Origin of the sequence: Streptomyces sp. NPDC032161 (assembly GCF_040636995.1) — a bacterium.
Lineage (GTDB): Bacteria > Actinomycetota > Actinomycetes > Streptomycetales > Streptomycetaceae > Streptomyces.
On sequence record NZ_JBEZVN010000006.1, the window covers coordinates 169,549 to 265,082 of the forward strand.

The 95,534-nt window shown below is 70.6% G+C and carries 91 protein-coding genes, 2 tRNA genes and 6 pseudogenes (1 of these 99 running past the window's edge); 53 read left to right on the top strand and 46 right to left on the bottom strand.

Going from position 1 to position 95,534, the window contains the following annotated elements:
• The 3 genes in view from AB0E67_RS16770 to AB0E67_RS16780 are tightly spaced (at most 3 nt apart) and all read right to left on the bottom strand, a layout consistent with a single transcriptional unit that may run on beyond the window.
• On the bottom strand, positions 1-112 hold the start of the coding sequence (locus AB0E67_RS16770; RefSeq protein WP_362026843.1) for a metallophosphoesterase. 1,133 nt of this gene lie to the left of the window's left edge; only the first 112 of its 1,245 coding nucleotides appear in the window; its start codon is at positions 110-112; the stop codon falls past the left edge of the window.
• A complete protein-coding gene (locus AB0E67_RS16775) occupies positions 109-1,431 on the bottom strand; it encodes a UDP-N-acetylglucosamine 1-carboxyvinyltransferase (protein WP_362026846.1) in 1,323 nt (440 codons plus the stop codon). The genes AB0E67_RS16770 and AB0E67_RS16775 overlap by 4 nt, the downstream gene beginning before the upstream one ends.
• 3 nt (positions 1,432-1,434) lie before the next feature.
• On the bottom strand, positions 1,435-1,866 hold the full coding sequence (locus AB0E67_RS16780) for an ATP-binding protein (protein WP_362026849.1): 432 nt from the start codon (positions 1,864-1,866) through the stop codon (positions 1,435-1,437).
• Positions 1,867-2,042: 176 nt separating this feature from the next.
• Between AB0E67_RS16780 and AB0E67_RS16785 the strand changes: the two genes are divergently transcribed.
• Together AB0E67_RS16785 and AB0E67_RS16790 are read left to right on the top strand one after the other, a co-directional pair.
• Positions 2,043-3,314: a helix-turn-helix domain-containing protein gene (locus AB0E67_RS16785; RefSeq protein ID WP_362027083.1), complete on the top strand. Its 1,272-nt coding sequence runs from the start codon at positions 2,043-2,045 to the stop codon at positions 3,312-3,314.
• Positions 3,311-3,868, top strand: coding sequence for a flavoprotein (locus AB0E67_RS16790; protein WP_362026852.1), 558 nt, complete (start codon positions 3,311-3,313; stop codon positions 3,866-3,868). Before AB0E67_RS16785 ends, AB0E67_RS16790 begins: the two co-directional genes overlap by 4 nt.
• Here the strand turns inward: AB0E67_RS16790 and AB0E67_RS16795 are convergent.
• Positions 3,869-5,568 (bottom strand): annotated as a pseudogene (locus AB0E67_RS16795) (relaxase/mobilization nuclease domain-containing protein).
• Between the two features lie 4 nt (positions 5,569-5,572).
• Positions 5,573-5,761, bottom strand: coding sequence for a plasmid mobilization relaxosome protein MobC (mobC, locus tag AB0E67_RS16800; protein WP_362026855.1), 189 nt, complete (start codon positions 5,759-5,761; stop codon positions 5,573-5,575).
• On the opposite strand from mobC, the gene AB0E67_RS16805 reads away from it, so the two are divergent.
• From AB0E67_RS16805 to AB0E67_RS16835, 7 genes are read left to right on the top strand one after another with little or no spacing between them, the layout of a single operon-like run.
• The gene (locus AB0E67_RS16805; protein ID WP_362026858.1) at positions 5,739-6,581 is read left to right on the top strand and encodes a DUF5047 domain-containing protein; all 843 of its coding nucleotides are present in this window, start codon (positions 5,739-5,741) and stop codon (positions 6,579-6,581) included. The genes mobC and AB0E67_RS16805 overlap by 23 nt on opposite strands.
• Positions 6,581-7,225 carry a hypothetical protein gene (locus tag AB0E67_RS16810; protein ID WP_362026861.1) on the top strand — a complete coding sequence of 215 codons (645 nt, stop codon included), beginning with the start codon at positions 6,581-6,583 and terminating at the stop codon, positions 7,223-7,225. The genes AB0E67_RS16805 and AB0E67_RS16810 overlap by 1 nt, the downstream gene beginning before the upstream one ends.
• A 35-nt stretch (positions 7,226-7,260) precedes the next feature.
• Positions 7,261-7,899, top strand: coding sequence for a hypothetical protein (locus AB0E67_RS16815; protein ID WP_362026864.1), 639 nt, complete (start codon positions 7,261-7,263; stop codon positions 7,897-7,899).
• Between the two features lie 2 nt (positions 7,900-7,901).
• A complete protein-coding gene (locus AB0E67_RS16820) occupies positions 7,902-8,408 on the top strand; it encodes a hypothetical protein (protein ID WP_362026867.1) in 507 nt (168 codons plus the stop codon).
• A 56-nt stretch (positions 8,409-8,464) separates the two neighbouring features.
• On the top strand, positions 8,465-9,436 hold the full coding sequence (locus AB0E67_RS16825) for an N-acetylmuramoyl-L-alanine amidase (protein WP_362026870.1): 972 nt from the start codon (positions 8,465-8,467) through the stop codon (positions 9,434-9,436).
• A 6-nt stretch (positions 9,437-9,442) separates the two neighbouring features.
• Positions 9,443-9,676, top strand: coding sequence for a hypothetical protein (locus tag AB0E67_RS16830; RefSeq protein WP_362026873.1), 234 nt, complete (start codon positions 9,443-9,445; stop codon positions 9,674-9,676).
• Entirely contained in the window at positions 9,677-9,931 is a 255-nt protein-coding gene (locus tag AB0E67_RS16835) for a hypothetical protein (protein WP_362026876.1), read from the top strand. It abuts the gene before it with no gap.
• Positions 9,932-10,024: 93 nt separating this feature from the next.
• Here the strand turns inward: AB0E67_RS16835 and AB0E67_RS16840 are convergent, their stop codons facing one another.
• Positions 10,025-10,306: a hypothetical protein gene (locus AB0E67_RS16840; protein WP_362026879.1), complete on the bottom strand. Its 282-nt coding sequence runs from the start codon at positions 10,304-10,306 to the stop codon at positions 10,025-10,027.
• 104 nt (positions 10,307-10,410) lie between these two features.
• Here AB0E67_RS16840 and AB0E67_RS16845 point away from each other — a divergent pair, with 104 nt between their 5' ends.
• The 6 genes from AB0E67_RS16845 to AB0E67_RS16870 all read left to right on the top strand — a co-directional run bounded on the left by AB0E67_RS16845 (position 10,411) and on the right by AB0E67_RS16870 (position 13,365).
• Positions 10,411-10,536, top strand: a complete 126-nt coding sequence (locus AB0E67_RS16845) for a hypothetical protein (RefSeq protein WP_362026881.1) — start codon at positions 10,411-10,413, stop codon at positions 10,534-10,536.
• 90 nt (positions 10,537-10,626) lie between these two features.
• On the top strand, positions 10,627-10,791 hold the full coding sequence (locus AB0E67_RS16850) for a hypothetical protein (RefSeq protein ID WP_362026884.1): 165 nt from the start codon (positions 10,627-10,629) through the stop codon (positions 10,789-10,791).
• Between the two features lie 211 nt (positions 10,792-11,002).
• Positions 11,003-11,245, top strand: coding sequence for a hypothetical protein (locus AB0E67_RS16855; RefSeq protein ID WP_362026886.1), 243 nt, complete (start codon positions 11,003-11,005; stop codon positions 11,243-11,245).
• Positions 11,217-11,744: a DUF6879 family protein gene (locus tag AB0E67_RS16860; RefSeq protein WP_362026889.1), complete on the top strand. Its 528-nt coding sequence runs from the start codon at positions 11,217-11,219 to the stop codon at positions 11,742-11,744. Before AB0E67_RS16855 ends, AB0E67_RS16860 begins: the two co-directional genes overlap by 29 nt.
• Entirely contained in the window at positions 11,744-12,589 is an 846-nt protein-coding gene (locus AB0E67_RS16865) for a helix-turn-helix transcriptional regulator (RefSeq protein ID WP_362026892.1), read from the top strand. Before AB0E67_RS16860 ends, AB0E67_RS16865 begins: the two co-directional genes overlap by 1 nt.
• 626 nt (positions 12,590-13,215) lie before the next feature.
• Positions 13,216-13,365, top strand: coding sequence for a hypothetical protein (locus tag AB0E67_RS16870; protein ID WP_362026895.1), 150 nt, complete (start codon positions 13,216-13,218; stop codon positions 13,363-13,365).
• Positions 13,366-13,538: 173 nt separating this feature from the next.
• On the opposite strand, the gene AB0E67_RS16875 is transcribed toward AB0E67_RS16870, so the two are convergent.
• The 8 genes from AB0E67_RS16875 to AB0E67_RS16910 form a co-directional block, all read right to left on the bottom strand.
• A complete protein-coding gene (locus AB0E67_RS16875; RefSeq protein ID WP_362026897.1) occupies positions 13,539-13,781 on the bottom strand; it encodes a helix-turn-helix transcriptional regulator in 243 nt (80 codons plus the stop codon).
• 417 nt (positions 13,782-14,198) lie between these two features.
• A tRNA-Arg gene (locus AB0E67_RS16880) sits at positions 14,199-14,271 on the bottom strand.
• Positions 14,272-15,062: 791 nt separating this feature from the next.
• Positions 15,063-15,851: an HpcH/HpaI aldolase/citrate lyase family protein gene (locus AB0E67_RS16885; protein ID WP_362026898.1), complete on the bottom strand. Its 789-nt coding sequence runs from the start codon at positions 15,849-15,851 to the stop codon at positions 15,063-15,065.
• A 685-nt stretch (positions 15,852-16,536) separates the two neighbouring features.
• Positions 16,537-17,235, bottom strand: coding sequence for a DUF1326 domain-containing protein (locus AB0E67_RS16890; RefSeq protein WP_362026900.1), 699 nt, complete (start codon positions 17,233-17,235; stop codon positions 16,537-16,539).
• A 692-nt stretch (positions 17,236-17,927) separates the two neighbouring features.
• Positions 17,928-19,376 carry an MFS transporter gene (locus AB0E67_RS16895; RefSeq protein ID WP_362026902.1) on the bottom strand — a complete coding sequence of 483 codons (1,449 nt, stop codon included), beginning with the start codon at positions 19,374-19,376 and terminating at the stop codon, positions 17,928-17,930.
• Between the two features lie 135 nt (positions 19,377-19,511).
• A complete protein-coding gene (locus AB0E67_RS16900) occupies positions 19,512-19,646 on the bottom strand; it encodes a hypothetical protein (RefSeq protein ID WP_362026904.1) in 135 nt (44 codons plus the stop codon).
• Between the two features lie 734 nt (positions 19,647-20,380).
• Positions 20,381-20,689 carry a metal-sensing transcriptional repressor gene (locus AB0E67_RS16905; RefSeq protein WP_362026906.1) on the bottom strand — a complete coding sequence of 103 codons (309 nt, stop codon included), beginning with the start codon at positions 20,687-20,689 and terminating at the stop codon, positions 20,381-20,383.
• A 278-nt stretch (positions 20,690-20,967) separates the two neighbouring features.
• Positions 20,968-21,912, bottom strand: a complete 945-nt coding sequence (locus tag AB0E67_RS16910; RefSeq protein ID WP_362026909.1) for a hypothetical protein — start codon at positions 21,910-21,912, stop codon at positions 20,968-20,970.
• Positions 21,913-22,098: 186 nt separating this feature from the next.
• On the opposite strand from AB0E67_RS16910, the pseudogene AB0E67_RS16915 reads away from it, so the two are divergent.
• From AB0E67_RS16915 to AB0E67_RS16935, 5 genes and pseudogenes are all read left to right on the top strand, one after another.
• A pseudogene (locus AB0E67_RS16915) lies at positions 22,099-22,377 on the top strand (heavy-metal-associated domain-containing protein).
• A 79-nt stretch (positions 22,378-22,456) separates the two neighbouring features.
• Positions 22,457-23,922 (top strand): annotated as a pseudogene (locus tag AB0E67_RS16920) (heavy metal translocating P-type ATPase); the annotation flags it as partial.
• 134 nt (positions 23,923-24,056) lie between these two features.
• A complete protein-coding gene (locus tag AB0E67_RS16925; protein WP_362026912.1) occupies positions 24,057-25,427 on the top strand; it encodes an alkaline phosphatase in 1,371 nt (456 codons plus the stop codon).
• A 374-nt stretch (positions 25,428-25,801) separates the two neighbouring features.
• Positions 25,802-26,302, top strand: coding sequence for a BlaI/MecI/CopY family transcriptional regulator (locus AB0E67_RS16930; protein WP_362026915.1), 501 nt, complete (start codon positions 25,802-25,804; stop codon positions 26,300-26,302).
• 4 nt (positions 26,303-26,306) lie between these two features.
• Complete coding sequence (locus AB0E67_RS16935) at positions 26,307-27,242, top strand: M56 family metallopeptidase (RefSeq protein ID WP_351520658.1); 936 nt, start codon at positions 26,307-26,309, stop codon at positions 27,240-27,242.
• Positions 27,243-27,330: 88 nt separating this feature from the next.
• On the opposite strand, the gene AB0E67_RS16940 is transcribed toward AB0E67_RS16935, so the two are convergent.
• Positions 27,331-27,597: a GlsB/YeaQ/YmgE family stress response membrane protein gene (locus AB0E67_RS16940; RefSeq protein ID WP_073787256.1), complete on the bottom strand. Its 267-nt coding sequence runs from the start codon at positions 27,595-27,597 to the stop codon at positions 27,331-27,333.
• A gap of 460 nt (positions 27,598-28,057) precedes the next feature.
• On the opposite strand from AB0E67_RS16940, the gene AB0E67_RS16945 reads away from it, so the two are divergent.
• The 3 genes from AB0E67_RS16945 (at position 28,058) to AB0E67_RS16955 (ending at position 32,421) form a co-directional block, all read left to right on the top strand.
• Positions 28,058-28,420 carry a metalloregulator ArsR/SmtB family transcription factor gene (locus tag AB0E67_RS16945; RefSeq protein WP_360115191.1) on the top strand — a complete coding sequence of 121 codons (363 nt, stop codon included), beginning with the start codon at positions 28,058-28,060 and terminating at the stop codon, positions 28,418-28,420.
• A gap of 91 nt (positions 28,421-28,511) precedes the next feature.
• The gene (locus AB0E67_RS16950) at positions 28,512-31,442 is read left to right on the top strand and encodes an HAD-IC family P-type ATPase (RefSeq protein ID WP_362027086.1); all 2,931 of its coding nucleotides are present in this window, start codon (positions 28,512-28,514) and stop codon (positions 31,440-31,442) included.
• 241 nt (positions 31,443-31,683) lie between these two features.
• Positions 31,684-32,421: a transglycosylase SLT domain-containing protein gene (locus AB0E67_RS16955; protein WP_362026919.1), complete on the top strand. Its 738-nt coding sequence runs from the start codon at positions 31,684-31,686 to the stop codon at positions 32,419-32,421.
• A 57-nt stretch (positions 32,422-32,478) separates the two neighbouring features.
• Here AB0E67_RS16955 and AB0E67_RS16960 read toward each other — a convergent pair whose 3' ends face one another.
• Both AB0E67_RS16960 and AB0E67_RS16965 read right to left on the bottom strand, forming a co-directional pair.
• Complete coding sequence (locus AB0E67_RS16960) at positions 32,479-32,715, bottom strand: hypothetical protein (protein ID WP_242434068.1); 237 nt, start codon at positions 32,713-32,715, stop codon at positions 32,479-32,481.
• A gap of 48 nt (positions 32,716-32,763) precedes the next feature.
• Complete coding sequence (locus AB0E67_RS16965; protein WP_362026922.1) at positions 32,764-34,314, bottom strand: hypothetical protein; 1,551 nt, start codon at positions 34,312-34,314, stop codon at positions 32,764-32,766.
• Between the two features lie 397 nt (positions 34,315-34,711).
• On the opposite strand from AB0E67_RS16965, the gene AB0E67_RS16970 reads away from it, so the two are divergent.
• Both AB0E67_RS16970 and AB0E67_RS16975 read left to right on the top strand, forming a co-directional pair.
• Positions 34,712-35,467: a hypothetical protein gene (locus AB0E67_RS16970; protein ID WP_362026924.1), complete on the top strand. Its 756-nt coding sequence runs from the start codon at positions 34,712-34,714 to the stop codon at positions 35,465-35,467.
• Between the two features lie 170 nt (positions 35,468-35,637).
• Entirely contained in the window at positions 35,638-36,570 is a 933-nt protein-coding gene (locus AB0E67_RS16975) for a M23 family metallopeptidase (protein ID WP_362026927.1), read from the top strand.
• 158 nt (positions 36,571-36,728) lie between these two features.
• Here AB0E67_RS16975 and AB0E67_RS16980 read toward each other — a convergent pair whose 3' ends face one another.
• Entirely contained in the window at positions 36,729-38,006 is a 1,278-nt protein-coding gene (locus AB0E67_RS16980; RefSeq protein WP_362026930.1) for a M6 family metalloprotease domain-containing protein, read from the bottom strand.
• Positions 38,007-38,350: 344 nt separating this feature from the next.
• Between AB0E67_RS16980 and AB0E67_RS16985 the strand changes: the two genes are divergently transcribed.
• Both AB0E67_RS16985 and AB0E67_RS16990 read left to right on the top strand, forming a co-directional pair.
• Entirely contained in the window at positions 38,351-39,013 is a 663-nt protein-coding gene (locus AB0E67_RS16985) for a helix-turn-helix domain-containing protein (protein ID WP_362026933.1), read from the top strand.
• 361 nt (positions 39,014-39,374) lie between these two features.
• On the top strand, positions 39,375-41,030 hold the full coding sequence (locus AB0E67_RS16990) for a DHA2 family efflux MFS transporter permease subunit (protein WP_362026936.1): 1,656 nt from the start codon (positions 39,375-39,377) through the stop codon (positions 41,028-41,030).
• Positions 41,031-41,192: 162 nt separating this feature from the next.
• Here the strand turns inward: AB0E67_RS16990 and AB0E67_RS16995 are convergent, their stop codons facing one another.
• Positions 41,193-41,705: a MarR family transcriptional regulator gene (locus tag AB0E67_RS16995; RefSeq protein ID WP_362026938.1), complete on the bottom strand. Its 513-nt coding sequence runs from the start codon at positions 41,703-41,705 to the stop codon at positions 41,193-41,195.
• 135 nt (positions 41,706-41,840) lie between these two features.
• Here AB0E67_RS16995 and AB0E67_RS17000 point away from each other — a divergent pair, with 135 nt between their 5' ends.
• Positions 41,841-42,620, top strand: a complete 780-nt coding sequence (locus tag AB0E67_RS17000) for a class III extradiol ring-cleavage dioxygenase (protein WP_351520645.1) — start codon at positions 41,841-41,843, stop codon at positions 42,618-42,620.
• A gap of 153 nt (positions 42,621-42,773) precedes the next feature.
• On the opposite strand, the gene AB0E67_RS17005 is transcribed toward AB0E67_RS17000, so the two are convergent.
• Positions 42,774-44,006: a questin oxidase family protein gene (locus AB0E67_RS17005; RefSeq protein WP_362026941.1), complete on the bottom strand. Its 1,233-nt coding sequence runs from the start codon at positions 44,004-44,006 to the stop codon at positions 42,774-42,776.
• 554 nt (positions 44,007-44,560) lie between these two features.
• Between AB0E67_RS17005 and AB0E67_RS17010 the strand changes: the two genes are divergently transcribed.
• Positions 44,561-45,559 (top strand): sigma-70 family RNA polymerase sigma factor, encoded by a 999-nt coding sequence (locus AB0E67_RS17010; protein ID WP_351520644.1) that lies wholly within the window; start codon positions 44,561-44,563, stop codon positions 45,557-45,559.
• Between the two features lie 166 nt (positions 45,560-45,725).
• Here the strand turns inward: AB0E67_RS17010 and AB0E67_RS17015 are convergent, their stop codons facing one another.
• Positions 45,726-46,727, bottom strand: a complete 1,002-nt coding sequence (locus AB0E67_RS17015) for a YafY family protein (protein WP_362026944.1) — start codon at positions 46,725-46,727, stop codon at positions 45,726-45,728.
• A 269-nt stretch (positions 46,728-46,996) separates the two neighbouring features.
• On the opposite strand from AB0E67_RS17015, the gene AB0E67_RS17020 reads away from it, so the two are divergent.
• Positions 46,997-48,559 carry an MFS transporter gene (locus AB0E67_RS17020; protein ID WP_362027089.1) on the top strand — a complete coding sequence of 521 codons (1,563 nt, stop codon included), beginning with the start codon at positions 46,997-46,999 and terminating at the stop codon, positions 48,557-48,559.
• A 152-nt stretch (positions 48,560-48,711) separates the two neighbouring features.
• On the opposite strand, the gene AB0E67_RS17025 is transcribed toward AB0E67_RS17020, so the two are convergent.
• From AB0E67_RS17025 to AB0E67_RS17035, 3 genes are all read right to left on the bottom strand, one after another.
• Positions 48,712-49,482: a DUF6227 family protein gene (locus tag AB0E67_RS17025; protein ID WP_362026947.1), complete on the bottom strand. Its 771-nt coding sequence runs from the start codon at positions 49,480-49,482 to the stop codon at positions 48,712-48,714.
• 361 nt (positions 49,483-49,843) lie between these two features.
• Complete coding sequence (locus AB0E67_RS17030; RefSeq protein ID WP_362026949.1) at positions 49,844-50,878, bottom strand: P1 family peptidase; 1,035 nt, start codon at positions 50,876-50,878, stop codon at positions 49,844-49,846.
• A 316-nt stretch (positions 50,879-51,194) separates the two neighbouring features.
• On the bottom strand, positions 51,195-52,013 hold the full coding sequence (locus AB0E67_RS17035; RefSeq protein ID WP_362026952.1) for a low temperature requirement protein A: 819 nt from the start codon (positions 52,011-52,013) through the stop codon (positions 51,195-51,197).
• Between the two features lie 132 nt (positions 52,014-52,145).
• Between AB0E67_RS17035 and AB0E67_RS17040 the strand changes: the two genes are divergently transcribed.
• Complete coding sequence (locus AB0E67_RS17040) at positions 52,146-52,535, top strand: DUF6755 family protein (protein WP_362026955.1); 390 nt, start codon at positions 52,146-52,148, stop codon at positions 52,533-52,535.
• A 21-nt stretch (positions 52,536-52,556) separates the two neighbouring features.
• Positions 52,557-52,766, top strand: a complete 210-nt coding sequence (locus AB0E67_RS17045) for a hypothetical protein (RefSeq protein ID WP_362026958.1) — start codon at positions 52,557-52,559, stop codon at positions 52,764-52,766.
• A 59-nt stretch (positions 52,767-52,825) separates the two neighbouring features.
• Here AB0E67_RS17045 and AB0E67_RS17050 read toward each other — a convergent pair whose 3' ends face one another.
• The gene (locus AB0E67_RS17050) at positions 52,826-53,335 is read right to left on the bottom strand and encodes an MscL family protein (protein ID WP_362026961.1); all 510 of its coding nucleotides are present in this window, start codon (positions 53,333-53,335) and stop codon (positions 52,826-52,828) included.
• A 123-nt stretch (positions 53,336-53,458) separates the two neighbouring features.
• A complete protein-coding gene (locus AB0E67_RS17055) occupies positions 53,459-53,866 on the bottom strand; it encodes an RcpC/CpaB family pilus assembly protein (protein WP_362026963.1) in 408 nt (135 codons plus the stop codon).
• Between the two features lie 202 nt (positions 53,867-54,068).
• On the opposite strand from AB0E67_RS17055, the gene AB0E67_RS17060 reads away from it, so the two are divergent.
• Complete coding sequence (locus AB0E67_RS17060; protein ID WP_362026966.1) at positions 54,069-54,353, top strand: hypothetical protein; 285 nt, start codon at positions 54,069-54,071, stop codon at positions 54,351-54,353.
• A 266-nt stretch (positions 54,354-54,619) separates the two neighbouring features.
• On the opposite strand, the gene AB0E67_RS17065 is transcribed toward AB0E67_RS17060, so the two are convergent.
• The 4 genes from AB0E67_RS17065 to AB0E67_RS17080 all read right to left on the bottom strand — a co-directional run bounded on the left by AB0E67_RS17065 (position 54,620) and on the right by AB0E67_RS17080 (position 59,336).
• On the bottom strand, positions 54,620-55,453 hold the full coding sequence (locus AB0E67_RS17065; protein ID WP_362026969.1) for an S-methyl-5'-thioadenosine phosphorylase: 834 nt from the start codon (positions 55,451-55,453) through the stop codon (positions 54,620-54,622).
• 250 nt (positions 55,454-55,703) lie between these two features.
• Positions 55,704-56,057, bottom strand: a complete 354-nt coding sequence (locus tag AB0E67_RS17070; protein WP_362026972.1) for an FmdB family zinc ribbon protein — start codon at positions 56,055-56,057, stop codon at positions 55,704-55,706.
• Positions 56,058-56,123: 66 nt separating this feature from the next.
• A complete protein-coding gene (locus AB0E67_RS17075; RefSeq protein WP_362026974.1) occupies positions 56,124-57,407 on the bottom strand; it encodes an MFS transporter in 1,284 nt (427 codons plus the stop codon).
• Positions 57,408-57,800: 393 nt separating this feature from the next.
• Positions 57,801-59,336: a potassium/proton antiporter gene (locus AB0E67_RS17080; protein WP_362027092.1), complete on the bottom strand. Its 1,536-nt coding sequence runs from the start codon at positions 59,334-59,336 to the stop codon at positions 57,801-57,803.
• A 334-nt stretch (positions 59,337-59,670) separates the two neighbouring features.
• Here AB0E67_RS17080 and AB0E67_RS17085 point away from each other — a divergent pair, with 334 nt between their 5' ends.
• On the top strand, positions 59,671-62,541 hold the full coding sequence (locus AB0E67_RS17085; RefSeq protein ID WP_362026977.1) for a penicillin acylase family protein: 2,871 nt from the start codon (positions 59,671-59,673) through the stop codon (positions 62,539-62,541).
• Between the two features lie 149 nt (positions 62,542-62,690).
• Here the strand turns inward: AB0E67_RS17085 and AB0E67_RS17090 are convergent, their stop codons facing one another.
• A complete protein-coding gene (locus tag AB0E67_RS17090) occupies positions 62,691-63,335 on the bottom strand; it encodes a 5-formyltetrahydrofolate cyclo-ligase (protein ID WP_362026979.1) in 645 nt (214 codons plus the stop codon).
• A 105-nt stretch (positions 63,336-63,440) separates the two neighbouring features.
• Between AB0E67_RS17090 and galU the strand changes: the two genes are divergently transcribed.
• The 7 genes from galU (at position 63,441) to AB0E67_RS17125 (ending at position 69,182) form a co-directional block, all read left to right on the top strand.
• Positions 63,441-64,343 (top strand): UTP--glucose-1-phosphate uridylyltransferase GalU, encoded by a 903-nt coding sequence (gene galU / locus AB0E67_RS17095; RefSeq protein ID WP_362026981.1) that lies wholly within the window; start codon positions 63,441-63,443, stop codon positions 64,341-64,343.
• Between the two features lie 4 nt (positions 64,344-64,347).
• Positions 64,348-65,655: a gephyrin-like molybdotransferase Glp gene (gene glp / locus AB0E67_RS17100; RefSeq protein WP_362026984.1), complete on the top strand. Its 1,308-nt coding sequence runs from the start codon at positions 64,348-64,350 to the stop codon at positions 65,653-65,655.
• Between the two features lie 123 nt (positions 65,656-65,778).
• Positions 65,779-66,306, top strand: coding sequence for a cyclic pyranopterin monophosphate synthase MoaC (gene moaC / locus AB0E67_RS17105; protein ID WP_362026987.1), 528 nt, complete (start codon positions 65,779-65,781; stop codon positions 66,304-66,306).
• Positions 66,303-66,980 carry a MogA/MoaB family molybdenum cofactor biosynthesis protein gene (locus tag AB0E67_RS17110; RefSeq protein WP_362026990.1) on the top strand — a complete coding sequence of 226 codons (678 nt, stop codon included), beginning with the start codon at positions 66,303-66,305 and terminating at the stop codon, positions 66,978-66,980. The genes moaC and AB0E67_RS17110 overlap by 4 nt, the downstream gene beginning before the upstream one ends.
• Before the next feature lie 17 nt (positions 66,981-66,997).
• Complete coding sequence (locus tag AB0E67_RS17115; RefSeq protein WP_362026992.1) at positions 66,998-67,732, top strand: GNAT family protein; 735 nt, start codon at positions 66,998-67,000, stop codon at positions 67,730-67,732.
• Positions 67,733-67,893: 161 nt separating this feature from the next.
• Entirely contained in the window at positions 67,894-69,012 is a 1,119-nt protein-coding gene (gene glpR, locus AB0E67_RS17120) for a gephyrin-like molybdotransferase receptor GlpR (RefSeq protein ID WP_362026995.1), read from the top strand.
• 96 nt (positions 69,013-69,108) lie between these two features.
• Positions 69,109-69,182: transfer RNA gene (locus tag AB0E67_RS17125), tRNA-Ala, on the top strand.
• A 593-nt stretch (positions 69,183-69,775) separates the two neighbouring features.
• Here the strand turns inward: AB0E67_RS17125 and AB0E67_RS17130 are convergent.
• Positions 69,776-71,410 carry a peptide-N4-asparagine amidase gene (locus AB0E67_RS17130; protein WP_362026998.1) on the bottom strand — a complete coding sequence of 545 codons (1,635 nt, stop codon included), beginning with the start codon at positions 71,408-71,410 and terminating at the stop codon, positions 69,776-69,778.
• A gap of 148 nt (positions 71,411-71,558) precedes the next feature.
• Positions 71,559-72,041: a GNAT family N-acetyltransferase gene (locus AB0E67_RS17135; RefSeq protein WP_362026999.1), complete on the bottom strand. Its 483-nt coding sequence runs from the start codon at positions 72,039-72,041 to the stop codon at positions 71,559-71,561.
• Between the two features lie 153 nt (positions 72,042-72,194).
• Here AB0E67_RS17135 and AB0E67_RS17140 point away from each other — a divergent pair, with 153 nt between their 5' ends.
• Together AB0E67_RS17140 and AB0E67_RS17145 are read left to right on the top strand one after the other, a co-directional pair.
• Positions 72,195-73,013, top strand: a complete 819-nt coding sequence (locus AB0E67_RS17140) for an exodeoxyribonuclease III (RefSeq protein WP_362027002.1) — start codon at positions 72,195-72,197, stop codon at positions 73,011-73,013.
• Between the two features lie 58 nt (positions 73,014-73,071).
• Positions 73,072-74,025, top strand: coding sequence for an aminoglycoside phosphotransferase family protein (locus tag AB0E67_RS17145; protein WP_362027004.1), 954 nt, complete (start codon positions 73,072-73,074; stop codon positions 74,023-74,025).
• Positions 74,026-74,323: 298 nt separating this feature from the next.
• On the opposite strand, the gene AB0E67_RS17150 is transcribed toward AB0E67_RS17145, so the two are convergent.
• Positions 74,324-74,983, bottom strand: coding sequence for a MerR family transcriptional regulator (locus AB0E67_RS17150; RefSeq protein WP_362027095.1), 660 nt, complete (start codon positions 74,981-74,983; stop codon positions 74,324-74,326).
• 167 nt (positions 74,984-75,150) lie between these two features.
• Here AB0E67_RS17150 and AB0E67_RS17155 point away from each other — a divergent pair, with 167 nt between their 5' ends.
• The 4 genes from AB0E67_RS17155 to AB0E67_RS17170 all read left to right on the top strand — a co-directional run bounded on the left by AB0E67_RS17155 (position 75,151) and on the right by AB0E67_RS17170 (position 78,956).
• On the top strand, positions 75,151-76,761 hold the full coding sequence (locus AB0E67_RS17155; protein ID WP_362027007.1) for an NAD(P)/FAD-dependent oxidoreductase: 1,611 nt from the start codon (positions 75,151-75,153) through the stop codon (positions 76,759-76,761).
• Positions 76,758-77,738 (top strand): alpha/beta fold hydrolase, encoded by a 981-nt coding sequence (locus tag AB0E67_RS17160; RefSeq protein WP_362027010.1) that lies wholly within the window; start codon positions 76,758-76,760, stop codon positions 77,736-77,738. Before AB0E67_RS17155 ends, AB0E67_RS17160 begins: the two co-directional genes overlap by 4 nt.
• Positions 77,735-78,628, top strand: a complete 894-nt coding sequence (locus AB0E67_RS17165; protein WP_362027013.1) for an SDR family oxidoreductase — start codon at positions 77,735-77,737, stop codon at positions 78,626-78,628. The genes AB0E67_RS17160 and AB0E67_RS17165 overlap by 4 nt, the downstream gene beginning before the upstream one ends.
• Before the next feature lie 94 nt (positions 78,629-78,722).
• Positions 78,723-78,956, top strand: coding sequence for a hypothetical protein (locus AB0E67_RS17170; RefSeq protein ID WP_362027015.1), 234 nt, complete (start codon positions 78,723-78,725; stop codon positions 78,954-78,956).
• Between the two features lie 232 nt (positions 78,957-79,188).
• Here AB0E67_RS17170 and AB0E67_RS17175 read toward each other — a convergent pair whose 3' ends face one another.
• The gene (locus AB0E67_RS17175; RefSeq protein WP_362027018.1) at positions 79,189-80,130 is read right to left on the bottom strand and encodes a beta-ketoacyl-ACP synthase III; all 942 of its coding nucleotides are present in this window, start codon (positions 80,128-80,130) and stop codon (positions 79,189-79,191) included.
• A gap of 100 nt (positions 80,131-80,230) precedes the next feature.
• On the opposite strand from AB0E67_RS17175, the gene AB0E67_RS17180 reads away from it, so the two are divergent.
• Positions 80,231-80,845, top strand: coding sequence for a TetR/AcrR family transcriptional regulator (locus AB0E67_RS17180; RefSeq protein ID WP_362027021.1), 615 nt, complete (start codon positions 80,231-80,233; stop codon positions 80,843-80,845).
• A 92-nt stretch (positions 80,846-80,937) separates the two neighbouring features.
• Here the strand turns inward: AB0E67_RS17180 and AB0E67_RS17185 are convergent, their stop codons facing one another.
• The 6 genes from AB0E67_RS17185 to AB0E67_RS17210 form a co-directional block, all read right to left on the bottom strand.
• Positions 80,938-81,954 (bottom strand): serine/threonine dehydratase, encoded by a 1,017-nt coding sequence (locus AB0E67_RS17185; protein ID WP_362027024.1) that lies wholly within the window; start codon positions 81,952-81,954, stop codon positions 80,938-80,940.
• Between the two features lie 573 nt (positions 81,955-82,527).
• Positions 82,528-83,052, bottom strand: coding sequence for a hypothetical protein (locus AB0E67_RS17190; protein ID WP_362027027.1), 525 nt, complete (start codon positions 83,050-83,052; stop codon positions 82,528-82,530).
• Positions 83,049-84,491: a hypothetical protein gene (locus AB0E67_RS17195; RefSeq protein ID WP_362027030.1), complete on the bottom strand. Its 1,443-nt coding sequence runs from the start codon at positions 84,489-84,491 to the stop codon at positions 83,049-83,051. The genes AB0E67_RS17190 and AB0E67_RS17195 overlap by 4 nt, the downstream gene beginning before the upstream one ends.
• Positions 84,492-84,842: 351 nt before the next feature.
• Positions 84,843-87,305: an LPXTG cell wall anchor domain-containing protein gene (locus AB0E67_RS17200; RefSeq protein WP_362027033.1), complete on the bottom strand. Its 2,463-nt coding sequence runs from the start codon at positions 87,303-87,305 to the stop codon at positions 84,843-84,845.
• A 184-nt stretch (positions 87,306-87,489) separates the two neighbouring features.
• The gene (locus AB0E67_RS17205) at positions 87,490-88,221 is read right to left on the bottom strand and encodes a DUF6333 family protein (RefSeq protein ID WP_362027035.1); all 732 of its coding nucleotides are present in this window, start codon (positions 88,219-88,221) and stop codon (positions 87,490-87,492) included.
• Positions 88,222-88,396: 175 nt separating this feature from the next.
• Positions 88,397-88,801: a hypothetical protein gene (locus AB0E67_RS17210; protein ID WP_362027038.1), complete on the bottom strand. Its 405-nt coding sequence runs from the start codon at positions 88,799-88,801 to the stop codon at positions 88,397-88,399.
• A gap of 343 nt (positions 88,802-89,144) precedes the next feature.
• On the opposite strand from AB0E67_RS17210, the gene AB0E67_RS17215 reads away from it, so the two are divergent.
• The gene (locus AB0E67_RS17215; RefSeq protein WP_362027040.1) at positions 89,145-89,807 is read left to right on the top strand and encodes a hypothetical protein; all 663 of its coding nucleotides are present in this window, start codon (positions 89,145-89,147) and stop codon (positions 89,805-89,807) included.
• 157 nt (positions 89,808-89,964) lie between these two features.
• On the opposite strand, the pseudogene AB0E67_RS17220 reads toward AB0E67_RS17215, so the two are convergent.
• Positions 89,965-90,144: pseudogene (locus AB0E67_RS17220) on the bottom strand (hypothetical protein); the annotation flags it as partial.
• Positions 90,145-90,254: 110 nt separating this feature from the next.
• On the opposite strand from AB0E67_RS17220, the gene AB0E67_RS17225 reads away from it, so the two are divergent.
• Entirely contained in the window at positions 90,255-90,434 is a 180-nt protein-coding gene (locus AB0E67_RS17225; RefSeq protein WP_362027043.1) for a hypothetical protein, read from the top strand.
• A 970-nt stretch (positions 90,435-91,404) separates the two neighbouring features.
• Here the strand turns inward: AB0E67_RS17225 and AB0E67_RS17230 are convergent.
• Positions 91,405-91,585, bottom strand: a pseudogene (locus tag AB0E67_RS17230) (IS1380 family transposase); the annotation flags it as partial.
• Between the two features lie 42 nt (positions 91,586-91,627).
• Between AB0E67_RS17230 and AB0E67_RS17235 the strand changes: the two are divergent.
• Positions 91,628-92,020 carry a hypothetical protein gene (locus AB0E67_RS17235; RefSeq protein WP_362027101.1) on the top strand — a complete coding sequence of 131 codons (393 nt, stop codon included), beginning with the start codon at positions 91,628-91,630 and terminating at the stop codon, positions 92,018-92,020.
• Positions 92,021-92,146: 126 nt separating this feature from the next.
• On the opposite strand, the gene AB0E67_RS17240 is transcribed toward AB0E67_RS17235, so the two are convergent.
• Positions 92,147-92,488, bottom strand: a complete 342-nt coding sequence (locus AB0E67_RS17240; protein ID WP_362027046.1) for a DUF397 domain-containing protein — start codon at positions 92,486-92,488, stop codon at positions 92,147-92,149.
• Positions 92,445-93,323: a helix-turn-helix transcriptional regulator gene (locus AB0E67_RS17245; protein ID WP_362027049.1), complete on the bottom strand. Its 879-nt coding sequence runs from the start codon at positions 93,321-93,323 to the stop codon at positions 92,445-92,447. Before AB0E67_RS17245 ends, AB0E67_RS17240 begins: the two co-directional genes overlap by 44 nt.
• Before the next feature lie 420 nt (positions 93,324-93,743).
• Here AB0E67_RS17245 and AB0E67_RS17250 point away from each other — a divergent pair, with 420 nt between their 5' ends.
• Both AB0E67_RS17250 and AB0E67_RS17255 read left to right on the top strand, forming a co-directional pair.
• Positions 93,744-94,709: a hypothetical protein gene (locus AB0E67_RS17250; protein WP_362027052.1), complete on the top strand. Its 966-nt coding sequence runs from the start codon at positions 93,744-93,746 to the stop codon at positions 94,707-94,709.
• Positions 94,710-94,825: 116 nt separating this feature from the next.
• Positions 94,826-95,071: pseudogene (locus AB0E67_RS17255) on the top strand (hypothetical protein); the annotation flags it as partial.
• 55 nt (positions 95,072-95,126) lie between these two features.
• On the opposite strand, the gene AB0E67_RS17260 reads toward AB0E67_RS17255, so the two are convergent.
• A partial coding sequence (locus tag AB0E67_RS17260; protein ID WP_362027055.1) for a DDE-type integrase/transposase/recombinase occupies positions 95,127-95,534 on the bottom strand: 408 nt, incomplete at its 5' end.

The window sequence follows — 95,534 nt, forward strand, 5'->3', positions numbered from 1 at the left end:
CGATCACGCTGTCGGCTTTGGCGGCGTGGAGGTGGGCGAGCATCGGGGCGGCCGAGTCGAAGGCGGAGTGCACGTCGGTGGTGGCAATGATCCGCCGGAGCTGTCGGCTCATGGGGTGACCTCGCAGATGTCGGTGCCGAGGGCGTGCAGCTTGGTGGGCAGGTCGGCATGGCCGCGCCGGAGCTGTTCGAGCCCGCCGAGGGTGGTGACACCGCGGGCGGTGAGGCCGGCGATGAGCAGCGCGGAGCCTGTGCGGATGTCGGTGGTCTCCACGCCAGCGCCGGTCAGCTGCTGCGGGCCGGTGAAGTGGCACTCGGTGGGCGAGTGCTCGTCGATCTGGGCGCCCAGGCGGGCGAGTTGGGGCAGCAGGTTGCCGTGGCGGCCGGGGTTGATGGTGTCGGCGAACAGATGGGTGCCGGGGCGGGTGAGAGCCAACGCCATCAGCGGTGGTTCGAAGTCGGCGTCCAGACCGCCGGGCGCGAGGGAGGCGACGGCTCGCAGCGGCTTGCCGGTGGGGCGGGCGTCCTGGGCCCGCACGGTGAGCACACCGCCCTCGGTGCCGACGGGCACGCCGAGCTGTCGCAGGGCGGTGACGAGAGGAGTCACGTCATCGCCGCTCACACCGCAGATGCGTGCGTCACCGCCGGTCACCGCGACCGCACAGGCCAGGGTGCCGGCCTCGATCTTGTCGCCGGGTACGCGCCAGGTGATGGTCTCCACGGGGGCGGACGGGCGTGGGACGAGTGTCAGGACGGACTCGCTGACGCGGCACTCCCACCCGGCCGTCCGCAACGCGCCGACGACGCTGAGCACTTCTGGTGACAGATTCGGTCGGCCAAGGCGCAGCGGCCGTCCGGCTACGGCCGCACGCAGGAGAGCGGCGATGCTCGCGCCCCGGGAGCGGAAGGGCAGCGTGATCGAAACTGTTTCGGCGGTCCGGGACGCTGCTGCCTCCACGACGTAGCCGTGGTCGTCGACGGTCGTGCGGTCGCCGAAGCGCTCGTAGACCTTGAAGTGCTGCTCCATCCCGCGCTGCCCGATCCGGCAGCCGCCCGGCCAGGGAAGCCGGGCCCGCCCGTAGGCGCCAAGCAGCGCGGGTACGAGGTAGTACGAGGCCCGGATGCAGGCGGCGGTCTCGGCGGCAGGTCCCGGCTGGGATGTGCCGCTCGGCAGGATCATCACGGTGTCGGGATCGCTGACGGGGCGGGCCGTGTGCCAGCCGGTCTGCTGAAGCAGGGTGAGCATGGTCTCGACGTCCGTGTTCGCCGGAACGTTGGCCAGCTGCACCGCGCGGTTCAGCGCAGCGGCGGCGGCCAGCAGCGGAAGGGCGGCGTTCTTGGACCCGTCGACCGTCACGGAACCGGCCAGCGGGCTGCCCGGCCGGACGGCGACGACTTCGGCGGCGACTGGGGGAATCCGTACGGCTGTCAACAGTCAACTCCTCTGCAAAGGAAGGTGTCGTGAGGTCTGGACCGGATCGCTGACCTCGAACTCGGCCCAGCAGCGCTTGCCTGCCGGCATCGGCTCGAACCCGTGGCGATCCGCGAGCGCGGCGACGAGGAACAGTCCGCGTCCACCCTCCTCGTCCGCGCCGGGCAGACCGACCTGCGGGACGTCGGGACTGGTGTCGGTCACCTCGATCAGCAGGCGCGCGTCGCTCAGGCGGGCACCGGCTGAGATGGGTCCCTTTCCCGCATGCCGTACCGCGTTCGTGATCAGTTCTGCCGCCACCAGCTCCGCCGTCTCCAAGAGCGCGGGCTCCAGGAAGGCGCCCCACGCTCGTATCGCGCCCGCGAGCCGCTGCCGCGCGGACGCAGCGGCAGCGGGCGTGCCGGAAACGGGAAAGCGGACGTGGTGCACTTCCATGAGCGGCCTCCTGGATCGGTGCTACTCCTCCACGCAACCGCGGCAGGGGCAAGCGGAACCAGGCCGTGTGCAGTGGCTGCATCACCTATGCAGGAGCTGCATCACGGCCAATTGCCTCTCGGCTACGCTCGGTTGAGCAGGCAGGATCGGCGACGGCAGGAGGAGCCGTGGCACAGATGGCCGAGGAACAGAGTGAAGCGAGACGGATCGGTGAAGTGATCCGTCAGGCACGCGTGTTACAGCGGTGCTCCCAGAAGGACGTCGCCGCCGCACTGGGATATCACCAGTCGAAGGTGAGCCGCCTGGAGAGCGGCCGGGGGACACAGGACGTCCGCATGCTGCGCGAGGTTGCGCAGGTGCTGGACATCCCGCCGCGCAGCCTTGGCCTCGCCGGCGCTTCGAATGCCAGCCCCTCGGACCCTGAGACAGAGGACATGCACCGCCGTACCTTCCTCGCCGCCGGCGTCGCAGCACTCGCGGCTCCGCCGTCGCCGACCGCACTCCACCACGACCTGGTTCAGGTCCTGCTGCCCGGTACGACTCCTGCGGCCACCGGCCAAGCCCTGGGTATCAACGAGCTACGCGACCGGACACGGACCGCACGCCGACTGTTCTGCACGTGCGACTACACCGAGCTGGAGCGGACCCTGCCGGGTCTGATCGCCGACCTGCGCCATGCTGCTGGCGGAACATCCGGCTCGGCCGACGCGTCCGCACTGCTCGCGACCGCCTACCAGACGTCAGTGAGCCTGCTGCTGAAGCGAGCCGACCAAGGCAACGCCTGGCTCGCGGCCGGTCGCGCCATGGCCGAGGCCGAAAGGTCCGGAGACCCCGTCGCCCTCGCCGCCAGTGTCCGCGTTCACGCCCACGTCCTCGTCCGCGAGAAGCACACCGCACAGGCCGTGAACATCATCCGCCACACCGCCGACCAGCTCACCGGCTCCTACGACCAGCGCTCGCCACGCTACCTGGCAGCGGTCGGCCTGCTGCTGCTCCGCGGGGCGACCGCCGCCAGCAGGAACGGTGACCGCGACACCACCGAGGACTTCCTCACCGAGGCCCGGGAAGTCGCGCGCTACGTCACCTTCGACCGGCCCGACGCCTGGGCGAACTTCAGCCCCACCAACGTCGCCCTCCACCAAGTCAGTGCGGCCGTCTCCTTCGGCGACGCAGGCATCGCCCTGAAAATCGCCCGCCCCCTCATGCGCCGGCACATCCCCGTCCCCGAACGCCGCGCCGCCCTGTGGGTCGAGGCCGCCCGCGCCTACAACCAGCAGGGCCGCCTCGCCGACGGCTACCAGGCGCTGCGCATCGCCGAGAGCTGCGCGGCCCAGGACATCCGCCGCCCAGCTGTCCGGGAACTGGTCGCCGACATGGCCGCCCGCGACCGCCGCCGTACGCTGCCCGCACTGCACCACTTCAGCCGTCAACTGGGAGTCCCCGCGTGAGCGACCAGCCCGACCAGCAGGCCAAGAAGCCGTTCTTGTACGTCGTGGTGTGCGCGGCCGGGGTCGCCGACAGCGTCGGCAAGCTGATCACGGCTGCTCAGGAGGCGCACTGGGACGTGGGCGTGGTGGCCACTCCGCAGGGCTTGGGGTTCATCGACACGGAGGCGGTCGAAGCCCAGACTGGCTACCCGATCCGATCGGCCTGGCGCTCACCCGGCGATCCTCGTCCGTTGCCGCCCGCGGACGCCATCGCGGTGGCGCCGGCCACCTTCAACACGGTCAACAAGTGGGCGGCAGGGATCTCCGACACCCTGGCACTGGGCATCCTGTGCGAGGCGTACGGCATGGGCATCCCCACCGCCGTCCTGCCGTACGTGAACTCGGCGCAGGCCGCCCATCCCGCATACCGGCAGAGCCTGGAGCGACTGCGCGAGATGGGCGTCCTGATCGGCTCGTACGAGCCGCATCGGCCGAAGGCCGGTGGCGGCGAGGACCGGTACCGCTGGGAGGAGGCGCTGGAGCTGCTCATTCCCAAGGTGTCCGTGCGGCCGTGATCAGCGCCGCCGTGCTGGTGGCGGCTCCGGCGCCGGAGCGGCTGCCGCTGGTTGGACGGGAGCGGCCGGGCGTGGTGTGACGCTACGAGCCCTGGCTGCAGCAGCCAATGGGCCGGGTGCGTGTCGTTCGCCGAGGCGGCGGATGCGCCAGGTGAGTGCGCGGGCGGGGCTGTGGGCGTCGTCCAGGGTGCGCTGGCTAAGCGCCTGGTTGAGGACGGTGGCCGGGTTGTGTCCTGCTGCTTTGGCCTCGGCGAGCACGGTGGTGAGTGCATCCCAGGCGGGGTCGGCCAGGGTGCGCCCGGCATGTTCCGGTACCGCCTGCTGGAGGTGGTGAGCGAAGCGGCGTTTGGCCTGCGGGCTGGGTGCCCGTCTGGCGAGGCCGACTAGGACCGGCTCGGCGACCTGTGCGTACGCGGCCTGCAGATGGACGAGGGCTTGTTCCGCTGCTGCCTCCTGCTGGGCGTGCTGGCGGATGCGGTGCCAGTGGATCGCGTAGGCGACCGCGGTGAGCGCGACGTCCAGCAGCATCGCCCCCCGGCACCGTCCCCGTGCTGTGTGGGGTCCTTCCAGATCGCCTGGACGCTACGGCGCAGGACGCGGGTGCTGTCGAGGTCTGCGGTGATGCGGGAGCGGGTGGCGCGCTCGAAGACAGCGGCTGCCTGTTCGAGTTGAGCCTTGAGCGCGGCCGGTCCAGTGACGGGCAGGAGGTCCAGTGCTGCGCCGAGCGCGACCAGCTGTCCCTGCCCCGTGGGGTCGTCGCCGTGGGTGAGGTGGTGGGGGATGCGTTCGGAGGCGGCGGTGGCCTGGTGCCAAGGGTTGCCCGGCCGGACGCTGACCGGTTCGGGGCTGGTGGTGGCGAGGCGTCGGCGGATCTTGGGGAGGGAGAGGTCGGGGGCGAGGGTGGAGCCGGAGTAGAAGACCGGCTCCCCCTTGTCGTTGGTGTCGCCGGGCAGGGCGAAGTTGCAGCCGAGCGCGTCGCCGGAAGGACCGCGCTTCAGTCGAACGGTCACGCCCGTGGCCTCCAGCACGGTGAAGAACTCGGTTTCGTCCGCCGCAGCGGCGACGGCACGGCGGACCCGCAGACGCAGGATCTCGCGGGAGGTCGCGTCCTGGCCCAGGCGCTTGGCCTTGAAGTGCTCCTTACTCGTGGGGCGCTTGGCGGAGGTGCCGTCCCCCGGCCTCAACCGCCTCAGCCCGTAGTCGACCTCGATCTGGCGGGCTTCACGCTGCACGGCGCGCTGGTCGTAATCGCGCCGGGGGCGGCGGCCGTCCTGGCGTACGAGGGTGGCGGCGATGTGGATGTGGTCGTCGGCGTGGCGGACGGCCACCCAGCGGCAGGCTTCGTCGTCGCCTTCGGGGGCGATGCCAGCGGCGGCCACGATCCGGCGGGCGATGTCGGCCCACTGGGCGTCGGTGAGGATCGGGTCTTCGGGTGCGGCGCGGACGGGGCAGTGCCAGACGGTGTGCTTGGGGGCCTTGTCGCCGAGCATCTTCACGGGCTGGTCGAGCTGTGCGGCGAGCTGCGCTTCTACCTCGTTGGGGTCACGGTGGGGGCTGCGTCCGGGGTCGGGGGCGAAGTCGTTCCAGGAGGCCACCAGGTGCGGGTCGATGTGCTCGTTGGCCTGGCCCTTGCCGAAGAGGTAGCCGATCGTTCGGCGTGTGGCGTGGGGCCCCTTGCCGAGGATGATCTTCGGGATCACTGGCTCACCGCCACTCGGTGATCTGGGCGACGGCAGTGTCCACCTCGGCGATGGACGCCTCGACGCGGTCAAGGAGCCGTTGGACGGTGTCGGGGTGGGGCCAGGCGCCGTCCCTGTTGAGGTGCCAGGTGAGCTGGTTGAGGTTGTTGCCGATGCCGCCGAGTTGCCGGTTGGCGGCCAACAGCGTCTGCACCAGCGAACTGGTGCCGCTCGGGGTGTTCCGCCTGGACGAGGCCGGGGGCGACCCCACCCTCGGGCCCGTCACCCTGACCGGGAAAAGCCTGGAATGCGTCATCGCCGACGACAAGTTCACCGCCCCGTACCGGGCGACGGGCACCGTGTCGTCGGCGATCACCGAGCTCATCCACCGCTCGTTGCCGACCGCGGACGTCCTGGTCCTGTCCTCGAACCCGCCCATCGGGTCCCGCACCTGGGACACCGGGTCCGACCCGTGGGCGGCGGTGCAGGAGATTGCCGCCGTCGCCGGGGCAGAGGCATACACCAACGCCTCCGGCGTGTTCGTCGTCGCGCCTCTGCCCAATCTGCTGACGACACCCCCGGCGTGGACGGTGGCCGCGGGCGAGGGCGGCGTCTACATCACGGGCACGCGCAGCATGTCGTCCGCCGACGTCTACAACGGGGTCCTCGCGCGGGGTGAGAACGCGCAGGACGGTGCGCCGCCGGTGTCCTATCTGGCTGTCGACACCGACCCGCTCAGCCCGACGCGGTGGGGCGGACCGTACGGGCGCCGGCCGGACTTCTACGAGTCCAGCACCCTCACCACGACAGGCGCGTGCCAGGCCGCGGCCGAACTGCGTCTGGCCGCCGCCCGCGCCCCCAACGCGAAGGGCGACTTCAGCAGCCTGCCGAATCCGGCCCTGGAGCCCGGGGACGTTCTGCGGGTCGTCCACCCGACGGGGCTGCGCGAGCTGCACCAGGTGCAGGCCGTCACCGTGCCGCTCGGCCCGGACGGTGATTTCCCCATCACGACCATCAGCGCAAAGGGGGACTGATGGCTTCTGCGTCTGCGCAGGACTTGGCCGCGGCGCTGCGCCGCCGGACCCTGGAGGCCGCGGCTGCCGCCCCGGCGGTGCGCGGCGCGAACTGGCGGATGGCGACCGTGGCCACGGTCAGCGCGTCGGGCACGGTCACCACGACGGACGGAATCGTGGCCCGCCGTCTGGAGTCCTACACCAACCCAGCACCAGGGGACCTGATCCGCATCGACGTCTCGGCGGCCGGGTCCTGGACGACGCCGGGCCGCACCGCCACCACGGCCAACCCCGGCTGGACCGCGTACACCCCGGCATGGGGTGCGGCAACCACCGCCCCGTCCCTCGGGAACGGCACGCTCACCGGCCGCTACCAGGTGGCCGGCCGTACCTGTCACGTTGCGCTGCGCCTGGTGCCCGGCAGCACCACCGCCATGGGCTCCGGCGCGTACACCTTCGGGGTTCCGTTCGTGTCGGCCGACGACGTAGTCGAATACGTCGGCGGGGCCCGGCTCACCGCCGGGTCCACCTACATCGGGCAGTGCCTGCTCGGCCCCAACTCGGCCGTCATGAACGCGACGTTCCCGGCCTCCGGCGGGCTGACCGCCGCGAACATGTCGCAGGCCGCCCCGCCACGTTCGGGTCCGGTCACATCCTGCGCCTGACCCTCACCTACCAGACCGCCTAGAGGGGGGGCCGCATGGCCACCACCGACAACTACGGCCAAGGCGTGAGCGTTGCGACGCTCACCGACCCGCCGGACGCCGAAACCCTCGCGAAGAACATCGCCAACGCCATCGTGTCGCGCAGCGCGATGCGGTTCGCATCCGCCGCGACCCGTGCGGCGACCCTTGTCGCCCCGCTCGCCGCCCCCGTCGCGGGCATGATCACGTACCTGACCGACGTGCGCCGTCACGAGTACTACGACGGAACCGGGTGGTTCCCGCTGCGCGGCCAGAGCGCATCGAGCATCGTCACGTCGGGGTCCCCCTCCACGACCACGGAGGTCACCACCGGGGCAACGATCACGCTGCCCACCCGCGCCGGTGCCCGCTACGAGCTGGAGGCATCGTGCCTGGCCCGGTCCTCGAACACGGGCGACCGCATCGAGCTCAGAATCCGCCGCGGCACCACCCCGACCGCCACCCAGGTCGGCGGCGGCTCCATCCGGTCCGCGCTCGCCGGGTCCGGCGACACCCTGACCGGACGAGGCATCGACACCCCCGGAGCCGGCAACACCACCTGGACCGTTTACCTCGCCCGCGGGTCCGGCACCGGCACGGTCGAGGTCACCGCGAGCACCGCCCTGCCCTGCGTTTTCACCGTCCGAGAGGTCTGAGAATGATCACGAACATTGGTGCCCTACGACTGGTTGGGCTGCATGCGACCGACGAATGCGCGGCCACCGCCCTGCCGGTCGACCTGTCCTCGGAGACGTGGCGTACCGTCCTGCGGACTGTCGTGCCCGTGAACCCCGGTGACGTCCTGGACGTGGACGCCTGTGCCCGCGTCACCAACGACACCGGCCGCAGCCGCGGGAAGCCCGGCTACACCGTCGGCATCGGCTACCACCTGTGGGCGTACGACGTCGACGCGCCGGGCGGGTCGTCCAGCGATACCTGGCGGCGGATCAGCACTCTCAACGGCGACAACGTCGACCGGACCCGCCATCACATGCCGCTGCACACGAGCACCGTGTACACCGTCCCGGAGGACTGGCCGACCGGGCACCGCATAGTCGTCGTGCTGCGCGTCGACGCGCACAGCACCGCCTGGGTGGCCGGAGACACGATCACCGTCGATAGCGGTTACGCGCAGATGACTGTGCGCCGGTACACCGCCGCCTGATTCATTTCGCCCCGAGTCGGACTGGCCCGGGGCTTCGTCATGTCTGGAGGCATCTCATGGCCACCCCCCTGTCCGCCGCCGCCATCCTCACCGCCCTCCGCGCCGAGGGCGTGACCGTGGTCGAGGTCGGCAGCTGGCGAACTCACAACCGAAGTTCGAAGGGCGCGTGGGGGCCCGTCAACGGGTCGATCGTGCACCACACGGTCACCAAGGGCACCGCATCCACCGTGGCCATGTGCCGGACCGGGTACGCCTCTCTACCGGGCCCGCTCTGCCACGGAATGATCGCGAAGGACGGCCGGGTTCACATGGTCGGCTGGGGCCGCGCGAACCACGCCGGGGGCGGCGATCCGCGGGTCCTGGACCAGGTGATCGCCGAGTCGTACGGCAGCCGTCCGACCCCGCCCACCAAGGGCAACGCCAACGGGACCGACGGCAACGCCCGGTTCTACGGCTGGGAGTGCGAGAACCTCGGCGACGGCAAGGACCCCTGGCCCAAGGCGCAGTACGACGCGATCGTCCGCGTCCAGGCCGCCCTGTGCCGGGCGCACGGCTGGTCGGCCAAGTCCGTCATCGGCCACCTGGAATGGAGCTCGGACAAGATCGACCCCCGCGGGGTCAGCATGGCCCAGCTGCGCGCCAATGTTGCCGAGCGGCTGAAGCACCCCGCGAGTTGGAGCCCGGGGCAGACCGCGTCGTCGGCCCCCGCGAAGCCGACCCCGGCCCCGGGCCGGCCGGTCGTCGACCTCTCGCTGCTCGTCGCCGCGGCCCGCCGCGACCCGGCGAAGTCCGGCACCCCGGTCTCGTACGCGGGCGCCCGGGTCGTCGAGGACGCGCTCGCGGCCGAAGGGCTGCTCGCCCGGCGGTACGTGGACGGACACTTCGGCTCCGCCACGGTGACGGCCTACGCCGCGTGGCAGCGGTCCAAGGCGGGCGGCGGCTACAGCGGCCGGGACGCCGACGGCATACCCGGCAAGACCAGCCTCGCCCGACTCGGGGCGAAGCACGGCTTCGACGTGAAGGACTGATCGCCGATGACGAAGCAACTGCTGCTCGACCTGATCGAGCGCGCGGGCTGGACTGGGGCTCAGGCCGCGCTCGGCCTGGTCGTGGTGGAGCTCGCCGACGTGCCGGTGTGGTGGGCGGCCCCGGCCGCGCTCGTCCTCGCCTCGGCGAAGGGCTGGGTGGCCGGTCGGCTCGGCCGGAAGGGCACCGCGTCCACGCTGCCGGCCACCGCCGACCCGGCGTCGCTCGGCCGGGGGGTGTAGATGGCACAGCAGGATCCGGCCGAGTCGGTGGCGGTCGAGCTGGAGAAGCTGCGCGGCACGATGGAGACCGGCTTCGCCCGCGTCGACGGGTCGCTCGCCCTGCTCGTCCAGCGCGGAGACCAGACCGACCGGCAGCTCGCCGACCACGAGACCCGGCTCGACGCGCTGGAGCGCGCCCGCTGGCCGCTCCCGTCCCTTGCGGCCCTGGTCGGCGTGATCAGCCTCGCCATGGCCTTGTGGCAGGCCGCCAAGTAGCCCTGACCTCCGGTATCGCTTCTGGGGGCGCGCCGAAGCCGGTTCGCCCTCGCAGAGTCCCCGCCCCCTGCCTGGCTTTGGCCGGACAGGGGGCTACTTCTTTGTGCCTGCCTTGATGATCTGGTCAACGCGTGCGGTTGACAGCCCGCCGAGGAGGGCGCCGACCTCTGCGAGCGTGCGTCCCTGCTTGAGGTCGCGGACGGCACTGCTGCGGATCTCTTTGACGTCCTGGGTGAAGTCGGGCAGGAGGGTGCCGAGGATCTGCCGCGCGGCGTACTCGCGGTCTATGGGGTCGGTGATGGTGGCGAGGTCTGCGGTGACGGCGGAGCGGGCCGTGGCGATGTGCTGCTCGATGCGGGTGTATGGGCTGGTCATGGTCTCAGAGTAGGCGTGGCACACGCCGATTTCAAGTGGGGGCTTGACAGGATTTCAAGCCCCCCTATAAGATGGGGGTACCCCAGCAAGAAAGGGGGTGACAAATGAATAGTGGGGATATCACTCTGGCGGTCGGGATCGCGACCCTCGTGGTCAACACGATCGCAGCGATCGCAGCAGTGAAGGCCATCCGGAAGCCCAAGCGCCGAGGCCGACACCGCAAGGAGTGAAGGAAGGGCCCGAAGATGCTAGCGACAACTTCGGGCCCGCTCCCCACAATCGCACGCCACCCCTACTCGGGACAACGGAAGGAGGAGGAAATGGGCACACCGACCAAGGCCCTGGCCGTCGCGACGACTGCGAGCCTGACCGCGGTGATCGCGGCAACCGTCGCAGCCGGCGCCCGGTGGTGGCTATGGGCGGCCTGGGCGGCGCTTGCAGCCGTCACGATCGCTGTCGTGGCGATCGAGCGGCGCGACCGATGAACCACCCCGCCCCCTTCCGCAACTCGCGCGGGAGGGGGCGGTTTCGTGCCTCCGGGCCCAGCCGTCGTCGCCCTCGTCCGGGTGCCGGACGGCGCGCTTCAGCGCGGCGTGCGCGGCTTCGCTCGTTTCCATCTCCCGTACGGCACGACCGCGTCATGATGGCGGAGACCGCGTAGAAACTTGCGCAATCACCAGCCTGACGGAGGCAACCATGACGTTACATTTCATCGCAAAGGACCCGGAGACGAACGGCGACCACTGCCCGACCATCTGGTTCGACGATGCTGCGCAGGAGTTCGTCGTCCAGGGGTGGAAGGCGGGCCTGGAGCTGGAAGCGAAGTGTCTGGAGAGCGGGCCGATCCCGGAGACTGAGGCGGTCGTCCGTCTGCCTGTCCGCATGGCCGAGGCACTGAGGGAGGCGCTTGATGTCGCAGCCAGTACCGCCGTTCGCTGAGCTTCTGGCGCAGTGCACCACCTCGGCTGTCCACCTGGAGACTCGGGACGTGTACGCGGTCGACGAGGAGGACCAGGACCTCAAGGCATGGCGCGCAGGCGACCTCGCGCCCGTCGACGACCGCAGTGCCTGGTGGGCCCCGTTCCATGATGCCGTGGCCGAAGCTGTCAGCCGAGGCGTCGCCGTACAGCGGGCCCGGGTCGTCAGCCTGCCCGCCACGGAGTACATCCAGTTCGAGCACGCGTGCACCTCGCGCAACCTCGCGGCCGGGGAAGACGTGCGGTGGCTCCCCCGGTCCCGGGCGCTCGGCCTGCTCCTGCCCGCCCACGACTTCTGGCTGTTCGACGGCCGGCTGATCCGGTGGCACCACTTCACTGGCGACGGCACCCACCTCCACGACGAGCTCGACGACCGACAGGACATGGCCGGGCAGACCGCAGAAGCGTTCCGTTCGGTGTGGGAGCGGGCCGTCCCGCATCAGGAGTTCACGATCAACTGATGGCTCCCTCTCCGTCAGCCCGCGTCCAGGAAGCGCGCGACCGCGTGGCGGGTCGTCTGCGCAACCTCCGAGCCGACGCGGGCCTGACGGGGCAGCAACTGGCGGAGCGCCTCGGGTGGCAGGGCTCGAAGGTTTCCCGTCTCCAGAGCGGGCGGTCACAGCCGTCCGACGACGATATCCGGGCATGGTGCCGGGCCTGCGGCGCGGAGGACGAGGCCGCTGACCTGATCGCGGCGTCCCGCCAGGCTCAGCAGATGTACATGGAGTGGCGCCGCGTCCAGCGCACCGGGCTCCGCGGCGTGCAGCAGGCTCGGAAGCCGCTGTATGACCGGACCAAGGTGATGCGGGTGTACAGCTCCAGCGTCATCCCGGGCATGCTTCAGACCCGCGCGTACGCGGCCGCGCTGCTGTCAGAGATCGCCCGCTTCAACCGCACGCCCGACGACTCGGCCGCAGCGGCCGACGCACGGATGGATCGGTCGCAGGTGATCCACCGTGCGGGGCGCCGCTTCCCGATCCTGATCGAAGAGTCCGTACTGCACCGCCAGATCGGTGGGCCGGATGTGATGGCCGACCAGCTTGGGTACCTGCTTCAGGTGGCAGGGCTGCCCTCGGTGACGCTCGGCATCATCCCAGCAGCGTCCAGGGCTATGTGGCCGCTGGAGACGTACACGATCTTCGATGCCGAGCAGGTGGCGGTCGAACTCCTGACGGCTGCGATCACGATCACCACTCCGTCCGAGGTGGCCCAGTACGCGGCCGCGCACGAGGAGATGAGCGCAGCGGCAGTGCACGGACCTGGGGCTTTGCGCCTGATTGCCAAGGCTGTCTCTGCGCTCGCGTAGAAACGCGTAGAAACTCAGGCCGGCCGCTGCGCCCGCGCCCCTACCGTCGTGGTGATTCCTCACCGACCGCGACGGGGGGCTTACCCGTGATGACGCTCAAGGTGTATGAGGTCGACCGGTACGGGCGGACGCGAGTCATCCGGCCGATGACCAAAGTCAGCCCGGCGAAGGGTATTCCACCGGTGCCGGTGCACCTGCCGTGCCGGTGCGCCCGGTGCGCGAGCGGGCAGCGGTGACCGGCCGTCCGGTACCGGACCCGGCCGGCACAGCGACCGGATGGTGCCACTGGCACAAGGGCCCGTCCGGCAGTGCGGTCCTGGTCCAGGTCGTTGAGCAGAGCTCGGGTCCGGGCCGGGAGCTGTACGCATGCCGCCCGTGCCGGGAACAGCGCGGCCTCCGCCCGTACGGCGAGAAGCCGTGACCGCGCCGGCACCGGCCAGGGAGGGGCTCGCACCCGCGTGCCGCATCGGTATGCACGGGGAGTGCCCGGGGCCGGGCGTCACCCGCCGGCCAGGGGCTCCGGAGTGGGAGGTGCCCATCGAGATCCGGCGGTGCGCTTGCCCCTGCCACCGCACCGACCTGCCCCGAGAGGAGGCGCCGTGCAGTGCCCCAGGTGCGGAAAGCAGATGAGTCAGAACGTCGGCGGCTGGTGGACGTGCTGGAGCTGCGGCAACTCCGTGCCCGGATACGGGGAGACCAGTGAACTGCCCTCGCTGTCCCGAACGACTGCACCCGTCGCAGGCCGACGCGTACCGGTGCGCCGGATGCTCGTATGAGATCAGCATCGACGCCTGGCGGTTTCACCAGAACCTGCTGGCCGAGCTGGCCGCCGATGAGCGGGGGTTCTTCGCACGGGTGAGGGACCGGACCGTGCGCTTGCGGTCGCTGGCGCCAGCATGGCGTCCCTGATCTGCCCCGGCTGGCCGCCCCCGTCGGCCGGCCGGGGCCCCTACTCGTCCCGGACGAGGTTCTCGAGCGGCACACCGATCGCGTCAGCGATGCGGATCAGGGTGTCGATGCGGGCTGCTGAGTGCCCCTGTTCGATGCGGTTGTACGGGGCGAGGGACATGCCGACCCGGAGGGCGACTTGCTCTTGGGTGAGGTTCGCGTGGAGTCGGGCGGCGCGGATCTGGTCGCCGATGGCCCGGCGCCTGGCGATGACGCGTTCGGGCGGCATGGGCTGGTGGTGCACTTGCCCACGGTTTCCGGATCGTGATCATTTGTCTTTATCGTTGACCATAAAACGGTTGATCACGGATGCTCCGCAGGTGCAGGTGGAACGCCGTGCTCCGATCGGGATTGCAGGCTTATTCGAACACGTGTTTCGATAGAGGCTTGCACCACATGTGTGTCGGACGGTAAGGGCGGCACCCGCGTCCGACACTGACGACGGCCCCTCGGCTACAGCGGGGGGCCGTCGTCGTATGCCGAGCCCGCCCATCTGCGGGTTTCTCCTGGCTGCTTGGGGAGAATTTGGGGAGCGAGGTCATGCGTTCATAGCGTGGGAGCGCGCGCGAGAGCGTGAGTAGCGCGGGAGTTCACGGAGAAGGGCCAGGTCGGACATGTGTCCTGACCTGGCCCTTCTTGCCGATCTGGCTGTTCAGTGCTGTGCCCCCGGCAGGATTCGAACCTGCGACACCCGCTTTAGGAGAGCGGTGCTCTATCCCCTGAGCTACGAAGGCAGGGGCTTGTAGGAAACCTTGGAGAAAACCCGGTGAGTGGATTTCCGGCGAGGCGTACAAGCCCACTGGTCAGACGGGGTGCGGTGCTTTCTGCGGTTCTGCTTGGGCAGACAGCGGGACGTACCGACGACCGACCAGGGACAGCGTAGCGGATCCGTGCCGGTGAGGGGCTTCCGTACCGGGTTGACCGTGCGAGGGCGGGCCTGGAGGGCTTCTGGCCTGCTGTTTCATCGGTGTGTGGGTTGCGAGGAAGGGGAGAACGCATGCTCACAGCCAGAGGCTTTGTCTGTTCTGCCCGATTAGTCATTCGGTGGGTGTGTCAGGGCCGAGGCTGGGGGTGGAGATCGGGATGGTCGCCAGCCGGGCGTGGGCAAGGAGCCACTTCCCACGGGCCAGGGCGTCGGCTCCGGAGGGCGCGGGCGATTGCCGGTCCTACTGAGTTGTATGCGCGTCCAGCAGAGCGCTGAGGCCGTGCGGCAACCGGGTCGGCCCGGTGTCCGGGGCACGTCGTCGTTCCGGGCCGGTACCGGGACCGTCAGCGCGGGGTGCGGCAGCCGCTGAGACGGGGACCGGTCGGGCTGGCCGGCACCGGGCCCCGGCGTCGCGGGCTCCGTGCCACTCGATGATGTGGAGTGGTACAGCCGGTCCCGGCGCAGGATCGCACCCTTCTCGTCGGCCGGGGCCGCGTCGTACTCCGCGACGATCCGCGGCTTGCACTCCGCCGTGGGGGCGCGCCGCTTCGCTTCGTGTGCTTGGCGCGACATCCCTGTTGCGTGGCGCTTGTCGGACGTTCAGTACACGGCGGGCCGGACAGGCCGACTGGTGCACCGGTGGGCGCTCAGGAGCTGCGCGCCCCCTCGGGTAAGCAATCCGACGTCGGTGCCTACTGCGATGAACTGGCAACCTGCCACCCTGGCGATCTCCGCGAGCTGCTCAGTGCCGGCCAAGGTCCCTACGGGTTTGCCCGCGCGGTGTGCGCGCTGGGCCACGTATCGGAAGGCTGCAAGAACGTCGACGTGCGTCGGCTCGCCGAGATGGCCCATCGTCGCGGCAAGGTCGGACAGACCAATGAAGATCGCATCGATCCCGTCCACGGCTGCGATGTCGTCGATCGAGGAAACGGCTTGCGGAGACTCGATCTGCGCCATCACGAAGGTGCGATTGTTCGCGGTCGACAGATATTCCGTGTCGTGCCCCCAGCCTGATGCGCGAGCCAGTGCGCTGCCGACACCGCGTGTTCCCTCTGGTGGGTAACGAGTGGCGGCGACTGCCGCCGTGGCCTGCTCCGGCCCGTCGACCATGGGCAGTAGGAGGGTGTGAGCGCCGATGTCGAGGTAACGCTTGATGGCCTCGGGCTGGGAGGTCGGCGGGCGCACCACTGGTGTAGCGGGTGTTGCGGCGATCGCCTGAAGTTGGGAGACGACGGTCTGAAGGGTGTTGGGTGCGTGCTCGGAGTCGATCAGCGCCCAGTCGAATCCGATTGTCGCGCAGAGCTCGGCCGTGTACGGGTTGGCCAGGCCGAGCCACAGGCCGATCGGCGGGCACTCCCGGCTGCCCTCGAGGAAGGTGTGTCCGTTCATTTGCCCGCCTCTCCGGTGTGCGTGCCGAACCGGCACGCGATGGCACCCAACGGCCCGTAGTCGACGTGAAAGGTGTCCGGATGGGGCACGCACCGTCGGCCGATGCCGCCCAACGGTGCGTGACCGACTCACTTTCGTACGTTGCGCCGTCGCTGCCAAAGACCGCCTGATGCTGCACAGCAGGCAGCCACACGGGCCCTGTGCTCACGGTCGCCCAGGTTCGACCACCTTACCCCCCGGGGGTTCCTGTCAGGCTCTGAATCCGCGCGCCGCCGTGGTTCCGCCTCGCGAGGCATCCCTCAGCCGCTGGTGGCCTTCGAAGCCCGGCCATTGCATCCATCCGCTGCTGCGCAGGCCCGGCCGTGCAGGACGCTCCGCCGGTACAAGAGGCAGCTCGGGCGCGTACTCACGGGGCCCGGCCGTCACGACCTCCCGTACGCCCTCGGGGTATCCGGGAGGAGGTCGTTGTCCTGAAGGGATGACGCCAGAAGATGCATCACGCGTGCGGCACCGCACAACGGCGGTGCCGCACCTCAGGGTGTCCGGGTGTCGCGGCCCGATCCACGTGCTCGGCCTGCGCGTTCACGTCATGCAATTGTCGGCGTGGCAGGCCGTCCCGGTTCCGTCGATCAGTCGCCGGACGAGACCTCCTGCCCCGCCTTCTCGCCCTGCTCCCGCCCCGCGGTCAGGGGCGCCAGTCGAAGGGGAAGTGCTTGCTGGATCCCCCGCGGTATTCATGGGAGAAGTCGAATCCTTCCGCGCGGTCGCTCTCGACGACGCCCCATGTGGCGATCTGGCCGGGGCCGACCTCGGCGCCCGGAGCATTGATCAGCTGGACGCGGCGGGAGGGGTCGGCAGTGGGGCCTGTGAGGGCGGTCGCGCCGACGGAGACCGTGTCGGCGACACGGGCCCGCCAGTACGAGAGATCCTCGGCGGCGTCGAAGTGGACCGGTGCGTACCGCACCTCGCGCAGTTCGCTGATCAGCGAGCCGAACTGGCCCGGCCAGCCGCCTACATGACCGGCGAATATCTGCTCCAGCGCGCCACGCTGGGCCTGGTCGCCCTTGGCGTCGATGTAGAGCATCACCTTCATCGTGGCGTCGGGGTCGCCGACCCACATGTTCCCGGCGAACTCGCCCAGTGCCACCACGCCCAGGCCGTCCAGGCGCACCTCCCCGAAGTGCCCTTCGTGAACCTGCCAGACGAGCGTGAAGAGGCAGTCCCCGTGGGTCGGCGTCTGGGCGAACGTGCAGGGGCAGGGCAGCGCACAGCTGCACACGTCGAACCACTCACCCCGTAGGTGCCAGTCGGGCAGCGTGCCGTCATTCGTGCCCGCTCGGACGACGGCGGGGACGCTTTGCGGTGCGGCGGAAGTGGTGCACATGGTGGCCTCCCAGATCACTTATACCCCTAGGGGGTATCGCATGGACAAGTGAGAGACTAAAACTCGGCGTGCCCACACGTCAACTACCCCCTAGGGGTATACGGTCGATCGGGTTGCCTGGGTGTTCATCCAGTCCGGGCAGCACCCAGTGGATCGCGGTCAGTCGCAGAGGGTATGTCGTGCTGTCCACCACCAGTGCGGGAACAGCGCACCAGAACCCGTTCCCCTCCGGGCCCCATGAGCTGTCGAGCGGCGGTGTGACGGCGGTGTCCGTCAGCGATGAGAGCCTGTGTTCCTGCCAAGCCCCGCACGAGGAGCGCTGTTCTGTCGGATCCCCGCACGCCCACATCGCCGTGCCGTACGACGCCATGGTCGAGATCGGCGCCACCCGGTTCCCGCTCGGCCTGCAGAGCCCACCGTCGCGCTATGCCCGTCGGGGGTCATGGGGGCTGGTCGATCGTTGGCCGGCGCGGGTGACGGAAGCGACGGGCAGGGCACGGCTGGATGCCGAGACGCATACTTCGCCCGACCGCCGCCGCGAGTCTCCCCTCCCGAGCCGCTGTGACCCGCCTCGTCGAGGCCACCCTGGCAGGCCTGCGGCCAGCACCCTGAACTACCTGTGTCGCCTGACAGGGGCTCCTTCCTCTGTCAGGCGACACGTGCGTTGCGGGCGCGAGATGATCCCGGCGGGTTCAGGCTGCGTTCGCCTTGGCGGGTCGCTCCTCGCTGTGAGCGGAATCCGGCGCGGGGGCTGTGCGCAGGGTGAGCAGTGACGCGAGTGCGCCGACGGCGGCGAGGGCTGCTGAGCCGAGGAAAGCGGCGGAGAACCCGTTGGTGAGCGCACCGGGGTTGCCGAGTTCGCGCGCGCCGTAGGCCGCGGACACGGCCGTCATCGCGGCCAGTCCGAGAGCGGAGCCGACCTGGTAGCTGGTGTTGACGATGCCGGAGGCCAGGCCGCCTTCTTCGGGGCGCGCACTGGACAGTGCGGTACCGAGGGAGGGGATGAACGCCAGCGACATGCCGGCCGCGGCCAGCAGGGAGGCGGGCAGGACATCGACCCAGAAGGTGCCCTCCGCCCGGACGAAGGACAGCCACAGCATGCCTGCCGCGAGGGCCAGCAGGCCGGTAACGATCAGCGGCTTGGCCCCGAAGCGGGCCATCAGGCGGGGCGCCAGGACGATCATCATGATCATGATGGCGACCGTCATGGGCAGCAGGGCCGCGCCGGAGGCGAAGGCGCCCAGTCCCAGGACCTGCTGGAGGTAGAGGTTGAGGAAGAACCACATCGGGATCCACGCGGCGGCCATCAGCAGCTGCGCGATGTTCGCTCCGGCCAGGTTGGGGGCCCGCCAGATACCCAGCCGCATCAGCGGCTCGCGGCGCTTGGACTGGATGGCGATGAACGCGGCGATCAGGGCCACGCCGGCCAACAGTACGAGCCAGGTCTGGGCTGAGCCCCAGCCGGTTTCGGGGGCGCGGACGATGGCGTAGACGGCGGTGGCCAGTCCCACGGTGACGGTGGCCGCTCCCGCGAAATCGACGGAGCCGCGGCGGACCGGGGCCGAGGGCATGACGGCCGGGGTGGCGGCCAGCACGATCAGGGCGATCGGGATGTTGATGTAGAACACCCAGGGCCAGCTGGCGTACTCGGTGATGACGCCGCCGAGGAAGACGCCGGCGGTGCCGCCTGCCGGGGCCGCGGCGCCGTACAGAGCCAGCGCCTTGGTCAGCTCCTCGGGGCGGGTGCCGAAGAGCATCATCAGCAGGGTCAGGGCGGACGGGGCGATCAGCGCGGCGCCGACGCCTTGCAGGGCACGGCCGGTCAGTTCGACCCAGACCTCGGAGGCGAGGCCGGCGACCAGGGATCCCGCGGCCATCACGGTCCAGCCGGCAACGAAGATCCGCTTGGCGCCCAACAGATCCGACAGCCGGCCGCCGAGCAGGAGAAGCCCGCCAAAGGCAACGACGTAGGCGTTGAACACCCAGGACAGGTTCTCCTGGGAGAAGCCCAGGTCAACCTGCATCTTGGGGAGGGCCACGCCGATGATGGACGTGTCCATGATGACCGCGAACTGGGCCAGGGCTATGAGTGCGAGCGCCGTCCAGCGGCGCGGGCTTGGAGGGGAGGCTGGGGTTGACATATCTGTCTCCTATACCGGAGGGGGGTATATCTCCTCGGGTCAGCAATATACCCCCCTCCGGTATTCCGAGCTGCCCCTGCCTCCGAATCGCCAGCGGCTCCTCCCCGTCCGGGAGCGACAGGTCGAGGTCAAACGTCACGGCCGCAGGTGACCACCACCCAGCGACGTCACGGCGGCGGCCTCGCCGCCGTCCTGCGGCAACCAGGGCGACCACGTCACGAAGAACCGTTCCGCCCACGGACTCGCGGCGTACCGTCTGTACGTGCTCACCGCCGCAGGTCCATCCCTGGGCCGTCCCTTTGACACCGCAGATCGCCTCGCCCCACTGGCGGCACCTGGCCTTGGCGCCGCCACCGAGCAGTCCTGTTTCTTCACCGAGGCCGGCGAGCGCGTTCTCCTCCGGGAGAGGAGATCGCGAGAAGGCGCGAAGCTCCGAGACGGAGCAGCGCGGTTGCGGCGCCAGCGCCCGAGAAATGCAAGATCGAACTGCATGGGCCAGACCGTCGCCGGCCACGGCAGTCCTTCATCGCCCAACCGGCGTCCGCGCACGCATGCGGCGATGGGGAAGAAAGGGGCGAGATCTCGGAGGCCGGACATCTCGCATGGCAATGGGCGCCATTCGGCGCCCACTTGCTCTGCACGTTCGTCCGTACCCAACTCTGCGCATGCGAGTACGCCGGCATGTAGGGCCGCTCTGTCGCCCGAAGTCAGGAGCGCACCCCGTTCCCCCAGGGAGCCCATGCCGGTCTCTCCTTCGCCGTCACCATCGAGCCGCAAGGCCTCAAGGCTCTGGACTGGCGGTGGAGGACCTTCGGGGAGTCGAGCTGGTGTGGCCCCGGAAGGCCCGTGCGACGGCAGGATGACGAGCCTGGCCGCAGCCGAATATTGAGCCGGTCGGCCGGGCGGAAGGTGCCTCCCCCCTGCACGACACGAGCCCGAAGTGCGGCCCGGTGCGTGTTTGTGGTCGTAGTCGGCTCGGACTGGCCGTCATCAGCCGTACGGCGTCATGGGCGCACAAGTCGGGCGATGGCGGCGCTGGCTTCCTTGAGTTTCATGTGCCCGTCTTCGCCGCCTTCCGCGACGGCGGCGCGGAGGCAGGTGCGCATGTGTTCGTCGAGCATCTGCAGGGCGAAGGACCGCAGGGCGCGCGTGGTGGCCGCGACCTGAGTGAGGCGCCGCCGGCCGGGGTCCCTCAAAAGGGGCCGGCCGGGGGACGAACCGGGTCGATCCGGTACTGCGGAAACTGGTGGTCCGGCTGGAGGAGGTAGTCGGATCGGCGAATGTCCGGGCCGCTCCCGGGACGGATTCACCACCAGGATCCGCCTTGCTGCCGATGAACGGTGCAGACCTCTCGCCCTCGCTCTGCCCCCGGACAGTACGGTGACGGCCCCCAGTCGAGAAACGCGCCTACGACTACCTCTGCACCGTCACCCTCGCAGCCCTCCTGATCTGGCTCCGCGCGTGATCCAAGAAACAGGACCTGGTGCCGCTCCCGGCACTAGTCATGACGCGATAGCACCCAACGGCATGTTTACGGATGTTGTGAGTCGCGACCGGGCTCCGGGCCGACCGCCACCACGGGTAGTGGCGGTCAGTGCTGGTTCCCGCCGTGCTCATCGGTGTCTGCCGTCTCCGACGTGGCGGACTTTCCGGTCTGGACGGTGAAGGCCGCGGTGCGGACGGTGCCGTTGTGCTTGAAGTCCAGGAAGAGGCGGTAGCTGCCCGCGCTGGGCACGGTGGTGCTGAAGGAGATGCCGGGGCCGGGCTCGGTGGTGCCGTCGCCGGGTTCGCCGTTGGGGTGGACGTGGAGGTAGGCGAGGTCGCCGGAGCGCAGGGCGACCAGGTGGCCGTAGGCGCCGAGGTAGGGCTGCAGGTCGGTGACCGGGCGGCCGTTGCGGCTGACAGTGAGGGTGACGCCGGACGTCTTGCCCGGGGTCAGGTCGGTGTCGAGGGTGACGGTGTAGCCGTCGACGGTGGTACTGGCGGCCGGCACGGGCAAGGAGGCGGCCTTGTAGGGGCCGGAGGCCGCGAGGTCGGCGCCGAGAGTGAGGTTGGTCGCGTTGTCGGCGGCCGGAGTGAAGTCGGCGAAGACGCGGTAGGAGCCGGCGGTGGGCAGGGTGACGGGGGTGCTCCAGGTGCCGTCGGAGGCTCGGGTGGGGTGAAGGTGCCGGTAGGTGGCCAGGTCACGTGAGACGAGGATGAGATGCAGTTCCTTGTCGTGCTCGCGCTGGAACGAGGTGACCTGCCGCCCCTGCTGATCGCGGATGGCGAAGCGGAGCTCCCTCTTTTCTCCTGCGGCGACGTGGGGGGTTTCCAGGTCGAGGGTGTATCCGTCCCGGGAGACCTGTAGGCCTGCAGGCGTCGTGTCCGCCTGGCCGCTGTTGTGATCCGGGGATGACGGCTTGTCGTGCGCCGCGTGGGCCGCCGGCTGCGGATCCTGGTGGATGGGGCCGGCCGCTGTACCGACGCCGTAGGCGGCACCGAAGGTCGCCGCGACTGCGGCGGCGAAAGCAGTGATCTTTACGCCCGTGTTCATGAGGGGGCCCTTTCTCTGCGGTGTCGCACCTTCCGCGACGAGCACCCTCGACTATATACCCCCGGGGGGTATAAGTGGGAACGTCGGAAGCTTTTGGCAAGGATACCGCTAGGGGGTATGCATGGGGGGATCGGTAGTGGTACCCCCCAGGGGTACTAGTAGGCTCGCATCCTTCAGGAGGAACCCATGTCCTGCTGCACCCCCGACGGCAGCTGCTCCACCGACACCGCCACGGTCGAGGTCGCCGAGGGCACCGCCACCGTCTACAACGTCTCCGGAATGACGTGCGGGCACTGCAAGGCCACGCTCACCAAGGAGATCGGCGCCCTGGACGGCGTCCTGACGGTGGACGTCGACGTCTAGGCCGGCCGGGTCTCCGTGACCAGCTCCGGCGAGCCCGACGACGCGCTGCTGGCGAAGGTCGTCGACGACGCCGGCTACGAGCTCACCGGCCGCGCGGCCTGAAGACTCCGCCCACCGGCCGGGCCCGCCCTCGGCCCCGGCTCCTTCTTCCCCCTTACACACCCAAGCCCGAGGAGCAGTGATGGCTACCACGGTCCCTGACACAGTCGAGGTCGAACTCGTCATCGGCGGCATGACCTGCGCCTCCTGCGCGGCCCGGATCGAGAAGAAACTGAACCGGATGGAGGGGGTCACCGCCACTGTCAACTACGCCACCGAGAAGGCGAAGGTCGCATTCGACACGGACATCGCCGTGACGGACCTGATCGCCACGGTGGAGGCCACCGGCTACACCGCCCGCGAGCCCCAGCCGGAACCGCGTCCGGCGCAGCCGGTTCCAGGAAGGGCGGGCCGGACCAGGAGGAGGCCGACGGCGAGCTGCAACCGCTGAGGCAGCGGCTGATCACGGCCGTGGTCCTGGCTGTCCCCGTCATCGCGATGGCGATGATCCCGGCGCTCCAGTTCGACTACTGGCAGTGGCTGTCGCTGCCCCTGGCGGCGCCCGTGGTGACGTACGCGGCCTGGCCCTTCCACAAGGCGGCGTTCACGAACGCGCGGCACGGCGCCGCGACGATGGACACGCTGATCTCGGCCGGCACCTCGGCTGCGTTCCTGTGGTCGCTGTGGGCCCTGTTCTTCGGCTCCGCCGGCACGCCCGGCATGACGTACCCCTTCGAGTTCACGATCGCCCGCAGCGACGGCGCCGGGAACATCTATCTCGAGGCAGCCGCCGGAGTCACCGCCTTCATCCTGGCCGGCCGCTTCTTCGAGGCACGCTCCAAGCGCAAGGCCGGCGCCGCCCTGCGCGCTCTGCTTCACCTGGGCGCCAAGGACGTCACCGTGCTGCGGGGCGGACGTGAGGAGCAGATCCCGGTCAGCGAGTTGAAGGTCGGGGACCGCTTCCAGGTCCGCCCGGGCGAGAAGATCGCCACCGACGGCACGGTCGTCGAGGGCACCTCAGCCGTCGACGCATCGATGCTCACCGGCGAGTCCGTACCCGTCGAGGTCGGTGTCGGCGACGTCGTCACCGGGGCGACCGTGAACGCCGGCGGACGCCTGGTGGTGGAGGCCACGAGGGTGGGCGCCGACACGCAGCTCGCCCGCATGGCCAAGTTGGTCGAGGACGCGCAGAACGGCAAGGCGGCGGCCCAGCGGCTCGCCGACAAGATCTCCGCCGTCTTTGTCCCCGTCGTCATAGCGCTGGCCCTGGGCACCCTGGGGTTCTGGCTGGGCAGCGGTGCCGGTCTGACGGCCGCGTTCACCGCCGCCGTCGCGGTCCTGATCATCGCCCGCCCCTGCGCCCTGGGCCTGGCCACGCCGACCGCGTTGATGGTCGGCACCGGCCGCGGCGCTCAGCTCGGCATCCTGATCAAGGGCCCGGAGGTGCTGGAGTCCACGCGTAAGGTCGACACCATCGTCCTGGACAAGACCGGCACCGTCACCACCGGACGGATGACCCTGCTGGCTGTGCACACCGCGGATGGTACGCAAGAGGCGGACGTCCTGCGCCTGGCGGGCGCCCTGGAGCACGCCTCCGAGCACCCGGTCGGTGCGACTTGTTCCGGCCGAACAGCGGGCACCTCGATGTCGTCCGCGGTTAACGTCGCGCTGATGGACTCCTCGCTGTCGGGCCCCGTTCCGACCGGTTCCACCCCCGTACCGACCTGTGCAAGGAGTCACGCATGCCCGGACCGAGACTGTCCCGCAGCCGTCTGGTGGCCGCGAGTGCCGTCGTGGCGGCCACCGCCGCCGTCGTCGCCGTCACCACGACGGCGGGCGCGTTCGGCCCCGACGAGCAGGCCCAGCGGGCCGTCAAGGGCGGGAAGGCGAAGAACGTCATCCTGCTGATCGGTGACGGCATGGGGGACTCGGAGATCACCCTCGCCCGTGACTACACCGTGGGCGCGGCGGGTCGTCTGAACATGGACAAGTTCCCGCTGACCGGCGCCTACACGACGTACGCCGTGCACGCCGACGGCACCCCGGACTACGTCACCGACTCCGCGGCCAGCGGCACGGGCTGGGCGACCGGTGTGAAGACCGTCAACGGGCGGATCTCCAAGACCCCGGGCAGCAACAAGGCCGTCCCGACCATTCTGGAGCTGGCCCAGAAGGGCGGGTACGCCACCGGTTCGGTGACCACCGCCGAGCTCACCGACGCCACCCCGGCCGTCCTCGCCTCGCACACCGCCGACCGCTCCTGCCAGGGCCCCGCCGACATGGCCAAGTGTCCTACCGACACCATCGCCAAGGGCGGCCCCGGCTCGATCGCCGAGCAGAGCGTCGATCACAAGGTCGACGTCCTTCTCGGCGGAGGCAAGCAGCGCTTCGACCAGAAGGTGACCGACGGCAGGTACAAGGGCCTGACCGTCACCGAGCAGGCCCGGAAGCTGGGCTACCAGGTCGTCACCGACGACCGGTCCCTGAAGGCGGTCAAGGGCGACAAGCCCGTGCTCGGCCTCTTCGCGCCGGGCAACGTGCCCACCGAGTGGACCGGCAAGGCCGCGGCGGTCGGTGGCACCGACCCGCAGCGCTGCGTCACCAGCAACCCGAACCGGCCCGCCGGCACCCCGAACCTCGCCGACCAGACCACCAAGGCCATCCAGCTCCTGGAGGCGAAGCAGAAGCGGAAGCACAGCAAGAAGGGCTTCTTCCTCCAGGTCGAGGGCGCCTCGATCGACAAGCAGGACCACGCGGCCGACCCGTGCGGCCAGATCGGTGAGACGGCCGCGTTCGACCGCGCCGTGAAGGTGGCCCGCGCCTACGCCGCCAAGCACCCCGACACCCTGGTCGTCACCACCGCCGACCACGGCCACAGCAGCCAGATCGTGCCGCTGGAGGCCCAGCCGCCCGGCCTGTCCTCCACGCTGATCACCGACGAGGGCCAGCAGCTGAAGGTCAACTACTCGACCAACCCGCCCGGTCAGTCGCAGGAGCACACCGGCACCCAGGTCCGGATCGCGGCGCAGGGCCCGCAGGCGTACCGGGTCCTCGGCGTCACCGACCAGACCGAGCTGTTCACGACGCTGCGCGAGGCGCTCCGGCTGCGCTGACCGGCCGCCAGGTGGTGTCACGCGAATCAGCCGTGTCACAAGAATCAGCCGTGACACGTGCATCAGCCGTGTCCCCTGCGTCAGAAATGATGCGTGCGTCAGACATGACGTGTGCGTCACGCGGGGCGTGTGTGCCTCGGGGGCCGCGTGTGCCACGTACGCGGCGAGGGGCCGTCCGGAACGCCGGGCGGCCCCTCGCCGCTGTCGCCGCCTCGGCCGTCTTCGAGCCGGCTGCCTCCGCGCCGACGCAAGCAGCTGTCCCGCCCTCGGCCCGGGTGACGGCGATGCCGCGGATCCGGTGGGGCCGCGGATTCGTCTCACTACGATGGGGTGCCCGCCCGACGGGGAGGGCGCACGGGCAGGGAGACGACGGCATGACGGATCAGGATCGGGATCGGGACCACGACCTGGGCGGGCCCCGCGACGGGGACCGGGGACGCGACGAGGACGGCGGCGGGGAGTGGGGTGCGCGCGGTCGCCGTCGTGGGCAGGGCGAACTGGAGGCGCAGGTGCTGTCCGCGCTGCGGGCCGCGCCCGGTCCGGAGACGGCGGCCTGGGTACGGGCGTACCTCGGGGGCACGCTCGCCTATACGACGGTGATGACGATCCTGACCCGGCTGCACGCGAAGCGCGTCGTCACCCGGGAACGGGTGGGCCGCTCGTTCCTGTGGACGGCGGCCGCGGACGAGGCCGGGCTCGCCGCACACCGCATGCGGCGGGTGCTGGACGGCGAGACCGACCGCGAGGCCGTGCTGATGAGCTTCGTGTCGGGCCTGTCCGCACGGGACGAGGAACTGCTCCGCGCGCTCCTCAACGATGCCCACGACGGGGAACCGGGAAGCCGTACCGAGGACCGGGACGGCCGGGAGAACTGAAACCATGGGCGTCTTCGTCTTCCTGCCGCTCGTCCTGCCCCTGACCGCCTGGCCGATCGCCCGCCTGGCGGAACTCCACCTCCACCCCCGGGCCGCCACCAGGCTCCTGTCCGCGGCGAGCGCCGTCCTCGGGCTGTGCAGCACCCTCTGCCTGGTCCTGCTCGCGATCGTCGGCACCGCCCAGCTCCCGGGCAATCCGCTGCCCGACGGCTGGTCCGACCCCGAGGTGCGGGCGGCCGTGCCGCGCCACGAACTGGTCGGGAAGGCGGCCATCGGCGCCCTCGCGGTCGTGGCCGCGGCCTGTACGGGGCTCCTGCTGCGCCACTACCGGGTGCGGCGCCATGCCGAGCGGGCCCTGCGGGGGCTGCCCGCCACCCGGGTCGCCGTGCTGCCGGACGCCACGCCGTACGCCCACACGCTGCCCGGAAGCGGGGGCGCGGGCCGGATCCTGGTCTCCAGGGGGATGCTGGCCGGCCTGGGCTCGCGGGAGCGCCGCGCCCTGTTCGCCCACGAGCGCGCCCACCTCGACGGGCGTCACCACCGCTTTCTCCTGGTGGCCGGGCTGGCGGCGCGTGCCAACCCGTTCCTGCGGCCGCTCCGTACGTCGGTGGCGTACACCGTGGAGCGCTGGGCGGACGAGGAGGCCGCCCGTGTGGTCGGCGACCGGCGGGTGACGGCCCGCGCGGTGGGCAAGGCCGCGCTGATCTCGCCCCCGCCGCCCGCCTCGACGCTGGCGGCCTTCGCCGCTCCGGGCCCGGTACCGCGCAGGGTGGCCGCGCTGCTCGGCCCGGCTCCGGCGGCCCGCACCTGGCCGCCCACGTTCACCGCGGTCGGCGCTGCGGCCTGGTACGCCGTGGCCGGTGCGGCCCTGTCGGCCATGTCGTCCGCGAACTCCGCGGTCACGATGATCGTGATCCTGCGGGCGGCCACGCCGCTGTAGAGCCGGGTGGGGAGACCTGAGCCCCCGGGGCAGCCGCCTGGCGGGGCCCTGGCCCCGGAGGTCGGCTCCCGCGCGCTTCCGCGGGCCGTCAGTCCCGCGAGTTCCCGAAGAGGATGCGGTAGCCGATGAGCAGGACGAGGGAGCCGCCGATCGCCGCCCCCCACGTGGCCAGGTCGAAGAAGTCCTTCTCCACGGGCCGGTCGAGGAGGCGTGCCGAGAGCCAGCCGCCGATGAAGGCGCCCGCGATGCCGATGAGAGTGGTGCCGATCAGGCCGCCCGGATCGCGACCGGGCAGCAGGACCTTGGCGATGACTCCGGCGACCAGACCGAGGATGATCCAGCTGATGATGCCCACGTTCTCGTTCCCCTCGTCGGGCCGTACCGGGCGGAGCAAGTCCCGGACGGCGACAGTGCGTTGCTTGGTTGCGCAACTGTACAGACGATGGTGAAGACGCAGCCGGGACGGTGCTGGTTGAGCGGCCCCTCCGGGCCGGTACCGCGACCGGGCGCCACCCTCCGGACCCGGCCGACCGGGGCGGCGGGGCGGGGCGCCGAGCGGGCGGGACCGGGCGGGCGCCCGGGGTACGGCCTGGGCCGTGTCGTCAAGGTGCCGTCGTCCGGCCGGAGGCCGGGCCGTGCGGCGTCTGGCGCGTGCGATCACAAGGCGGAGGATCGTCCTCGTACTGGACGTACGAGGACGAGTCCGACAACGCCGCGAGCGTGTGCGCCAGGCGTCGCACGGCAGGCGGCACCTTGAAGACACGGCCTAGACTGGGCAGGTTCGCAAGCGACCCCGCGGAAAGGGAGGGACGACGGTGGCGACAGGCGCCGACGGCTTCGAGGACCCGCCTGCGGAGGTGCTCGCGGAGGCCGCCGCGGCCTTCGGACTGCTGGCTTCCTCGGCGCGGCTGCACATCGTGTGGGCGCTGGCCCAGGGCGAGAGCGATGTCACCGGACTCGCGGAGCGGGTGGGCGGCGCGCTGCCCGCCGTCAGCCAGCACCTGACGAAGCTGAAGCTCGCGGGTCTCGTGCGTTCCCGTCGTGAGGGCCGGCGCATGGTGTATTTCGTGGACGACCCCGATGTCGTGACCGTCGTACGGCTGATGGTCGGCCAGTTGGCCGCACGGGCCGACGGGGCGTCCGCGCCGGTGCGCGCGCTCCGCAGGACCGGTGCCTGAGACCTCCGAGGCCGAGGAGTCAGGTCGTACCGCACCCGGACCACCGGCCCCTTTGCCGTCGGCCTCCCCGGCGCCGGGCGGAGCCGCCGTCATCGGCGCGGGCCTGCGTGAACTGACCTCGCTCCAGGTGCTGCGCACGCTGGGCACCGGCCCCCGCGGGCTGACCGACGGGCACGCCGCCGAGCGCCTGGCCAGGTTCGGCGAGAACACACTGCCCGCCCGGCGGACCGTGTCGTGGCCCGGGCGCTTCCTGCGCAGTCTGCGTGATCCGTTCACGGCGGTGCTGCTCTGCCTCGGCCTGGTGTCCGCGGCCGTCGCGGCCTGGGGCTCCGCCTGTGTGATCACCGTGCTCGTCGTGGTCAGCTGCGTGCTGCGGTCGGCGGGGGAGCACCGCGCCGACCGTTCGATGGCCGGGCTGCGGGACCTGGTGGCGACCACCGCGACGGTCCTGCGCCGCGCGGACGGCGAGGCGGCGCCGGTGGCCCGCGAGATCCCGGTCGACGAGCTGGTGCCGGGGGACGTGGTGCGCCTGGGGCCCGGGGATCTGGTCCCCGCCGACGTACGGCTGCTGCGCGCGAACAACCTGAGTGTGAACCAGGCGGCTCTCACCGGGGAGTCGGCCCCGGTCGTCAAGCACCCCGTCGACGCCCCGAACCGGCCGGGGGACCGACGTACGGGCGGCGCGCTGACGGACAACGTGCCTACGGGGCACGGGCACGAATCGACGCACGACGGACTGACACGGAACGGGCCGGCAGGGGGCGGGGCCGGGCGGAAGGGGCACGGACCGGCGGGGACCGGGCCGACGGGGACCGGGCGGGCGGGCGGCGAGGTGCCGGAAAGCGGTCCCTTCGACGCACCGCAGCTGTGTTTCCAGGGAAGCAGCGTCATGGCGGGCAGCGGCACGGGGGTGGTCGTCGCGACCGGGGCGCACACCCGGTTCGCCGCGGCGCACGACTCCGTGCACCCGCGTGGCCCGAGCGCCTTCGACCGGTCGGTGCACGGGATCTCCTGGATCCTGATCCGGTTCATGCTGTTGACGCCGCCGCTGGTGCTGATGGCGAACGCGGCCCTGCGCGGCCGGGGCCTGGAGACGCTGCCGTTCGCGGTGGCGGTGGCGGTGGGGCTGACGCCGGAGATGCTGCCCGTCATCGTCACCACGTGCCTGGCGCGTGGTGCGTCGCTCCTCGCCCGCGTCCACGGCGTGATCGTCCGAAGGCTGCCCGCGCTGCACGACCTGGGCGCGGTCGACGTGCTGTGCCTGGACAAGACGGGCACGCTGACGCAGGACCGGCCCGTCGTGGTCCGCGCGCTGGACGCCGACGGCCGGGACGACCCCGAGGTGCTGCACTGGGCCGCCGTCAACGCGTGGTGGACGCTTCAGCTCGCCGACCTGCCCGTCCCCGACGCTCTGGACGAGGCGATTCTCGTCGCCGACGACGCCCTGGGCGAGGCGATTCTCGTCGCCCACGATGCCACCGACATCCGCGAAACAGCCGATGCGGCGGATACGGCAGATACGGCCGACGGGGACGACACGTCCGGCCATGACGTGCCCGGTCACGACAGGGCCGACGTACCCGGTCACGGCAGGGGTGCGGCCGTGCCCTTCGACTACGACGGAATCGCGGCGGTGCCCTTCGACCCCGCTCGCCGTCTCTCCACCGCCGTCGTACGCACCCCCGGCCGCCTCGGCGTGCACACCCTCGTCGTCAAGGGCGCCGTCGAGAACGTGCTGGAACGGTGTGCCCTCGACGACGCCGAGCGACAGCGGCTGCTCGCACTCGCCGCCGACCGGGCGGACGACGGGCTGCGACTCCTCGCGGTCGCCACCGCCGAACGTCCCGCGCGGCAGCGGGCGTACACGCCCGCCGACGAACGCGGACTGACGTTCACCGGCTTCGTCGCGCTGCGCGAGGAACTCGTGCCGTCCGCCGCCGGCGCCCTGCGTGTCCTCGCCGACCGCGGCGTCACGGTCAAGGTGCTCACCGGCGACCACCCCGGAACCGTGGCCCGGGCCTGCCGCGATCTGGGCCTCGACCCGGGCGAGGTGTGCACGGCGGACGGCATCGACCGGCTCACGGACCGGGAGCTGGCCGAACTCGCCGACCGGACCACCGTGTTCGCCCGCTGCACCCCCGAGCACAAGGCCCGGATCGTCACCACGCTGCGGGCCGCCGGCCACACCACCGGTTTCCTCGGCGACGGCGTCAACGACCTGCCCGCACTGCACGCCGCCGATGTCGGGATCTGCCCGCGCGATGCCGTCGACGTGGCCCGGGAGAGCGCCGGCGTGGTGCTCGCCGGTCACGGCAAGGATCTGACCGCGATCGACCACGCGATAATGGCGGGCCGGCACAGCAGCGTCACCATCGCGACGTACCTGCGCATCACGCTCTCCTCGAACCTCGGCAACGTCATCGCCATGCTCGCCGCCGGTCTCCTGCTGCCGTTCCTGCCGATGCTCCCGGCCCAGGCCCTCGTCCAGAACCTGTGCTTCGACGCGGCCCAGCTCACCTTCTCCTACGACCGGGTCGCCCCGGCCGCGCTCAGGCGCCCGACCATGCTGCGGCCGCGCGACTTCCTCCGCTTCATCACCGCCTTCGGCGCGCTCAACGCCGTCGCCGACCTGGCCACGTTCGCGGTGCTCGCGCTCGCCCTGCGAGGCCCGGGCGGCACGGACGACGAGGCGCTGTTCCATTCCGGCTGGTTCACGGAGAACCTGCTCACCCAGGCTCTGGTGATGGTGCTCCTGCGGACCGGTCGCCGCACCGCCGAGGCCCCCGGTACCTCCGGGGCCCGTGGTGTCTTCGGCCTACGGGGCATCAGTCCGGTCGGCCGTGCCGCCGCCGCGCTCGCCGTCACCGGTCTGCTGCTGCCGCTCTCCCCGCTCGGTCCGCCCCTGGGCATGACGGCCCTGCCGAGCGTCTACTACCTGCTGCTCGTGGTCGTCCTCGGGCTGTACGCCGTCGCCCTCGCGGTCGCCCGCCGCCGCCACGAGAACCGCGGCGCCCGGGAGTAGAAGTGGTGCCCGGGCGCAGCCGCGGTGCCCGGGCGTGGATGTCGTGCTCGGGCCCGGAGGCGATCCCCGGCGTCAGGCGTGGTGCCGGTGCTTCGGGGAGTCGCGCGGGCTTCGGGGAGCTGCCGGGTTCCGGGAAGTTGCCGTACGTCGTTCGGCCCGTGTCGCCGGACCCTGCGGGTGCGGACGGACTCCGTAGGGTTGTGGTACTCGACGGGTGCACCGGAGGAGGAGGCGGCGGACGATGGCGGATTCCGGGGCGCGTCGGCGGTGGGTCGTGGTGCCGGTGCTCGTACTGGTGGCGTGGCTGCTGGTACGGGGCGGTCACGCGCCCGAGTCGGCCGACGGGCCGCGGGCCTCGCCGCCCGGAGCCTCGCCGTCCGTGGGCGGGCCCACCGGGCCGGCCTCGGCGAAGCCCACCGAGCGGGCCGGGACCACGCCCGAGCCGTCGGCCCCTCCGGGCACCGGACCGGCCGTGCCATCGACCGGGGCCTATGATCCGGCGTCCTGCGCCGCGCAGGTACGGAAGCACGCGGCCCGGGCCGGAATCGAGCCCCGGCTGCTGATGGCGATTCTCTACAACGAGTCGTACAAGCCGCACGATCCGGAGCTGGAACGGGCCTGGCAGCGGTACAAGCCGGACGCCGCCTTCGGCATCGCGAACATGCACCGTGCCGCCTTCGACGAAACGCGACGGCGGCACGGTCTCGCGGGTCGCCGGTGGGAGGAACTGCCCGACGACCGCGACTTGGCGATCGAGGCCGCCGCCTGGCACCTGCACGACCTGGCGGCGATGTTGCCCGGACAGCGCTCGGTGCCGTACACGACGGACGAGCTGCTGGCCCTCGGCTACAACACCGGCTCCGGCAACATGCTGGCGTTCGCCCGTGGCGCGCGTCCGGGCAGCCAGGCGCAGTCCTATCTGGACCGGCTGCACGCCAACTGGGACAAGGCAGGGAAGGCCGTCTCCGGTCGGCCATAGGGTCTACGGTCGGCCGGAGGCCAGCGGACTTGCCCGCTGCGAGGCGTCGACGGGGTGTCAGGGGCTGGCGCGGTCGAAGCCGTACCTCAGAGGCTCGCTCCGCACCCGGAGGTCGCGGCGGTAGACGTAGAGCGCCTCCACCTGTATGTCGCCCGGTGGCGCGTCCAGTTGGCACGGGTACGTCACCTGGAGCACCCCGGGGCGGTCGGTGACCCGCATCCGCAGTCCGTCGGCGGGGCCGCCGTCGAGAACCGCGTATTCCCAGCCGGTCATGTCGTTCGTATCCGCTGTCATGGTTTAACTATTGCGCAACCCTTTAAGTTTTTGGGAGTGGGTGAGGGGTCACCAGTCGCCACCCCCGAAGTCGCCTCCGAAGTCGCCCCCGCCTCCGAAGTTGCTTCCGAAGTCGCCCCCGCTCCCGAAGCCGCTTCCTGCGTCGAGGCCGCTTCCCTTGTCGAAACCGCCTCCGAAATCAGCGGAGTCGAAGTCGGCGCCGGTGAACTCGCCGCCCCCGGGCGCGGCGCCGGACGGCGGGGTGTCGGCGAACGCGGCGGGCGCGCCGAGTGCCGAACCCAGCATCGTGCCCACGAGCAGCCCGCCCACGGCGCCCGCGGCCACGCCGAAGTAGCCACCGGCCCAGGGGGAGTACGCGGGACCGGCGTTCCAGTAGGGCTGCGGACCCTCGGCGGTGTTGACCTGACGGATCATCGGTTCCTGCCCGGACGCGAGGAGTTCGGCGTCGACGCGGCACGCGGGCACGTCGCGGGGCGTGCCGCCCGGCGGGGTCCACGGCACGTCTTCGGCCGAAGGGCCGTGACGGGGGTCGAAGAAGCAGGGGACGCGGCGCTCGGGCAGCGGTGTGCCGTTGCGGCGGGCGGTCAGGGTGGCGAGTGCGAACCGCCCTTCCGTCAGTGTCTCGGTCACGGCCCGGACGTCCCGTGGCGCGGAGGCGGCCGCCATCAGTTCCTTGGCCCGGTCGTACGCGTCCAGGGCGCGGGCGTAGTCCTGCCGCATCGCGTCGTCGGCTCCCGGTTCGGAGGGGCGGAAGTCGAGCCGGTCCAGTTCCTCGCCGAACGCGGTGATGTCCTCGTCGACGACCACGCGCAGGGCGTCCAGTTCGGCGCGCTCGCGCTTCCTCCGGGACCGGCGGTACCAGGCGTAGCCCCCGCCGCCGGCCAGTGCGACCGCGCCGACGGCCAGCAGCGGCCCCGCCCCGCCGCCGCCCTCGTCGACCCCGGACCGGTCCCAGGTGTCCGGCGCCCGGCCCGCGGCCTGGGCGGTGGCCCGGTCCACGAACGCGGTCAGCATCCCGGCGGGGTCCCCGGAACGGGAGCGCTTGACGGCGCCGGTCAGATTGCCGACCGCGTCGCGCGACATCACGGAGGAGTCCGCCTTCGCGTCGAAGCCGTCGCCCAGGCGTACCGCGTACACGCCGGCGACGCCGACCAGGGTGCGCAGGTCCCGCATCAGGGTCCGGGGCGGGAACTCGGCCGCTTCGGGCAGCACGGCGACGAACACCGGCCTGTCCGCGTCCTCGATCTTCTTCGCGAGTTCCTCGGCGTCGGCCTCGGAGAGCTTGTCCCGGGCGCGGGGATCGACGTACACGGGACTCTTCCGCAGGGCCTCGGCCACGGTGCCGAGCCCGGTGTCCGCGGCGTGCGCGGGCGCGGGGGTGACGGCGAGCAGGGCGCAGACCGCCAGGGCCAGGGCCAGAGCCAGAGCCAGGGGGAGAGGCTGGGGCGAAGTCCGTGCCGGGGGCGGATTCGGGGTCGGGCGCAGGGGTGGTGGCAGGGCTCTGGCCGCCGGGACGGTGGGTACGGCCGGGACGGCGTGCGCGGTCTCGGCGGTCGGGGCGGAACCGGGCCGTGGTGGCGTCCGGCGGGCGACAGGCATGCGAGTTCCTCCTCGTGCGACGGGTCGCGGCTGCGGCGGCTCCCTGCTGCGGCGGCTCCCTCGCCAACGATTGCTCAGTTGCGTAATCTAGCAAGTCAGATGAGGTCGAGGTCGCCGAGCGGCCGGATGGCTCCGGTGGTGGCGGGGAGACGCTTTAGAAATTGCGCAATCCGGGAATCATTGGGGAGGGTCGAGGGGTGCGAGGACGCCTGGGCCGAGGCCGAAGCCGCGCGGATCTGTCGGAGCCGCATCACTGTTGATCCGCGGCCGTGGGCGTGGTCGGTGGGCTGTGCCTGTGGCCCGTGACTTCGGCCCGTGGCCTCGACCTGTGACCCGTGGCGTGACCTGTGATCTGTGACCCGTGGCCTGTGTGGACTTCACCTATCGAGGAAGACTCGTGGACCATTCGGATTTCCTGCGCGCAGAGGACCTGCCCGCATTCGAACGCATCCTGGACCGTGCGCTGGGCTCGCCCGTGATCCAGGAGGGGCGGCGCCGCAACCCGGGGTCGCCCAACAACGAACAGCTGCGCACCCGGGCACTCGGCGCGCGCACCGCGATCGCGGCTTCGGCCGCCGCCGAGTACCGCGCCTATCGTCAACTCCTCGACGACTCGGGCGAAGTGGCGAAAGCGCGTGGTGCCGCACGGCGCGAGTCCGGCGCCGGTACGGCCGCCAGGGGCAGTGCGCTGCACGCGGTGGCCGTGCTGGTGCCGGGGCTGTCCGCCACGGCCGCCGTCGTGTTCGGGGTGATCGGCTTCGGTTTCCGGGCCGTCGACAGCCACTCGCACCTCGCGGAGGTGATGCTCGGCGCCGGGGCGGTCGCGGCCGGGGTCGCGGTGGTGACGGTGCTGGCCGGTCTCGTCGGACTGCTCGTGGTGGCGGCGCGCAATCGCTCGACGAAGCCCGACGGGGACGCCGAGGTCGACCGTGCGCGTGAGGCGTGGCGGGGGGCGTTGCTCGAACGAGGGGTGCTGCCCTTCCTCGTCGACGCGATCCGCCCTCCGTCCCCCGAGGCGATCCGCCCTCCGTCCCCCGACGCCGTCGACATCCCGGGGGACGGGGATTCCTCGGGCTCGCCGGCCTCGATGGCGGCCCCATCCCCTCGTCGGCCCGCCGTGCCCCCTTGCGCGAGGACGCCTCACGATGTGTAAAGTAATGGTCAACGGAGGGTAAAGTAAGTAAACGGGGATGTAGGAGGCGTCGCGCGGGGGCCGGACATGTCGGCCTGTCGTTCCGTGCGGCCGACTGACGGGAACGGACCACCCCGCGAACGGACCACGAGCGGGGGCGCGTGTTGTCGAAGGCATCGAGGACGTCGAGGGTGCTGACGAGGCTCTGGACATGGCACGGACCGGTCTTCGGCGTGGGAGCACTGTGCGTCCTGGTGAACCGTCAGGGCCTTGGTCTCCTCTGGTACATCGGCGTCGCGCTGCTCGTCGCCGGTGGGCTGATGCGCTGGACCCTGGGGCGCAGCCAGCGCCCGCGCAGGGAGCGGCCCGCGGTGTCGGTCGGGGTGCCGGTGGCCGGTCGCTGGATGGTGCTGAACGGGCCCGCCACGAAGGTCCCCAGCCATGTGCACAGCCATGCGCAGACGTATGCCGTCGATCTGAAGCACGATCCGCCCGCCTCGCGGGACGGGGCGGAGGCGCCGTCGCCGCCTGCGTTCAACTGGCTCGTGCCGTTCGGTCGGAGACCCCGGCGTTACCCCTCCTTCGGGGCGCCGGTGCTGGCCGTGGCCGACGGCGTGGTCGTCACGACCGTGAGCGGACAGCGCGACCACCTGTCCCGGACGTCGCTGCCCGGCTTCCTCTACCTCTACCTGGAAGGGTTCGTCCGCACCCTGGGCCGGCCCCGCCATCTCCTGGGGAACCACGTGGTGATGGACCTCGGCGGCGGCGTGTACGCGGTCCACGCCCATCTGCGGCGCGGCTCCCTGCGGGTGGCGACGGGGGACAGGGTGACGGCCGGTCAGGAGATCGCCGAGTGCGGGAACTCCGGCAACTCCTCCGAGCCGCATCTGCACTTCCAGCTGATGGACGGCCCCGACATCATGACCGCGCACGGGCTGCCGTTCGCATGGCGCTATCTCGACGACGACGGCACGCGACGGACGGGCATACCCGAGGACTTCGCGCATGTCGTCGCCGACCGGGACGAGGCGGGAGCGGACGAGGCGGGTACGGGTGAGGCGGGCATGGGTGTGCCTGGAACGGACGAGGCGGGAACAGGGGCGCAGTCGCAGCCCCGCCCGTAGCCGCACACCAGCCCTGCCCGTACCGATGCCCGCAAGCGTGCCTGTACCGCGGTCCTGCCCGTACCCCTACCGGTGCAAGCACCCGCGCGCGTACGCCTACCGGCTCTCGTAACCCGTCCGGTTCTCTTGACCGGACGGACGCCCGTACCCGCAGCCGTTCACGGACGGCTTATCCGGACCCGGTAGCTTCCCTCGTCGTTCTTCTCGACCACGGATATGCGTATGCCGGTCGCCCGGTCGGTGAAGGTCTGGCCGGGGCGGAAGGCGGCGTCGGAGAGTTCGGCGTGGACGTTGGGCACCCGGGTGCAGCCGCCGCTCTTCTTGGTGCTGTCCACGACCGACACCGGGCCCTGCCCGGTGTCGACATTGGAGCTCACCCTGTAGATCAGCACACCGGGACGGCAGACCTCCTCGTCGTTGCCCGCCTTGGTGCGTACCTCCACCGCGTATCCGGACTCGGCGCTCGACGGCACGAACGCCAGCTTCGTGCCGCCCCGGGTGGCCAGCGGTTCGAGCACGTGGTCGCTGGTGCCGGACCCGGCGGCGCAGTCGATCTGGCTGTTGTCCAGCCAGCCGAGCTTCCACTTGTGCCAGCCCAACAGGTCGTTGTCGGCCCCCCAGTCCTCGGACATGATGTCCCAGTGCCCGACCGCGCCACCGCCCTCCATCGTGTAGAGGTCGGGGAGGCCGAAGACATGGCCGTTCTCGTGCGGCAGGACGCGGAACCCGGTCCGTTTGTACGAACCCGAGCCGTCGTCCTGGCGGCTGTAGATGAAGGACGTGTTGGCGAGCGGGACGCCGTCCGCGTGCGGGGCGTTGGCATTGCCGGCGAAGGTCACGGACAGGACCGTTTCGAGTGCGGGGGGACCGGCGTTCGGCGTGACCAGGACGTTGACCAGGTCGTACGCGCTGAAGTCCACCTTCGGGTCGGCTGCGGCGACGATGTCCTGGACGAGGTGGCGGTAGCCCGGCTCGTACGGTGCTCCCCGGTCTATTCCGTACTCGGAGAAGGGCAGCGGCATCCGCAGCCAGGACTTCACGGGGGCGTCGGGGACGTAGGTGAGCCGCCCGTACGAGGCGGTCCGGAACCAGGCGACGGTCTGCGGGAAGAACTCCGCGAACCGGTCCATCGCCGGTTCGGTGCCCCGCGCGTCAGGAAAGTCGATCATCAGGTTGAGGGCGCGGACCTTGCCCGTGGAACGGGCGTACCCCTCCGGAGTGGGCATGCCCTCCGACATCTGCACCCCCATGGTCGCCGGTATCCGGCACGCGGCTGTGCCCGCTGTCCGGGGCTCGGCCACCGGTCCGGCCGAGGCCGGGCTGGGTATCGGAAGGCTGCTGCTGGCCGAGGCGACTGCGGCGATGACCAGGGCCGTTGCCGAGGTGAGCGCGATCGGGCCGCGATGCCCGCGTATCCGGTGGCGGGGATGTTCCATAGAGGCGCCTCGGGGTCCGCGGCAGTCGGCCGGATCCGACTGCGCTCTTCGATCAGCCTGTGGCGGGAGTCACGGCATCGCTCGCTGGGTGCGCCGATCGGCTGGTTTTCCGGCTTGGAGGTGTGCTTCGGGTCACATCGTGCTGAGGAAATAAGTGGGGGCTGTTTCCCCGTTTGAAGCTGTGCCCTGCTGAAACGGGGAGATGTTCCCCGGTTTTCCGGTCGTCCCCGGCGTTCCGGTTCCCCGGTTGCGAAAGATCGCAGGGCGAGGAAGCCGTGGAGCCGGGAACCACGGGGTCCAGGAAGAAGCTAAGGACGAGCACGAGGAAAGGAAGGACAGCCGTCGTGGAGACCGTCGCCTGTGCCGCGAGCGGAGCGGTGCGGCCCCGGACGAACCGTCCGCGGGCCGACGCGTTGCGCAACCGGGAGCGGATCGTGACGGCCGCGCGCGAGATGTTCGTCGAGTTCGGGCCCGATGTGCCGCTCGACGAGGTCGCTCGGCGCGCCGGTGTCGGCAACGCCACGCTCTACCGGAACTTCCCCGACCGGGCCGCGCTCATCCACGAGGTCGTGCTCGCGGTCACCTCCCGTACCACCGACCGTGCGGAGGAGGCGGCGGCCGAGGAGGCCGACTCCTTCGACGCGCTCAGCCGCTTCGTGCACGCGGCGGCCGATGAACGCATCGGGGCACTGTGCCCGATGCTCTCGGGCGGCTTCGACAAGGACCACCCGGAACTGCTCGCCGAGCGTCGGCGCCTCGAAGAGGCCGTCGAGGGGCTCGTGACGCGCGCCATGTCCGCCGGGCGCCTGCGCACCGACATCGCCGTCGGTGACATTCTGGTCGCCCTCTCCCAGCTCACCCGGCCGTTGCCCGGCACCGGCTGTCTGGCCATCGACCGTTTCACCCACCGGCATCTGCAACTGTTCCTGGACGGCCTGGAGGCCCCGGCCCGGACCCGGCTGCCCGGAACGCCCGCGACCTTGGAGGATCTGAGGCGCCGGGCGTGACGTCCGCGCCGGGCCGCTGAGGGGGCGGGCCCCTGAGCGTGCCGGGGGCGCCGGGCGAGGAGCCCGTCAGGCCCCGACGGCCGCAGCCGCATCGTGGGCCGCCCCGCCCATCACCCGCCCCGCCCATCACCCGCCCCGACCGCCACGTCCCTCCCGTAACCGTCCCGACCGCTCTCCACCCGACCGTTCCCGTCCCAAGCCCGCAACCGATTTCGTCGGCGGTCCCGTCGACCTCCGTCCCGCTCACCGACCGCTCGGCGGTCTCCCGGGGCGACTGCGCGCGCCCACGTGCGCGTTCGCACAGGTTTCCCGATACGTCATACGCCCTCAGTACGTCATACGCCCTCAGGTGGATACACCCATGCCAAAAACAGTGGACACCCCCATGCCGGAAGCGCAGGGAGCGCCAGAAGCATCAGGAGCGCCAGAAGCATCAGGAGTGCCGGAAGCGCCGGGAGTACCTGACGCGCCTGCAGCACCGAAGACGCCGAAAGCGGCGGGCGGCCGGCTCCCGGACCCCAGTCGCTGGAAGGCGCTGGCCTTCATCGCCCTCGCGCAGCTGATGGTCGTGCTCGATGCCACGATCGTGAACATCGCGCTGCCGCACGCCCAGACGGCCCTGGGGATCTCCGACGCCAACAAGCAGTGGGTCATCACGGCCTACGCACTCGCGTTCGGCGGGCTGCTGCTCTTCGGAGGCCGTATCGCCGACCTCTGGGGTCGCAAGCGGACCTTCGTCGTCGGTCTCATCGGCTTCGCGCTGGCCTCCGCGCTCGGCGGCGCGGCGCAGAACCAGGGCATGCTCTTCGGGTCCCGCGCGCTCCAGGGCGTCTTCGGCGCGCTGCTGGCCCCGGCGGCCCTCTCGCTGCTCGCCGTGATGTTCACCGATGCCAGGGAACGTGCCAGGGCGTTCGGCATCTACGGCGCGATCGCGGGTGGCGGCGGCGCCGTCGGCCTGCTCCTCGGCGGCTTCCTGACCCAGGCGTTGAACTGGCGCTGGACCTTCTACGTCAACATCCCGTTCGCGGTGGTCGCCGCGGCGGGCGCGTACTTCGTGATCCGTGAGCCGTCCGGCGGCCGCAACCGCTCGCCGCTCGACATACCGGGTGTCGTCCTGTCCGCGCTGGGCCTGGTGTCGCTGGTGTACGGATTCACCCGGGCCGAGTCCGCCGGTTGGTCGGACGCGCTGACCATCGGCGCGTTCGTCGCGTCCGGTGTGCTGCTCCTGGCGTTCGTCGTGACCGAGTCCCGGGTCGGATCGCCGCTGCTGCCGCTGCGCGTCGTGCTGGACCGTAACCGCGGCGGCGTCTACCTCTCGCTGGGGCTGGCCGTCATCGCGATGTTCGGGCTGTTCCTCTTCCTCACGTACTACCTCCAGGTCGTGAAGGGCTACTCGCCGATCAGGACGGGCTTCGCCTTCCTCCCGATGGTCGCGGGCATGATCACCGGTTCCACGCAGATCGGCGCCCGGCTGATGACCCGGGTCCCCGCGCGGCTGCTCATGGGCCCCGGCTTCCTGACCGCCGCCGTCGGCATGCTGCTGCTGACGCGCCTGGAGATCGGTTCCTCGTACGCCGGGCTCATCCTGCCCGCGCAGCTCCTGCTCGGTCTGGGCATGGGCACGGCGTTCATGCCTGCCATGTCGCTGGCCACGCACGGGGTCCGGCCGAGGGACGCGGGTATGGCGTCCGCGATGGTCAACACCTCGCAGCAGGTGGGTGGTGCGATCGGCACCGCGCTGCTGAACACCGTCGCCGCGTCGGCCGCGACCGCGTACGCCGCCTCGCACGCCGCGCTCGGCGCCACCGACCCGAAGCTGCTCGAGCTCCAGGCCATGGTGCACGGCTTCACGGGTGCCATCTGGTGGGCAGTCGGCATTCTGGCGGTCGCCTTCGTGATCGCGGTGTCCCTCGTCGACGCCGGTCGCCCCGACCTGAACGCGGCGGGCGGACCGTCCGCTCGGGGTGGCGCCGACAAGGCCGGGGACGAGGCCGGGATCCCGGTCGTCGCCCACTGACGCGTGGTCGGCCCAAGCTGTGGCTCTGCCCCGGTTCCGCACGGTGGAACCGGGGCAGAGCCGCGCCACGGGTCGGCTGCCCGCCGAACCGCTCGACGAACCGGTCAACGAACCACTCGACGAACCGGTCACGAACCACTCGACGACCGCTCGACGAACCGCTCAACGCAGCCAGGGCAGATCCGCGTCCGTGTCCTCCGGCTGCAGTCCGGTGGCGATGACCTGCATGATCTCGCCGAGCGAGCGCACCTGCTCGGGCGTGAGCCGGTCGAACATCGCCTGCCGTACGGCACTGACATGGCCCGGCGCGGACCGGTTGAGCATCTCGTACCCCTGGTCGGTGAGAACCGCGTTCTGGCCGCGCTTGTCGGACGGACAGTCCTCGCGGCGCACCCAGCCGCTCTTCTCCAGCCGCGCGACGGCGTGCGAGAGCCGAGAACGGGTGATCTTGGCGTCCTTGGCGAGTTGGGTCATCCGCTTCCGGCGGCGCGGCGCCTGGGAGAGCTGGACGAGCAGGCCGTAATAGATGTGCGGCATGCCGGCGTCCCGCTGCAACTGGCGGTCGAGATGGTCTTCAAGAAGGGTGGTGGCGTGGAGATACGCACGCCACGTTCTCTGCTCGTCGTCCGAGAGCCAGCGCGGTTCGCCGGGGTGTGCCGTGGTCATGGACTCCACTGTAGACCTTTTCTTGAAAGTTTAACTAGATAGAGCTAAGGTCTCAAGAAGTAGGAGCTTGAAGATTAAAGAACTCTTCCTTCTCAAAGAGACTTCTAGAAGACATACCTTGAGCAGCAGCGGATGGGGAGTGCCATGACTGTCACCGCGGAGCGGATGCCCGCCCTCTACCTCTCTCACGGTGCGCCACCGCTGGCCGACGACCCGGTCTGGCCCGGCGAGCTGGCCGCCTGGTCCGCCGGGCTGCCCCGGCCCCGCGCGATCCTGATGGTCTCCGCGCACTGGGAGGAGGCGCCGCTCGCCCTCGGCGCGACGGAGACGATCCCGCTCGTCTACGACTTCTGGGGCTTCCCGGAGCACTACTACCGGGTGCGGTACGCCGCTCCGGGCGCGCCGGAGCTGGCGGAGGACGTGCGCAAGCTGTTGCGGCGCGCCGGTACGCCGGTCCAGGACATGCCCGATCGCGGGCTCGACCACGGCGCGTACGTACCGCTGGTGGAGATGTTCCCGGACGCCGACATCCCCGTGCTCCAGATCTCCCTGCCGACGCTGGATCCGCGCAAGCTCATGGACATCGGGCGCAGGCTGGCGCCCCTGCGTGACCAGGGCGTCCTGATCGTCGGCAGCGGCTTCTTCACCCACAACCTCGCCGCGCTGCGCCATGCGGGCGGTGTCCCCGGCTGGTCGGCGGAGTTCGACGACTGGGGAGACCGGGCGCTCAGGGCGCAGGACGTCGATGCGCTGCTGGACTTCGAGCACAAGTCCCCGGCCGGGCAGCTGGCGCACCCGCGCACGGAGCACTTCGCGCCCCTCTTCGTGACGCTCGGCGCCGCGGAGGGTGAGCTCGACCGGGGCCGCAGTGTCATCGACGGGTTCTGGATGGGGCTCGCGAAGCGCTCGGTGCAGTTCGGCTGAGGCCGTGGAACCCCGGGTCTCATAGCCCTCATAGGGCTCGCGGGGCCCGCGAGTCTCGTGGGACTCATAGGGCTCACGGGTCTCGCGGCGCTCGTGGGTGTCATCCGGATCGCCGCGTCGGGTGCGTCAGGTGTGTCACGTACGTCAGGTGTGTCAGAGGGCCGGTGGGATCAGTTCGACCGCGCTGAGCGCGGCGCGCAGCGCCGTGGCGTCACCCACGTCCAGCGCGGTGTCGGCGAACTTGATGGCGTGATCGTCGCCGTGCGCCGCCGCCCGCGCGAATACTTCCTCGGCTGACGGGAGCGAGGACAAGGGTGAGGGCGAGGGCGAGGACAGGGACGAGAACTCGGGGGCGGACGGGTCCGGGCCTCGGGTCGGGGCCGGTTCGGCCGGGACGTACGCGGCGGTGACGGCGGCGCTCGCCGCCCAGGCGGCCTCCAGGCTCGGCTCCCACAGTGCGCGGGGGAGCGCGGGCAGGGTGCGCAGCACGGCGTTGGGTGCGGTCGCGGCGTGCACGAGCATGATCGGCTCGCCGTATCCGTACGCGGCATAGCGGTGGGTCGCGGCCCGCACCAGCTCCTCCAGGCGGGCCCGCGCCTCGTCCGGGTCGCCGGCCGGACGGGGCGGCCACACCGGGAAGCCGGTGAGCCGTGCGAGCCGGTCCCGGATGCCGCCGCTCTGGTCGGACACCGGAGGCACCGCGTCCAGCGCCGCCGCGGCGCTCGGCTCGGGCGCCAGCGGGGTCAGTGCGGGCAGTGGCTGGTGGCGTGCGGCCCAGTAGCCGAGGCCGTGGGCCAGCTCCGTGACCCGGGGCGCGCTCGCCTCACCGCCGAGCAGGGTGCGTACGGCGTGACCGACCCGGATCACCGGGTGGGTGGCACCCGCCGCGATCCCGGGCAGCAGCCGCGGCCACCACTCGGCCAGCACCTCCCGCCAGGGGCGTTCGGCCGCCTCCCGCTCGAAGTGCACCGTCCAGTCCGCGATCCGTCGCGGGTCGCCCAGGGCCTCGCGCCAGTTCTCCGCCGTGATCCGCGACGCGGTGTCCGGCATGTCTTCCAGCTTGTGCCGATAGTGATCGAGCCATCGGTGCACGGCCGGTGCCCGGCCGTGCCGGACCAGCGCCTCGACGGCCATCGGGGCGTGATTGCTCAGCCAGCCGTCGCGCTCCGGGCCCGACGCGTGAAGCCGCTCCAGCGCCTCGTCGAGCGTGCCGGTGGTGTCGTCGCGGTGGCCGTCACGGGTGCCATGGGCGTCGTGACCGTCGGCCTGCGTGCCGTGGCCGTGGTGATCGTCGTGGTCGAGCGCGCGCGTGGTGTCGTCGGAGGCCGTGGCTGTGGCCGTGGTCCCGCCGGGGCCCCTGGATTCCTCGCTCCTCGTATCGCTCATACGGCAGCACGCTAGGTCCGGGCCGGATGGTGCGTAACCGGCCACAGACGTAATCCGGACCCGGCCCGGGCCCTAGGACCGGGGACCCAGCCGCTTCTCGTGCCCGGCGCCGCTTCTCGTACCCGGCCGCTTCCCGGTACGTCGCTTCCCGGTACGTCGCATCCCGGAACCGGGTCCGATGATCCGGAACCAGCCGACAATGCGGACATCCTGAGCAACCAGGAGACGGTGCGGGCCGTCTTTCGGACGGGAACGAAAACGCGACAGCCGCTGTTCGAGTGTGAAGGGGTCCGTAATCGAATGTGACGGCGGTCTCACATGCCTCATGGCTGCGGATGTCCGCAAGTGTCGCCAGATCGCCTTCGATACCCGGCCTGACCTGCACTTCTTTTTGATCGTCCGGCACGCTCGTCCCCTTCGCGGCGAGACAGGGTACTGCATGATCCCGAAATTGAATGCCGGGCATGGGAATTCTGTCCTGATTCCAGTCGTTGTTTCCATCGGATGCAGGGCACCCGAGAGGGTGTCGCGACCTACTCAGCAAGGGAGCTCGCATGGCAACCCGTGCCGTCGCCCGTCGTTCGTCCTCCACCGGTGGGACCAACCGGGCAAGCAGTGTTCGCGCGGCGGGTGGAGAGATCGCCGATCGCGACCTGGTCGGCATGTACCTGGACGAGATCGCGCGTACGCCGCTGCTCGACGCCGCCAGGGAGGTCGAGCTGTCCCAGGCCGTCGAGGCCGGTGTCTATGCCCGGCAGATACTCGACGGCGAGGTGGAGAGCGAAGCCGGCGGGGCCACGCGCGAGGAGCTGGAGGCGCTGGTCGCCGAGGGCGAGCGGGCCAAGGACGTATTCATCCGTTCCAACCTCCGCCTGGTGGTCGCTGTCGCCCGTCGCTATCCGCGGGCCGGGCTGCCCCTGCTCGACCTGATCCAGGAAGGGAACGCGGGCCTCGTGCGCGCGGTCGAGAAGTTCGACTACGCCAAGGGCTTCAAGTTCTCCACGTACGCGACGTGGTGGATCCGCCAGGCCATCACCCGTTCCATAGCCGACCAGTCCCGCACGATCCGGCTCCCCGTCCACCTGGTGGAGGAGCTCGGACGGATCCGCCGTGTGCAGCGCGAGTTCAACCGCGAGCACGGGCGCGAGCCGGAGCACACGGAGATAGCCGCCGAGCTGGACTCCACGCCGGAGCGCGTGAGCGACGTCCTGGACTGGGCCCGCGACCCCGTCAGCCTCAACATGTCCGTGGACGACGAGGGCGAGACGCAGTTCGGTGATCTGCTGGAGGACACCTCCGCGGTGTCGCCCGAGCAGTCGGTCATGACGCTGCTGCGCAGCGAGGAGCTGGACGACCTGATCGGCAAGCTCGACCACCGCACCGCGTCCATCATCCGCATGCGGTACGGCATCGAGGACGGCCGTGAGCGGACCCTCACCGAGGTGGGCAAGCAGCATGGCCTGACCCGCGAGCGGATCCGTCAGATCGAGAAGCACGCGCTGCTCGAACTGAAGCGAATGGCCCGCGACACGGGTTTTGACGCCGCGGCGTGAGGGTTTGTCCAGTAACCTCCGAAACGGGTCGCCTCGCGTGACCCCCGGTCGTCGCCTCGCGCGACGCCCCGGTCTCCGCCTCGCATGAGGTCGTGAGGACCTGAGCGTCGCTCCGCGCGGCGCCCCCGAGCTGAGTCCCGGCGCCCACCCCCCCTGGCGCCGGGGCTCATTCCTTTGTGTCGACCGGCCCGGCGGCGGGCCCTGACGTGGCGCGCGTGGCGCGGTTCAGCCGGGCGCTCAGGTCGCTCAGGTGCGTTACCAGCGCCGCAGGCTCATGAACGGCGAACTCGCAGTCCACCAGGGCCAGTCGGAGGGCCACCCACTCCAACGAGTCCGTCAGTGTCGCCCGCAGCCGACAGCCGTTCCCGCCGGTCGGTTCCAACGGGCGGAACGAGGACGGCAGCCGGGCCGCCACGAACTCCGCCGGGGCCGCGAAGCTCACCTCGACCGTCAGCTCGGGCTGCCGCCGGGTGATGGAGCCGCTGAGGAACTCCGCCGCGTCCCCCGTCGGCAGCTCGCGCGGGGTGAACCGGGCCCCGGTCGCGAACGGCTCGCTGACCCGGTCGACCCGGAACGTACGCCAGTCCGCGCGCCCCAGGTCGTACGCGACGAGATACCAGCGCCACCCCGCGCTCACCAGCCGGTACGGCTCGGCCTCGCGCCGCGTCTCGGCGCCGTCGCCCGCGCGGTAGGCGAACCGCAGCCGCTCCCGCCCGGTGACCGCCGACGCCATCACCGTCAACGTGCGCGGATCGATCGTCGAGCCGTCGCCCCGGGTCAGCGGCACCGTGGCGTTCTGCAGGGTCGAGACCCGGTGCCGCAGCCGCGACGGCAGCACCTGTTCCAGCTTCGCCAGCGCCCGTACGGACGCCTCGTCGACTCCCTCGATGGCGTGCCCGGCCCCCGCCCGCAGCCCCACCGCGATGGCCACGGCCTCCTCGTCGTCGAGCAGCAGCGGCGGCATGGCGGTGCCCGCGACCAGGCGGTATCCGCCGATCGAACCGCGCGTGGCCTCGACCGGATAGCCGAGTTCGCGAAGGCGGTCGATGTCGCGCCGGATGGTGCGGGGGCTGACGGCGAGCCGCTCGGCGAGTTCGCTGCCCGGCCACTCGCGGGGCGTCTGGAGGAGCGACAGCAGATTCAGCAGTCGTGCCGGAGTGCTGGTCATGGGCTCACTCTCGTGTCGGATTCGGTCCGGTGCGGTCGGTCACCCGATCAGGGTGCCCACACATTGGGTCATGAACTGACCTAATGGACATCTAGCTTCTTCCCATGCCTTCTTCCGCAACACCGCCGACCCCGGCGTCCGGTTCCCCGGGCGCTCCGGCATCCGCGGCCTCGGCCGCTCCGGATTCGCCCAGTGCCCCGGTCGCACCGGCCGCGCCGAGTGCCCCGGCCGCGTCGGACCGGCGACGCTGGTTCGCACTCGCCATCGTGATGACCGCGGCCTTCATGGACCTGGTCGACGTCACGATCGTCAACGTCGCCATCCCGAGCATCCGGCAGGACACCGGTGCCTCGTTCAGCTCGATCCAGTGGATCACCGCCGGGTACTCCCTGGCCTTCGCGGCCGGACTGATCACCGGTGGCCGACTGGGCGACATCCACGGCCGCAAGCGGCTGTTCCTGATCGGTGTCGGCGGCTTCACGCTGGCCTCCGCGCTCTGCGGCTTCGCCGTGAGCCCGGAGATGCTCGTCGCCTCGCGCATCCTCCAGGGTGGCACCGCCGCGCTGATGGTCCCGCAGGTGCTGTCGATCGTGCACGCCACCTTCCCGGCACACGAACGCGGCAAGGTCTTCGGTCTCTTCGGCGCCATCGTCGGGCTCGGCGCGATCATGGGGCCGCTGCTGGGCGCGCTGCTCACCCAGTGGAACATCGCCGGCCTCGAATGGCGGCCGATCTTCCTGATCAATCTGCCGGTCGGTGTCGCCGCCCTGGTCCTGGGCAACAGGTTCATCACCGAGTCCAAGGCGCCCAAGGCACTCCGGCTCGATCTGGTCGGTGTCGCCCTGGTGACCCTGGGGATGTTGATGCTGATCTACCCGCTGACCCGTGGACGGGAGCTGGGCTGGCCGCTGTGGGGCCATGTGTCGATGGTCGGCAGCCTGCTGGTGTTCCTGGCGTTGGTGCTGTTCGAGCGGGCTAAGACGCGCAGGGGCGGTTCGCCGCTGGTGGAGCTCTCGCTGTTCCGGTTCAAGAGCTTCGCGGCCGGAATCGCCATTCAGCTGACCTTCGGCATCGGGCTCGGCATCTTCTTCCTGGTCTGGACGCTCTACATGCAGATGGGGCTCGGCTGGACCGCGCTGCGGGCGGGGCTGACCGGCGTGCCGTTCTCGGTCGCCGTCTCGTGCGCCGCCGGGGTCTCCGTGCAGAAGCTGGTGCCCCGGTTCGGCCGCAAGGTTCTCCAGGCGGGCGCGCTGCTGATGATCGCCGGTCTGCTCCTCTACATGGCTGAGTCCGAGCGGTACGGCATGGGCATCACGTCCTGGCAGATGGTGCCGCCGCTGGTGGTCATGGGCCTCGGCATGGGCCTGATCGTGGCCCCGCTGACGGACGCGGTGCTGTCCGAGGTGCCGCGGGAGCACTCCGGATCGGCCTCCGGCCTCATCAGCACCGTTCAGCAGATGGGCAACGCGCTCGGGCTCGGGCTGGTCGCGGTCGTCTTCTTCGGCTCGATGGGGGACCGGCTGGCACCGCAGGAGGTGGGACCGGCCTTCGCGGAGGCGTTCCGGCACTCGCTGTGGTGGGTGATCGGAGTGCTCGCGCTGATCGTGCTGGTGATGTTCGCGCTGCCCGCGCGCCCGAAGCAGCACATGGAGGGTGGTGACGAGGCCGCGAACGGCGACCTCGCGGGCGGGGGAGCCGCAGGTGGCGCGGACGCCGGTGCCGGAACCCACGCCGGTGCCGATGCCGGTACCGCTGCCGGGATTCGGACCGATGGCGGCGCCGCACCCGGGGCCGACGCCGCGTCGGACAGGAAGCCCGCGCTGCTGCCGTGAGGTACTGAGACCGAGGGACCGGACGGTGCCCGCGCCCTACGGGGCGCGGGCACCATTTCGTGCGTCGTCCGTCCGGCCCCGGAGGCTCGTCCGGGTCCGGGTCCGGGGCCGGGGCACTGGGCCAGGGCCGGGGGCGTCCGTTCCTCGCCCCGTCAGCAGATGCGCGTACGGCTCTCCATGGCGCCGCGCGCGGAGTCCTCGTCGGTGTACACCTCGCACATGTGGCGGCCGTCGGGCGTGGCCGTGTGCTCGACCTCCCACAGGCTCGTCTCGCTGCCGTCCAGGAGGAGGAAGGCGTGCTCGTACAGCGTGAACCCGGCGTTCCGCCCGCCCACTTGGCACTGGCGGCCGAAGACCTGGGTGATGTGGTGGGCGAAGGCGGCACGCAGCAGCCGGGCGGTCTCCTCGCCGGGGCCGTTGTTGTTCTCCGCGCGGCGCAGCACGCGGCGGGCGTGGTCGGCGGAGTTGTCCGGGGCGTACGTCCGGGGCATCGGGGCCGGGGGAGCCGCCATCAGGACCGTGAGCGTCTCCAGATCGGTCTGCGGCCCGTCGTCCCCGAACAGCGGGACGTCCCCGAGACCGCCGGCCAGCCGGGCGGCGGCGACCTGGGCATCGGCCTCGTCGTCGTACAACTCGTGGTGGCGGAACTCGGGTTCTGTCCGGGAGCGCGGGTCCGTCGCACCCCGCGGACCTGTGTGCACCAGCTCCCACAGCGAGAGGGTGGTGCCGTCGGACAGCAGATACGTGTGCCGGTAGGTCTCCCGATGGAGCACGGAACTGTGGTGCGAGGAGTGCAGGGAACTGCTGTGGGCGAGCGCGGTACCGAGTCTTTCGACCGTACTGTCGGGCAGGTCGAAAGAGTTGAGTGCCCGTCGCAGGAGTCGCTCGAGGTGTTGCTCGGTTGTCTCGTACGGATCGCTCAAGGTGCTGTCTCCAGGCCGTTGCCGCGTGTTACTTGATGCGTGCTTAACGTAGTCCCTGGGTCCGACATCGTGACCGGGGTTCAGGAAAACGATTGGCGCGCGGGGATAGTTCCTGGTGGTTCGTCCGAACTTCCCTTCCCCGCAGGGGAGTCGAGGCCGGGCGGGTGTGCGAGGACGGGCACGCGACGGCGACGGACGCGCAAGGGCGGCGGGCACGTGACAGTGGCGGGCACGTGACAGTGGCGGACACGTGACAGTGGCGGACCAACGACGGCGACGGACTCACGACAGGGCCGACCCATGGCGGCGGCCGACTCACTACGGCGGACGAGCGAGACGGCTGCGGGGCGGTCGTCCGCGCTCATACGGCCGGCCGGGGCCCGTCGTAGAGATCGCTGTACGAGGGATGGCCGGTGCCGAGGTGGCGGCCCATGGTCCCCCGCGCCGCCCGGACAGCCTTCACCACGGCACGGGTCAGACAGTCCGCACCGGCCGCCAGCAGCTCGTTGAGAGCGACCGGGTTCCGCGGGTCGAGCGGCCGGGCACCGGTGGCCAGTGTGAAAACGGTGTCTCCGTCGGTCAGCAGGTGCACGGGGCGTATGGCGCGCGCCAGACCGTCGTGCGCGGTACCCGCGAGCTTCTGCGCCTGGGCCCGGGTGAGATCGGCGTCCGTACCGACGACCGCGAGCGTGGTGTTGAGCGGAGGGGCCGCATCGGCCTCCCGGACCTCGGCCAGGCGCCGCAGCGCCGCGCGATGGACCTCGGGCGCCGGGACCGCCGGTGGTTCGGCGGCGCCGTACTCCCCGTAGAGCACGCCCGTACGCGGGTCGACCACCGAACCCGCGGCGTTCACCACGACGAGCGCGCCCACCGTGATCCCGGACGCCAGCCGCACGCTCGCCGTGCCCACCCCGCCCTTGAACTGCCCGGCGACCGCACCCGTACCGGCGCCGACGCACCCCTCGGGGACCGGCGCGCCCGGCTCCGTACCAGCCGCGTCCTCCACCGCCGCGCGTCCGGTCGAGGCATCCGGACGGGCCCGCCAGTCACCTCCCCGTCCCAGGTCGAAGAGGCACGCGGCCGGCACCACCGGCACCACCTGCGCCGGATCGGGGCCGACGCGCACCCCGCGCCCCCGTTCCTCCAGCCAGGCCATCACGCCGGACGCCGCGTCCAGCCCGTACGCGCTGCCGCCCGTCAGGACGACGGCATCGACGCGCTGCACCAGATTGCGCGGATCGAGCGCGTCCGTCTCCCGGGTGCCGGGGCCACCGCCGCGCACGTCGACGGCCGCGATCGCGCCGCCCTCGGGGGCGAGGACGACCGTGGTGCCGCTCAGCGCGCCCGCGCCCGCCACCCGCGCATGGCCGACGCGCAGCCCGGCGACATCGGTCAACGCGTCGAGCGGCCCGCTGCCGGCCGGACCGCTTCCGGCCGGTCCGTTTCCGAACGGTTCGCTTCTGGATGGTTCGCTTCCGGCCGGCCCGTTTCCCGCGGGCCCGGTTCCGGGCGCGCCGGTGTCGAAGACGCTGCGCTCCGCCGGGCCGGTCGGGGTGGGGCCCGACCGCTGCGGGCCCCCAACTGCGGGTTCCCGTCGTTCCTGTGGATCTTCCGCCGTCATCGCACGCTCCCTGTTCTCGGCCCCACCGATGGTCCCCTCATAGTCTTCTGACCGCCAGCACGTGCCCCGTCACCCTCCATCCGCCGACCGCTCACTGCGCCGGAGCGGCCCGCCGGGACAGCAGCTCTCCCGCGGCCACGGTCGCCGCCGCCACCAGCCCCGCCGCGAACACCGCCCACGCCCCGGCGAACGTGCAGGCCAGGATCGCCAGCGCGGCCGCGGGCAGCGACAACTGCTCCGCGAGATCCCGCTTGAAGTGACGGGCGTGCAGGGCCCACACCGCCAGGAAGAAGATGGCGGACGGCACCGTGACCGCGCCGGCGGCCACCGTGCCCGAGACATGGGCCTTGCCCACGGCCTCCTCCGCCGCGACCTCGATGCCCGCGCCGATCGCCGCCGCGGAACCGAAGACGAGGTAGTGCCCGTACCCCCAGACGAACGCTTCCCTGCTGCCGTGAAGGTAGTCGTGGATCGGGACGGCGAAGCAGATCCACCAGGCGGAGAAGACGATCAGCAGCCCACCCGCGGTGGGCGGCAGCAGATCACCGAACGCCTCGTGCTCGGCCATCGCCTCCTGGACCGCGACCGTGGCCGCCGCGATCGTCTCGCCCAGCACGGTGATCGTGAACAGGCCGTAGCGCTCGCCGATGTGGTGGGCATGCCAGTTCGTCGCGCGGTCGCGTTCGGCGATCGCCGGGACCGACAGCTCCACCAGCACGAGCACGACGAACACGGCGGCACGCACGCCTCCCTTGTTCTCGGTCAGGAACAGCATGCCGATCCAGCCCAGTCGCGCCACGGTGATGCCCACGGCGTACCGCAGCGCGACGCGGCGCTCGGCGCCCCGGGTGCTGTGGGCGGCTCGTAGCCACTGGCTGGTCATGGCGAGCCGCATCACGACGTAGCCCACGACGCCGACGAGCGCCTGGAGTGGTGGGACTGCCTGGAGCGGCGGGGGCGTCGGCGAGGCCGGGGCACCCGAGGCTTTCGAGATCTTCGGGAAGGGCGCCGGATCCGGGCGGCGGACATTCGGGCTGCGGACATGAGCGGCGCACAGCATCCCCCGGGCGGCCAGGGGTCTCCCGAGCGCCCGGAATACCACCCCGGCAGTGCTCGCCCCGAACTCAACCGCCCTGTCCACCAGCGCTATCCACAGATCCGCGCCATCAGCGGCTACGGTGACCCGCGCGTCCGGCACACCGGCCCCGCTCCGGGCGCGGGAACCGAACAGCAAGCCGAACGGTCCTCGAAGCTGACGGCTCGGCTGGTCCTGGCGATGACCGTGGTCGTGGGGCAGCTCTGGGGGCTGACCGTGGTCGTCGACGCGTGGATGGAGGGCGACACCGGTTCTGCCTGGTGGGGCGCCGGCTTTCTCTGTCTGTCGTTCCTCGTGGTGCTCGGGCTGTGGAGGCTCGCACCGGAGGATCGCTGACCGCCGCCGTACCCTGGAGACATGAGCACCGCCCCCGCCCCCGGCCCGCGCGATTCGAAGCCGTCGCAGCCGGATCAGCCGAAACCGAGACCGGCTCTGGTCTTCGACGATCCGTTGGACCAGCAGTCCGCGGACGATACGGACCGAGGGTGGGGCGAGCGGGCCCCGGCCGGTGGTGGCGCCGCCGATCTGGCGCGCTTCCTGGATGAGAAGCCGCCCCACCACATCTGAGCCCCCCGCTCGGGCGTGGGCCGACGACGCCGCCGCCGGTGTTTCTGCCGTGCGCCCCGCTACCGGCCCTGATTCCCGCCGGAATCCTCGCCATGAGCCCCGCCCGTCGGGCCGCCGCGCTGCGAGACGAGGGCGTCGCGGATCTCCTTCAGGACCTCCAGCTCGCTCACCTCCAGCGTTTCCTGCACGCCCTCCTTCGCCGCCTGCATGGCCGCCCGCCTGGCCAGGTACTTGGCCATGGGCAGCACCATCAAGAAGTAGACGACGGCCGCGGTGATCAAGAAGCTGAGGGTGGCGCTGAGCACAGAACCCCACAGGATCCGGATGCCCTCGACGGCCTCGCCCGTCTTCGGGTCCGTGACGCAGGGGCCCTTGAGGCAGGAGCTGTAGCTCTCCAGGTCCTTGGTGCCGAACGCGCCGACCAGTGGGTTGATGACTCCCTTGACGACCGAGTTCACGATCTGGGTGAACGCGGCACCGATGACGACGGCGACCGCCAGGTCGATCACATTGCCACGCAGCAGGAAGGCTTTGAACCCTTCCAGTACGCCGACCTTCTTCTCGCTCACGGGTGAGCCTTCCTTCGCGTGTGCCGTTGATGGAGCAGACTCCTCCGAAATTTACGACAATAGGCACAAGAAACACCCGATTGGCGCCTTTAGTTCGACTTTGGTGTCGATGGTTCGCGCGAATCAGCACAGGACCACCGCCAACCTGGTCGAGATTCCGGCACCGGCCAGCGATGCGGCCGTGCTCCGGGGGACGGACAGCACGATCAACGCACCGTCCTCCGCGAGACCTTCCGCCGATCCTTGTGGCACGTCCGCCACGAGCGCGCCCTTCGCCAGGACCCGGACCCCGTCCAGGCCTTCGCCCCGGTCTCCGTCGCGGTCCTCGTCCCGGATCCCGTCCCGGTCTTCCTGTCTCCCCACGGCGACGACGTCGACGCGGTCCCCCGGCCGTAACAGTCGCACCGTCCCCGCGTCAGCGATCCGTACCGGGGCGGACACCAACGGGGCGGGCCTGCGGGCCCGTTCCGGCGAGGCACCGGCCGTACCTTCCGCGCCTGTTCCGACGCCCTGCGCGGCATCGCCGTTCATGCCGCCTCCGCCCAGTCCCGTCGCCGCCAACGCGGCGGCCGTCACGGCGAGCCCGGCGGCCAGGGCATGACGTCGCCGCCACAACGCCCGCCGCAGTCGGCGCGCACCGCCTCCGCCCACCCGCAACGGCTCGAACGCCGGTACGCCGCAGGGCGGGGGAGCGGACGCCGGAGGCCCCGGAGCGGGCACGGCCGGGGAAGCCGTGGGCGACCCGGGTGCCGGAGTCGGCGCGGACGGTGCGGACGGCGTCGACAACGCGGCTGGCGTGTGCGGCCCGGGCGACGGCAAGGGCGACACCGACGGCGGTAGGCGCTGGTACGACGGGATATTGCGCGCCGAAGGAAACGACGACGACAAAGACGAGGAAGAAGAGGGCGGAATCGACGAGGGAAGAGGCGAGGGAAAAGAGGACGGGAACGGCGAATGGACCGAGGACGGGAACGGTGAAGGGAACGAGGACGGGCGCATGGTCAACACCACCTGCTGAGAGGAGTTCCGGACGAACACCCCCCACGATCCACAGTCCGCGAACTTCTCGCTGAGGCCTGTGGACGGCCGCGGCGTTGTGGACAACTCGGTCACCCACCCGAGCCGCGACCGCCGCGCCGCGCCGCGACCGTCCCGCCGCGCCGCTCCCGTTGCGCCGCGACCGTCCCCCACATCGCTCCCCGTTGCGCCGCGACCGTCCCCCAAGGCCGCTCCCGTTGCGCCGCGGCCGTCCGCCTGTTCCTCTCCGCCCGCCCGTTTCCCCCGCTACGGAAGCTCGATCCCCGGGTCGAGACCGTCCAGCGCACGGGAGCACGGGCAGTCGCGGTCGGCCTCCGCGGGCAGAGCGCCCACCATGTCGAAGAGCACCGCGCGCAGCCGGTCCACATTGGCCGCGAACACCTTCAGCACCTCGTCGTGCGAGACGCCCTCCCCGGCCTCCGCCCCCGCGTCCAGGTCCGTCACCAGCGTCGTCGTCGTGTAGCAGAGGCCCAGTTCACGGGCCAGGACGGCTTCCGGATGCCCGGTCATCCCGACCACCGACCAGCCCATCGCGGCGTGCCAGCGCGATTCCGCCCGGGTGGAGAAGCGCGGCCCCTCGACGACGACCAGCGTGCCTCCGTCCACGGGTTCCCAGTTCCTGGCGCGAGCCGATGCCAGCGCCGCCCTGCGCCCAGCGGGGCAGTAGGGATCGGCGAAGCCCAGATGGAGGACGTTCGGCACCGTGCCGTCGCCCCGGGGCTCCCCGTCGTAGTACGTCTGCGTCCGGGTCTTGGTGCGGTCCACCAGCTGGTCGGGCACGAGCAGGGTGCCCGGTCCGTACTCCGGACGCAGTCCGCCCACCGCGCACGGGCCGAGCACCTGACGTACGCCGACGGAGCGCAGCGCCCACATGTTGGCCCGGTAGTTGATGCGGTGCGGCGGCAGGTGGTGGCCGCGTCCGTGGCGGGGCAGGAAGGCGACCCGACGACCGCCGACCTCGCCGAGGAAGAGGGAGTCGCTCGGCCGTCCGTACGGGGTGTCCACACGCACCTCCGTGACGTCCTCCAGGAAGGAGTACAGGCCCGAGCCGCCGATGACACCGATCTCTGCGTTCACCATGCGATCACACTAGCGGCGGGCGAAAACGCCGAGGGACCCCATCGAACGGAACGATGGGGTCCCTCGGGAAACTCAGGAAGCGCGGAGAGCCCGGAAACCCGGGGAACTCACAGAATCAGGGAACTCACAGATTCTGGGAACTCACAGATTCTTGGAACCGAGGAAGCTCCGGGGTTCCAGGAGGCTCCGGGTTCCAGGAGGCGGCTCCGGGATTCCTGGAAGCGCTGGGAGCTCAGAGAATTCTGGAGGCTCAGGCGGCCGACGAACCACTCGTCGAGGACGCCGAGGACGACGACCCGGCGGACGAGGAGGAAGCGGACGACTTCGAGTCAGAACCCGTCGACGAGGAAGACGAGGACGAGGAATCGGACGAAGCGGAACCGGAGCCCTTGGCCGAGGACGGCGCCGGGGAGCTGCTCGACGAGGAGCCACGGCTGTCGTTCCGGTAGAAACCGGAGCCCTTGAAGACGATACCGACCGCCGAGAACACCTTCTTGAGGCGTCCGTTGCAGCTCGGGCACACGGTCAAGGCGTCATCGGTGAACTTCTGCACCGCCTCGAGGCCCTCGCCGCATTCGGTGCACTGGTACTGATAGGTCGGCACTTGCTCCTCCTGGCACTCTCACTCAATGAGTGCTAACGACGTTCCATAGTGACGTATTCCGTCGGTTCAGTCCACCGTGACCGACGTCCGGTGACCGACACCACGTGCCACGGTCCGTCCCGAGACGGTGGGTGCCAGCCTCGAACGCAGTGTCACCAGGGTCGCCAGCGCCAGCACGGTCCCCACCAGCGGCACCAGGAAGCCGGCGCTGGCGCCGTGGGCGTCGGCGAGCCGCCCGGCGACCGTCACCGCTGCCGCCTGGCCGAGCGCGACCGAACCCGTCAGCCAGGTGAAAGCCTCGGTCCGGGCGGATCCCGGAACCAGCGTCTCGACCAGCGTGTAGCCGCCGATCAGGGCCGGGGCGATGGAGAGCCCGGCCAGCAGTCCGAGCCCGGCCAGCAGGAACACGGAGTGCACCGCCCACAGCCCGGAGGCGGTCAGGGCCAGCGCCGTGTACCCGACGATCAGCCGACGCCGCGGCCCGCTCCGCCAGGCGATGGCGCCGCAGGCGATCCCGGCCAGCATGTTGCCGGCCGCGAAGACGCCGTACAGCAGACCGTTCGCGCCGGGCCGGCCGATCTCCTCGGCGAACGCGGTCAGCGAGACCTGCATGCCGCCGAAGACCGAGCCGATCCCCAGGAACGCCACCGCGAGCACTCGCACACCCGGTACGGACAGGGCGGAGGCGTGCCGCTCGGAGGCGCCGCGAGCGGCGGCGCGCACCGGCGGCTGGGTGCGGTGCTGGGCGGCGAAGAGCAGGCCGCCGACCAGTGTCAGCCCGGCCTCGGCGATCAGCCCGGCCGCCGGGTGCACGCCGGTGCACAGCGCGGTGGCGAGCACCGGCCCGATGACGAAGGTGAACTCGTCCGTCACCGACTCGAAGGCGGCCGCGGTGGACAGCAGCGGAGACGCCTCACGGCCCGGAGCCGCGCCCAGTACGGCCGCCCAGCGTGCCCGTACCATCGGGCCGACCTGCGGAACGGACGCGCCGGTCGGCACGGCCGCGGCGAACAGCGCCCACAGGGGCGCGTCGGCCAGCGCCAGCGCCGTCAGCGCCGACACGGACACCGTGTGCGCCAGGACGCCGGGCAGCAGCACGGCGCGCTGGCCGAAGCGGTCGGCGAGTTTGCCGGTCTGCGGTGCGAACACGGCCATCGACACGCCGGTCACGGCGGCGACGGCGCCCGCGCTGCCGTACGAGCCGGTGGTGTGCTGGACCAGCAGCACGATGCCGATCGTCAGCATCGCGAAGGGCTGCCGTGCGGCGAAGCCCGGAAGGAGAAACGTCCACGCACTCGGAGTGCGCAGCAACTGCCCGTAACCGGGGCGTTCGGTGACCGTGGACGCCACGGCCCATGCCTTTCCGCCGCCTGGTGGCCGAGCGTCCGCAGGTCCGGGCCGGCACGGGTGGTGCGGGCTCGGGCGGGCGCAGCCGAGAGCTGTCCTCTTCGCGCGGAACTGCGGTAGATGCCGGGCGCTCAGCAGAGGCGGAGGACGCCACGACCGCCATACGGTCGCGCCAGCTCTGCATCAGGCAGAGTCGGTCGTTCGATGTGGTCAAGCGGGTCCGCGGCCTCGTGGTGAGACCGGTCGGACCTTCCGCATGATACAACCGGCGTCCTCGCGGGCCTCGCCTCGCGCACCCGTCGCGTACGTCACATACGTGGGCGTACGCGTACGACATCACGTCCGCGCATGTACGTGACATACGCGCACACGGCATGCGCCGGGTCCGTCGCGAGCTCAGTGGTGGGCCCTCGGGCCGTCCGGCCTCCCCCGCTTCTTCGCGGCCTTCCACGCATGTGCCACTTCGTGTGCCACATCGGCCCCGGCCAGGCTCTCCCCGCCGCCGGTGGTTCCCAGCCAGCCCGCGAGCTTGCCGCCCGCGCCGACCGCGTGCAGTCGTTGCTCCGCCGCGTCGCGCACCGGATCGGTGGTGACCACGAGCAGTTCGTCACCGCGCCGCAGCACGGTGGACGGCGCCGGTACGAAGCTCTTGCCGTCGCGTACGACGAGGGTGACCGCCGCCCCGGCGGGCAGGCGCAGCTCCCCGACCTCCACGCCGTGCATCTTCGACCTGCCGGGGATGGCCACCGAGAGCAGGTGGCCGCGCAGTCGCTCCAGCGGCGCCGACTCGATGCCCAGGTCGGTCGCCTCGGACGGATCCTCGGCGATCTTGAGGACCTTCGCCATCCAGGGCAGCGTCGGCCCCTGGATGAGGGTGTAGACCACGACGAGCACGAAGACGATGTTGAAGATCCGGGTGGAGCCCTCGACCCCGGACACCATCGGGATGGTCGCCAGGATGATGGGGACGGCGCCGCGCAGCCCCGCCCACGACATGAACACCTTCTCCTGCCAGGGCAGACGGAACGGCAGCAGCGAGATGAAGACCTCCAGCGGGCGCGCCACCATCGTCAGCACCAGCCCCACGATTATCGCGGGCCAGAAGTCGTCGTACAGGTCGTGCGGCGTGACCAGCAGCCCGAGCAGCACGAACATGCCGATCTGGGCCAGCCAGCCGAGCCCGTCCGCGAAGCCGCGGGTGGCCGGCCAGTGCGGCAGCTTGGCGTTGCCGAGGATCATCGAGGCCAGGTAGACGGCGAGGAAGCCGCTGCCGTGGGCCAGCGCGCCCGCCGCGTACGCGGACACGGCGATCGCCATCACGGCGATCGGGTACAGGCCGGACGCGGGCAGTGCGACATGACGCAGCCCGAACGCGCCGACCCAGCCGACGGCCAGTCCTATGGCCGCGCCGATGGCGAGCTCCAGGGCTATCTCTCCGACCAGGACGTACCAGGTCTCCACCGGTCCCCTGGCGGAGAAGGCCACCACCAGGATCACCACGGGGGCGTCGTTGAAGCCGGACTCGGCCTCCAGGACGCCCGTGAGCCGGGCGGGCAACGGCACCTTGCGCAGCACCGAGAAGACCGCGGCGGCGTCCGTGGACGAGACGACCGCACCGATGATCAGCGACTGCCGCCAGTCCAGCCCGACCAGGTAGTGCGCCCCGGCCGCGGTGACGCCGACGCTCACGGCGACACCGGCTAGCGAGAGCATCGCGGCGGCCGGCAGCGCGGGTCTGATCTCTTTCCACTTCGTGCCCAGACCGCCTTCGGCGAGGATCACGACAAGTGCGGCATACCCGATCACCTGGGTCAGTTCCGCATTGTTGAACTTCACATCGAAGAAGCCGTCCTGCCCCATGGCCATCCCGATGCCCAGATAAAGAAGCAGGCTGGGGAGCCCGCTGCGGGACGAGACGCGCACCGCCACCACCGCGACGAGCAGCACGAGCGAGCAGACGAGCAGGAGTTCGTTGAGCGTGTGGACAGTCAGTGGCCGTTCCTTCCCTGCGTGCGCCTGCCGAATCGACCGGTTCGAGCGGTTCTGTCGGCTCGGCCGGATCGCTCCTCGGCATCGGCCGTCGGCGGTCGGTACTTCGTTACCTTACCTAATCTTTAACGCTTTCTTGACGCGTTCGTTCATTCATACGACCGTTGATCACCGCTGTGGAACTGGAACCATTCCGATACCGCGTCAGAGCGGCCCGGGCTCTGCGCCTATGGTTGCTCCTGCACTCCCAGGACCACCTGCCCCTCGAAGGACAGCGATGCCCGCCAACACAACCGCCTCTTCCGGTACCACCGGTTCCGCCGGTGGGAAGACCGGCAGGAAGAAGGGGCGACGCGCCCGCCTGATCGTGATCGTTCTGGTGCTGGCGCTCGTCGCGGGTATCGGATACGGCGCCTTCTGGTCCGTGTCGACCGTGCGGGCCTCGTACCCGCAGACCACCGGGTCGATCAAGCTCGACGGCCTCGACGGGGACGTCGAGGTCAAGCGCGACGCCTACGGGATCCCGCAGCTGTACGCGGACTCCGACGCCGACCTCTTCCGCGCCCAGGGCTTCGTCCACGCGCAGGACCGCTTCTGGGAGATGGATGTCCGCCGTCACATGACGGCCGGCTGGCTCTCCGAGATGTTCGGCTCCGGGCAGGTCGACACCGACGCGTTCCTGCGTACCCTGGGCTGGCGCAAGGTGGCCCAGCAGGAGTACGACGAGGTCCTGTCCGAGGAGACGAAGAAGAACCTCCAGGCTTACGCGGACGGCGTGAACGCGTATCTCAAGGGACGCGACGGCAAGGACATCTCCGTCGAGTACGCCGCCCTCGGCTTCACCAACGACTACAAGCCGGGCGAGTGGACCCCGGTCGACTCGGTGGCCTGGCTCAAGGCGATGGCCTGGGACCTGCGCGGCAACATGCAGGACGAGATCGACCGCTCGCTGATGGCCAGCAGGCTCGACGAGAAGCAGATCGCGCAGCTGTACCCGGACTACCCGTACGAGAAGCACAAGCCGATCGTCGAGGAGGGCGCGGTCTCCTCGGTGACCGGGAAGTTCGACCCGGAGGCGACCCCGTCCTCGTCCGACGCCGACTCGGACACCGCGCAGGGCGCCACCGGGCAGGGCACCGGCACACAGGAGACCGGCACGCAGGGCACGACCGGTCAGGGGACCGGCACGCAGGGCGCCACCGGACAGGGCACCGGCACGCAGGGGGCCACCGCACAGGGCGCCGCCGAGGGCGTGAGCACCCAGCTCGCCTCGCTCTCCGACACCCTCGACAAGATCCCGGCGCTGCTCGGTCCGAACGGCAACGGCATCGGGTCCAACTCCTGGGTGGTCTCCGGCGAGTACACGACGACCGGGAAGCCACTGCTGGCCAACGACCCGCACCTGGCGCCGCAGCTGCCCTCGCTCTGGTACCAGATGGGGCTGCACTGCCGTGAGACCAGCGCGAAGTGCCAGTACGACACCGCCGGTTACACCTTCTCCGGCATGCCCGGCGTGATCATCGGCCACAACCAGGACATCGCCTGGGGCTTCACCAACCTGGGCGCGGACGTCACGGACCTCTTCCTGGAGAAGGTCTCGGGCGAGGGCTACCTGTACGACGGCAAGGTCAAGCCGTTCACCGTCCGCGACGAGACGATCAAGGTCGCGGGCGGCAAGAGCCGGACGATCACCATCCGCGAGACGAACAACGGTCCGGTGGTCTCCGACCGCAGCGGCGAACTGGAGAAGGTCGGCCAGAAGGCACCGGTCGAGGGCGCCGCCCCGGACCGGTCCGACGGCTACGCGGTCGCCCTCAGGTGGACCGCGCTGGACCCGGGCCACTCCATGGACGCGGTCTTCGCGCTCAACCGGGCCAAGGACTTCCCCTCCTTCCGCAAGGCCGCCGAGCTCTTCGAGGTGCCGGCGCAGAACCTCATCTACGCCGACACCGAGGGCAACATCGGCTACCAGGCGCCCGGGAAGATCCCGGTCCGCAAGAAGGGCGACGGCACGATGCCCAGCCCCGGCTGGTCCTCGAAGTACGGCTGGGAGAAAGAACCCATCCCGTTCGACGCGCTGCCCTACGAGTACAACCCGAAGCGCGGCTACATCGTCACCGCCAACCAGCCCGTGGTCGACGACAAGTACGCCCATCTGCTCACCAAGGACTGGGGCTACGGCTCCCGCAGCCAGCGGATCAACGAGCTGATCAAGGTGAAGATCAAGGACGGCGGGAAGATCTCGACCGAAGACATGCAGAAGATGCAGATGGACAACACCAGCGAGATCGCCGCGCTGCTGGTGCCCGAGCTGGTGAAGATCAACATCTCGGACAAGAGCGTCCGCGAGGCGCAGAAGCTGCTGGAGGGCTGGGACTACAACCAGGAGCCCGACTCGGCCGCGGCCGCGTACTTCAACGCGGTCTGGCGCAACATCCTCAAGCTGGCCTTCGGGAACAAGCTGCCCAAGGAGATGCGGGTCGAGGGCGAATGCCTCAACGTGCGCCGGGCCGACAACTCGGGTCCCGTCGACGAGCGGCACAAGCTGGTGCGCGAGTGCGGGCAGCGCGCCGCGGACTCCGCCCAGCCGGATGGTGGTGACCGCTGGCACCAGGTGGTCAAGGAGCTGATGGACGACCCGAAGAGCGACTGGTGGAAGTCACCGGAGAGCCGCCGGGGCGAGGCGACCGAGACCCGCGACGAACTCTTCGCGCGCGCCATGGAGGACGCCCGCTGGGAGCTGACCGCCAAGCTCGGCAAGGACATCAGCACCTGGAGCTGGGGCCGGCTGCACCAGCTGACCCTGAAGAACCAGACCCTCGGCACCGAGGGCCCCGGTGTACTCAAGCAACTCCTCAACCGCGGCCCGTGGAACCTCGGCGGCGGGGAGGCCGCGGTGAACGCCACCGGCTGGAACGCGGCGGGCGGCTACGAGGTCGTCTGGGTACCGTCGATGCGGATGGTGGTCAACGTGGGCGACTGGGACAAGTCCCGCTGGATCAATCTGACCGGCGCCTCCGGGCACGCGTACGCGGCGCACTACACGGACCAGACCGACAAGTGGGTCAAGGGCGAACTGCTCGACTGGTCCTTCGGGACCAACGCGGTCGGCAAGTCGACGACCGACACCCTGACCCTCAAGCCATGACCCCGCCCTCGGGCCGCGGCCCGAGGGCCGGTCCGTGACCGGGCGCGCGCCGTAGGAGGCCGGGATCTCTCCACCGTGAGAGGTCCCGGCCTTCGGCTTTCGGGCCGCGCGGGCCCGGAACGGTCCGTCCCGGACTCCGAACGGTTCGTTCAGCGCTCCGTCCCGGGCTCCATGCGGCCCGTCTTGGGCTCCGCGCCGCCCTCCCCGGGTGCTGTGCGCCCCGTCCTGCGGGTCGCGGCCGGAGTCACCACCACGTCCACGGGATGGTCGTGCGGTTCCACCGGAACCCGGGCGACCACCTCGTCGTCGTACAGCAGGACGATCAGCGCCGGGTGCGCCCCCGCCGCCGTGAGCCGGGCCAGCACCCGGTCGTAGCTGCCGCCGCCGCGCCCCAGCCGCATCCCCCGCGCGTCCACCGCGAGCCCCGGCAGGAGCACGGCGTCGGCCTCCAGGACGGCGTCCCGGCCCATCCGCTCCCCGTCCGGCTCCAGCAGCCCGCGCCCGGCCCGCACCAGGCGGTCGGCCCCCTCGTACGCCGACCAGTCCAGGTCGTTGTCCGGCAGGAGCACCGGCAGCAGCACCCGTACGCCCCGCGCGCGCAGCGCGTCCAGCAGCACGCGGGTGCCCGGCTCGCTCCCGACCGAGACATAGGCGGCGACGGTACGGGCCCCGGCTAGCTCCGGCAGATCCAATGCGCTCCGGGACAGAACCGTCGCGGCGTTTTCCGCGTCTTCCCCGGTCAGAAGGCGTCGAGCGGCGAGCAGTTCACGCCTGAGACGGGCCTTTTCGGACATCTCGCTGTTCAACGGATACCCTGAACCTCTCGTATGTGTATATAGGCGTACAAAGTTAACCGGACCCTCACCTTCCGCCCATGGGTGCCGGTTATCGTTCTGCGCATGACTATGTCGCACCGCAGGATCAGCAAGGCCGTCATCCCGGCCGCAGGACTCGGTACCCGCTTTCTGCCGGCCACCAAGGCCACTCCCAAGGAGATGCTGCCTGTCGTCGACAAGCCCGCGATCCAGTACGTCGTCGAGGAAGCGGTGGCCGCCGGGCTCTCCGACGTCCTGATGATCACCGGCCGGAACAAGCGTCCGCTGGAGGACCACTTCGACCGCAACTACGAACTGGAGTCCGCCCTCACCCGCAAGGGGGATGCTGACCGGCTCCGGAAGGTCCAGGAGTCGAGCGACCTGGCGACCATGCACTACGTGCGGCAGGGCGACCCGCGCGGTCTCGGCCACGCGGTGCTGTGCGCGGCGCCGCACGTCGGGGACCAGCCGTTCGCGGTCCTCCTCGGCGACGACCTGATCGACCCGCGCGACCCGCTGCTGTCCCGCATGGTCGAGGTCCAGGAGCGCGAGGGCGGCAGCGTCGTCGCGCTGATGGAGGTCGCGCCGGAACAGATCCACATGTACGGCTGCGCGGCCGTGGAACCCGGCCCCGACGGCGACGTGGTGCGCGTCACGGGCCTGGTCGAGAAGCCGGAGCCGGGGGAGGCGCCCAGCAACCTCGCCATCATCGGCCGCTACGTCCTCGATCCCGCCGTCTTCGGGATACTGCGCCGGACCGAGCCGGGCCGCGGCGGCGAGATCCAGCTGACCGACGCCCTTCAGCTCCTCGCCGAGGACGAGAAGGCCGGCGGCCCGGTGCACGGCGTCGTCTTCAAGGGCCGCCGCTATGACACCGGCGACCGTAGCGACTACCTCCGTGCCATTGTCAGGCTCGCGTGCGAACGTGAGGACCTGGGCCCGGACTTCAGGGCATGGCTCCGCAGTTACGTCACCGAGGAGATGTAGCACCTTGAGCAGCACGATGTGGTCGGTGGACGAGCACCTGGACGACATTCTCGGCGCGGTGCGCCCGCTCGAACCCATCGAGCTGCAACTGCACGACGCGCAGGGATGCGTCCTCGTCGAGGACGTCTTCGTGGAGATCGCCCTGCCCCCCTTCGACAACAGCTCGATGGACGGGTACGCGGTCCGCGTCGCCGATGTCGAGGGCGCCGACGAGGAGTTCCCCGCGGTGCTCACCGTCATCGGTGACGTCGCCGCGGGCAGCGGCGGGCTGCCCGGCGGCCGGAGCGTCGGCCCCGGCGAGGCCGCCCGCGTCATGACCGGCGCCCCGCTGCCGGCCGGTGCCGAGGCGGTGGTTCCGGTCGAGTGGACCGACGGAGGTACGGGCGGCGGCCCCGCCGACGCCATGCGCGCCCACGGCGACGCCCCGGAGGGCGCATACGGCGAGGTCCGCGTGCACCGCTCCGTCGAGGCCCGCGCCCATGTCAGGGACCGCGGCAGCGACGCGAAGCCCGGCGAACTTGCCCTGCCCGCCGGTTCGGTGATCGGCCCGCCGCAGATCGGGCTGCTCGCCGCGATCGGCCGCTCGACGGTGAAGGTGCGGCCCCGGCCGCGCGTCGTCGTCATCTCGACCGGCGCCGAACTCGCCCAGCCCGGCGAGGAACTGACCGCCGGTCGGATCTACGACTCCAACAGCTTCGCCCTGACGGCCGCCGCCCGGGACGCGGGGGCGATCGCCTATCGGGTCGGCGCCGTCACGGACGACCCCGACACGCTCCGTGCCACGATCGAGGACCAGTTGATCCGCGCGGACATCGTCGTCACGACGGGAGGCGTCAGCGTCGGCGCGTACGACGTCGTCAAGGAGGCCCTGTCGTCGGTGGGCGACGCGGACGGGCCCGGCGGCGTCGACTTCCGCAGGATCGCCATGCAGCCCGGCAAGCCGCAGGGCTTCGGCTCGATCGGCCCCGACCACACGCCGCTGCTGGCGCTGCCGGGCAACCCCGTCTCGGCGTACGTCTCCTTCGAGCTTTTCGTACGGCCCGCGATCCGCGCCCTGATGGGCCTCGCGGACCTGCGCCGGCCCACGGTCCGGGCCACGTTGAAGGCCGACGAGGCGCTCTCCTCGCCGGCCGGGCGCCGCCAGTTCCTGCGCGGTACGTACGATGCGGAGGCCGGGACGGTCAGCCCCGTCGGCGGCGCCGGATCGCATCTGGTCGCGGCCCTCGCCCGGGCGGACGCGCTGATCGTGCTGCCCGAGGACGTCACGTCCGCCGAGCCCGGGACCGACACCGAGGTGGTCCTGCTCCGCTGATCCCCGGGCGGTGGCGGTACGGTATCTGCCGCTGTGCCTTCCCGGGGACGATCCCGGGCCCCGGGCCCGCACCCCGGTGCGGGCCGAGCGGGCAACCGGCGCGCTACCGCGAGGCGGAGTGAGTTGAGTACGCAGAACAGGCTGACGCACATCGACGACACGGGTGCGGCCCGCATGGTCGACGTCTCCGGGAAGGACGTCACCGCGCGGGTGGCCCGCGCCGGCGGCCGGGTCCTCGTCTCGCCACGCGTCGTCGAACTGCTTCGCGGCGAGGGCCTCCCCAAGGGCGACGCCCTGGCCACCGCCCGGATCGCGGGGATCATGGCCGCCAAGCGCACCCCGGACCTGATCCCGCTCTGCCACCCGCTGGCCCTCTCCGGCGTCGAGGTGGACCTGGCGGTCGCCGACGACGCGGTGGAGATCACCGCCACCGTGCGGACGACCGACCGCACGGGCGTCGAGATGGAGGCCCTGACCGCGGTCTCCGTCGCCGCGCTCACGGTGATCGACATGGTCAAGGCCGTCGACAAGGCGGCGGTCGTGACGGACGTACGGGTCGAGGAGAAGTCGGGCGGCGCGTCGGGCGACTACCGCCGCACCGACACCTGTGACGGCCCCCGGCCCGGCGATGCGGGCGGAGCGGACGCATGACCGCTGCCGCGACCGGCCCCGAGGCCGACGGGGACCCGACGCCCCCCGGCAGCGCACCCGGCGGACCGGACGGGAGGACCGAGGCGCCCGGGCGGCCGGACCCGAGGGGCGGGGCATCCGACAAGGGCGAATCGCCCGCGACGGCGCGGTCCGGGTCCTCGCCCGCCGACGCGCCGACCGCTCCGTACACCGCCCTCGTCGTCACCGCCTCCAACCGCGCTTCCGCCGGTGTCTACGCCGACAAGGGGGGCCCGCTCATCGTCGAGGCGCTCACCCGGCTCGGCTTCGCCGCCGACGGCCCGCGGGTCGTGCCCGACGGCGACCCGGTGGAACGGGCGCTCCGCGACGGCGTGTCCGCCGGATACGACGTGATCGTCACCACCGGCGGTACGGGCATCTCGCCCACCGACCGCACGCCCGAAGCCACCCGCCGCGTCCTCGACCACGAGATCCCCGGCATCGCCGAGGCGATCCGTGCCGAGGGCCGCGACAAGGTGCCCACCGCCGCGCTCTCCCGGGGGCTGGCCGGTGTCGCGGGCGGCACGCTGATCGTGAACCTGCCCGGCTCCACCGGCGGGGTGCGCGACGGCCTCGCCGTCCTCGGACGCCTCCTGGTGCACGCCGTCGACCAGTTGCGCGGCGGCGATCACCCCCGACCCGGGAGCCCCAACTGAACGTTCCGACCTGGCCGGTGGTCCTCACCGACGGCGAGATCACCCTGCGCCCGGTGAGGATGCGTGACCAGCGCATGTGGCGCGAGGTCAACCAGCGCAACCGCGACTGGCTGCGGCCCTGGGAGGCGACCGTGCCGCCGCCCGCCCCGGGCGCGCCGGTGGCCCAGCGCCCCACGTACCGTCAGATGGTGCGCCACCTGCGCGCCGAGGCCAACGCGGGCCGGATGCTGCCCTTCGCCATCGAGTACCGGGGGCGGCTGGTCGGTCAGCTCACGGTCGCCGGGATCACCTGGGGCTCGATGTGCTCGGGCCACATCGGCTACTGGGTCGACCGGGAGGTGGCCGGCCGCGGCGTGATGCCGACCGCGGTCGCCCTCGCCGTCGACCACTGCTTCGGCCGGGTCGGCCTGCACCGCGTCGAGGTGTGCATCCGTCCGGAGAACCGGCCCAGCAGAAGGGTCGTCGAGAAACTGGGATTCCGGGAGGAAGGGCTGCGCCCCCGCTACCTCCACATCGACGGCGCCTGGCGGGACCACCTGATCTACGCGCTCACCGCCGAGGAGATCCCCGACGGCCTGCTCAGGCGCTGGCACCGTACGAGGTCCGGGGAATCGGGAACCCCGAGCGCGTCCGGGACGGCCGGGACCTCCGAGGAACCGGCCGGGGGGACCGAGGAACCGGGCGGGCCCGAGGGATCCGGACGGCAGGGCGGACCCGAGACGTCCGGGGGATCCGGGGCCCCCGAAAAATAAAATAGGTGTTCGATAACGATCGGCATGGGTCGCAAATGGACGCCCAAACTCCATGTTCGATCGGAACAATCACAAAAAAAGCACTTGATATCAGCGGGATTGCGCGACACACCGGCCCAATTGGCCGATGAGTCCGTGCAAACCCCTCTACGGTGTGAGACGTGAGCAGCAGCGGCCTCATCTACGCAGTCATCGTCGGGGCCTGGGCCGCCTACTTGGTGCCGATGTGGCTCCGCAGGCAGGACGAACTCAACGAGGCTCGTCCGACGGAACGCTTCAGCACGGCCATCCGGCTGCTGTCCGGCCGGGCGGCCATGGAGCGCCGGTACGCCAAGGACCTGCGGGAGCGCACCGGCGAGGAGGCCGACCCCGACGCCGACCCGGATGTCGCCACGGACCGAATGGACTCCGTGGACGTCCGGGCCTTCGCCGCGCCCGAGGCGCATACCGGAGCCGGGTTGCACGACCCGGCGCGTGCGCCGGAGCGTACGGACCGGCAGCGTCCCGAACCGGCGCGGCGCGCACGCCCGCGCTCCGGCCGTACGGATGCCGAGCGCGCCCGGCGGGCCCAGCGCCTCCAGGTCCTCGCGCGCCGTCGGCGCACCACCGTCGTCCTGTTCCTCGCCTTCACCCTGGGCGCGATCGTCGCGGCGGTCGGCGGCCTCGCCTTCCTCTGGGCGCCCGCGGTTCCGGCGGTGCTGCTGAGCACGTACATCGTGCATCTGCGCGCCCAGGAGCGGCGTCGGTTCGCCTTCACCATGGACCGGCGCCGGGCCGAGGCGGCGGCGCGACAGCTGCGCGAGAACCGTCCCCGCAGGCAGCAGCCGGCCGAGGCCGCCCCCGCCGAGCCCGACGAGGAGCCCGAGGCACGCCGCCCCGAGCCCGAGCCCGCCCACGCGCTCTCCCCGCAGGAGGCGGACCGCCGCGCCCTCGTCGAGCAGACGGACCACGCGGAGTGGGTCGACCAGCAGCGCCAGCGCGGCCCGGCCCAGGGCGACAGCTGGGAACCCGTCCCGGTCCCGCTGCCCACGTACGTCACCGCCCCGGTCGCCCCGCGCGCCACGGGCGGCGTCGAGGTGGGCGACCCGGAGACCTGGAGCGCGGCCCGCTCCAGCGCCGCCGAACCCACCCGGACGGGCACCTCGCATCCCGAGGCGCCCCCCGCCGACCCGGCGCCCCGCCGTCGCGCCGGCGTGCCCCGGCGCACCCGCGACCGCGGCCGGACCCCGCTGTTCGACCAGTACGAGGACGGCGACCGTCCCCGTGCCGCCAACGAGTGAGCCCCGCGGTCCTCGCCGCGAGGCCGCCTCGGCTGACCAGCGAGGACCGGATTTCCGAGCACCCGCGCGGGGATGCTAGAGTTTCACTCGTTGCAAGGGCCTGTGGCGCAGTCTGGTAGCGCACCTCGTTCGCATCGAGGGGGTCAGGGGTTCAAATCCCCTCAGGTCCACCGCACAACTGTTCTTGAGTCAGATCAAGAGCGGTGACGAGAATCCCGTCCGATCGCAAGATCGGGCGGGATCTCTGCTTTTCCGGCTTTCCTGCCCCTTCGGCTTTCCGGTTTTCGGGGAGCGCATTCCTGCGGTCGGCGGCGAAGGTGACCGCGCTTCCCGCTGCGGCCGGAGTTCCGGAGCCCGACCGCCGTACGACGGACGGGACATGAGTCATGAAGGCCGCGGGCCGCCCGCTCCTCGTCCGCGTCGGGCGGGGCTGCGGCGTGCCACTTACGCGCCCGTCCCGGGGCCGGGGCAGGCCACGGGCGAGGAGCCGGCGTCCAGGGGCGAGGTGCTGGCGGTCGGTGATCTGACCATCGACACCGCCGGCGCACCCGCGAGATCGCGCCGCTGCGGGCGATCCGGGCATCGCGCCGCCAAGTCTCCCGCTCGGTCCTCCTGGAGGCCCTCCTGGCCGGCCTCGTCGCATCGGCGGCACCACCACTCCGAACGGCCGCCTGCCGCGTGGCGCCCGGCGCGATCGCACGTACCGGACGCCTCGCGGCGCGGCCAGCGGTCCAACGACGGCGGTCCGAGGGCAGGGCCCGGGTCAGCAGACCCGGCGGTCCTGCGTCAGCGTTCCCTGCTCGGTCCGGATCGTGCGGTCGTAGCAGCCCTCGGAGCCGATGAGCCGGTAGCGCTCGCCGGACGTGCCCACGGCGTGGCGCTGGTCGCGCGGGACGTTCAGCGTCCAGGCGGCGTCGCCGGTGTAGGTGTCGTCGAGCCGGGACCAGGAGACGCGCTTGCCGGCCCGGGTGGTCGAGGTCCTCGCGTGGTCGCCGAGCGTGATGACGGTGCGCAGCCGGTCGGCGGAGTCGACCGTGATCTCGCCGTCCACGGTGTAGGCGCGGTTCGTGCGCGTGACGCGGGCCGGGCCGCGGCCGTCCACGGTCACCGTCTCGTCGTCGTTCCAGCGGGCCTTGAGGCCGTCGGTGTTCTCGTCCTCCGTCCAGTGGTGGGTGGAGGTGTTGGCGACGGTCCGGTCGACGGTGGTGACGACACGACCGTGGGAGGTGTTCAGGTAGCCGGAGACGGTGAGCCGGTGGCCGCCCTCGGTGTCCTGGCGGTGGAGCGGACCGGGCGTGTGCGTCGTCGTGTTGGACGGGTCGCTCTCCTCGTGGCGGGTGAGCGCCCCGGTGACCGTCCCGCTGTTCTCGTCCTGCCAGACGAGTACGTTGGCGGGCGTGCTCCAGCCGCTCTGTCCCTCGGGCACGCCCGCCACCGACACCTCGACGCGGTGTTCACGCCCGTCGTTGAGGATGCCCGCGAACGGCGTCAGGTCGTACTCCAGGGGCTTCACGTCGAAGGCGCGCGGTGCCGGAACGACGTACCAGAGGAAGGGATTGGACCAGCCTCCGGTCCACACGTTCGGGAACGGCGAGGCGATTCCGGCGAGTTGTCCGTCGACCTTGACCTGCACCTCGCGGTAGGGGCCCTTGTCGGCCTTGCACGAGTACGGTTCGTCGTCCGGCACGGTCAGGTACCAGAACTCCTCGCAGCCGCCGCCGGATCCGGTGGCGTACACCTCGGCGACGATCTTCTCGGAGTTGCGCGGGGTGGTGAGCCGGGCGTTCTTCAGCGGAAGCACCGTGTCGGGTGCGTCGGCGGGCTTCGTACGGCCCTGCGCGGCGTAGAAGGTCAGCGTGACCTCGACGTCGATGACGCCGGTGTACGTGTCGTCGACGACGTTGCCGATGAGCATCTCGACGGACCGGCCGCGGCGGAAGGTGTCGCTGTAGTGGGTGACGTCCTTCTCCACGGACCACTCGATGCCCTCGGGCGAGGGTTCGGGCGTGGAGGTGCGCAGCACCTCGACGCCGCCGACCTCCAGGCGGCCGAGGCGGTCGTACTGGCGGCCCTTCACCTTGCCGTCGAGGCGCAGCACCACCTTGCTCCAGCGGTCGCCGCAGCCCTTGGGCGGGGTGTAACTCCCGGTGTACGGCGTGAAGTCGCGGAACTCGGTGTCCACGAGGGTCACTTCGCAGGAGCGGGTGGCGGGCTTGTCGACGGGCGGCGCCGCGGTCAGCGGGTCGTGCCAGTCGGTGCCGAACTCCGTGGGTACCGGCTCGGCCGCCGACGCCGGGTTCGCGCCGAGCGCCGTACCCGCGGCCATGACCAGCCCCGTGAGCAGGGACGTGATCCGTCTCTTCGTGGCCTGTCTCTTCTTCGTGGTCCGTCTCTTCATGGGACATGAGTGAAGCGTGCGGGCACGTGGGTGCGCCAGAGGTGATGGTCGACGTTGTTGCGTTCTGTGCTCTTGTGTTGCGACAACACCCGCGCTCCGGTCGACGCGTCGCCGACGCGCGGGGTGGGCACGGACGGCCCCACCGCCCCTACCGCAGCGGCTTGGCCATGCAGAGGCTGCTGTCGTGCATGCGGTAGTAGCCGAACTTCTCGCACGGGGTGTAGCCGCTGGACGCGTACAGCGCTATGGCCTCGGGCTGCTTGTCCCCGGTCTCCAGCACCATGCGGATCCGGCCGGCGGCCCGTGCGTCGGCCTCCAGGGCGGCCAGCATGCGGCGGGCGAGGCCCTGGCCGCGGCCCTCGGGAATCACGAACATCCGCTTCAGCTCGGCGTCGCCGTCCGCGTAGCCCTCGTCGTTCCGCTCCTGTGAACGCCAGCCGCCGGTGGCGACGGGACGGCCGCGCTCGTCGTAGGCGAGCAGATACAGACCGTGCGGGGGCTCGAACATCGACGGGTCGAGGGGTGTGACATCGCCCTCACCGTCGCCGTACCGCTCGGCGTATTCACGCTGGACCTGGTCGTTGAGCTTGACGGCGTCGGCGTGATCGAAGGGCCGAGGGTGGATAATCATGCGAAGTATAGTACAGGTATGCGACTATGTCTTCGGGTGGATGTCGGTATCGTGCCGTAATGCTCACTGTGACCACCGTCAATGGCCGCTTCGCCTGCTGCCTGGTCCTTGGGATGAGCAGCTCTATCCAAGCGCGGTAAGTAGGAGCATGTTTTGTACACAGTGACCACCGCAAATGTAAACGGGCTCCGTGCCGCCGCCAAGAAGGGATTCGTCGAGTGGCTGGCCGGGACCGAGGCCGATGTGATCTGCCTCCAGGAGGTACGTGCCGAGCCGCAGCAGCTGCCGGACGAGGTGCGTGACCCCGAGGGCTGGCACACCGTGCACGCCCCCGCGGCCGCCAAGGGGCGGGCGGGTGTCTCGCTCTACACCCGGCGTGCGCCGGAGCGGGTGCAGATCGGGTTCGGCGGTTTCGGCCCCGCCGGGAGCGAGGAGTTCGACACCAGTGGCCGCTACGTCGAGGTCGATCTCCCCGGTGTGACGGTCGCCAGCCTGTATCTGCCCTCCGGTGAGGTCGGTACGGAGCGGCAGGAGGAGAAGGAACGGTTCATGGCCGCGTTCCTGCCGTACCTGAAGGACCTCAAGGACCGGGCCGCCGCCGACGGGCGCGAGGTCGTGGTCTGCGGCGACTGGAACATCGCCCACCGTGAGGCCGACCTGAAGAACTGGCGGGCCAACAAGAAGAACTCCGGCTTCCTGCCCGAGGAGCGGGAGTGGCTGACCCGGGTCTTCGACGAGGCCGAGTACGTCGACGTCGTACGGGCCCTGCACCCGGACCAGGAGGGGCCGTACTCGTGGTGGTCCTACCGCGGGCGGGCCTTCGACAACGACGCCGGCTGGCGCATCGACTACCAGGTGGCGACGCCGGGTCTGGCCGCCCGCGCGGTCAAGGGCTGGGTCGAGCGGGCCGAGACGCACCCGGAGCGGTGGAGCGACCACGCCCCGGTGACGGTGACCTACGACCTGGCGTGAGCGGACCTGGTGTGAGGACGGACCTGGTGTGAGTGGATCCGGCGTTGACGGATCTGGTGTGAGTGGATCCGGCGCGGGGGCCGGCCGGGAGGGCGCCGCTCCGTCGACGCGGCGCGTGCTGTCGGGGCACGGCGCTCTGCTGAGCCGACTGCTGCCCGACGACGAGCCCGGTGAACTCGCCCTGCGGCGGGGGCAGTTCCACGATGTCGTCATCGGATCGGGCCGGGTGGTGTGTCTGCCGCGTACGCGGGCGGCGGCCGCCCGGTTGCCCGAACGGGAGACCGTTCTGCGCGTGCTCGCCGGGCTCGACCTCGGCTTCCGTACGCCGGAGCCGTTGGGCCGGGGCGAGGTCCGCGACGGAGGGGCGCCCGGCGGCGGGACGACACCGTTTCTGGTGCTCAGTCGCATTCCCGGGGAGCCGCTGACGGCCGACGCGCTCGATGACCCCCGGGTGGTGCGCGCGGTGGCGGAACAGTACGCCGCGCTGCTGAGGGGTCTGGCACGGGCCGGTGCCGACGAGGCCGTACGCGCGGCTGTGCCCCGGGAGCCGGAGGGCCGGTGGCCGCGGTTCGCGGAGAGCGTGCGCGGGGAGCTGTTCGGGCTCATGTCCGATGCCGGACGGCTGCGGGCCGAAGGGGAACTCGCGTCGCTCGACGGCCTGCCGGGGCACGGTGCGGCGGAGGCCCTGGCGCTGGTGCACGGTGACCTCGGCGCCGAGAACGTCCTGTGGGAGTGGGAGGGCGGTCTGCCGCGCCTTGCCGGAGTGCTCGACTGGGACGACGTCGTGATCGGCGATCCGGCCGAGGACCTCGCGGCCATCGGGGCGAGCCACGGCGGCGAGCTGCTGGGGCGGGTGCTCGCGCTGTGCGGCGGGCCGGAATTCGGGTGCGCCATCCGCATGGCCACCCGTATCGCCGCGATCCGGGGCACGTTCGCCCTGCAGCAGGCTCTCTGTGGCGTGCGTGATGGCGACGAGGGGGAACTGGCGGACGGCTTGGCCGGATACCGCTGAGGCGTCGGGCGTCGGGCGTCGGGCGTCAGGCGTCATGGCCCATGGGCCCGGCGCCCCGGGGCGGAACCGCGGACCGGAACCGCGGGCCGGAGTCGCCGCCAGGAGTCGGGACCAAAGGGGCGGAACCGTGGACTCCTGTTTTGCGTCGTCCGTTTCCGTGCACCCTTTCCCGCTTGTCCGTTCCGCCCCTCCGTTCCCGGTCGGCCGTCTCCGGGCGTGCCGTGATCGCCGCGCCCGGCCGCACCCCCGTTCCCGCCCGTTCGCGGTGTTCCGGTCCGCGTGCCGGGGCGGCGGCGCGTCAGGACGGCGCGGGCTCCCGGTCCGCCGGTGGCCGGTCGGGGGGCTCGCGGCGCAGTCGGCGGTCCAGGGCCATGGACAGCTCGGCGTCCATCACCGCGCGGGCCAGCGGGCGGAGCTGGGGCGGTTCGGGGGCGTCGGCGCGCGCTTCGAGCACGTTCACGAAGAGGTCCGCCAGGGCGTCCATGTGTTCGCGCACGCGGCGGCCGGCCGCGAGGACCGTGGCGAGCGGGACGCCCTCGCGCACCAGTTCGGCCGATGCCTCCAGCAGGCGGCGGCTGATGTGGACGATCTCGTCGCCGTCGGTGGCCAGGTAGCCCAGCTCCAGCGCGGTGGCCAGGTTCTCCGGGGTGGTCTCGCCCTCGAAGTGGTCCGCGAGCTGTTCGGGCGTCATGCGGACCGGGGTCTCCTCGGTCGGTTCGCCCAGTCCCAGCACCTCGGCGACATCCCGTCCGCTCTCGAACGTGCGGGCGAGATCGGCGATTCCCGTGAGGGTGTGGCCGCGCTCCAGCAGGCCCGCGATGGTGCGCAGTCTGGCCAGGTGGTGGTCGTCGTACCAGGCGATGCGCCCCTCCCGGCGGGGCGGCGAGATCAGACCGCGCTCCCGGTAGAAGCGCACGGTCCGCACGGGGATGCCGGCCTCCTTGGCCAGCTCCTCCATCCGGTACTCACGATGATCGCGTCCTTCAACCACATCCGCACCCTACGTCGTACCGACGGTAACTTCCCTTTGCCGTACCCCTACCCATCGGTACGGAGCTGTTCTAGGCTCCCATCGTGCCAGTGATTGCTGGCAGAGTCGTGTGACGTATCGCGGGAGGCGGCAGCATGACCCAGCACGAGCACGTAAGAGTGGCGGTGATCGGATCCGGATTCGGCGGCCTCGGGGCCGCGGTCCGGCTGCGCCGCGAAGGCATCACGGACTTCGTCGTCCTCGAACGGGCCGACTCCGTGGGCGGCACCTGGCGCGACAACAGCTATCCCGGCTGCGCCTGTGACGTGCCGTCGCACCTCTACTCGTTCTCGTTCGCGCCCAACCCCGAGTGGCCGCGCACCTTCTCCGGGCAGGAGCACATCCGCGCCTACCTGGAACACGTGGCGGACACCTTCGGGCTGCGTTCGCACATACGGCTCAACCACGAAGTGACGCTCATGCGGTGGGACCGCGAGGAGCTGTACTGGCGGATAGAGACGGCCAACGGGGCGACCTTCACGGCCGACGTCGTCATCTCCGCGACCGGCCCGCTCTCGGACCCGAAGACGCCGGACGTCCCCGGCCTCGAAGGGTTCCCCGGGCGGATCTTCCACTCGGCGCGCTGGGACCACGACTACGACCTGACCGGCAAGCGCGTCGCGATGGTCGGCACCGGCGCCTCCGCCATCCAGATCGTGCCCGCGATCCAGCCCAAGGTCGGCCGGATGACGCTGTTCCAGCGCACCCCGCCCTGGGTCATGCCGCGCATGGACCGCCGGATCAGCGGTGCCGAGCGCTGGCTTCACCGCACGCTCCCGATCAGCGGCACCGCGCGTCGCGGACTGCTATGGGGGATCCGGGAGTTGCAGGTGAGTGCCTTCACCAAGCACCCGAACGAGCTGGGTCTGGTCGAGAAGATCGCCCGGTCCAACATGGCACGCGCCATCAAGGACCCCGTGCTGCGGGCCAAGTTGACCCCCTCCTACCGCATCGGCTGCAAGCGGATCCTGTTGTCCAGCACCTACTACCCGGCTCTGGCCCGGCCCAATGTCGATGTCGTGACCTCCGGTCTGGCCGAGGTGCGCGGCTCCACGGTCGTCGGGGCCGACGGGACGGAGGCCGAGGTCGATGCCATCATCTTCGGCACCGGCTTCCACGTCACCGACATGCCGATCGCCGAGCGGGTCGTGGGCGCGGAGGGCACCACGCTCGCCGAGGCGTGGAAGGGCGGCATGCGGGCGCTGCGCGGCGCGACCACGGACGGGTTCCCGAACTGGATGACGATCATCGGCCCCAACACGGGTCTCGGGAACTCCTCGATGATCCTGATGATCGAGTCCCAGCTGAACTACATGGCCGACTACCTGCGCCAGTTGAACATGCTCGGCGGCCGGGTCGCCCTCGACGCGCGCCGCTCCGCGGTGGACGTCTGGAACCGTCGCGTCCAGCAGCGGATGAAACGCACCGTGTGGAACACCGGCGGCTGCGACAGCTGGTACCTGGACGCCAACGGGCGCAACACCACCGTCTGGCCGGGCACCACCACCGAGTTCCGGAAGGTGACGCGGGCGGTGGACCTGGGGGAGTACGAGGTCGTACGGGCCCGGGAACGCTCCGTCGGAGCGGGTGCCGCCGTCGGGGCGGTCGCCGCCGGTGCGCCGGGGGTGGCCGCCGCCTCCGGGGCTTTTGGAGGTTCCGCGGCGTCCGCCATGGCGGGGTCCGCCGGGAAGAAGGCCGCGCGATGAGCCGGCTGCTGCGGGGCGACGGCGTCGCCCCCGTTCCGATACGCACGCTGACCGCGCTTTCCGCCGACGGCGCCCGTGTCCACGTCGAGGTGCACGGTCCGGACGGCGCGCCCGCCGTGGTCCTGTCGCACGGCTGGACGTGCAGCACCCGCTTCTGGGACGCGCAGATCAGGGACCTCGCGGTGGATCACCGCGTCATCGCCTACGACCAGCGCGGGCACGGCCGTTCGCCCGAGGTGGGCCGCGAGGGGTACAGCACGGACGCGCTCGCCGACGACCTCGAAGCGGTGCTGGCCGCCGCCCTGGAACCGGGCGAGAAGGCGGTGATCGCCGGGCACTCCATGGGCGGCATGACGGTGATGGCCGCCGCGCGGCGACCCGGTCTGCGCGCCCATGCGGCCGCCGTACTGCTGTGCAGCACCGGCAGTTCGCGGCTGGCCGCCGAGTCGCGGGTCGTTCCGCTGCCGGCCGGGGGCGTGCGTGACCGAATACACAGGGCGATCCTGCGTTCGCCCGCACCGCTCGGGCCGGTCACACCGTTGTCACGGCGGATGCTGAAGTACGGGACGATGGGACCGGGTTCGGCTCCGGATCGGGTCGAGACCTGCGCCCGTATCGTGCACGCCTGCCCCCGAACGGCGAGGCGGGCCTGGGGGCATGTCCTCGCGGACCTCGACCTCGACGCCTGCGTACGGGAGTTGAAGGTGCCGACGGCGGTGATCGTGGGTACGGAGGACCGGCTGACGCCGCCCGCGCACGCCCACGCCCTCGTGGCGTCGCTGCCCGGCTCCCTGGGACTGACCGTGCTGACGGGGATGGGGCACATGACACCGGTGGAGGCTCCGGAGGCGGTCACCGCGAAGATCCGGGAGCTGGTCACCACGTACGTCCCCGCGGGCGGCACGGATGCCGCGCGCGGCGGGACTCGTACCGCGGCGGCGGACGACGGCACGGCCGAGAAGGAGGATGTGGCATGAGCGGTGCACGGAGTCTCGAAGGGCAGGTCGTCGTCGTCACGGGCGCGGCGCGCGGCGTCGGCGAACTGCTGGCGCGCAAACTCTCGGCGCGCGGCGCGAAGCTCGCGCTGGTCGGCCTGGAACCGGACGAGCTGAAGAAGGTCTCCGAGCGGCTGCACGGCGACAGCGCCCACTGGTTCGCGGACGTCACCGACCACGAGGCGATGGCCCGCGTCGCCCAGGAGGTCAAGGAGCGGTTCGGGAAGGTCGACGTCGTCGTCGCCAACGCCGGGGTGGCGACGGGCGGTCTGTTCGTCGACTCGGACCCGGAGGCGTGGCGCCGGGTCATCGAGGTCAATCTGATCGGCGGCGCCGTCACCGGGCGGGCGTTCCTGCCGGTGCTCATGGAGAGCCGCGGGTACTTCCTCCAGATAGCCTCGCTCGCCGCGATGACGCCCGCGCCGATGATGACCGCGTACTGCGCGTCCAAGTCGGGCGTGGAGGCGTTCGCGCACAGTCTGCGCGCGGAGGTCGGCCACCGCGGGGTGCGGGTCGGGGTCGGCTATCTGTCCTGGACCGACACGGACATGGTGCGGGGCGCCGACGAGGACGATGTGATGCGGGAGTTGAGGCAGCGACTGCCCTGGCCCGCGAACCGCACGTATCCGCTGGGTCCGGCCGTCGACCGGATCGTGTCCGGTGTCGAACGGCGTTCCGCGCATGTGTACGCGCAGCGGTGGCTGCGGGGGATGCAGTCCGTACGCGGCTGCCTGCCGACGCTGATCGGGGTCGTGGGACAGCGCGAGATGCGCCGGTTCGGGCCGCGCCTGGCGGGTGTGCGGAGCGGGCTCGTGGGCGCCGGGGGAGCCGCGGATCAGGACGCGCGGGCGGTACACGCACGGCGTGACTGAGCGTGACTGATCGACATGCGGTGGGTGTCGGCGCGTGCGACTGTGGTCGAGGTCCTCACGGACCGCCCCCACGCACCCACGAGGAGTGAACAGCATGGGCATCGCAGACCAGTTCAAGGACAAGGCGCAGCAGCTCGCCGACCAGGCCAAGAAGAAGTCGGACGAGGGCCGCAACGAGGAACGCGGCCAGGGCCGCGGCCGGACGGGCCAGGGCAGGGACCGGATGCAGGGCACGTCCGACCGCTCTCAGCAGACGTCGCAGCGGGGTCGTGACCGGCTCCAGGACGCGGAGGACGACATCCGCGACCGGCGCCGCGACGACCGCTGACGTCACGGCCGCCGGAGCGGCGAGCGCCCGCGTGTCCGCGACTTCCCGGCTTCGGACTTCCCGGCTTCGCGACTTCTCGATCCTGCGACTTCGCGGGTCGGTGGGTCGGCGGGTCGGTGGTCCGTGAGTCCGAGCGTCGTCCGCGAGTCCGCGCGTTGTCCGTGAGGGGTGTGCCCGGGAGACCGGGCACACCCCTCATGCGTGAGGTCCGCCGGGCCGAAGTGCCCGCCGGTCACGGGCAGTGGACCACCTGCCCCGCCCACGACAGTCCGCCGCCGAAGCTGAACAGCAGTACGGGCGCGCCGGGGGAGACCTCGCCGCGTTCGACGAGCTTGGCCAGGGCGAGGGGGACGGAGGCGGCGGAGGTGTTGCCGGAGTCGACGACGTCGCGGGCGACCACGACCCTTTCGGGCAGGGCGAGTTGGCGTACGACGGAGTCGATGATGCGCAGGTTCGCCTGGTGGGTGACGATCGCGCCGAGGCCGTCGGGGGTCACCCCGGCCCGGCGGCAGGCTTCCGTGGCGAGCGCGGGGAGTTCGGTGGTGGCCCAGCGGAAGACCGTCTGGCCCTCCTGGGCGAAGTGCGGATGCCAGTCGTCGACGAGCCGGACCGCGTCGCGCCGGGTGGGGTCCGAGCCCCAGACGACCGGACCGATGGAGTCGTCCTCGGCCGCGCTCACCACCGCCGCCCCGGCGCCGTCACCGAGCAGGACGCAGGTGCTGCGGTCGGTCCAGTCGGTCACGTCGGACATCTTCTCGGCGCCGACGACCAGGGCGTGCCGGGCGGCTCCGGCGCGTACCGCGTGGTCGGCGGTGGCCAGGGCGGTGCAGAAGCCGGCGCAGCCGTTGTTGAGGTCGTAGGCGACGGCGGCCGGGATGCCGAGGCGGCCGGCGACCTGGGCGGCGATGCTGGGGCAGCGGTCGATCGCCGAGCAGGTGGCGACGGTGACCAGGCCGATCTCCTGCGGGGCGAGCCCGGAGGCGGCGAGTGCCTTGCGCGCCGCGGCGGCGGCCAGGTCGGTGACCGACTCCTCGTCCGCGATGCGGCGGGTGGCGATCCCGGTGCGCTGCCGGATCCACGCGTCGTCGGTCTCCACCATCGTGGCGAGGTCGTCGTTGGTCATCACACGGTCCGGCTGGTGGTGGCCGAGTGCGGCGATGCGGGCTCCTGGCATGGCGGCTCCTTGCTGGGCATCAGGATGCCGCGAATATAGCGAACGACCGATCGGAAGTTAAAACGCGGCGTACGGTGTGCCCCCGGATACCCTGGAACTCATGAGCCCGCGCAATTCCGCCGTCGAGGCCCGCAGGACGCGGGACCGGATCATCGAGCGCAGCGTCGCGGTCGCCTCGGTCGAGGGCCTGGAAGGGCTCACGATCGGGCGCCTCGCCGCCGACCTCGGGATGAGCAAGTCCGGCCTGCTCGGCCACTTCGGCACCAAAGAGGTGCTTCAACTCGCCGCTCTGGAACGGGCGTCGGTGATCTTCCTGGCGTCGGTGTGGGAGCCGGTCGCCGACACCGGGCCGGGGCTGACCCGGCTGCGGGCGGTCTGCGAGCGGTGGATCGACTACCTGGAGCGCGAGCGGGAGGCGTTCCCCGGCGGCTGCCTGTTCACCACCGCGGTGGTCGAGTTCGACGGCCGCGCCGACGGGCCGGTCCGGGACGTGGTGGAGCGGCTGTTCCGCATCTGGCGGCGCCGCCTCGTGGTGGACCTGCGCCTGGCGGTACGGGCGGGCGAGCTGCCCGCCGACACCGACCCCCGCCAGATCGCCTTCGAGCTGATCGGCCTCTACATGGGCCTCAACCACGCGATCCAGCTGGAACGGGACCCGCAGGCCCCCGAACGCACCCGCCGCGCCCTCGACCGCCTGCTGACGCCGACATCCTGAGCGGACGGCTCCGGGGCCGGGAGCCGGGGCCGGGCCGTGCGGGACCGCCCCGACCGCCGGTTCACGGCCGGGGCCCACCCGTCACCGAATTGTCAGGAGCGATCGTCGGCGGTGGACGCCAGATCGCTCGGATCGGTGTTCGCGCCGCACAGGACGACGGCGATCCTCTCGCCCTCGCTCGGGCGGTAGCCGTACGGGGCAGGGGCGGTGAGCGCGGCCAGGGCGGCGGAGGCGGCGTGCTCGACGGCGACGCGGTGCTGGTCCCACAGCGCCCGGCGGGCGCGGACGATCTCGCTGTCCGGTACGAGGACGGAGCGCACGTCCTCCTGGCGGGCGGCGTGCAGGGCGAGCGCGGTGGCGCGGCGGGCGCCGAGGGAGTCGATGGCGACCGAGTCGACGGGCACGTCGACCGGGGCACCGGCCTCGACGGCGGCGTTCAGCGCCCGGCAGTTCTCCGGTTCGACGGCGACCGTACGGATTCCGTGGTGCCGGGCGGCGGTGGCGACACCGGCGAGCAGACCGCCGCCGCCGACCGAGACCACCACGGTGTCCAGGCCGGGGATTCGGGCGTGGATCTCCTCCATCAGGGTCCCGGCCCCGGCGGCGATCAGCGGGTGGTCGTACGCGTGCGAGGCGAGCGCCCCGGTCGAGGCGGCGAACTCCGCGCACGCCTCCAGCGCTTCGGCGTACTCCGCGCCCACGATCCTCACGTCCGCGCCGAGTTCGCGGAGCCTGGCGACCTTGACCGCCGGGGCGAGCGTCGGCAGGAACACCGTTGCCCGCACGCCCTGTTGCCGCGCGGCCCATGCGCAGGCGAGCCCGGCGTTGCCGCCCGAGGCGATGGTCACTCCCGCGTCCGGCAGGGTGCCGGCCTCGCGGTGGGCCTGGATGAAGTTCTGCGCGCCGCGCGCCTTGAAGGAGCCGGTGTGCTGCAGGAACTCCAGCGCGAACCAGACGTCCCCGAGGGGAGCTTCGGGCCGGCCGTCGGAGGCGCCGAGGTATGCCGTACGGACCGTTCCCGGGTCGACGGGGGCGACGGCGACCGGGCGGACGTGTCCGGTGGTCCGGTCGGTTGCGGCCTTGATGTCGTCGTACGTGAGCTGCTGCACTTCGTTGCTCCTGCCGGGAGGTGTCCACCGGCCGGGTGGATGAGCCGGTCGGCGGACTGGTTCAGAATTCGGAATGACTCGGAACGAGCTGGAACGGTTCGGGCCGGACGCGAGGACGAGCCGCCTTCCACGCGTCTTCCGCGCGCGTTCCGCCGTGCTCCGTCCGTGTTCCGTCCCGTCGTGCGCCGGAGAGTTCGTCGGCTCAGTAAAACAGGCTGTGGACGCACGCGTGTGCGGACTCGACGGCCTCGGTGGCGTCGGCGGTCTCGGGGGTCCTGGTGGCCTCGGCGGTCTCGGTGGGGGACGCGTCGGTCAGTGACATGGGAGGGCGGTCCTGACTGGTTGGGAGGCGGCGACACCTCGTAGCTTAATTAGGTTTGCCTTACCTGCGTAGAGTGCGGGATGTCCGCCGTGTGCCGCCAGGACGGACGGCGCGCGATCCAGGACGATCGGCGCATCCGTGCCGGTGCGATGTGACGTGAGACGCGGATGACGAGCTTCGCGGGGATCACTCGGCGCGGAGGCCGTGGCTGTGACGGGCGCAAAGGGTGCGTGGCCTGAGCGGAGTCCGGTTCAGTACGCCGTCAGATAGACCCGGACGCGACCGCCCGAGTCCCCGCCGATGTGCAACTCGATGCCCTGGACCTCGCTCCGGCGGGTGTCGCCGACACATGGGGGGCACGCGCTCGTCGTCCGTACGCCTTCGATGTCCTGCGGCGGCGTCAGACCAAGGTGCTCGAACCCGTCCCCGCTCAGTGAGGTGGAGGTGTTCTCGGATCGCAGCGGGTGGTCGGGGCGCAGGTCGTCGGCGATCGACTCGGCGGTCTTCTCGTCGGTGATGAAGGACAGCAGGTGGATGTTCTCCTGTGGCTGGACCCGTACGGCTCCCCTCACCTCCGTCGCGTCCTGAGGGATCCGGATCTTCATGAACGCCGCTGCCTCGGGCGCGCCCGCTCTCTTCTCCCAGTAGGGGTAGGTCTCCTCGCGTGCGGCACGGTTCGCGGGCGCGGGTGAGCAGGCGGCGAACAGCAGTCCGGCTGCGACCGCCGCCACCGCGGCCGTGCTCCGGCGCGCCTGGCCCCGGTGAGAGAGCTTCATCGGTTCTCCTCGTCGCCGCGGGAGACATCCCCGCGTGTGCCCTCGCGTCCATGGTCCTCAGGTGTGACGGCCGGTTGTGTGGGGTCACTGAGGTCGTGAGTGTAGGTCGAGCTGCTGCCTCGCATGTCGAATTCCTGGGCGATACCGACTGTGTGGAGGCGCCCCATGTCGGAGTCTTTGATGACGACTCCCCCTGGGAAACTCGTCGACTTCTTTTCGTCCCAGTTGTACCGGTCCCACACGTTGACTTGGTAGTCCAGGGAGACCTTGGGGGCACCACCGTCCGGACCCGGCGCCACAGTTACGAATCCGGAGACGTTCTGAGCATGGGACCCGACTGCGTGGAACCACTCGTCGCTCTGCAAAGTACGGTGTTTGGGAGCACTCTCGACCGGGATGACCACGGGCCGGTCACCGCCGGCCTTGTGGAACTCGTACAGAGCCTGCTTCCGCCAGGCGTCCCCGTTCTCTGCTACATGTGTCTGCTCGACCCCGGAACGGAACTCGGCATCGTCGTTCAACATTTTGTCCACGTTCAATTTCAGTGGATCGCCAGTGCCGTTCAAGTAGTGCAGCATGTTGCGTGATGCCCCTGTTTCGCCGATGAAATCTCCTGCTGTCGCGATGGACAGTGCTTGGGCATGGAGCCATACATCCCCTGGTGTTGGTTCCTCCACGTTGAATGGGCCTGAGCCTGGGTCGGGGGACTTCCATTTGTACAACGGATCCGTGATGCCCGCTGCTCTGAGTTCGTCGCTGCGTTCGCGCAAGAGAATCCCGCGAGTGACTGGGTCGAGATCCCACCACCAATCCGCCACCTTTGATCTTTCCATGGGCATATTGGCGGCTTTGCCGACTTCCAGGAGAGAGGGGTAGGGGCTTGCTTCGGGATTTCTGTTGAAACCGTTGAGGGTGCCGTCGAAGAAGTCGGAGTCGAGAACAGCGCTCTCAAGAGTGAGCCGCACGCCGTCGTCCGCGTCGTTCACCGCTTTGACCGCGTGGTCGAGCCGCGAGGTCCACTCGGCTTCCTTCGCGCGGGCGCCCTCCTGGTAGCTCGGGTCGTGGATATATGCGCTGTGCTCGCTCCGGGTGAGCTGCTCGGTGTCGAATGAGACCGTCCCCTGGTCGGATACTCGCATGCCGTCCTTCACGGCTTCGGCGCGTACGGTTTCGACTCTGCCCCGCAGATCGGCGAGTTGGGCATGTGCCTGGCGCAGGACGGAGGCAACGGCCTTTGCTTCTCGCTGTGATCCTTGGAACTCCCTGAGCGTGATGGTGAATCCCTCTTCTGCGGTCTGGGCGCTCACTCCTTGCCAGGAAGTGCCGAGCGAGATGCCATGAATGACGCGTTCGTACCGTTCGCTGACCCTCTTCAGCTCGCCCGCCATCTCCTCCCACTTTTCGGCGGCCGTGGCGAGTTTGGACAGATCCGTGCTCATGATTTCGTGATAGGATGGCACGTTCGTTTCCCTGAGTCGGCTGGGCGGGGCGAGTTGCTTTCGTCGGTTCATTGCATCGTTGAATGTGGCCGGCGGCGGCGTCGACGTCTCCGGCGCGGCTCCGGGACGGCGTGAGACCGCCGGAACGATCACGCGGGACTCACGCGGTCCTGAACGTGCGAGCCGCTTCCAGAGCGCGGCTGAGCGCTTCGTAGTGGTCTTCGAAGCCCCCGGCCCCATAGTGATCTCGGGGCGGACCCCGGCTGGGAACGGGTACGGCCCGCGCCCCGTACGGAAGTACGGAGAACAGGGCGCGGGCCGTGACCGTTCATCGGGCCGAATCGTGTCCGGCTACTGCCGGGTGGTCGTCCGGCGCCGCTTCCACCACACCAGGCCGCCGCCGAGTGCGGCGAGGGCCGCGGCGATCGCGGCGATCAGGCCGACGGGGGTGTCGGAGCCGGTGTGGGCGAGGTTGCCGTCCGGGTCCTTCGGCGGATTCTGGCCGTCGCCGCCACCGCCGGTGGGCGGGGTCGTCGGCGTCGGCGCCGGGGTGGTCGGCTTGTCGGTGGGCTTGTCCGTCGGAGTGGGGGTCGGGGTCGGAGTGGGGGTCGGGGTCGGGGTGGGCGTCGGGGGCGGGTTGTCGTCGTCCCCGATACGGGTTCCTCCGCCCAGGTAGAGGGTGTCGGTGTCCCGGTAGGACGTGTCGTCGGACTTCAGGGAGTTGTGGGTGGTGTTGTCCAGGTCACGGTTCTCCGTCTGGAAGCGGACCTTGGTGATGTTCCGCTTCGGAGACTTGGAGAAGTCGACACCGCCGACGCCCTGGGTGAAGGTCTTGCCGTCGTACTTCAGCTCGAACCACTCGACGCCCTCGCGGAGGGACTTCATGTACCGGTCGTAGGTGCCTTGCTTGGTCCACTTCTCGTTCGGGGCACGCAGCGGCCAGGCGGAGACGTCGTTGGAATCGATGAACGGGCGGAAGTCGGTCGGCGACTTGGCGTCCTGCCGGCGGATGTACTCGGCCGCGACGCGCGAGGTGTAGACGCGGCGCAGGTCGGCGTACTTCGCGCCGGTGTTGACCCGCTTGGACACCTCGGGCATCACGTTGGTGCGCAGGTTGGCCTCGCTGAAGCGCTTCTCGGCCTCGGTGAAGGTGCAGTTGTGGGCACCGGGGGCGGACCAGTCCATGTCCATCCACTCGGTGGACACCTTCAGCGGCGCGTCCAGGATGTAGATGCCGCCGTCCTGCTCACGGACCTGGGCCACCTCCGGCTCGATCCACAGCCGGACCTCGGGGAAGCACGGGATGCCGTCCTCGCGGGGCTGGGTGTCCCAGAAGCGGCGCGCACCCTCGTACTTCTCCGGGTTGATGGCCTCGGCGAAGTCGAACTTCATGTCCAGGTCGGCGTCGAGAAGGATCCGCCCGGCGTCGGTGGACGCGAACTTCGAGTCCATGATCTTGTCGGGCTGGTCCGGGTTGAGGTTGACCCAGAACTTCTCCGGCGTGAGCGCCAGCCACGTGAACAGGGCGTCGGAGGCGAGCTGCATCTTGGCCTCGCCGCCGAAGCCCGGGTTCTCGTCCGGGTCCGGCATCATGTCGGCCTTCATGGAGTACTGGATGCCCTTGCCCTTGCCGAGACCGCCGACGTAGCGCAGCTCCAGGGTGGTGAAGTCGACGCCGCCGGGTCCCCCTCGGGGAAGGGTGCCCCGGGTGTCGAGGCGGCGGGCGTCGGCCTGGATGCGCCGGGCCTCGTCCAGCGTGCGGCCGGAGCCGTTGATCCGGTCGTTCAGCGGGCCGCGCGTACCGCACGACGAGGCGGCGGCGATTCGGATGCGCGCACTGCCGCCGGTCTGGCAGCCGGGGGCGAACGAACCGTCGTTCCTGCTGTACCCGGGGATCGGAGTGGTCTTGCCGACGGGGTTGTAGAAGCGCTGGTTGCCCCGGACCTGATTGGACGTGCCGGGCCGGTCCTTGACGATGTCACGGTTGAGGTCGGTGATGTGCTGCTGCTGACCGCGGGTGAACCTCTTCGCGCCGGTGAAGCGGAAGGTGTGGTCCGGCATCGACTTGGCGACGACGCGGTCCTTGGCGAGCTGCTTGGGGTCGAGCCGCGAGTTGGACTTGAACTCGTTGAACTCCTTGGTGCGCTTGTTGTAGGCGTCGTACCGGCGTTCGCCGACCTTGTTGCCGTCCTTGTCGAAGAGTTCGACGTAGTACTCGCACAGCCAGTCGGGGCCGATGAGCTTGTAGTCCCTGACGAGCTGGCGCTCGAAGCCGGAACCCTTGTGGTTGTTCGTCTGGTTGCGTATGTAGCGGTGCTTGAACCAGTGGTCGAACGTCAGGCCCTCGGTGTTGGCGAGGAAACGGGCGTAGATCTCCATGGCCCGGTCGGCGGGCTTGCCGGAGGAGTCGGCCTGCTTGGTCCAGGCGTCGACGTTCTTCTTCGGGTCGCCGGGGACCTTGGACAGGGCCTGCTTCGTCTGGGCCGCCGTGGGCGTCCGCAGTCCGTCGAAAGCCTTGCCGGGGAGGTCGAATTCGAAGTTCTTGGGCAGGTCATCGGACTTGTGGAGCAGCCCGGACGGGTCGTCGGGGAACCCGGAGTCCCGTGGAGTGGTCTTGGCGGCCGGGAGGCCGTTGCGGGTGTCGCAGCGCTTGCCGGTGCCCGGCTTGGGTTTCGCCAGGACGGGCGGGCCCGCCGCGTAGGCGGTCTCGACGGCGGGCAGTCCGGTCAGGGCGACGGCGGCGGCCAGTGTGCCGGCCGCGGCCCATCGCACGGTCAGCCGCCACCGTGCGGGAATGCGTAACTTCCGGTTCAAGGTGCTTTGTCTTCCCCTCGGTTGGGGGCCGGGGGATGTACGGCGGCGCGAGAGGCCCCCGTGACGTGTACGCGCCGTCCTCCCACAGTAGGGGCATCCGCCGTCACGGCAAACGCATTCACGACGTCGGCCACGACGTGTCAACTGCCGTAAAAGGACGGAGCTTTGCGGTGGGTTGTGGCGGTCAGATGAAGTACAGGTACTCCATCGCGCGGACCGCGGACTCGGTGTGACCGACGCGGAACGCCTGGGTCTGTACGTCGGGACGGTTCCAGGGATCGGCCTGTCCCAGGGCGAGGGTGGCGAGGGCGGACCACTCGGTCTCGTCGGGTTCGTCCTCGTCCAGGTAGAGGCCGGCGTTCTCCAACACCTCGGTGGTCAGACCCAGGGAGGCGATCACGGCGTCGGGATCGCCTCCGATGACGAACGGCTCGTCACCGGGCCACCCGGAGGCGTGGAACATGGCGCCGTCCGGCAGCCACACGATGTCCTCGGTGTGATCGGCGCCCGCGTGGAAGTGGACGCGGCCGACGACACGGGCGTCGGGGAACCGCTCCCGCAGGGCCTGGGCCTCGTACAGCAACGGGGTGTCATTGCCGTTGTCGGCGAGCGCCGGATCGCAGATCCCCAGGACGTGACCCCACGCGCCGGCCTGTACGACGTCCAGATCGGCGCGCCGGTCGGGGTAGGGCACGTCGAGGGCGGACCGGGGCCCGAGGTCTTCGAGGATCGCCTCGACCGTCCCGAAGGATGCGGCGAACTCCGCTGCTCGCGCAGGGTCGTTGGGAGGAAGGGCGTGGGAGTGGTCCCGGAGGTCCGCGTCGAACGGGGGCCGGAGGACGGTGAGGTTGCAGTGCCCCATGGAGCCACGGACCGTCCGGTCCGGCGGGGAGGTCCAGAATCCGTTGCTGTTCATGCCGCAACGGTAGTGGCGCGTCCGCGAGACCTCTGGGAATCCGTTCATTCGCGGGGCCACCGCACGACCTGGACCTCGGTGCGGAGTCGAGTCGGTTCGGGTCGGCTCAGGCCGAGCCGGCTCGCACCGGGGCGGTTACACCGAGTCGGTCACTGTCGGGTCGGCTCACAGCGGCTCACGTCGGGTCGGGAAGGTGGCCCCAGCCCGTCCAGTTGCCGTTGTGATCACGCCAGTTGGCCCACAGCCAGCCGTCGGTTCCCTTGAGGACGATGGCGAAGAGATAGGGGCTCACTTGCTGCGTGCGGATGCCGACACCGCTGCGCCACTCCCCGCCCATGGACGTCCACGAGGTCCAGTTGCCGGAGGTGTTCGTCCAGCGCGTCCACACGGCGAGGTCGGTGCCGATCGCGAATTCCTGCTTCGTACCGTTGGAGAACGTGTAGACGCTCACGCCGTACTCACAGATGACGACCCCACCGCCGCCCACGTTGCAGTGGCTGAGCGCCTGCGCGGGGGTGGCCGAGACGGCCACACCCGCGACGACGGCGGCTGCGAGGAGAGCAGCCTTGAACCTCTTCATCCCGAATCCCTGTTCGCTCGAATGCCATAGGTATGAGCCGGGCCCGGTGTGGTCAATCACCGGGCCCGGCTCGTCGGCGCCCCTCCACTCTCCGGCTCACCGCTGACGTTCCGCTCACGTTTGGCTGACGTCCGTCGACCCGGACCTCCGCCGTTGGGACGGCCCCCGCTGTCCCGCTGCTTCGCTGCAAGCGGTCCATGGCCTCGGCGACCTGGTCGAACTTGACATGAACGCCCCGCCTGATTTCCACTTCCTCATTGTTCCATCACAACTCCGTCACTTCCGGAATGCATGTCTCACCAAGATGTGTCACCGGAAGCGGCCATTTCTTTACTCACCACCCTTGGGGGACAACGTGAAAACCCGCACAGCCACTGCCGCGCTCGCCTGTCTGGCCGCCGTGACCCTGGTGGGGTGTGACCCGGCCACCCCTGCTCCTCGGGAGTCCGCCGCACCGTCGCCATCCGCCACGGTCACGGCCGCCGCCTCAAGCGCGGCGCTGCCGGAAAAGGACGACAAGCCCGTCGAACGGAAGGAGGTGCCGAACTTCGTCGGGATGGGTTTGCAGTCGGCGCAGGACAAGGCGCAGGCCGCCGGGTTCTACGTACTGAAGTCCCACGACAGCGCCGGTCGCGGCCGAATGCAGGCCTTCGACCGCAACTGGAAGGTCTGTTCCCAGAACCACGCTCCGGGAAAGATCACGCCGGTCGATGCTGAGCTCGACTTCGGGACGGTGAAGCTTGACGAGTCCTGCCCGTCCAAGGAGAAGAAGGATCCTGCTCCGGCCGGGAACACCATGCCCGATTTCGTCGGCACGTCCGTCAAATCGGCGCGAGGAGCGCTGGACTCAAGCACATCGATCACCGTCAGGGACGCCGGTGGAGACCGGATGGTCCTGATGGAGAGCAACTGGAAGATCTGCACTCAGGACCCGAAGCCCGGAGCCGCGCTCAAGGGTCAGCCGGTCGAGTTCGCCGCGGTCAAGTTCGAAGAGTCCTGCCCGTAGCCACGAGTCCTGTCCGTAGTCACGAGTCCTGCTCGGAGTCACGGGAACGCGCGCTCATGCCGACGTCGGTCGGAACTCCTCCTCCGACGGCGGCCGGCTCGACAAGGTCCGCGCGCACGAGGAGGCCCGTGCCGGCGGATCACCTGAGTCGGCGCCTTCACTGCTCGTCGAAGGGTTGTTGCCGGGCGAGGAAGTCCTTGAACGCCGCCTTAAGATCCATGAAGGCTTGGCGGACATGGCGGGCCTGTGTTTGGAGCCACTGCGCCTCGTCGGGATCTAGGAGTTCGGCGACCAAGACGCCTCCGCGAGCGACCGCCGTGCGTCCTCCCACGCGACGGCACTACCCCCCAGCAACGGGAATTATGGGGAAAAGAACTACGCCATGCTGTCATCGGCTCGTACCGCGGGTCCGCGCAGGTTTCCAATGTCGACAAGAAGAAGAGCACGGTGACCATCCGCTTCGAGCTCGAGAACATCACCGACTGGTATTCGGCCACACACGTCCTTTCTCGTGAGAAATATTCGGACACGCCACTCGGGATCGGCCAGTCCATCCACGAGAGCCTTGCGTGGGACGGAAAATGGCCGATCTACATGAATGTTCCGCAGGGTCGATACCTGCCCTAATTCGGATGTCGCATAGCTGAGCCGGGTGAGCTGCGGAAAAAATATCGGACGGGGGTGCACTCTCGATCACGGCAGGGTGAACTGCTAGGTTGAGGTGCACCCCCTTGCGGCGGGGTTCGGATAGCGAAGTCGCCGGGAAATTGATAGGAAATCATCGAAATGTCCCGAAAATTTGTGACGATGCTTCCCTTCTTGGCGCTGCTCGCCTGGACTGCGGGGTGCAGCTTGGAGGGGCGTCCGAAGGGTATCCGTCAGTCGGATCTTGTGGGGGTCTGGGCGGGTCCGCACGGTTCGAATATCGAATTCCTGGGCGATCACCGTGTGAAGGCGTCCGGATTTGATTTCGAAGGCTCACCGGCGAAGGGTTGCCCTGCGGTAGTCGGCGGCGGTGAATGGGCGTTCTATGAGCCCGTCGGTCCATCTGGCGGGGATTATGAAGCATCGAAGTCGGCCACTCACGGAGATAGTCTGTCAGTTGTTTTTGGGAGACTTTCGGAGTCGGGTTCTTGCTATTTCTACCTGGAGTCCCGGAGCAAGGAAGCAGGCCTCAGGCTCTGTATCACCATCGATCCCGACAGTCCGTGTGACACCGGGATCAACTTTGCGAGGAAATCCGATCGCGACGGATCGTGAAGGGGCTGCCTGGTGTGAAAAATGCGATCACGGTGTTATGGTCTCGATCTTGCATGACGGTCTGCCGACGGGGTCGGTGGTGATGAGCTGGGCAGCCGTGGTGGACACGCGGAACCGCAGGCGGCGGGGTTCCCGGAGTCGGGCTTTGCCGGTCGGGGCGAGCAGGGGGCATTGAGGCCAGCAGGTCGAGTGCGATCTGCGCGTTCTTGAGTCGTACTTTGTTCTGGGCGGGGTCGTGAAGGGGCAGGTTGCGTGGGCCGGTGGTCCGATCGGCCCGGCTCCGGTTCTTCCGCTCGGGCCCGCAGGCGGTGGCGAAGCGCCGGCTCGACGACAGGACGGTTGGCGCGGTCGTGGCGAAGCGCGTGGTCCGCATGCCGTCCGCGTCCGTGATTCTCGACCGGGCACCGGGGTGTGGTCGTTCTTTGCGGAGGATCAGCCGCGTGGCCTCGGGTCGGCTGTCCAGGACGTCACTGGTCAGTTCGGTGACCCAGGTGCCGTCACGGGACCTCTGTGTCCGTTCCGCCGGCCGGGGTCCAGGCCGATGCCGGGATCTTCGACACGTGCTGGTCGATCGCGTCGGCGGTGGTCAAGCTGGCCGAGTAGGACCGCTGGCGGGCCGGCTGGGCGAGCCAGGAGACGAACTCGTGGTCGCCGCCTGCGAAGTCCGCCCGGATGAGCTTCTGCCGTCCACGCAGGTGTTCGTTGGGAAGTCGGGCCAGGGCAAAGCGGGTGGCGAGGGCAGGCCCGCAGCTTGTGCCACGGAGCCAGAGCAGCGTCCAAGCTGCCACGCGCACACCCGTGAGGACGGCGTCGGTGTCGGCTGGTGCGACTTCGGCAACGGCACCTGGGTAGTCCGCGGTTACCGCGCCAACGCCGTCGGCGTCAATGGCCCCTACGGCGGCAGCGCGGGCTATCGCAACTCCGGCAAGGAGCAGACGCCCATTCTCAACTGAGGTATGGGCGGCGGAGCCCTCAACTTGTGGGTCGAAGTGACCGGCTGATCACCCGGAACCCGCGCCCCGGGTTCGTCGAAGCGATTTCGACGGCCCCGGGGTGCGTGCCTTGGTACGGACGACGGCTCAGGCCGCCTTGACGGATTCGATGAAGGGGATCCAGGCGGAGGCGGAGAGCGTGAGGACCGGGCCTTCGGGGCGCTTGGAGTCGCGGACGGGGACGATGCCGGGGCGGCCGTCCGCGACTTCGAGGCAGTTCCCGCCGGAGGAGTTGCTGTGACTGCTCTTACGCCAGGCGGCGAACCCGTCCGCGACCTCCAGGCAGTCGCCTCCTGAGGTGTTGCTGTGAGTGCTCTTGCGCCAGTGAGCGAACTCCTCCGCGACTTCGAGGCAGTCGCCGCCGGAAGAATTGCTGTAGCTGCTCTTACGCCAGGTCGCGGCGCTCAGGTCGAACCGGCTGCACACCATTTCGGTAGTCCTCTGCCGCTTCCTCGATCACGGTGAGGGTCGCCTCCGGCGGCAAGGCGGCGGCCCTCAGCAGATCGTACGACCTCCGATACTGCTTCACGAGGCCCGGATCGTCGATGGTGTGACCGTGGTGCTGACTCTCCGTGTAGAACAGCGGCGGCGCGTCCGCGAAGTCCAGAATCATGGCGTTGCCCAGCATGAGGGCGTGCGCGCCCGCGTTCCACGGAAGGACCTGCGCAAGGATCCGGCCGCGCTTGATGAGGGTGGCGATGTGGTCGAGTTGCTCGGCCATCAGCTCAGGAGACAGGATCGGCTGGCGCAGCAGGGATTCGTTCAGGATGGTCCAGTACTGCGGGGTCCGGCGGTTCGCTTCGAAGAGTTGCGCCCGCTCCAGTCGCGCGTCGACCTTGGCCTCGGTCTCCTCCGGAAGCTCCGGCAGCCGTTCGGCACAGACGATGGCCCGCGCGTACGGCCCTGTCTGGAGCAGACCGGGGAACACGGTCGGCGACCACTGCTCGATGACCTCGGCCCGCTTCTCCGCGTCCAGTACGCGTTCGAAGTACTCCGCGTGGCCCTTGCGCCGGGCCTTACGTACGTCTTCGCAACGCCGCTCGAAGAAGCCGTCCGTCGCCAGTACGCGGTCCACGTGCTGGGCGAGGTCGGTGGGCATGCGGCGGTATCCGCGTTCGATCTCGCTGAGGTACGTGATGCCGTAGTAGCTGCCGTCGAGCAGCTTTTCGAGGGTGAGGCCGGCCTGTTCCCGCTTGAAGCGGAGTTCGCTGCCGTAGAACTGCGGGACGCCTTCGGAGCCGTCGATGTCCTTGCGCGTAGCCACGGTTGACCACCTTTCGCGCTGTGCCGTGTGGATCGGGAAGGACCCTCACGGTAGGGGGTGCAGCGGCTGTCTGTGAGGCATTCGTCACCATACGCAACGAAAGGTGGATGGCTCGCTGCCCGTTTCTCAACTCGCCGTGCGGGCTGCCGCGTTGAACCGATCGCGCGACCGAGTGTGTCGGGCGTGGTACGTTCGGTGACCCAGAAACTCAATAAGGTGACCCCGGCCGCGCGCCAACGCTCCGGGGTCCGGCACAAGGAGCAAGACCTCCTCATGCAGATTCATCGTAGCCGCCATACGTGCGGTTTCACTGTCCTGCCCAATGCGTTGTTGCAGGATCGGCGGTTGTCGTACACCGCTCGTGGCCTTCTTGCCGATCTTCTTTCCCGTCCGGACGGTTGGTCCGAGGACGGTCGTCGGATGGCCGATGCGAGTCCGCAGGGTCGGTTGGCGGTGGCGAAGGCGCTGCGGGAGCTGACGGCCTTCGGGTACTACCGGGTCCACAAGGTCCGTCGTGAGGACGGGACTTTCGTCAGCGAGGCCCATGTCTACGACACCCCGCAGCAGTCCGTCGCGGGTTCCGGTTCGGGCCTTGCCTGCCAGGTCGTACCGGGTGTCAACCGTCCGGGTTCCGGTGGGCCGACCGCCGGTGGCGCGGGCGCCAACCCCGTAAAGAACCGAAGGAAAGAACCCTCCCTCCCCGGCCGGCGTCGGAGCAGGCGTCGGCGGCAGGGTACGGGCGAGCCGTCGGAGGCGCCCGCAGCGTCGATGCCTCCCACGGTGCCGGAGGCATCCGCAGGCAAGGACGTACTCACGGCGGGGGAGGTCTTCGGGACCGGAGCCGGAGCCGGAGCCGGGGTCGGGGTCGGGGTCAGGGCCGGGGAAGCTCGGGGGAGCGTTGATCCGTTTGTCACCGAGGCGCACGGGGCGGCTGTGGCCACGCTGTACCAGGTGATCGGCCCGGAAAAGCGCCTGCGGCTCGGCGCGGTCGAAGCGCTCGCGCTCGCGCCGTTGGTCTCCGCCTGGCTGGAACGCGGCTACGACCAGCGAGACCTGGCCGGGGCCCTGTTGAGCGGGCTGCCCGCCCGTATCCACTCCGCCTCGGCCATCCTGCGCGACCGCCTGACCCGGAAGCTGCCCCCGCCGCCCGAGCCCTCGTTCCCCGGGTACGCGATGCCCGAGCCGCCGCCCGGATCGGGCCTGCCCCGCTGGGCCGAGTGCGACGAGTGCCGCCGCCCGGTTCCGGAGAGCGGTCTCTGCCGCGACTGCGCGGCCCCGGCCGACGGACCCGGCCACCCCCGACCCGACGACGACACCACCATCCACGCCCGCACGGCCGCCAGAGGCCGCGCCCTGGTACGCGCCGCGCTCGGGGAAGACGGCTGAGAGCCGACGCCCTCGGCTGCTGCCCCTTGCAGTTGCAGGTCCTCTTGACGGGCACGCCGACGGGCCGCGAGGGCCATGTCACAAGTCGTAGCAGGCGCGATGCGGGGGAGGCGGCTATGTCTCTACTGTTCTTCGGCAAGGACCCGGACACCGACGAGGACCACTGCCCCACGGTGTGGGTGGACGAGGAGACCGCCGATCTCGTTCTCCAAGGGTGGAAGCCGGACCAGGCAACCGAGGAGAAGTGCCTTGCCTTCGGCCCGGTCCCGGACACGGAGGCCGTGATCCGTATCCCGGCCCGGATGGTGGGGCAGATCAGAAAGGCGTGCGATGCCGCAGAACGCTCAGCAGCCGAGCTTCGCAGACTGCCTCCAGGACACGGAGTGAAGTTTCCCCGTGATTTCGGACACGTGATCGTTATGCCGCGAGGGCGTGCTGGTGCCGCTGTCTGGTCTCGGTCGGGGTGAGGTAGCCGAAAGTCCGGTGCTTTCGCAGGCGGCGGCGGTTGTAGAAGGTCTCGATGAAGGTGAAGACCTCGGCTCGGGCGGTGGCCCGGTCGGGCCAGATGCGGGTGCCGATCTCTTCCTTGAGCAGGGCCCAGAAGCTCTCCGCGGCAGCGTTGTCGAAGCATGATCCGGTGCGCCCGCAGCTCTGCCGCAGTCCCAACTTCCCTCTTCGGTCCCGGAACTGGGCTGACGTGTATTCACTGCGGCGATCGCTGTGGATCACGCAGCCGGGCTCCAGGCCGCCCCGGCCGTGGGCCATGTCAAGAGCGTCGACGACGAGTTCGGCGCGGTGGTGGTCGGCCATGGCGTAGCCGACGAC

Bases quoted from the DNA above. Each gene is read 5' to 3' on its own strand.
- AB0E67_RS16935 (WP_351520658.1), top strand. From the start codon at position 26,307: ATGGGCGTCTTCGTCTTCCTGCCGCTCGTCCTGCCCCTGACCGCCTGG.
- AB0E67_RS16955 (WP_362026919.1), top strand. From the start codon at position 31,684: ATGGCGGATTCCGGGGCGCGTCGGCGGTGGGTCGTGGTGCCGGTGCTC.
- AB0E67_RS17205 (WP_362027035.1), bottom strand. From the start codon at position 88,221: ATGAACAGCAACGGATTCTGGACCTCCCCGCCGGACCGGACGGTCCGT.
- AB0E67_RS16980 (WP_362026930.1), bottom strand. From the start codon at position 38,006: ATGGAACATCCCCGCCACCGGATACGCGGGCATCGCGGCCCGATCGCG.
- AB0E67_RS16845 (WP_362026881.1), top strand. From the start codon at position 10,411: ATGAATAGTGGGGATATCACTCTGGCGGTCGGGATCGCGACCCTCGTG.
- AB0E67_RS17135 (WP_362026999.1), bottom strand. From the start codon at position 72,041: ATGATTATCCACCCTCGGCCCTTCGATCACGCCGACGCCGTCAAGCTC.
- AB0E67_RS17055 (WP_362026963.1), bottom strand. From the start codon at position 53,866: ATGAACGGCGATGCCGCGCAGGGCGTCGGAACAGGCGCGGAAGGTACG.
- AB0E67_RS16835 (WP_362026876.1), top strand. From the start codon at position 9,677: ATGGCACAGCAGGATCCGGCCGAGTCGGTGGCGGTCGAGCTGGAGAAG.
- AB0E67_RS17170 (WP_362027015.1), top strand. From the start codon at position 78,723: ATGGGCATCGCAGACCAGTTCAAGGACAAGGCGCAGCAGCTCGCCGAC.
- AB0E67_RS16895 (WP_362026902.1), bottom strand. From the start codon at position 19,376: ATGTCAACCCCAGCCTCCCCTCCAAGCCCGCGCCGCTGGACGGCGCTC.
- AB0E67_RS17045 (WP_362026958.1), top strand. From the start codon at position 52,557: ATGAGCACCGCCCCCGCCCCCGGCCCGCGCGATTCGAAGCCGTCGCAG.
- AB0E67_RS16870 (WP_362026895.1), top strand. From the start codon at position 13,216: ATGAGTCAGAACGTCGGCGGCTGGTGGACGTGCTGGAGCTGCGGCAAC.
- AB0E67_RS17210 (WP_362027038.1), bottom strand. From the start codon at position 88,801: ATGAAGAGGTTCAAGGCTGCTCTCCTCGCAGCCGCCGTCGTCGCGGGT.
- AB0E67_RS16780 (WP_362026849.1), bottom strand. From the start codon at position 1,866: ATGGAAGTGCACCACGTCCGCTTTCCCGTTTCCGGCACGCCCGCTGCC.
- AB0E67_RS16820 (WP_362026867.1), top strand. From the start codon at position 7,902: ATGATCACGAACATTGGTGCCCTACGACTGGTTGGGCTGCATGCGACC.
- AB0E67_RS17040 (WP_362026955.1), top strand. From the start codon at position 52,146: ATGAGCGGCGCACAGCATCCCCCGGGCGGCCAGGGGTCTCCCGAGCGC.
- AB0E67_RS16925 (WP_362026912.1), top strand. From the start codon at position 24,057: ATGCCCGGACCGAGACTGTCCCGCAGCCGTCTGGTGGCCGCGAGTGCC.
- AB0E67_RS16965 (WP_362026922.1), bottom strand. From the start codon at position 34,314: ATGCCTGTCGCCCGCCGGACGCCACCACGGCCCGGTTCCGCCCCGACC.
- AB0E67_RS17020 (WP_362027089.1), top strand. From the start codon at position 46,997: ATGACCGCGGCCTTCATGGACCTGGTCGACGTCACGATCGTCAACGTC.
- AB0E67_RS16865 (WP_362026892.1), top strand. From the start codon at position 11,744: ATGGCTCCCTCTCCGTCAGCCCGCGTCCAGGAAGCGCGCGACCGCGTG.
- galU (WP_362026981.1), top strand. From the start codon at position 63,441: ATGACTATGTCGCACCGCAGGATCAGCAAGGCCGTCATCCCGGCCGCA.
- AB0E67_RS16810 (WP_362026861.1), top strand. From the start codon at position 6,581: ATGGCTTCTGCGTCTGCGCAGGACTTGGCCGCGGCGCTGCGCCGCCGG.
- AB0E67_RS16990 (WP_362026936.1), top strand. From the start codon at position 39,375: ATGCCAAAAACAGTGGACACCCCCATGCCGGAAGCGCAGGGAGCGCCA.
- AB0E67_RS16785 (WP_362027083.1), top strand. From the start codon at position 2,043: ATGGCCGAGGAACAGAGTGAAGCGAGACGGATCGGTGAAGTGATCCGT.
- AB0E67_RS16960 (WP_242434068.1), bottom strand. From the start codon at position 32,715: ATGACAGCGGATACGAACGACATGACCGGCTGGGAATACGCGGTTCTC.
- AB0E67_RS16855 (WP_362026886.1), top strand. From the start codon at position 11,003: ATGACGTTACATTTCATCGCAAAGGACCCGGAGACGAACGGCGACCAC.
- AB0E67_RS17180 (WP_362027021.1), top strand. From the start codon at position 80,231: ATGAGCCCGCGCAATTCCGCCGTCGAGGCCCGCAGGACGCGGGACCGG.
- AB0E67_RS17155 (WP_362027007.1), top strand. From the start codon at position 75,151: ATGACCCAGCACGAGCACGTAAGAGTGGCGGTGATCGGATCCGGATTC.
- AB0E67_RS16830 (WP_362026873.1), top strand. From the start codon at position 9,443: ATGACGAAGCAACTGCTGCTCGACCTGATCGAGCGCGCGGGCTGGACT.
- AB0E67_RS16840 (WP_362026879.1), bottom strand. From the start codon at position 10,306: ATGACCAGCCCATACACCCGCATCGAGCAGCACATCGCCACGGCCCGC.
- AB0E67_RS17150 (WP_362027095.1), bottom strand. From the start codon at position 74,983: ATGGAGGAGCTGGCCAAGGAGGCCGGCATCCCCGTGCGGACCGTGCGC.
- AB0E67_RS17065 (WP_362026969.1), bottom strand. From the start codon at position 55,453: ATGGTGAACGCAGAGATCGGTGTCATCGGCGGCTCGGGCCTGTACTCC.
- AB0E67_RS17090 (WP_362026979.1), bottom strand. From the start codon at position 63,335: ATGTCCGAAAAGGCCCGTCTCAGGCGTGAACTGCTCGCCGCTCGACGC.
- AB0E67_RS17165 (WP_362027013.1), top strand. From the start codon at position 77,735: ATGAGCGGTGCACGGAGTCTCGAAGGGCAGGTCGTCGTCGTCACGGGC.
- AB0E67_RS17175 (WP_362027018.1), bottom strand. From the start codon at position 80,130: ATGCCAGGAGCCCGCATCGCCGCACTCGGCCACCACCAGCCGGACCGT.
- AB0E67_RS17110 (WP_362026990.1), top strand. From the start codon at position 66,303: ATGACCGCTGCCGCGACCGGCCCCGAGGCCGACGGGGACCCGACGCCC.
- AB0E67_RS17085 (WP_362026977.1), top strand. From the start codon at position 59,671: ATGCCCGCCAACACAACCGCCTCTTCCGGTACCACCGGTTCCGCCGGT.
- AB0E67_RS17000 (WP_351520645.1), top strand. From the start codon at position 41,841: ATGACTGTCACCGCGGAGCGGATGCCCGCCCTCTACCTCTCTCACGGT.
- AB0E67_RS16930 (WP_362026915.1), top strand. From the start codon at position 25,802: ATGACGGATCAGGATCGGGATCGGGACCACGACCTGGGCGGGCCCCGC.
- AB0E67_RS17005 (WP_362026941.1), bottom strand. From the start codon at position 44,006: ATGAGCGATACGAGGAGCGAGGAATCCAGGGGCCCCGGCGGGACCACG.
- AB0E67_RS16825 (WP_362026870.1), top strand. From the start codon at position 8,465: ATGGCCACCCCCCTGTCCGCCGCCGCCATCCTCACCGCCCTCCGCGCC.
- AB0E67_RS17010 (WP_351520644.1), top strand. From the start codon at position 44,561: ATGGCAACCCGTGCCGTCGCCCGTCGTTCGTCCTCCACCGGTGGGACC.
- AB0E67_RS16815 (WP_362026864.1), top strand. From the start codon at position 7,261: ATGGCCACCACCGACAACTACGGCCAAGGCGTGAGCGTTGCGACGCTC.
- AB0E67_RS17130 (WP_362026998.1), bottom strand. From the start codon at position 71,410: ATGAAGAGACGGACCACGAAGAAGAGACAGGCCACGAAGAGACGGATC.
- AB0E67_RS16850 (WP_362026884.1), top strand. From the start codon at position 10,627: ATGGGCACACCGACCAAGGCCCTGGCCGTCGCGACGACTGCGAGCCTG.
- AB0E67_RS17240 (WP_362027046.1), bottom strand. From the start codon at position 92,488: ATGGTGTGCAGCCGGTTCGACCTGAGCGCCGCGACCTGGCGTAAGAGC.
- AB0E67_RS17015 (WP_362026944.1), bottom strand. From the start codon at position 46,727: ATGACCAGCACTCCGGCACGACTGCTGAATCTGCTGTCGCTCCTCCAG.
- AB0E67_RS16910 (WP_362026909.1), bottom strand. From the start codon at position 21,912: ATGAACACGGGCGTAAAGATCACTGCTTTCGCCGCCGCAGTCGCGGCG.
- AB0E67_RS16885 (WP_362026898.1), bottom strand. From the start codon at position 15,851: ATGAACGGACACACCTTCCTCGAGGGCAGCCGGGAGTGCCCGCCGATC.
- AB0E67_RS17160 (WP_362027010.1), top strand. From the start codon at position 76,758: ATGAGCCGGCTGCTGCGGGGCGACGGCGTCGCCCCCGTTCCGATACGC.
- AB0E67_RS17195 (WP_362027030.1), bottom strand. From the start codon at position 84,491: ATGAGCACGGATCTGTCCAAACTCGCCACGGCCGCCGAAAAGTGGGAG.
- AB0E67_RS17190 (WP_362027027.1), bottom strand. From the start codon at position 83,052: ATGAAGCTCTCTCACCGGGGCCAGGCGCGCCGGAGCACGGCCGCGGTG.
- AB0E67_RS17250 (WP_362027052.1), top strand. From the start codon at position 93,744: ATGGCCGATGCGAGTCCGCAGGGTCGGTTGGCGGTGGCGAAGGCGCTG.
- AB0E67_RS16860 (WP_362026889.1), top strand. From the start codon at position 11,217: ATGTCGCAGCCAGTACCGCCGTTCGCTGAGCTTCTGGCGCAGTGCACC.
- AB0E67_RS16890 (WP_362026900.1), bottom strand. From the start codon at position 17,235: ATGTGCACCACTTCCGCCGCACCGCAAAGCGTCCCCGCCGTCGTCCGA.